Genomic DNA, 115343 nt, shown 5'->3' on the forward strand with positions numbered 1-115343 from the left:
CCCCCACCCCACCCCCGCTCCCGCTCCGTCCCCCTCGTGCCTCGGCTAGCCTGAATCCACGATGAACCGTTTCACGACGTCATGGGGTGCGTTCGACCTCAGCCGCTTCCCCGAGGACCCCCGCGACCAGCTCCGTGCCTGGGACGCCGCCGACTCCTACCTCCTGGACCACCTCGCCGAGGACGACGCCGGGGCCGCCCCCGCGCCGTCCTCGGACGCGTCCGGCGCCGCCGTCGTCCTCGGCGACCGCTGGGGCGCCCTCGCCACCGCGCTGGCCGGGACCACGGCCGGAGCCGGTACCGGGACCGCGTCGGGCTCCGTCCCCGCGCCCGGAGCGCCCGCGCCCCGCCTCGTCCAGATCACCGACTCGTACCTCACCCACCGCGCCACCGAGGTGAATCTGCGGCGTAACGGGGTCGCCGACGGTGCCGTGCGGCTGCGGACGGTGCTGGACGCGCCGCCGGAGCGGATCGATCTGCTGCTGGTCCGGGTGCCGAAGAGTCTGGCGTTGCTGGAGGAGCAGCTGCGGCGGCTGGCGCCCGCGGTGCACGCGGGGACCCGGATCGTCGGCACCGGCATGGTCTCCGAGATCCACACCTCGACGTTGAAGCTGTTCGAGCAGATCCTCGGGCCGACCCGGACCTCCCTCGCCGTCCGCAAGGCGCGGCTGATCTTCTGCACCCCCGACCCGGCCCTCTCCCCCGCCGCCCCCTCCTGGCCGCGCAGCTACGCGCTGCCCGCGGACATCGGGGTGATGTCGGGGCGGACGGTCACCAATCACGCCGGGATCTTCTGCGCCGACCGGCTGGACATCGGGACCCGCTTCCTCCTCGGCCATCTGCCCCGGCGGCCGGGCGCCGCCCGCGTCGTCGACCTGGGCTGCGGCAACGGCGTCGTCGGCACCGCGCTGGCGCTGACCGACCCGGCGGCGGAGACCGTCTTCGTCGACGAGTCGTTCTCCGCCGTGGCCGCCGCGCGCGCCACCTTCGCGGCGAACGCGCCGGAGGGCGCGCGGGCGGAGTTCGCCGTCGGCGACGCGCTGACCGGGCTGGCCCCCGGATCGGTGGACCTCGTGGTGAACAACCCGCCGTTCCACACCCACCGGGCGACGTCCGACGCGACCGCCCGGCGGATGTTCGGCGGTGCCCGCGCCGTGCTGCGGCCCGGCGGGGAGCTGTGGGTCGTCGGCAACCGCCACCTCGGCTACCACGTGCGGCTCAAGCGGCTCTTCGGCAACTGCGAGGTCGTCGCCTCCGACCCGAAGTTCGTCCTGCTGCGGGCGGTCCGCCGCTGAACCGTGGCGGGCCGCCCTCTAGGGTGCGGCCATGGGGAATCCGGGCCGCGCGGCGGCGCGTTCGGGGCCGGAGAGGCCCGATCACCGCAGTGCCGCGCGGTATCTGGTCTGGCTGACGCGGTGTCAGCTGCGCCGGGTGGCGGTGGGCGCCACCTTCGGCACGCTGTGGCTGACGGGGCTGATGATGCCCCCGTATCTGCTCTCCCGCGCCGTCGACGACGGGCTGGTCCCCGGCCACCGGGGAGCGCTGCTCGGCTGGACGGCGGCGCTGCTGGCGATGGGCGCGCTCAACGCCGCCCTGGCCATCGCCCGGCACCGCACCATGACCCGGGTCCGGATGGACGCGACGTTCCGCACGGTGCGCGCCGTCGTCGACCAGACGCTGCGGCTGGGCGCCTCGCTGCCGCGCCGGGTGACGGCGGGCGAGGTCATCACCATCGGTATCGGGGACGTCGGGGTGATCAGCCAGACGCTGACGCTGACCGGCCCCGGCGTGGGCGCGGTCCTCTCGTACGGGGTGGTGGCGGCGCTGTTGCTGGCGGTGGATCCGGCGCTCGCCGCGCTGGTGCTGCTGGGGGTTCCGGCGCTGGCGGTGCTGGTGGGGCCGTTGCTGCGGCGGTTGGAGGGCGCCGAGGCGCGCTACCGGGAGCGGCAGGGCGGGCTGACCGACCGGCTGGCCGATCTGGTCGGCGGGGTGCGGGTGCTCGGCGGTCTGGGCGGCAAGGAGGTGTTCGCGGCGCGGTACCGGCGGGAGTCGGCGGAGCTGTGCGCCGAGGGGTACCGCGTCGGCGCGCACGCCAGCTGGATCCAGGCGCTGGGCGTGGGGCTCCCGGCGCTGTTCCTCGCCGCGGTCGTCTGGCTCGCCGCCCGGATGGCCGCCGCCGGGACGATCTCGGTGGGCGAACTGGTCGCGGTCTACGGCTACACCGCGGCGTTGGCGGCGCCGGTGTCGTTCCTCATCGAGGCGGGGTACGACGTGACGCGCGGGCTGGTCGCGGCCCGCCGGGTGGTGCGGTTCCTGGGCCTGGAGCCCGACGCACGGGGCGGCGGGGAGGACGGTCCGGCGCTGCCGTCGGTGCTGCGCGATCCGGTCTCCGGTGTCGAGGTGGTGCCCGGGACGCTGACCGCGCTGGCCGGGGCGCGGCCCGAGGAGTCGGCCGCGGTGGTCGACCGGCTCGGGGGCGTCGCCGACTCCGCCGCGACCTGGGGCGCGGTGCGGCTGGACGCGGTGGACACGGCGCGGCTGCGGGAGCGGATCCTGGTCGCCGACAACGAGGCGGCGCTCTTCGCGGGCACGGTGTACGAGGCGGTCTCGGGGCGGCGCCCGCGCCCGGCGGACGCGGTGGCGCGGGCGCTGCACACGGCGGTGGCCCAGGACATCGTGCAGGCGCTGCCCGGTGGCCTGGACGCGCGGCTGGACGCGGACGGCCGCAATCTCTCCGGTGGGCAGCGGCAGCGGCTGCGGCTGGTGCGGGCGCTGCTGGCCGACCCCGAGGTACTGCTCGCCGTGGAGCCGACGTCGGCGGTGGACGCGCACACCGAGGCGGCGATCGCGGCGCGGTTGCACGCCGCCCGGGCGGGCCGGACGACCGTCGTCGCCACCACCTCTCCGCTGGTGCTGGATGCCGCGGACGTCGTCTGCCATCTGTCCGGCGGCCGGGTGGCGGCGGTCGGCACCCACCGCGACCTGCTCGCCGCCCACCCGGAGTACCGCGCCCTGGTGGCACGGGGCGCGGAGGACCCGGAGGACGGGACGGAGGAGGGAGCGACGGAGGAGGGAGCGGAGGACCGGACGGAGGACGCTCCGGGGAGCGGAACGGCCGCGGGGCCCGGCGCCGCCGCCCCGGCCGCTCCCGCCCCCGAGGTCCCCGTCCACCGCGGCCCCCTGGACGAGGTGCCCGGTCAGACCGCCCCCGTCGCCGAGGAGGCGCCGTGACGACCGCACAGGTACCCGCGCCCGCACCGGACGGTGCCCTGCCGATCGCGTCCCCCCGGGAGGCCCGGCGTGCGGCCGGCCGGTTGATCCGGTGCGACCGCCGGGCCTTCGCGCTGATGCTCAGGCTCAACGCGCTCGCCGCGGGCGCCGGGCTGGCCGGTCCGTGGCTGCTGGGCCGGATCGTCGACACCGTACGCGACGGCGGGGGCGCCGCCGCGGTGGACCGGCTGACGCTGCTGATCGTGGCCGGTACGGCGCTCCAACTGCTGCTGGGCCGCGGTGCGCGCTACGCCGGGCACCGGTTCGGCGAACGGGCGCTGGCCCGGGTCCGCGAGGGCTTCGTCGACCGGGCGCTGGCGCTGCCCTCGGCGGTCGTCGAGCGGGCCGGGACCGGGGATCTGACGGCGCGGGGCACCACGGATGTGGCGTCGGTCGCCGGGACGCTGCGCGATGCGACGCCCGAGGTGTCGGTCGCGGTGGTCCAGGCGGTGTTCCTGCTGGGTGCCGTGGCGGTGCTCCATCCGCTGCTCGGGGCGTGTGCGCTGGGGCTGGTGGGGTGCGGGTTCGCGGTCCGCTGGTATCTGCGGCGGGCTCGTCCCGCCTATCTCGACGAGGGCGCGGCCGTGTCGGAGCTGGCCGGGCTGCTCGCGGCGACCGCCGCCGGGGCCCGTACCGTCGATCTGCTCGGGCTGGCGGACAGCCGCGCGGCGGCGGCGCGGGAGGCGGTCGAACGGTCCCGCCGCACCCGGCTGCGGACGCTGTTCCTGCGCAGTGTGCTCTTCCCGGTGGTGGACTTCTCGTACACGGTGCCGGTGGCCGCCGCGCTGGTGGCGGGCGGGGCGCTGCACGACGCGGGCGTGGTGAGCCTGGGCGCGGTGGTGTCGGCGGCGGTGCTGCTTGGCCAGTTGTCGACCCCGCTGGACACGCTGCTGTTCCGCGCGGAACAACTCCAGGCCGGTGCCGCCGCGTTCGCCCGGGTGGAGGGCGTGGCGGCGGAAGCGGGCACGAACGGGCACCGGCCGGACGCCCCCGGGCCGGACGGCGGCCCCGGCGCCCCCGCCACCGCACCGTCCGCCCACGCCACCGCGCCGCGGGGCCGGATCGAGGCGCGGGGGGTGCGGTACGCGTACCCGGGCGGGGCGGGCGGCGAGGTGTTGCGCGGGGTGGAGCTGACGGTGCGGCCCGGGGAGCGGCTGGCGCTGGTCGGGCCGTCGGGGGCGGGGAAGTCGACGCTGGGCCGGTTGCTGGCCGGGGTCGAGGCGCCGGGCGCGGGGACGGTGACGGTCGGCGGGGTGCCGGTGGCCGCGCTGCCGCCGCGGGCGCTCCGCCGTCAGGTGGCGCTGGTCACCCAGGAACACCATGTCTTCCTCGGCACGGTCCGCGACAACCTGCGGATCGCCGCGCCCGACGCCGACGACGCCGCGCTGCACGCCGCGCTCGCCGCCGTCGGCGCCGAGTGGGCGGCGGCGCTGCCGTCCGGGCTCGGCACCGAGCTGGGCCCCGGCGGGTTCCGCCCGGACGGGGCGCAGAGCCAGCAACTCTCGCTGGCCCGGGTGGTGCTGGCCGACCCCGGCATCCTGATCCTCGACGAGGCGACGGCGCTGCTGGACCCGCGGACCGCGCGGCGTACCGAACGGGCACTCGCCGCCGTGCTGGCGGGCCGTACGGTCATCGCCGTCGCGCACCGGCTGCACACCGCGCACGACGCGGACCGGGTGGCCGTCATGGAGGCGGGCCGGATCACCGAACTCGGCACCCACGACGCCCTCGTGGCGGCCGACGGCGCCTACGCGGCGCTCTGGCGGACCTGGCACGGGGAGACTCCCGCGCCGCCGCCGGACCGCCCGCCGGAGCGCCCGGCGGAGGTCTGACGGACCGGATCCGGCGGGCGGGTCGAAGGCGTCCGCGGGGCGCCCGGAGCCGGTCCGGAGCGAGGTCCGCGACCGGGTCCGGAGCCAGGCCCGGAGTCCTACGCGGCCGGGCCGCCCGGCGCCTGATCCACCGTCGATTCCCGTCGATTCCCGCCGCTTCCGGGGCCGTTCGGACCGCCCGGCAAGGACGTGCAGCGACGCGCACCGGCCGCCGGAGGCCCGTATCCACGGTCGGTGTCGCGCGCAAACCCGCGACTTCCGGCCCCGGCTTTCCGCTGCCCGCACCGCCCGGACCTGCACCGTTCCCAGCCCCTGCAACAGTCCGTCCGTAATACGGACCCGCAGTCCGGGCTACGGACGGTTTCCGGCCAATTACTTGAAGGGACCCTGACAAGCAGCGCGCGGCGGTGGCACTCTTCCCGGCAGCCGCCACACGGACCCCCACAGTCCCACCGTGCGGCAGTCGGCACCGTCTCCCCCCACACGTTCCAAGTGTTCTGCCTCGCTCTGCCCGGACGGCTCCCCGCCGCCCGGTCCCCCTCGGCCGCGGCCCCACGCCGCCGCCCCGCAGAAGGAGTCAGCGTGAGACGTACCCCCCCTCGTCGCGCCGTCGCAACCGGAGCCCTCGTCGCCGCCGCCGCCATGCTCGCCGTCGGCGTGCAGGCCGGTACCGGCACCGCGGCCACCCCCCAGCCGGGCACCCCCCACGCGGCCGCCGCCGCGGGCGCCCTGCCCGCGAAGCTCTCGCCCGCCCAGCGCGAGCGCCTGATCCGCAGCGCCGACGCCGCCACCAAGGCGACGGCCAAGGAGCTGAAGCTCGGCGCGCAGGAGAAGCTGGTCGTCAAGGACGTCGCCCAGGACGCCGACGGCACCACCCACACCCGCTACGCGCGGACCCTGGACGGGCTGCCGGTCCTCGGCGGCGACCTGATCGTCCACGAGGCCAAGGGCGGCGCCGTCAAGGCCGTCACCAAGGCGCAGTCCAAGCAGCTGAAGGTCGCCACGACCACCGCGAAGGTCGCGCCGACCGCCGCGTCCGCGAAGGCCCTCTCGTCCGCCCGTTCCCTGGGCGCGTCGAAGGCCGCCGCCGACAAGGCGCCGCGCAAGGTGGTCTGGGCCGCCGACGGCACCCCGCGGCTGGCCTACGAGACCGTGGTCGGCGGGTTCCAGAAGGACGGCACCCCCAACCAGCTGCACGTCATCACGGACGCCACCACCGGCGAGAAGATCTTCCAGTACCAGGGGATCGAGAACGGCATCGGCAACACCGAGTACAGCGGCAAGGTCACCCTGGGCACCACCGCCTCCGGGTCGTCCTACACGCTGACCGACGGTGGCCGCGGCGGGCACAAGACGTACAACCTCAACCACGGCTCGTCCGGCACCGGCACGCTCTTCAAGAACTCCACCGACACCTGGGGCAACGGCACACCGCAGAACGCGGAGACCGCCGCCGCGGACGCCGCCTACGGTGCCGCCGAGACCTGGGACTACTACAAGGAGGTGCACGGCCGCACCGGCATCAAGGGGGACGGCGTCGCCGCGTACTCCCGCGTCCACTACGGGAACAGCTACGTCAACGCGTTCTGGGACGACAGCTGCTTCTGCATGACGTACGGCGACGGCAGCGGCAACGCCGCGCCGCTGACCGCGCTGGACGTCGCCGGGCACGAGATGTCCCACGGCGTCACCGCCGCGACCGCCGGGCTCATCTACAGCGGCGAGTCCGGTGGCCTGAACGAGGCGACGTCCGACATCTTCGGCACCGCGGTGGAGTGGTACTCCAACACCGCCGAGGACCCGGGCGACTACCTCATCGGCGAGAAGATCAACATCTACGGCGACGGCGAGCCGCTGCGCTACATGGACAAGCCCTCCAAGGACGGCGCCTCCGCCGACTACTGGTCGAGCACGGTCGGCAACAAGGACGTGCACTACTCGTCCGGCGTCGCCAACCACTTCTTCTACCTGCTGTCCGAGGGCAGCGGCGCGAAGGACATCAACGGCGTGCACTACGACAGCCCGACGTACGACGGGAAGTCGGTGCCGGGCATCGGCCGGGAGAACGCCGAGAAGATCTGGTTCAAGGCGCTCAGCCAGTACATGACCTCGTCCACCAACTACGCCGCGGCCCGCACCGCGACCCTCAAGGCCGCGGCCGACCTCTTCGGTCAGGGCAGCGCGACGTACAACACGGTCGCCAACACCTGGGCCGCGGTGAACGTCGGCTCCCGGGTGTCGGCCGGAAAGTGACATCGTGACCGGGTGACGGCACCGACCGGTCACCTCGGTGTGGCACGGCCGAGCAGCCGATCGGCGCACTGAACCCACCAGCGAAAACGGCGAATTGGGCGCCGCTTCCGGACCTCCGGGGGCGGCGCCCTTTCGCATGGCACCGATCCCGCACAAGGGGTTACCGATGAGTTTCGGCCAACCTCGCTCCAGCGTCCTGACATGAACGCGTTCGGAATGGCAATGTTCCCGACGCACGTCACACCCACATCGCTTTGCACCCCCACCACTTGGCAAAGTTGAAGGAGCACGCGTGACCCCCCGCATATCCCGCAAGGCCCGCATCACCGGTACCGCCGTCGCCGCCGCCGCGGCCCTCGTCGCCGGCGTCGCCGCCACGGCGGGCGCCACGACCGCCCCGGCCTTCACGAGCGGCGCGCCGGTCGCCCTCAGCACCGCGAACCGCGCGACGATGATCAAGGACGCCAGCGCCGCCAAGGCGCAGACGGCCAAGGAGCTGGGCCTGGGTTCCCAGGAGCAGCTGGTCGTCAAGGACGTCATCAAGGACGCCGACGGCACCGTCCACACCCGCTACGACCGCACCTACGCCGGTCTGCCGGTGCTCGGTGGCGACATGGTCGTGCACCGCGCCAAGGACGGCTCGATCAAGAGCACCACCAAGTCCACCGAGAAGAGCATCAAGGTCGCCTCGCTCACGCCGAAGATCTCCGCTGCCGCCGCCGCGCAGAACGCGCACGGCACCGCCGCGAAGTCGATCAGCGCCAAGCAGACCGGCGCGCAGGCCGCGAAGAAGGTCGTCTGGGCCGCCTCCGGCTCGCCCGTCCTGGCGTACGACACCGTCGTCAAGGGCGTGAAGAAGGACGGCACCCCGAGCCGGATGCACGTCATCACCGACGCCAACAGCGGCAAGAAGCTCTTCCAGTACGACGACATCCGTACCGGCAAGGGCGAGAGCGAGTTCAGCGGCACCGTCGACCTGACCACCACCAAGGACGGCAGCAACTACACGCTGACCGACGGCGACCGCGGCGGTCACAAGACCACCAACCTGGAGAACGCCGAGGACGGCGACGGCAAGCTCTTCACCAACTCCACCGACACGTGGGGCAACGGCAAGCCGGACAACCCGGAGACCGCCGCCGTCGACGCGCACTACGGTGCCGCCGAGACCTGGGACTACTACAAGGAGGTGCACGGCCGCACCGGCATCAAGGGTGACGGCAAGGGCGCCTTCTCCCGCGTCCACTACGGCGACAACTACGTCAACGCCTTCTGGGACGACAGCTGCTTCTGCATGACGTACGGCGACGGCGAGGGCAACAAGGCTCCGCTGACCGCCATCGACGTCGCGGCCCACGAGATGTCGCACGGTGTCACCTCCGCCACCGCCAACCTCACCTACAGCGGTGAGTCCGGCGGTCTGAACGAGGGCACCTCCGACATCTTCGGCACCTCGGTCGAGTTCTACGCGAACAACAAGTCCGACCCGGGTGACTACCTCATCGGCGAGAAGATCGACATCAACGGCGACGGCACGCCGCTGCGCTACATGGACAAGCCGTCCAAGGACGGTCAGTCGCAGGACAACTGGGACTCCAGCACCGGTGGCCTGGACCCGCACTACTCGTCGGGTGTCGCCAACCACTTCTTCTACCTGCTGTCCGAGGGCAGCGGCGCCAAGGAGATCGGTGGCGTCAAGTACGACAGCCCGACCGCCGACGGCTCCAAGGTCGAGGGCATCGGCCGGGACAAGGCCGAGAAGATCTGGTTCAAGGCCCTGACCGAGTACATGACCTCGAACACCGACTACAAGGCGGCCCGTGAGGCCACCGTCAAGGCCGCGACCGACCTGTACAAGGCCGACAGCGCCGAGGTCAAGGGTGTCGAGGCCGCCTGGAACGGCGTCGCCGTCAAGTAACGCACCCCGCCGGGCGCCGTACGGCACGGCGCCCGGCACCGCACCGATCCACCCGGGACCCCTGTGACGTGTCCCCGGACGGAGGCGGCGCACCGAGAACGGCGGAACGGCCGGGGATTCCCTCCCCGGCCGTTCCGCCGTTCCGGCGTTCCGTCACCCCGCCGCACGCCCCGGCCGCGCCGCCCCTGCCCCGTGCGCCACTCCGGGCCACCCCGCCCCTTCCGGCGCCCGGCCGCCCGGTGGCCGTCCCGCCGCGGCCGCCAACCGGGTGAAGGCGGCAGGCCCCCCGCCCCTCGCACACCGCCTCCCCCAGACGAACGGATAGAAAGGAGAAATTCCGGCAAAACCTGACGATTCCCTGGTGATCCCATGATCGGTCGCATCCCTGTCCTGGACATCCGCCCCCGGCTCGACGACGGCCGTCCCGCGAAGGCGGTGACGGGCGAGACCTTCGCCGTCTCGGCCACCGTCTTCCGCGAGGGCCACGGCGCCGTCGCCGCCGATGTCGTGCTGACCGACCCGGCGGGCCACCCCGGCCCCCGGATCCCGATGACCGAACTCCGCCCGGGAACCGACCGGTTCACCGCCGAGGTCGCCCCGGACGCCGAGGGCCGCTGGTCGTACACGGTCGAGGCGTGGGCCGATCCGGTCACCACCTGGCGCCGCGCCGCCGCCGCGAGGATCCCCGCCGGGTCCGACCCCGAACTCACCCTGCGGGAAGGCGCCGACCTGCTGCTCCGCGCCGCCGACGGCGTGCCGAAGGACGCCGGGCGGGAGGCGGTGCTCGCCGCCGCCGACGCCCTGCGCGACACCACCGCGCCGCCCGCCGCCCGCCTCGCCGCCGCCACCGCGCCCGCCGTCACCGAGGCGCTCACCCGCCATCCGCTGCGCGATCTGCGCACCGTCGCGGAGCCGCTGCCGCTCCTCGTCGAGCGCCGCCGGGCGCTGTACGGCTCCTGGTACGAGCTGTTCCCCCGCTCCGAGGGCGCGACCGCGGGGCCGGACGGCACCCTGACCGGCGGCACCCTGCGCACCGCCGCCGACCGGCTGCCCGCGGTCGCCGCGATGGGCTTCGACGTGGTCTACCTCCCACCCGTCCACCCCATCGGCACCACCCACCGCAAGGGCCCCAACAACTCCCTGACCGCGGGGCCGCAGGACGTCGGCTCCCCCTGGGCGATCGGTTCGGCGGACGGCGGGCATGACGCGCTCCACCCGGAACTGGGCACCTTCGAGGACTTCGACCACTTCGTCCGCACCGCCCGTGACCTGCGGATGGAGGTGGCGCTCGACTTCGCGTTGCAGTGCTCGCCGGACCACCCGTGGATCACCCGCCACCCGGAGTGGTTCCGGCACCGCGCCGACGGCTCCCTCGCCTGCGCGGAGAACCCGCCCAAGACGTACCAGGACATCCACCCGCTCGACTTCGACACCGACTTCCGGGGGCTGGTCCGCGAGACCGAGCGGCTGCTGCGCTTCTGGATGGCGAAGGGGGTGCGGATCTTCCGGGTCGACAATCCGCACACCAAGCCGGTGCACTTCTGGGAGACGGTGCTCGGCGCGGTGGGGCGCACCGACCCGGACGTGCTCTTCCTCGCCGAGGCGTTCACCCGCCCCGCGATGGTCCACGCCCTGGCCCGCGCCGGATTCCAGCAGTCGTACACGTACTTCACCTGGCGGAACACCAAGCGGGAGCTGATCGACTACCTCACCGAGCTGACCGGTGAGGGCGCCGCGTATCTGCGGCCGAACTTCTTCGTCAACACCCCGGACATCCTGCACGGCTACCTCCAGGAGGGCGGGCGTCCCGCCTTCGCCGTCCGCGCGGTGCTCGCCGCCACCCTCTCCCCCTCCTGGGGTGTCTACGCGGGGTACGAACTGTGCGAGGCGGAGCCCGCGGAGCCGGGAAGTGAGGAGTACCGGGATTCCGAGAAGTATCAACTGCGGCCCCGCGACTGGGAGTCTGCGGCGCGGAGCGGAAAGACTCTGGCGCCGCTGCTCACCACCCTCAACCGCGTCCGCCGCCGCCATCCCGCCCTTCAGCAACTGCGGCGGCTGCATTTCCACGGCACCGACAACGACGCGGTGCTCGCCTATTCCAAACACGCGGGCCACGGCCGCACCGCGGATACCGTCCTGACCGTGGTGAACCTTGATCCACACCACACCCAGGAGGCCACGGTCTCGTTGGACATGCCGGAACTCGGCCTCGGCCGGGACGATTCCTTCCCGGTGCGCGACGAGCTCACCGGCGACACCTACCACTGGGGCAGGGACAACTATGTACGGCTCGATCCGGGCCAGTCGCCCGCGCCCGCGCACGTGCTGTCCCTGCGACCGTCCTCACCGATCGGAGGGTCACCCAATTGATCGTCAACGAGCCCGTGCACGACACGTTCGAGGACACGCCGGAAAAGGACCGCGATCCGGACTGGTTCAAACGCGCCGTCTTCTACGAGGTCCTGGTCCGCTCCTTCCAGGACAGCAACGGAGACGGCGTCGGCGACCTCAAGGGCCTCACCTCGCGGCTCGATTATCTGCAATGGCTGGGCGTGGACTGCCTCTGGCTCCCGCCGTTCTTCAAGTCCCCGCTACGGGACGGCGGTTACGACGTCGCCGACTACACCGCGGTCCTGGACGAATTCGGTGACCTCGCCGATTTCGTGGAATTCGTCGACGCCGCCCACCAGCGCGGTATGCGGGTCATCATCGACATGGTGATGAACCACACCAGCGACCAGCACCCGTGGTTCCAGTCCTCCCGCACCGACCCCGAGGGGCCGTACGGCGACTACTACGTCTGGGCGGACGACGACAAGCAGTACGCCGACGCGCGGATCATCTTCGTCGACACCGAGGCGTCCAACTGGACCTTCGACCCGGTCCGCAAGCAGTACTACTGGCATCGTTTCTTCTCCCACCAGCCGGACCTCAACTACGAGAACCCGGCGGTCCAGGAGGAGATGATCTCCGCGCTGCGGTTCTGGCTCGACCTGGGCATCGACGGCTTCCGGCTGGACGCGGTGCCCTACCTCTACGCCGAGGAGGGCACCAACTGCGAGAACCTGCCGCGCTCGCACGACTTCCTGCGGCGGGTCCGCGCCGAGATCGACGCGCACTACCCGGACACCGTGCTGCTGGCGGAGGCGAACCAGTGGCCCGAGGACGTCGTCGACTACTTCGGTGACTACGCGAGCGGCGGCGACGAATGCCACATGGCGTTCCACTTTCCCGTCATGCCGCGCATCTTCATGGCGGTACGCCGCGAATCGCGCTATCCGGTGTCGGAAATCCTCGCCAAGACCCCGGCGATTCCGTCCGGCTGCCAGTGGGGCATCTTCCTGCGGAACCACGACGAGCTGACCCTCGAAATGGTCACCGACGAAGAGCGCGACTACATGTACGCGGAGTACGCCAAGGACCCGCGGATGCGGGCCAATATCGGTATCCGCCGCCGCCTCGCCCCACTCCTCGACAACGACCGCAACCAGATCGAACTCTTCACCGCCCTGCTGCTCTCCCTACCGGGCTCGCCGATTCTCTATTACGGCGACGAGATCGGTATGGGCGACAACATCTGGCTGGGCGACCGGGACGCGGTACGCACCCCGATGCAGTGGACCCCGGACCGCAATGCCGGATTCTCCTCCTGTGACCCCGGGCGGCTCACCCTGCCGACCATCATGGACCCGGTCCACGGATATCAGGTCACCAATGTCGAAGCGGCGATGAGTTCCCCGTCCTCACTGCTGCACTGGACCCGCCGGATGATCGAGATCCGGAAACAGAATCCGGCGTTCGGACTCGGGAGTTACACCGAACTCCCCTCCAGCAACCCAGCGGTCCTCGCCTTTCTGCGGGCCGCGCCCGGCGAGGGCGGCGCGGACGACGATCTCGTCCTGTGCGTCCACAATTTCTCGCGCTTCGCCCAGCCGACGGAGCTGGATCTGGCGGAATTCGACGGCCGCCATCCGGTGGAACTCATCGGCGGTGTGCATTTCCCGCCCATCGGCCGGACGCCGTATCCGCTGACGCTGGCGGGCCACGGCTTCTACTGGTTCCGGCTGCGCCGCAACGCGCCCTGACCGGGGCCGACCGGAGGCGGGCCGACCGCCGCCCGCCCGCTCCCCGGACCACCCGCCGCCCGTACGCCACCCGCCGCGTACGGGCGCGGGCGCGTCCGGAGCGGGCGCGGGAACCGGCCGGACCGCCGGGCGGTACGACCACGGGGCGGGCCCACCGGCGCCCCGTGCCGCCCGGCGGTGCGGACTCCGTCCGGGGGTACGCTCCCCGCGCCGCCGCACGGAGAACGCCGCATTCCGGGACACTTTGCGCAACCTGTCGAGTGCCCCGGGAAAGGACGCGCCCCCATGCCGGACCCCGCCTCGACCGGTGCGCCGCCCAGATCCGGCGGGCCCCCGCTCGCCGCCGCGCCCGATCTGCTCCCCTCCCTCGCCCCGCTCCTCGCCGACTGGCTGCCGGGCCGCCGCTGGTTCGCCGGGCACGGGCGGCTGATCACCGGCTTCACCCTGCTCTCCGCGACCGAGCTGCTGCCCTGCACCGTCGTCGGCGGGCCGCCCGGACTGCTCCATCTGCTGGTCCGCGTGGAGCAGGCCACCGCCCGGGCGCCCGGGGCGCCGCCCGGCGACTGCTACCAACTGCTGCTGGGCGTGGGCCGGGAGGTGCCGCCCCGCCTCGCCCCCGCGCTGATCGGCCGCCCCGTCGGCGGCCCGCTGCGCGGCCACGCCGTCCACGACGCACTGCTCGACGGGCACCTGTGCGGGCTGCTGCTGGAGCGGCTGCGGCTGCCGGGCCGGATCGGGGCGCTCGACTTCCACCGCGAGGCGGGCACCGAGATCCCGCCCCGGCTGCCCGGCCGTCCGCTCGGCGCGGAGCAGTCGCACACCTCGCTCGTCTACGGCGAGACGCTGATCCTCAAGGTCTTCCGGCAGGTCACCCCGGGGCTCAACCCGGATCTGGAGCTGTCGCGCGCCCTGGCCGCGGCCCGGTGCCCGCGGGTTCCGGCGCCCGTCGCGTGGTTCAAGGCCCGCGCGCGGGAGCCGGGCGCCGAGCCGACGACGCTCGGGGTGCTCCAGCCGTTCCTGCCGGGGTGCGCCGACGGCTGGCAGCTGGCGCTCACGGCGCTGTCCGGGCGCGCCGACTTCACCGCGTCGGCGCGGTCCCTGGGGCAGGCCACCGCGGAGGTGCACACCGCGCTCGCCCGGGCGCTGCCGACCGCGGCGCTGCGCCGTCCGCAGCTGGAGTCCATCGCGGCGGGGATGCGCGCCCGGCTGGAGACCACCGCCCGCGCGGTCCCCGGCCTGCGGCCGTACCGCGCCGGGCTGCGCACCGCGTTCGACGCGCTCGCCGCCGCCGGGCGGGGCGGCGGCAGCTGGGCGGCGCAGCGCATCCACGGCGATCTCCACCTGGGGCAGACGCTCCGCCCGGCGCGGGGCCCCGGCCGCTGGTCGCTGATCGACTTCGAGGGGGAACCGGCCCGCCCGCTGGCCGAACGGCGCCGCCCGCAGCCCGCGGTCCGCGATGTCGCGGCGATGCTCCGCTCCTTCGACTACGCGGCCCGCAGCGGCCCCTCGGGCGGTGACGCCTGGTCGCTGGAGTGGGCCCGCCGCACCCGGGAGGCGTACTGCCGCGGCTACGCGGAGGGCGGCGGTCTCGACCCCGGCACGGCGCCGGAGCTGATGCGTGCGTACGAGACCGACAAGGCGGTCTACGAGGTGCTCTACGAGGCCCGGCACCGGCCCGACTGGCTCCCGGTGCCGATGGCCGCGGTACGGCGCCTGGCCGACGGCGGGTGAGGGGGCGGGGCGGGGGCGGGCCCGGCACGGGGCCGAGCCCGGGGTGCGGAGGCCCGGCACGGGGCAAGCCCGGGGCGGGCCCGGGCCCGGCGCTCGCAGGCCCAGCCCCGTACCGCCGGGAGGTGCGCCGCCCGGCCCCGTACCGCCCGGCCGACCGCCGCCGGGGCGCCCCGCGACAGCCGCCGTCGGGCCGCCCCGCGACGGCCACCGGACGCCTCCGGCGCGCCGCAACCTCCGCCGTCCCCGGGCAGCGCACCGCCTCGCGCGGCTGCCGTCCCGCCCCGTCCGACCGTTCCGTCCGACGCCCCGCCAGGAGGCCGCCCATGACCGTCCGTCCGCCGTCCCGCCGCCCCGTCGCCGCCCCGCCCGCCGCCGCCCGGGAGACGGTCGGCCCGGCCGATCCGGCGGAGCCGGTGGCCCCCGGCGGCGCCGTCGCCGCTCCGGGGGCGGCCGGTGCCCCGGCGGCGCGTCCGGCGCCCCCGCTCCCCGACGAGACCCGGGCCCGTCTGCTGGCCGGTGCCCACCACGATCCGCACACGGTGCTCGGGGCGCGGCCGGTGCCCGGCGGGGTGCTCTTCCGGGTGCTGCGGCCGCACGCCCGGGCGGTCGCGGTCGTCGCCGGGGGGCGGTGCGCGGCCCTGCGGCCGGAGGGGGACGGGCTGTTCGCCGGTGTGCTGCCGCTGGGGGCCGTCCCCGCGTACGAGCTGCGGGTGACGTATCCGGACGCCACGCTGACGGTCCGCGATCCGTACGGCTTCCTCCCGGCGCTGGACGCGGCCGAGCTGCGGCTGCTGTCCGAGGGGCGGCACGAGCAGCTCTGGCTGGCGCTCGGCGCCCGTGTCCTGACGCATCAGGGGATCACCGGCACCCGCTTCACGGTCTGGGCCCCGAACGCGCGCGGGGTGCGGGTCCTCGGGGACTTCAACCACTGGGACGGCACCGCCTTCCCGATGCGGTCGCTGGGCTCCTCGGGGGTGTGGGAGCTGTTCCTGCCCGGTGTCGGCGAGGGTGAGCTGTACAAGTTCCAGATCACCCGGCCGGACGGCTCGTCCACCGTGCGCGCCGACCCGATGGCCCGGCGCACGGAGTGCCCCCCGGCCACCGCCTCGGTCGTGGACGTCGCGCACCACGAGTGGCGGGACGGGGCGTGGACGGCCGCGCGGGGCACCCGGCCGCCGCACACCGCGCCGTTCTCCGTCTACGAGGTGCATCTGCCGTCCTGGCGCCCGGGCCTGACCTACCGGCAGCTCGCCACCCAACTCCCCGCGTACGTCCAGGATCTCGGCTTCACGCATGTGGAGTTCATGCCACCGGCCGAACACCCCTTCGGCGGCTCCTGGGGCTACCAGGTCACCGGCTACTACGCGCCGACCGCCCGGATGGGCACCCCGGACGACTTCCGGTCTCTCGTCGACGCGCTGCACCGGGCCGGGATCGGGGTGCTGATCGACTGGGTGCCCGCGCACTTCCCGCGCGACGACTGGGCGCTGGCGGAGTTCGACGGGCGGCCGCTGTACGAGCACCCGGATCCGGCGCGGGCCGCGCACCCGGACTGGGGGACGCTGGAGTTCGACTACGGGCGGGCCGAGGTCCGCAACTTCCTCGTGGCCAACGCGGTGTACTGGTGCGAGGAGTTCCACATCGACGGGCTGCGGGTGGACGCCGTGGCGTCGATGCTGTACCTCGACTACTCGCGGCCGGAGGGCGGTTGGACGCCCAACGCGCACGGCGGGCGGGAGAATCTGGACGCCGTCGCCTTCCTCCAGGAGCTGAACGCGACCCTCCACCGCCGCTGCCCGGGTGTGGTCACCGTCGCCGAGGAGTCCACCGCCTGGGACGGTGTCACCCGCGCCGTCCACGAGCCGGGCGCGGGCGGGCTCGGCGGGCTGGGCTTCGGGCTGAAGTGGAACATGGGCTGGATGCACGACTCCCTCGGGTACGTCGCCAAGGAGCCGGTGCACCGCCGCCACCACCACGGCGAGATGACCTTCGCGATGGTCTACGCCTACTCCGAGAACTATCTGCTGCCGATCTCGCACGACGAGGTGGTGCACGGCAAGCGGTCGCTGGTGTCGAAGATGCCGGGCGACTGGTGGCAGCGGCGCGCCACCCACCGCGCCTACCTCGGCCACATGTGGGCCCACCCCGGCAAGCAGCTCCTCTTCATGGGGCAGGAGTTCGCCCAGGGAGCGGAGTGGGCGGAGCGCCACGGCCCGGACTGGTGGCTGCTGGACCCGTCGTACGCGGCGGAGCCGGACCACCGCGGGGTGCGGGATCTGGTGCGCGACCTCAACCGCGGCTACACGGCGGCGCCCGCGCTGTGGGAGCGGGACACCGATCCGGCGGGCTTCGCGTGGGTCGCCGCGGACGCCGCCGAGGACAATGTCTTCGCCTTTCTGCGCTTCGCCGCCGACGGCTCCCCGCTGCTGTCCGTCAGCCACTACTCCCCCGTGGTCCGCGAGGGCTACCGGCTCGGCGTGCCGGACACCGTGGCCGTCTGGCGCGAGGTGCTCAACACCGATGCCGTGCGCTACGGCGGCGGCGGTGTCGGCAACCCCGGCGACCTGACGCCGCGGCCGGTGCCCGCGCACGGCCGGGAGCGCTCGCTCACCGTCACCCTGCCGCCCCTGGCCACGCTCTGGCTCCGCCCGGCGTGACGGCAGGGGCGGCGGCCGGGTGTCCGCCTCCCGGCTCAGACCCGCTCGGCGGCCGGTCCGAGGGCGGCCCGCAGCCCGGCGACCGAGGCCCGCCACTGCGGCCCGGAGTCCGACTCGTCCCACAGCTCGGCCAGTTCGGAATCGGGGGCGAGCACCCGGTCCAGGGCGCGGACGGCGAGACCGGTCAGCTCGGGCGGCGGCTGCGGTATGACACAGCGCGGCAGCGACACCGCCGCACCCCCGCACCCGGCGGGCCCGGCCGCCCCGGCGCCACCCGGCTCCGTACCGGCCGCGCCACCCGGCTCCGTACCGGCCGCGCCGCCCGGTCGGGCCGCCGCCAGCAGCGCCGCCGCGGCCACCGCCGTCTCGCCCTCCGGTGCGTCCAGATACCAGCGCTCCTCGACGGCGTCGGCCAGTGCCGTGCGTACCGCGAAGAGGCGGCGGTTCTCCGGCAGCGCGCCCAGCCGCACCACGAGGTCCGCCGCGGCGTCCCCGCCGAACGGACCCGTCCCCCATGTGCCCATGCCCCGCTCCTCGTCACCCGGCGGCCGGTCCACCCCCGGCCGCTGCGATCCCGTCCCCTGCATGGTGCCGCACGCCACTGACAACGGCCGTCCGACGGCCTCGGGGACCCGGCGTCCGTGCAGGTGGGGCGTGGAATGCGGACGGGGCGGGCGCCCGGAGGCACCCGCCCCGTACGGCGGTGGGAGGCGGCGTGGCCGGTTCCGGGGAACCGTCGCCCGGCGGCCGGTCAGACCCCGGCGGGCGCCTTCGCCCCGTCCGTGCGCGGGGCGTCGTCGGCCGGTGCGGGGGCGCCGTGGTCGTCGCTCAGGGTCGCCTCGTCGAACGGCAGCTGACCGGCGAGGACCTCGCCTACCCGGGCCTTGTCGATCTCCTTCGTCCAGGTGCCGATGAGGACGGTGGCGACGGCGTTGCCGGCGAAGTTGGTCAGCGCCCGCGCCTCGCTCATGAAGCGGTCGATGCCGACGATCAGGCCGACGCCGTCGACCAGTTCGGGGCGGTGCGACTGGAGGCCGCCGGCGAGGGTGGCCAGGCCCGCGCCGGTGACCCCGGCGGCGCCCTTCGAGGCGATGATCATGAAGACGAGCAGGGAGATCTGCTGGCCCAGGGCGAGCGGCTGGCCCATCGCCTCGGCGACGAAGAGCGCGGACATCGTCAGGTAGATGGCGGTGCCGTCGAGGTTGAAGCTGTAGCCGGTGGGGACGGTGATGCCGACCACGGGCTTGCTGACGCCCAGGTGCTCCATCTTGGCGATCAGCCGCGGCAGCGCCGACTCCGAGGAGGAGGTCGACAGGATCAGCAGGAACTCCCGGGCCAGGTACTTCAGCAGCAGGAAGATGTTGACCCCGGCGAAGAGCCGCAGCATCGTGCCCAGGACGACGATCACGAAGAGCAGACAGGTGACGTAGAAGCCGACCATGATGACGGCGAGGGACTTCAGCGCGTCCACGCCGGTCTCGCCGACCACCGCGGCCATGGCGCCGAAGGCACCGACCGGCGCCACCCACATGATCATCGACAGCACGCGGAAGACCAGCTTCTGCAGATGTCCGACGCCGCGCAGCACCGGCTCGCCCGCCTTGCCGAGCGACTGGAGCCCGAAGCCGACCAGCAGCGCGACCAGCAGCGTCTGGAGCACCTCGCCCTGGGTGAAGGCGGAGACCAGCGTCGTCGGGATCATGCCGAGCAGGAAGTCGGCGGTGGACTCGCCGCCGCCCGCGGTCTGCGCCTGGCCCGCGTGGCGCACCGACTCGGTCAGGTGGAGGCCCGAGCCGGGCTCCAGGATGTTGCCGACGACCAGACCGATGGCGAGGGCGACGGTGGACATCACCATGAAGTAGCCGAGGGCGAGACCGCCGACGGCGCCGACCTTGGCCGCCTTCCGGACCGACCCCACACCCAGCACGATCGTGCAGAAGATGACCGGCGAGATCATCATCTTGATGAGGTTCACGAACCCGGCGCCGAGCGGCTTCAGCTCGACGGCGACACCGGGGGCGATGAAGCCGACGGCGATGCCGAGCAGTACCGCGGCGATCACGGCGATGTAGAGGAAATGCGTCCGGTCCCGCTTCTTCGGCGCGCTCTCCTCGGTGGTACCGCCGGACGGCGGCGTCTTTGCAGCCACGGCTGCCTCCTCGCTCTACGGTTGCGCACTGATCTGCGGCTCGGGCGCAACGAGTCCCGGAGACTATGCACCTGGGCTGTGGCGTGCGTCACCCTTACGTGCATTTCGTTCATATAAAAGTGACCGGGCAGACTGTTTGCATGCACTGTGCCTTTCCGCGGACGCCGTTGCGTCTGCGACGCCCGCGCAGCCTGGCGGGGCAGCTCTTCGCGATGCAGGTCCTCCTGGTGACCGTGGTCGTCGCGGGCTGCGCCGTCTTCGCGTACGCAAGCGCCGGGCGGCAGGCGAAGGAGACCGCGCGGCGGCAGACGACCGCGGTGACGACGGCGGTCGCCGACTCGCCCGCGGTGGTCGCCGCCGTCCGCGGCGCCGATCCGACGGCGGCGCTCCAGCCGTACACCGAGCGGCTGCGGCGCGACGCGGGCGTCGACTTCGTCGTCGTGATGGCGCCGGACGGCACCCGCTGGACCCACCCGGAACCGGACGCGATCGGCCGGACCTACCTCGGGCACACCGGGCGGGCGCTGCACGGCGAGACGTTCGCGGAGACACATCTGGGGGTGCTCGGGCCGTCGGTGCGGGTGATCGCGCCGGTCCGCGACCCGGCGCACGGCGACCGCGTCGTGGCGCTGGTCAGCTCCGGCATCACCATCGCCACCATCAGCGAGCAGCTGCGCAACCAGGTGCTGGCGCTGCTCGGGGTGGCCGCGGCGGCGCTGGCGCTGGGCGGGCTCGGGACGTATGTGATCAACGCCCGGCTGCGGCGCCACACCCACGGGATGAACGCCGCCGAGCTGAGCCGGATGCACGAATACCACCAGGCGGCGCTGCACGCGGTACGGGAGGGGCTGCTGATGCTGGACGGAGGGCGGCGGGTGTCGCTGATCAACGACGGCGCCCGGGAACTCCTCGGCGTGACCGGTGTGGCGGTGGGCCGCCCGGTGGCGGAGCTGGGGCTGCCCGCACCGCTGGCGACCGCGCTGACCGCGCCCGGTCCGCTCCGCGACGCGCTGCATCTGACGGACGAACGGGTGCTGGTGGTCAACTCCGCGCCGGTCTCCGGCGGGGAGCACCGCGGCAGCGTCATCACCCTGCGCGACCACACCGAACTCCAGGCGCTCTCCGGCGAGTTGGACTCGGTACGCGGGTTCGCCGAGGCGCTGCGGTCGCAGGCGCACGAGGCCGCCAACCGGCTGCACACGGTGGTGTCGCTGATCGAACTGGGCCGCGCCGACGAGGCGGTGGAGTTCGCCACCGCCGAACTGGAGCTGGCGCAGGCGCTGACCGACCAGGTCGTCGGCGCGGTCGCCGAACCGGTCCTCGCCGCACTGCTCCTGGGCAAGGCGGCGCAGGCCAACGAGCACGGCGCGGAGCTGGTGCTGACCGCCGACAGCCGGATCGACGACGGACTGCTCCCGCCCGACCTGCCCGCCCGCGATCTGGTGACGGTGCTCGGCAACCTCATCGACAACGCCCTGGACGCCGCGGCGCCGGACGCCACCTCGGGCGCCGCCCCGCCCGGCGCCCCCGACGGCCCGGCGGACCCGCCGAAGGTCACCGTCACCGCCCGCTCCGACGGCGGCGAACTGCTGCTGCGCGTGGCGGACAACGGGCCCGGCGTGCCCGAGGAGAGCGCCGCGGAGATCTTCCGCCGCGGCTGGAGCAGCAAGCCGCCGACGGCGGGCGCGCCCGGACGTGGCCGGGGGCTGGGCCTGGCCCTCGTCCAACAGGCGGTCCGGCGCAACGGCGGCACCGTCGCCCTCGACCGCGCACCGGACGGCGGCGCGCGCTTCACGGTCCGGCTGCCGCTGCGGACCACGGACGGAGACACCCCATGACGACCACCCCCGACATCAGGGTCCTCGTCGTCGAGGACGACCCGGTGGCCGCCGCCGCCCACACGCTGTACGTGGAGCGGGTCCCGGGTTTCACGGTCTCCGGCACCGTGCACTCGGGCGCGGACGCCCGCCGCCATCTCGACCACCACGCCGTCGATCTGCTGCTGCTCGACCTCTATCTCCCGGACGGGCACGGGCTCCAGCTGATGCGGACGCTGCGCGGCGCCGGGCACGGGGCGGACGTCATCGCGGTCACCTCGGCGCGCGATCTGACGATGGTGCGCGAGGGCGTGTCGCAGGGCGTGGTGCAGTACCTGCTCAAGCCGTTCACCTTCGCCACGCTCCGCGACCGGCTCCAGCGCTACGCCGCGTTCCGCTGCACCGCGGGCGAGGCCAGCGGGCAGGACGAGGTGGACCGCGCCATCGCCGCGCTGCGCAACCCGCGCCCGGCGGCGCTGCCCAAGGGTCTGACCTCGGCGACGCTGCGCGCGGTCACCGACGCCCTGCGCGCCGCCCCCGCCGGGCTCTCCGCCACCGAGGCGGGCACCGGCGTCGGCATCTCCCGGATCACCGCCCGCCGCTATCTGGAGTACCTGGTGGACACCGGTCGGGCGGCCCGCGCCCCGCAGTACGGTCAGGTGGGGCGGCCGGAGCTGCGGTACCGCTGGTCGGAGCGGTAGCGGCAGAACGCGGGGACGCCGGGACACGGCCGCTGCCCGCAGATCCTGCCCTTCGGGGCAGCCAGGCCCCAACTCCCGTACCCCATCGGGCACTTGGGGCATCCGCCACCTGACCGGCGTCGCTCCGCGGACGGACCGGGTGTCCCCCTTGAGAGGGACCCGCGGGTCGCGCGTGGGACTTCCGGCCGGTGCCGCTTTCGGTCCTCCCGGGCGACGCCCCGGGCGGGGTCCGCGGCCGAGGATGGGAGCACATTGCCCCGTCCCGTCCCCAGGAGTTCCCGTGTCGTACGCGGCCGCCGCCCCCGCCCCCACACCCACGATGTCCGGTGTCGCCGCCCGCGCGGTGGGCCTCGACAAGGTCTACGGCGAGGGCGAGACGAGGGTGGTGGCGCTGGACCAGGTCTCCGTCGACTTCGCCGCCGGGCAGTTCACCGCGATCATGGGCCCGTCCGGCTCCGGCAAGTCGACGCTGATGCACTGCATGGCGGGGCTCGACACCATCTCGTCCGGCTCGGTCCGCATCGGGGACGTGGAGTTGGCCTCGCTCGGCGAGAAGAAGCTGACCCGGCTGCGCCGCGACAAGATCGGCTTCATCTTCCAGGCGTTCAACCTGCTGCCGACGCTGACCGCCGCCGAGAACATCACCCTCCCGCTGGACATCGCGGGCCGTAAGCCCGACCCGGCGTGGATGAACGCGGTCATCGAGACGGTGGGCCTCTCCGGGCGCCTCACCCACCGCCCCAGCCAGCTCTCCGGCGGACAGCAGCAGCGGGTGGCGGTGGCCCGGGCACTGGTCGCCCGGCCCGAGATCATCTTCGCGGACGAGCCGACCGGCAACCTCGACTCCCGCTCCGGCGCCGAAGTCCTGGGCTTCCTGCGGGAGTCGGTACGCGCCATGGGCCAGACCGTCGTGATGGTCACCCACGACCCGGTCGCCGCGGGCTACGCCGACCGCGTCGTCTTCCTCGCCGACGGCCGCATCGTCGAGGAACTGCACCGGCCCACCGCGGACTCGGTGCTGGACCGGATGCGGCGCTTCGACGGCCGCGGCCGCACCCAGTGACCCCGGCACCGCGCCGCACCGCCCCGCCCTCCCATCCGCGCCCCAGGCACCAGGACTGACTTCCCATGCTGCGAACAGCCGTGCGCAACCTCTTCGCGCACAAAGCCCGGCTGATGATGACCGTGCTCGCGGTCCTCCTCGGCGTCGCCTTCGTCTCCGGCACCCTCGTCTTCAGCGACACCGTCGGCGACGCCCTCAAGAACGCCTCCGCCAAGAACCTCGACGACGTCGCCGTCTCCGTCTCCGCCGAGCAGGAGCCCCCGAAGCCCGACGGCCGACGGGTCACCGCCCTCACCGACCGGACCGTCGACGCGGTCCGCGCGGTGCCCGGCGTGCGCACCGTACGCGCCGACGTCACCGGTGACGCGGTCCTCGCCGCCAAGGACGGCAAGCCGGTCGGCGACGCCTGGCAGAACCGCGCCGTCAACTACCAGCCGGGCCCGGACGGCAAGGACAGCCGCTACCCGCTGGTCGCGGGCCGCGGCCCGGCCACCGCGGGCGAGGTGGCGCTGGCCGAGGCCACCGCCCGCAAGGCCGGCTACCGCATCGGCGACACCGTACGGTTCGCCACCGACGGCCCGGTACTGGCGAAGAAGCTGGTCGGGCTGGTCTCCACCGACGACCCGAAGGTGACCGCGGGCGGTTCGCTGACGCTGCTCGACACCGCCACCGCCCAGCGCCTCTACCTCCACCCCGGCCAGTACGACGAGTTGGTGGTGTCCTCGAAGCCCGGCACCGACGAGGCGGCGCTGACCCGCGAGATCCGCGCGGCCGTACCGGAGAAGGCGGCGAACGTCACCAGCGGCACCGCGCTCGCCGAGGAGCAGAGCCGGATGCTCACCGACCAGAACACCGCGCTGACCTCGACGCTGCTGACCTTCGCCGGGATCGCGCTCTTCGTCGGCGTCTTCATCATCGCCAACACCTTCACCATGCTGATCTCCCAGCGCCGCCGTGAGATCGCCCTGCTCCGCGCGGTCGGCGCCGCCCGCCGCCAGGTGGTGCGCTCGGTGCTCGTCGAGGCGACGCTGCTGGGCGTGGTCGCCTCCGCCGTCGGCATGGGCCTGGGGATCGGCCTCGCGCTGGGGATCCGCTCGGTGCTCAACGCCAACGACGCCGGGCTGCCGGACGGGCCGCTCGTCATCAGCCCGCTCACCTACCTCGTCTCCCTGGCCACCGGCACCGTCGTGACGGTCCTCGCCGCCTGGCTGCCGTCCCGCCGGGCCGCGAAGATCGCGCCGGTGGAGGCGCTGAGCACGGTCGACACCCAGCCCGCGCCGCGCAGCCTGGTGCTCCGCAACATCTTCGGCGCCCTCATCGCGGGCCTCGGCGTGGCCGTGATGTGCTACGTCTCGACGCTGGAGTCCAGCGACGACCTGCCGCTCGCGATGCTCGGCTCCGCCCTCACCATGACCGGCGTGATCGTGCTGGCGCCGCTCCTGTCCCGCCCGCTGGTCCGCCTCACCGGCGCGGTCACCGGCCGCCTCTTCGGCACGGTCGGCAAGCTGGCCCGGGAGAACGCGCTCCGCAACCCGCGCCGGACCGCCGCGACCGGCTCCGCGCTGATGATCGGCCTCACCCTGATCACCGGTATGGCCGTCGTCGGCAACTCCGCGGAGTCCGCCATCGACCGGATGACCGCGACCCAGCTGACGGCCGAGTACCAGGTCAGCACCTCCACCTTCTCCGGTCTCGACCCGAAGCTGGCCGCGAAGGCGGCGCAGATCCCCGACGTGACCGCGGTGGCCCCGATGCGTCACTCCAGCTTCCTCCTGGGCGACGAGGGCGTGGTGCTCAACGGCACCGACCCCCGCACGATCGCCCAGGTCACGGCGCTCAAGGTGGTCCAGGGTTCGGTCGGCACGGTGCGCGGCGAGGGCATCGCGCTGTCGCGGACCACCGCCGAGAAGGCGGGGCTGCGCGCCGGACAGCGCATCACCGTCGAGCTCCCCGACCAGAAGAAGCACCGGCTGACGGTCGCCGCGGTCTACGAGGACAACGACATCGCCGGTGACGCCTTCTCCGACCTGCCGCTGGTCTCCTACGGCCCGGACGAGGCCCCCAAGGACGACGCCCTGCTGGTCAAGACCGCGCACGGCGCCTCCGATGCGACCGCCGCGAAGCTGCGGGCCGCCTTCGGCGACAACCCGCTGGTGAAGGTGGAAAACCACGAGGAGCTGCGCCAGGAGACCGCCGGACCGATCGGGATGATGGTCAACATGGTCTACGGCCTGCTGGGGATGGCCGTCGTCATCGCGGTGGTCGGCGTGATCAACACCCTGGCGATGTCGGTCTTCGAGCGGACCCGGGAGATCGGGATGCTGCGCGCGATCGGGCTGGCGCGCGCCGGTATCAAGCAGATGGTCCGGCTGGAGTCGGTCGTCATCTCGCTCTTCGGCGCGATCCTCGGCATCGGCGTGGGCCTCTTCCTCGCCTGGGCCGGCGGCTCACTGCTCGCCTCGTCCTGGCGGCTCTACGAGACGCTGCTGCCGTGGGGACGGCTGTCGCTCTTCGTGGCGATCGCGCTGGCCGTGGGCCTGCTGGCCGCCATCTGGCCGGCCCGCCGCGCGGCGAAGCTCAACATGCTGGAGGCCATCGGCGCCCACTGACGGGCGGTACGGCAACGGCGGCGCGCCTTCCCGGTCCGGGGCGGCGCGCCGCCGTCGTACCTCGGCGATTTCGCAGGTCAGAAGACCGACTCGGCCTCCCGCATCCGGTCGGCGGGGACCCGCTTCAGCTCGGTGACGGCATCGGCGAGCGGCACCATCGTCACGTCCGTACCGCGCAGCGCCGTCATCCTCCCGAACTCCCCGCGGTGCGCCGCCTCGACGGCGTGCCAGCCGAAGCGGGTGGCGAGGACCCGGTCGTACGCGGTGGGGGTGCCGCCGCGCTGGACGTGGCCGAGGATGACCGGGCGCGCCTCCTTGCCCAGGCGCCGCTCCAGCTCGACGGCGAGGGCGTTGCCGATGCCGGAGAAGCGCTCGTGGCCGTACTGGTCGATGGCGCCCTTCTTGTAGTCCATCGTGCCGGGCGCGGGGTGGGCGCCCTCGGCGACGCAGATCACGGCGAACTTCTTGCCGCGCGAGAAGCGCTCCTCGACCATCCGGACCAGGTCGCCGACGTCGAACTCGCGCTCCGGCAGGCAGATGCCGTGGGCGCCACCGGCCATCCCGGACTCCAGCGCGATCCATCCGGCGTGGCGCCCCATGACCTCGACGACCATCACCCGCTGATGCGATTCGGCAGTGGTCTTGAGGCGGTCGATGGCCTCGGTGGCGACGCCGACGGCGGTGTCGAAGCCGAAGGTGCGGTCGGTGGAGGAGATGTCGTTGTCGATCGTCTTGGGGACGCCGACGACCGGCAGTCCGGCGTCCGACAGCATCCGGGCGGCGGTCAGGGTGCCCTCGCCGCCGATCGGGATGAGGACGTCGATGCCGTGCTCGCGGGAGAAGTCCTTGGCGTTCTCGCACGCCTCGCGCAGCCGGGCGCGCTCCAGGCGGGCGGAGCCGAGGATGGTGCCGCCGCGGGCCAGGATGCCGCTGACGGCGTCCAGGTCGAGCTTGCGGTAGCGCCCGTCGAGCAGTCCCTTGAAGCCGTCCTCGAAGCCGATGACCTCGTCGTCGTGGCCGGTCAGGGCGCGGTGGACGACGGACCTGATCACAGCGTTCAGCCCGGGGCAGTCGCCGCCGGCGGTGAGGACTCCGATACGCATCGTGCTGTGTCTCCTGTGCTCGCTGTCCGACGTGTGAGCCGGTCCGATTCTTCCACGGGGCGCCCGGTCCCGCCCTCACCCGCCCGGCGCCCCGCCCCTCTCCCGGGCCCGCCGCCTCAGGGAAACTGGGACGCGCGGCCTATCCAGCGCCGCGGGTATTGTCAAGGTGGCGAGCCCGCCATAACGGCTGTTTCCGACCCTACTCTGACTGCCCCGGCTGATCTGCACGACAACGGATGGACGGAGAGCACGCGTGACACGCAGCGTGTACGTGACCGGTACCGACCGCGGCGACGGCCGTCAGGTCGTCGAGCTGGGAGTGATGGAGCTCCTGACCCGCCACGTCGACCGGGTGGGCGTCTTCCGCCCGCTGGTCCACGACGGACCGGACCGCCTCTTCGACCTGCTGCGCGCCCGCTACCGCCTCGGCCAGCCCGCCGGGTCCGCCTTCGGCCTCGGCTACGACGAGGCCGCCGACCTCCAGGCCGAGCACGGCACCGACGAACTGGTCTCCCGGCTGGTCGAGCGCTTCCACGCGGTGGCCCGCGACTACGAGTACGTGCTGGTCCTCGGCTCGGACTACGCCGCCACCAACCTCCCCGACGACCTGGGCCTCAACGCCCGCCTCGCCAACGAGTTCGGCGCCGCGGTCCTCCCCGTCGTCGGCGGTCAGGGGCTGGAGGCGGAGGCGGTCCGCGCGGAGGCCCGCAACGCCTACCGCGCCTATGCCGCGCTCGGCTGCGACGTCGTCGCCCTCGTCGTCAACCGCGTCGCTCCGGAGCTGCAGAAGGCCGTCGTCGAGCGGCTGGCGGCGCGGCTGCCGGTGCCGTGCTACGCGCTGCCGGAGGACGGTGCGCTCTCCGCGCCGACCGTCGGGCAGCTGGTGCACAGCCTGGGCGCGGAGGTGCTGCTGGGCGACGACTCCGGGCTGGCGCGCGACGCCCGGGACTTCGTCTTCGGCGGGGCGATGCTGCCGACGTTCCTCAAGGCGCTGACGCCGGGCTGTCTGGTGGTGACGCCCGGGGACCGCGCCGACCTCGTCATCGGCTCGCTCGCCGCCCACAGCGCGGGCGCCCCGCCGATCGCCGGGGTGCTGCTCACCCTGGACGAGCGGCCCGGCCCGGACATCATGGCGCTGGCGGACCGGCTGGCGCCGGGCACCCCGGTCATCTCGGTGCCCGGCGGTTCCTTCCCGACGGCCGCGGAGCTGTTCGCCGTCGAGGGCAAGCTCAACGCCGCGGCGCCGCGCAAGGCGGAGACCGCGCTCGGCCTGTTCGAACGGCATGTGGACACCGTCGAGCTGACGAATCGTATCTCCGTGGCCCGCTCCGGCCGGGTCACGCCGATGATGTTCGAACACGAGCTGATCGAGCGCTCCCGCTCCGGGCGGCGCCGGGTGGTGCTGCCCGAGGGCGGCGAGGAGCGGGTGCTGCGCGCCGCCGATGTGCTGCTGCGCCGTGACGTCTGTGCGCTGACGCTGCTCGGCGAGGAGGAGACGATCCGCAAGCGCGCCGCCGACCTCGCCATCGACCTGGCGGACGCCCAGATCATCGACCCGCACACCTCCCCGCTGCGCGAGCGCTTCGCCGAGCGGTACGCGGAGCTGCGCGCCCACAAGGGCGTCGGCTACGAGCTGGCGTACGACGTGGTCGCCGACGTCTCGTACTTCGGCACGCTGATGGTGCAGGAGGGGCTGGCCGACGGCATGGTCTCCGGCGCGGTGCACTCCACGGCGGCGACCATCCGCCCCGCCTTCGAGATCATCAAGACCAAGCCGGACGCGCAGATCGTCTCGTCCGTCTTCTTCATGTGTCTGGCCGACCGGGTCCTGGTCTACGGCGACTGCGCGGTCAACCCGGATCCGGACGCCGAGCAGCTCGCCGACATCGCCATCCAGTCGGCGGCCACCGCCGCGCAGTTCGGGGTGGAGCCGCGGATCGCGATGCTGTCGTACTCCACCGGCACCTCCGGCTCCGGCGCCGACGTCGACAAGGTCCGCCGCGCCACCGAACTGGTCCGCAAGCTCCGGCCGGATCTGCTGGTGGAGGGCCCGATCCAGTACGACGCGGCGGTCGACGCCTCCGTGGCGCGCACCAAGCTGCCCGAATCCGAGGTCGCCGGACGCGCCACGGTGCTGATCTTCCCGGACCTCAACACCGGCAACAACACCTACAAGGCGGTGCAGCGCTCCGCGGGCGCGATCGCCGTCGGACCGGTCCTCCAGGGGCTGCGCAAGCCGGTCAACGACCTCTCGCGCGGTGCGCTGGTGCAGGACATCGTCAACACCGTCGCCATCACCGCGATCCAGGCGCAGGGCGCCCCGCCCGGCGCCGGAGCCGTCTGATCCGCTCCCGCCCGTCCGCCACCACCGGAAAGCGCTCCATGACTGCCGAACCCACCCGCGTCCTCGTCCTCAACTCCGGCTCCTCGTCGGTGAAGTACCAGCTGCTCGACATGGTGGAGAACCGGCGGCTGGCCGTCGGTCTCGTCGAGCGGATCGGCGAGGAGACCTCGCGGCTGGTGCACACACCGCTGGCCACCGGCGGCGAGCGGCGGGTGCACGAGGGACCGATGGCCGACCACGACGCGGCGCTCAAGGCGGTCGCCGCGGAGCTGGCCGCCGACGGACTGGGCCTCGACTCCCCGCGGCTGGCCGCGATCGGGCACCGCGTCGTCCACGGCGGTCTGCGGTTCACCGAGCCGACCGTCATCGACGAGGCGGTCCTGGCGGAGATCGAGCGGCTGGTGCCGGTCGCGCCGCTGCACAACCCGGCGAACCTCACCGGCATCCGCACCGCCCGGGCGCTCCGCCCGGACCTGCCGCAGATAGCCGTCTTCGACACCGCGTTCCACACCACGATGCCGGAGCACGCGGCCCGCTACGCCATCGACGTGGCCACCGCCGACGCCCACCGCATCCGCCGCTACGGCTTCCACGGCACCTCGCACGCCTATGTCTCGCGCCGCACCGCCCGGCTGCTGGGCAAGGATCCGTCCGAGGTCAACGTCATCGTGCTGCACCTGGGCAACGGCGCCTCCGCGTCGGCGGTGGCGGGCGGCCGGTGCGTGGACACCTCGATGGGGCTGACGCCGCTGGAGGGCCTGGTGATGGGCACCCGCTCCGGCGACATCGACCCGGCGGTGACATTCCATCTCAAGCGGGTCGCCGGGATGTCCGCCGACGAGATCGACGAGCTGCTCAACAAGAAGAGCGGGCTGGTCGGGCTCTGCGGCGACAACGACATGCGGGAGATCCGCCGCCGTATCGACGAGGGCGACGAGGCGGCGGCGCTCGCCTTCGACATCTACATCCACCGGCTGAAGAAGTACCTCGGCGCCTACACCGCGGTGCTCGGCCGGGTCGACGCGGTGGCGTTCACCGCGGGCGTCGGCGAGAACGCCGCCCCGGTGCGCGCCGCGGCGATGGCCGGTCTGGAGGGGCTGGGCATGGCCGTGGACGCCGACCGCAACGCCGTACGGTCCGACGCACCGCGGCTGATCTCGCCCGACGGCTCCCCCGTCGCGGTCGCCGTGGTCCCCACAGATGAGGAGCTGGAGATCGCCCAGCAGACATACGCGCTGGTCACGGCCTGATGCACACCCCGGCTCCGCGCCCGCCTTCGGGGGAATATTCCGCTCCGAAACAAAACCGATAGGATTCAGCCCATGCGCCGTTCCAAAATCGTCTGCACCCTGGGCCCCGCCGTCGACTCCTACGACCAGCTGAAGACGCTGATCGAGGCCGGTATGAACGTGGCCCGCTTCAACATGAGCCACGGAACCCACTCGGAGCACGAGGAGCGGTACCACCGCGTCCGCAAGGCGTCCGAGGAGACCGGCCGCGCGGTGGGCGTGCTGGCCGACCTCCAGGGTCCGAAGATCCGCCTGGAGACGTTCGCCGACGGCCCCGTGGAGCTGGTGCGCGGCGACGAGTTCGTCATCACCACCGAGGACGTCGCCGGTGACAAGACCATCTGCGGCACGACGTACAAGGGCCTGCCCGGCGACGTCTCCAAGGGCGACCCGGTCCTCATCAACGACGGCAACGTCGCGCTCCAGGTCGTCGACGTCGACGGTCCGCGGGTGCGCACCATCGTCATCGAGGGCGGCGTCATCTCCGACCACAAGGGCATCAACCTGCCCGGCGCGGCGGTCAACGTCCCCGCGCTGTCGGAGAAGGACATCGACGACCTGAAGTTCGCGCTGGCGATGGGGTGCGACATGGTCGCGCTCTCCTTCGTCCGCGACGCCAAGGACGTCCAGGACGTGCACCGGGTGATGGACGAGGTCGGGCGCCGCGTCCCGGTGATCGCCAAGGTCGAGAAGCCGCAGGCGGTCGCCAACATGCAGGAGGTCGTGATGGCCTTCGACGCGGTGATGGTGGCCCGCGGTGACCTCGCGGTGGAGTACCCGCTGGAGAAGGTCCCGATGGTGCAGAAGCGCCTGGTGGAGATGTGCCGGCGGAACGCCAAGCCGGTGATCGTGGCGACCCAGATGATGGAGTCGATGATCACCAACTCCCGGCCGACCCGCGCCGAGGCGTCCGATGTCGCCAACGCGATCCTGGACGGCGCGGACGCGGTCATGCTCTCCGCGGAGTCGTCGGTCGGCGCGTACCCGATCGAGACCGTCAAGACGATGTCGAAGATCGTCGAGGCGGCCGAGGAGGAGCTGCTGTCGAAGGGGCTCCAGCCGCTGGTCCCGGGCAAGAAGCCGCGGACGCAGGGCGGCGCGGTGGCCCGCGCGGCGTGCGAGATGGCGGACTTCCTCAACGGCAAGGCGCTGGTGGCGTTCACCAAGTCCGGTGACACCGCCCGCCGCCTGTCCCGCTACCGCGCGGCCCAGCCGATCCTGGCCTTCACCACCGACGCGGCCACCCGCAACCAGCTCGCGCTGAGCTGGGGCGTGGAGACGTTCGTGGTGCGGCACGTCGACAACACCGACGCGATGGTCGACCTGGTCGACGCGGAGCTGCTCAAGCTCCAGCGGTACAACGAGGGCGACACCATGATCATCACCGCCGGTTCGCCCCCCGGCATCCCCGGCACCACCAACATGGTGCGCGTCCACCGGCTGGGCGGCGAGAGCTGATCCGGCTCCGGTGACACACAGCGGCGGTGGCCGCCCCCGTACGGAAGGGGCGGCCACCGCCGTTTTTCCTGTCGTCTCAGCTGTTCTCGATGGTCTCGTGGAGCCCGGGGACGTGCAGGGTGCCGCCGAACTGCCCCGCCTGGGCGAGCTTCACCTTGGTGAAGTACGCGAACGGGATGTTGATGGGCGGCGGGTGCTCCGGGTCGAAGACGATCGGGATCAGCCCGAAGAGGTTGCCCTGGAGCCGCTCGGTGTAGAGCGTGACCTGTCCGTCGCGGATGGTCGACGTGGAGCCCGGCGTGGACCTGACGTGGTACTTCAGGCCCTTCGGCCCGTCCACGATCTGGTGCAGATCGCCGATGTCTATGCCACCGGCGGTGAACTTCAGCGCCTGCTTGGTCCGCCCGCTGGGCGTCCGGAGGTTGACCACGCCCTTGTAGTCGAGGTCCTTCAGCGTCAGCGAGGTGGCTTCCAGGTGCCAGGGGTCCTCCGGCACGGCGGCCGGGGGCTGCTCGTCCGTACCGTCCGACTTCTTCTCGACGACGCACGGGAACGGCTTCTTCCCGTCCGCGTCCGGCGCACCGGGGTCGGCCGTCGCACCGGCCGTGGGCCCGGTGGTGTCGTCCTTCCCGTCGGTGGCCCGGTCCGCCGGGTCCTGCGCGGTACCGGCGGTCGGCTTCCCCGCGTCCTTCGCCGGAGCGGTGGTCTTCGGGGCGGACGGCTTCGCCGGGTCCGCCGTCTTCGAGGGCTCGGGGGTCGCGGACGGGCCCGGTGACGCGGCGTCCTCGCCGCTCTCCGCGCCGGTGTCCTTCCCGGGGTGGAAGGCGTCCTCGATCTTCTTGCCCCAGCCCAGCGGGTCGTACCAGGGGTTCCCTTCGTCGTCCGTGGGGGACGGCGACGGGGTGGTGGACGGGGACGGCGCGGAGCCGCCCTTGCCGCCGGACGCGGAGCCGGACGGCGACGGCGAGGCGTCGGACGACGGCGTGCCCGGCCCGGGCGCCTTCTCCTTCTCCCCCGCCTCGGCGTTCTTCCCGGCCTCGGCGTCCTCGGCCGCCTGCTTGTCCTTGGCGGCCTTCTCGTCCGCGGCCTTCTTCTTCGCGGCCTTCTCCTTGGCCTGCGCCGCCTGCTCCTGCTGGTCCGGAGCGGTGACGCACGGGCCGTCCTTGAAGGGGCTCTTGGGCGCCGGTTTCGCCATCGCCAACTGGGGCGTGAACCCCATGCCCATGAGCACGGCGGACGGCATCGCGGCGATGGCTATCGCCTTGCCCGCGGGCACATGGAACCGCGTGAGCAGCGGCTTCTTCGGTGCCGCGTGCCTCGGTCCGGATCTCGCCCCGGCGGCTGCGTTCTCGTGCAGCTCGTCACCCGGCACGGTGCCTCCCGTTCGTTCCGTTGGTCGGGCTCGTTCCTGACAGGTCGTCCAGTCCGTCGCCCGATCCCGGAGCCGCCCCGGCCACCGCCGGTTGCCCGCCGACCGCCGCCGCGGTCCGTGCGCCCTGCGGTCCGTCGCCCTCCGCCGCCCGGCCCGGCGCCCAGGAGACGCCGAGCGCCCCGCCGAAGAGTCCCAGCAGGAAGCCGACGAGGAAGGCACCGAAGTTCGAGACGACCAGGGAGACGAGGGAGAGCAGGATGGCCGCCACCCCCGCGAAGACCCGCGAGGCCGGCTGGAACCACAGGGTCAGACCGAGGACGACCAGCAGTACGCCGATGATCAGGGATCCGGCACCGGCGGTGGTCGCCATGCGCACGGTCAGCGAGCCGATGGTGAGGTTGGCGTAGGGGAAGTACATGATCGGCAGACCGGCCAGCAGCGTCAGGAGACCGGCCCAGAACGGGCGTTGCCCGCGCCACTGCCGGAACACGAGACGCTTCCGTCCGAGGTTCTCGTTCAGTCGTGGTCGCGTATCGGCGCTCATGCCATACCTTCGCTTCGCTCGGCCCCGCATCCACGCGGCGCGCACGGTGGTTCTGGGCTGGACTACGTGACTGCTGACGCCATCGCGGACAGGCGCGGGGTCACCACGGCGCGGCCGACCGGCCCCGCCCCCCGCGCCCGTACGCTCAGCGCGTCAGTAGCACTCGCTCTTGCCCTTGGTGACCTTCATCTGCAGGCCACTCAGCTTGAACGTGCCGGCCGTGGTCGCCCACGCCGTCTGCTTGACGCCGGTCAGCGTGGCCGTGTCGGCTTCCTGGGCGAACGAGCCGGGATCGGCCTTGTCGCCCTTCTTCATGCCGGGGCCCTTGGACGTCGAACCCGCCGCCACACCGATGTTGATGTTCTGGAAGGTGGCATCGGCGTTGAGCTGGTCGAGGTCGATGTAGAGGTTCTTCGCCTGGACCGGCGTGCTGCCGCCACCGGCCATGAGCTTCATCGACACATCGCCGAAGACCGGCACCGGCACGACGACCGACTGGCACAGGTTCTTGATCTTGGCGTCGGAGAACGCCGAGACCGCGACCGGTACCTGCTTACCGTCCTTCTGGGCGTCCACCGCTCCGTACTGGACGAATCCGGTGCCGTCCAGCCGGTCGGTGCTGACCTTGAACTGCTGGCCGGACACGCTGAACGATGCCGCGAGGGCGCCCTGCGACAGGGCGACACCTATCGCGGCGGTCGCCGCGACGCTGGGCACCATGACGACGGCGAACCGCTTCCATCTGGTCCCGCCACGAGCCAGGGACTCCATGACTTTCCTCCTTCTCGGACGTACATCTCCGGCACCGGCGGGCTCGGTCGAGTCCCGCGGTACCCGGGATGGGAGAAGTGCTACGTCCTCGGGAAGGAGAGCGCCCGTGCTCGAAAGGCGCATGGCGTTCCGAATACCGGCGATCACCCCCGAGCGACAACCACTGGCCACGCTCTCGCGCAACCTCCTGGGCAGGCCCTGCCGTTGGTGGCCGGGACCCCCCTGCCCACGGTCGGCAACAGGGGCCGCCGACCCACTCGGTGGGGACCCATCTGCCCGTGGTATCGGCTGGCTGCCGGACTACGGGAATGGACCGAGCGTGGCCGATCGTGGTGCATTCCACGCCGCCGCACAAGGGGTTCGTTACTTGCGGGTAACGGGCAGATCGCCGGGGTGCGACCGAGCGATATCGCGCGGGCACACAGCGTCGCCGCGCTCGACCCGGAAATGCGGGGCAATTCCGGCCATACGCCGATACATCACCCCGCGGGACTTACTGCGAGTAACAGCGGCCACGATTACCAAGATTTGGTAAAGCGTGGCCGCTGATCGTTTCACCCGTCCGGTGGACGCCCCGCTCCGCGGGCGCCCCTCCGGGGGACCGTCAGAAAAGCACCCGGGCCAGCGCGGTACGCGCCGAGACGACCCGCGGATCGTCCGTACCGATCACCTCGAACAGCTCCAGCAGCCGCACCCGCGCGGCCTCCCGGTCGTCACCGGCGGAGCGCTTGACCGTGTCGACGAGACGGCCGAAGGCGTCCTCGACATGACCGCCGACGAGGTCGAGATCGGCGGCGCGGATCTGCGCCTGCACATCGGCCGGATCGTCCGCGGCGGCCCGTCGCACCTCGGCGGGGACCAGGTCCTGCACCCGGCGCAGCAGTTCGGCCTGGGCGAGACCGAGCTTCGCCTCGGGGTTGGCGGGGTCGTCGGAGAGGACGTTCTTGTACGCCTGCACCGCACCGCCCAGATCCCCGGCGTCCAGCGCGGCACCGGCGGCGGCCAGCGCGGCGTCGTACGGACCGGCCGGAACCTCGGCGGGCTCCGGCGCCTCCCCGTCCTGCGGGGCGACGGGGGCGCCGACGATGCCGAACTGCTGCTCGGCGGCCTGGATCAGCTGGTCGATCACCTGGCGGATCTGCGCCTCGGGGGCCGCGCCCTGGAACAGCGGGATGGGCTGCCCGGCGACGACGGCGAAGACGGCGGGAATGCCCTGCACACCGAACTGCTGGAAGAGCATCTGGTTGGCGTCGACATCGACCTTGGCGAGGACGAACTTCCCGGCGTACTCACCGGCCAGCCGCTCCAGCAGCGGGCCCAGCTGCTTGCACGGCTCGCACCATTCGGCCCAGAAGTCGAGGACGACCGGCACTTCGGTGGAGCGCTGCAGGACGTCCTGCTGGAACCCCGCCTCGTCGACGTTGATCACCAAGGGGGTACCGGCGGCGGGCGTCACGCCCGTGCGCGCCGCCTCGGCGCGCGCCTGCTCGGCCTTCTGCTTCGCCTCCCCGGCGGCCTTCACCGCTGCGAGGTCGACGACTCCGCTCATGGACATGTTGCGTGGCTGCATGGGTCCATCCTCCCCCCTGAACGACCCGTTCCGGAAAGCGATGCCGAAAATCCGGCCCGAGGGCCGCACCGGACCCTCTTCCCGGGTGCTCCGGCCGTCCGTACACTCCGCCGGGATGCGGTGCACGGCCGGGCCTGGCGCCCGCTTCCGGCCCCTCGCGGGGCCCCTGCGTGGCCGCGGGTCCCCACCCGGGCCGATGTGATCGTCGCTCTTACGCTACGACCCGTAGCGTAACTACCGGTCGCCCCGCGGCGACACCCCCGCCGGGCAGCCGCCACCGTGATCTGCCTCACCAGGAGCAGCGGAGCTACCGGCCGGTATGGTCGCCCGCATGCCGTACTCCTGCCCCCGGAAGCGCCGCACGGGCCGCCCGCGCAGCGTCGAGACCGACCGCGCGATCCTCGACGCGGCTCGGGCCGCCCTGGTCGATCTGGGGTGGGGCCGGTTCACCATGGGCGATGTCGCCGCCCGCGCCGGGGTCGCCAAGACGACGCTCTACCGGCGCTGGGCCAACAAGAACGAGCTGGTCGTCGACGCCGTCGCGGTCCTCTTCGACGAACTGGAACTCCCCGACCGCGGCAGCCTCCAGGCCGACATCGAGGACGTGGTGCTGCAGTTCGGCCGGTTGCTGGAGCGGCCGGAGACGAAGACGGCGCTGATGGCGGTGGTCGCCGAGTCGACCGCCGACGCGGCGCTGCGCGAGCGCATCCGTACCGCCATCGTCGACCGGCAGATGGGCCTGGTGATCCTGGGCCGCGAACGCGCCCAGGACCGCGGCGAACTCCCCCCGGACCCGCCCGACCACGACGGCGCCCGCGCCGCGGCGGAGACGGTGGGCCTGATCTTCGACGTCATCGCCGGCACCGTCGTCCACCGCACCCTGGTCTCCGCGGAACCGGTCGACACCGTCTGGGCCCGCCGCCTCGCCACCGTCGTGCTGACGGGGCTGGCCGGGCTGGCGGGGCTGGGCTGAAGGGGCGAGGCCGGGGCCCGCAGGGCCGGTCCCGTCCCCGCCCCGCCGCCCGTTACTTCTTCTGCCAGGCGCAACTGCCCTCCGTGGCCTTCCCCTTCGCGAGGAGCCGACGGGCTTCCGCCGCCGGGGCCATGGCGCTGTGGCCGCGGTGACAGATGACGGTGCGGTCGCCGTGGCCCGCGAGGTCGACCAGGATCTGGTCCCAGTGGCGGTACTGCACGTCGTGCCCGGTGTCCGCGTACGAGCGCACCACCGGCGCGGTCGGCAGATGGCGGCGCCAGTCGGCGAGGGTGGCGGGCGGCACGGTGGTGTCCTTCTTGCCGCTGTAGAGGTGGACCGGCGCGGTCAGCTTCGACAGGTCCGGGCCGGGCCGCTCGCAGTAGAGCCGCTGCTCATGGACCTGGGGCGCCGGATCGGCCTGCTGCCCGCGCTGGTTGTAGGTGCGGGCGCCCTCCTCGTACGCGGTGTCGGCGAAGCCGGGGATCCGCTTCACCGGGCTGTCGTCGGGGAACGCCCACCAGACGCGCGGGTCGGTGATCTGGTCCTTGACGGCGGCGGTCAGCTGCTTGTCCGACAGGCCGCAGTAGGCGGGCCGGGCCCCGTAGGGCGGCAGGGCGGCGGCCAGATGCAGCGCCTGGATACGCTGCGGGGCCCGCGCGGCCAGTTCGGCGGCGTACGGGCCACCGCCGGAGATGGCGATCACGGAGACCTTGCGGATGCCGAGGCGGTCGAGGACCGCGAGGGCGTCCTCGGCGAAGTCGGCCTTGCCCAGCCGCGGGTCGTAGGCGGTGTCGCCGAAGCCGTTGCGTTCGACGGATATCAGCCGCAGCCCCAGCGACTCGCGGGTGGAGCGGAAGAAGTCGGTCATGTGGGCGGCGCGGGCGCTGGTGCCCGTACCGCCGATGAAGAGCACCGGGCGGCCGCCCTGCGGACCGTCGTCGATGTAGTGCGCGGTGCGCCCGGAGGCGAGGCGGGCGGCGTGCACACCGGGCCCGAGCGGGTCGAAGTCGTCCTGGACGCGGGCCGGTCGGCCGCCCGCCCCCTCCGGCGCGGACGGTGCGGCGCTCGCCACGGCGGACCCGCCCAGCAACACCGCCGCGAGCACGGCGGCGGAGGCGGCACACACGGTACGGACTGTTCTCTTCACGCGTTCTCCCGGTACGACGAGGGGCACACAACTGCCTGCACCTACCCCGAAGTTCCGGGAGAACGCCTGGTCATGGGCGGGGGTGGCCCTTGCCCGGCGGGAGCGCGGGCGGCGCCGCCGTCCCGCCGGGTCCGGTCGTCAGAACCCCGCCGGTTCCGTGTAGACGCCCCACTCGTCGCGCAGGGCGTCGCAGATCTCGCCGAGGGTGGCTTCGGCGCGGACCGCCGCCAGCATCGGTTCGATCATGTTGCCGCCGTCGCGGGCGGCGGCGAGCATCGCGTCGAGGGAGGCGGTGACGCGGGCGTCGTCGCGGGCGGCCTTGCGGGCGGTGAGGGTGCGGACCTGTTCGCGTTCGACCTCGTGGCTGACGCGGAGGATCTCCAGATCGCCGGTGACCGAACCGTGGGCGCAGTTGACGCCGACGACCTTCTTGTCGCCCTTCTCCAGGGACTGCTGGTAGCGGAAGGCGGATTCGGCGATCTCGCCGGTGAACCAGCCGTCCTCGATGCCGCGCAGGATGCCGGAGGTGATCGGGCCGATGGCGTGCCGTCCGTCCGGGACGGCCCGGGCGCCGCGCTCCTTGATCCGTTCGAAGATCTTCTCGGCGTCGGCCTCGATCCGGTCGGTGAGCTGCTCGATGAACCAGGAACCGCCCAGCGGGTCGGCGACGTTGGCGACGCCGGTCTCCTCCATCAGCACCTGCTGGGTGCGGAGCGCGATCTCGGCGGCCTGTTCGCTGGGGAGCGCCAGGGTCTCGTCGAGGGCGTTGGTGTGCAGGGAGTTGGTGCCGCCGAGGACCGCGGCGAGCGCCTCGACGGCGGTGCGGACGACGTTGTTGTACGGCTGCTGGGCGGTGAGCGAGACCCCGGCGGTCTGGGTGTGGAACCGCAGCCACTGGGCCTTCTCGCTGGTCGCGCCGTAGACGTCGCGCATCCAGCGGGCCCAGATGCGGCGCGCGGCGCGGAACTTGGCGATCTCCTCGAAGAAGTCGAGGTGCGCGTCGAAGAAGAAGGAGAGGCCCGGCGCGAAGGTGTTGACGTCCAGGCCGCGGCTGAGGCCCAGCTCGACGTAGCCGAAGCCGTCGGCGAGGGTGTACGCCAGCTCCTGCGCGGCCGTCGCCCCGGCCTCGCGGATGTGGTAGCCGGAGACGGAGAGCGGCTTGTACGCGGGGATCTTCGCCGCGCAGTGCTCCATGAGGTCGCCGATCAGCCGCAGATGCGGCTCGGGCGGGAAGAGCCACTCCTTCTGGGCGATGTACTCCTTGAAGATGTCCGTCTGGAGGGTGCCGTTGAGGACGGCGGGGTCGACGCCCTGGCGTTCGGCGGCGACGAGGTACATACAGAAGACGGGGACGGCGGGGCCGCTGATCGTCATCGAGGTCGTGACGTCGCCGAGCGGGATGTCCCGGAAGAGGATCTCCATGTCGGCGGCGGAGTCGATGGCGACGCCGCAGTGGCCGACCTCGCCGAGGGAGCGCGGCTCGTCGGAGTCGCGGCCCATCAGCGTCGGCATGTCGAAGGCGACGGAGAGGCCGCCACCGCCCGCCTCCAGGATCATCTTGTACCGCTCGTTGGTCTGCTCGGCGTTGCCGAACCCGGCGAACTGGCGGATGGTCCAGGTGCGGCCCCGGTAGCCGGTCGGGTACAGCCCGCGGGTGAAGGGGTACTCGCCGGGCCAGCCGATCCGCTCGAAGCCGTCGACGGTGTCGCCGGGGCGCGGGCCGTAGACGGGCTCCACGGGATCGCCCGAGAGTGTGGAGAAGTCCGCATCGCGCTTACGGGCGGAGTCGTACCGGGCCTGCCAGCGACGGCGGCCCTCTTCGATCGCGTCGGCGTCCATACCCGAGAATTTACTAGGACGTCCTAGTACTTGTCGATGGCAAGCGCCTGCCGTGTCCCCCCGATCACTCCCCGGATTTCTCCCCTACGGGCTCCGCGCCTGCCCCGAACAGCACGAACGCGCCCGTCCCCGGGTGGGGAGGGCGCGTGGCGCGGAAGGGGTGCGGCGCGGTCAGACCTTGACCGGCTGCGGCGCGGTGTCCTGGAGCTGCGGGCGGATCTCGGCGACGACCTGGCGCTCGACGAAGAACGCCGCGGTCGGGATGGTCCCGGCGACCAGCACCCACAGCAGCTTGCCGAACTTCCACTTCGCCTTGGAGCCCAGGTCGAAGGCGAAGACGAGGTAGATGATGAAGAGCACGCCGTGGATCTGGGAGACGGCGAGGGTGAGGTCCTTGCCCGCACCGAAGCCGTACTTGGCCACCATGCAGGCGCACAGGACGAGGAGCATCACGGCGGTGGCGTAGGCCATCACCCGGTAGCGGGTCAGGACACTGGGCTTCATGCCCCGAGCGTAACCGGACCGTCCGGGGCGATCTTCGCCGCCCCCGTGGCGTGGCGGCGGGCGGCGGGGCCACCGGGCGGAGCGCGGCGGGCGGGCCGGTCAGTCCTCGGCGAAGTCGCCCGCGGCGACCCGCAGCGGGCGGAGCATGGCGAAGATCTCCGCGCACTCCTCGGCGTCGTAGGCGCCCAGACCGAAGTCCATCCCCATCAGGTCGCGGGTGGCGGCGTCGCACACCTCGCGGCCCTTGTCGGTGATGGTGGCGAGGGTGCCGCGGCCGTCGTTGGGGTTGGGCCGCTTGGCGACCAGACCGGACTTGACCAGCCGGTCGACGGTGTTGGTGACCGAGGTCGGGTGGACCATCAGCCGCTCGCCGATCTTCGACATCGGCAGCTCGCCCGCCTTCGAGAAGGTCAGCAGCACCAGCGCCTCGTAGCGCGCGAAGGTCAGCCCGTACGGCTTGACCACCGCGTCCACCTCGGAGAGCAGGATCTGGTGGGCCCGCATGATCGAGGTGATCGCGGACATCGACGGCACGGCTCCCCAGCGCTGCTGCCAGAGTTCATCGGCGCGCGCGATGGGATCGAAAGCAAGACTGAGCGGCTTCGGCACGCCGTCGACCCTATCGGGCGGTCATATACCGGTCGGAGGCGTCTCGGGATTCGGTCGACCGGCCCGCTCCCCCGCAGGCGAACGGCCCGTCCGGCCGCCGGTCCGTCCCGTACGGGAGGGGTGGCGGCCGGACGGGCCGTGGGGCGCCGCTGCGGGGCCCGGGGTGGTGCGGGGTCAGGCCGGGGTGGCGCCGTCCGCCGGGGCGGCGTCGGCGGCGAGGTGGCGCTCGACGGTGGCGACCTTCGAGGTCAGGCCGTCGGTGACGCCCGGCCGGAGGTCGGCCTTGAGGACCAGGGAGACCCGGCCCGCGCGGGCCTCGACGGCGGCGACGGCGCGCTTGACGACGTCCATCACCTCGTCCCACTCGCCCTCGATCGAGGTGAACATGGCGTCGGTGCGGTTCGGCAGGCCGGACTCGCGGACGACGCGGACGGCGTCGGCGACGTACTCGCCGACGTCCTCGCCCACGCCCAGCGGGCTGACCGAGAAGGCGACGATCATGCGTTGACCGTGCCTTCCCGGCGGGCGCGGGCGGCGATGACCGAGCTCTCGGCCTCGCGCTTGAGCTTGCGCTCGGCGAAGAAACCGCCGGTCGGCAGCACCGAGAGGACGAAGTACAGGGCGGCGGTCTTCAGGTCCCACTTGGTGCGGTTCCAGGCGTCCAGCCAGAAGACGACGTACAGGATGAACAGCACGCCGTGGACCATGCCCATGACCATGACGCCGTCGAAGCTGGTGGTGCGCTTGAGGACCGAGCAGCACAGCAGCAGGAGGAAGGAGATCGCCTCGGGGGCGGAGATCAGTCGGAGCCGGTGGAGTGCGGCGGCGGTCTTGATGTCCACGGGAACCTCGTTCGGGTGGCAGGGGCGGCAGGCGGAGGGGGGAAAGCGCTTGTGCAAGGGTTCACAAGCCTGTCGTCCATTGTTACAGCCGCGCCCGGAACCACCGCGCCGGGGGCCGGGCGGCGACCCGTAGGGGAGGAACGGCCGCCGCCGTCCGGGACGGACCAGGGGGAACCCCGAGCGGTTCAGGGGTCGGTGGACCTCCCGCGGCGGGTGACCCTGCGGCTACCGTCTGGGACGTGGCTCAGTTTCGGCTCCACGGGAGCAAGGTGCTTGCCGTCGACATGTCGGGCGACGCCGTCAAGGCGAAGAACGGCGCGATGGTCGCGTACGAGGGACAGATGTCGTTCAAGAAGAAGACCGGAGGGGGTGAGGGACTGCGCGGGATGGTGACCCGGCGGCTGACCGGTGAGCAGATGGCGGTCATGGAGGTGAAGGGGCAGGGCACCTGCTATTTCGCCGATCACGCGAGCGAGATCAATCTGGTGCAGCTGCACGGCGAGAAGCTGTACGTGGAGGCGAGCAACCTGCTGTGCACGGACGCCGCGCTGCGCACCGGCACCACCTTCACCGGGTTGCGCGGTGCCTCGCAGGGCAACGGCCTGTTCACCACGACCGTGGAGGGCACCGGCCAGGCGGCGCTGCTCTCCGACGGGCAGGCGGTGGTGTTGCGGGTCACCCGGGAGTATCCGCTCCAGGTCGACCCGGGCGCGTACATCGCGCACACCGGCGACCTCAAGCAGCACTTCCAGTCCGGGGTGAACTTCCGCACGTTCCTGGGCGAGGGATCCGGCGAGGCGTTCCAGATCCGCTTCGAGGGCGAGGGACTGGTGTACGTCCAGCCCAGCGAGCGCAACACCCTCGGCGGTGAGGTCTGATGCCGTTCACCCCTCTCAACTCCCGCATGGTCGAGGCGCGGATCACGCCCGGTGCGCGGATGTTCAGCCAGCGCGGCGCGATGCTCGCCTACCGCGGCGCGGTCTCCTTCACCCCGAACATCCAGGGCGGTCAGGGCGGCATCGGCTCGATGATCGGCCGACGGCTGGCCAACGAGGCCACCCCGCTGATGACGGTGGAGGGCGACGGCACGGTGATGTTCGGCCACGGCGGTCACCATGTGCAGGTCATCGATCTCACCGGCGAGACCCTCTACGTCGAGGCCGATCGGCTGCTGGCGTTCGACGGCTCGCTGCGCCAGGGCACGATGTTCATGGGCTCGCAGGGCGGCGTGATGGGCATGGTCCGCGGCCAGGTCACCGGCCAGGGCCTGTTCACCACCACGCTGGAGGGCCACGGCTCGGCGGCGGTGATGGCCCACGGCGGCGTCATCGAGCTGCCGATCGGCCCGCAGCGGCCGGTCCACGTCGACCCGCAGGCGTACGTCGCCCACCGCGGCGAGGTGCGCAACAGGCTCTCCGCCGCGCTCGGCTGGCGGGAGATGGTGGGCCGCGGCTCCGGCGAGGCGTTCCAGCTGGAGCTGACCGGTCAGGGCACGGTCTACGTACAGGCGTCGGAGGAGAAGCTGTGAGCACACCCGTCATCCACGACGTCCACACGCTGCCGCGGAACGACAACGTCAATCCGTACGCGTTCTCGGTGGAGCTGGACGGTCGGTGGTTCCTCCAGAAGGGGAAGATGATCGCGTACTACGGCGCGATCGACTTCCACGGCATCGGGCACGGTCCGCTGGAGCGGCTGATCGCGACGAGTTTCCACTCCCCGCTGCACGCGTCGGACTGGGTGGTGGCCGAGGGCCGGGGGAAGATGGTCCTCGCCGACCGGGCGTTCGACGTCAACTCCTACGATCTCGACGACGGCAACCTCACCCTTCGCTCCGGCAATCTGCTCGCGTTTCAGCCATCTCTGTCACTGAAGCAGTCGATCATTCCGGGCTTTCTGACGCTGCTGGGCACCGGCACGTTCGTCGCCGCGTCCAACGGTCCGGTGGTCTTCGCGGAGCCGCCGATCCGGGTGGACCCGCAGGCGCTCGTCGGCTGGGCGGACTGCCCCTCGCCGTGCCACCACTACGACCACCAGTACCTGCGGGGGTTCCTCGGCGGGGTCCGGGCGCACACCGGGCTGGGCGGGGTGTCGGGCGAGGAGCACCAATTCGAGTTCGTGGGCGCGGGTACGGTCCTGTTGCAGTCGACGGAGCAGCTGATGGCGGAGCGGGCGACGGGTGAGGTGACGCCGGAGGCGGGTGTGCCGGGGTCCGGGGCGCCGGTCGGGGCGGGTGGCTCACAAGCGCCGCAACTGCCGGGTGCGCTCGGTGGCCTCCAGCAACGTCTCGGGCTGTGAACGGTAGTCTGCGCACGGTGAGCAGCTCGAACGTCTGAGCCACCACTTCCGGCCCGGGGAGCCGGTACCGGCGACCGCCGCGCGGTTCGCCCGATCGACCCGCATTTATTTCATCATTCAACTTTTACGGGTAGAATTCATCCATGACGACCGACAGCGACACCCCCTGGCTGACCGACCAGGAACAGCGCGCCTGGCGTACCCATCTGGACGTCAGCCGACTGCTGATGCACCAACTGGAGCGCGATCTCCAGCCGTTCGGGCTGACCAACAACGACTACGAGATCCTCGTCAATCTCTCCGAGGCCGAGGGCCACCGGATGCGGATGAGCGATCTCGCGTCGAGCACCCTGCAGTCCAAGAGCCGTCTCTCGCACCAGATCACCCGCATGGAGAACGCCGGTCTGGTCCGCCGCGAGCACTGCGAATCGGACCGCCGCGGGCTCTACGCCGTCCTGACCGAGGAGGGCTGGGAGACCATGCGCCGGGTCGCGCCGCACCATGTGGCCTCGGTGCGCCGGCACTTCATCGACCTCTTCACCCCGGAGGGCCTGGCGCAGCTGCACTCCTCGCTGGGACCGGTCGCGGCCCAGCTGCGGGAGCACCGCGGCGCCCTCTGAGCCCACGCCGCGGTCCGCGCCCCGGACCGCGGCGGCGGCCGCCCGGCGGCGCCCACCCCCGCCCCGACGGCCCCCCCACCGGCACCGCCCCCGCCCGCCGACCCGGTGATCCCGCAGGTCAGCGCAGCACCGGCAGCCGTAGCTCGAAGACCGAGCCCTCGCGCACCCGCAGCGAACCACCGTGCCGCTCGGCCACGTCCCGGGCGATGGCGAGCCCCAACCCGGCCCCGCCGTCGTCCCGCGCCCGCGCGTCGTCGAGCCGGACGAACCGCTCGAAGATCCGCTCACGGTCACCGGGCGGCACCCCCGGCCCGTCGTCGTCGACCCGCAGCACCACCTCGGCGCCCTCCCGCACCACCGCCACCCGCACCGACGTGGCCGCATGACGCTGCGCGTTGTCCAGCAGATTGCCCAGCACCCGGCCCAACTGACCGCGCGAGCCGGTCACCTCCGCCTCGTCCAGCCGCCCGACGGTGACCGCGATCCGGTCGGCGGGCCGCTGCGACGTCTCCTCCCGCACCAGCGCGGCCGGCGCGACCGGCGCCCCCGCGGGCCGCTCCCCCGCGTCCAGCCGGGCCAACAGCAGCAGGTCGGCGGCGAGTTGCTGGAGCCGTACGGTGTCCTCGACCGCGCCCGGCACGTCCAGCAGATCGGGGTGGGCGGCGCCGACCTCCAGCTGGGTGCGGAGGCTGGCGATCGGGCTGCGCAGCTCGTGGGAGGCGTCGGCGACGAAGCGGCGCTGCCGTTCGACGGATGCCTCCAGCGCCGCCAGCGTCTCGTTGGTGGTCCGCGCCAGCCGCCCGATCTCGTCCCGCGCCGCGGGCACCGGCACCCGGCGGCTGAGGTCCGTGCTCGCGGTGATCGCGGCCATCTCGCCCCGGATGCCCTCGACCGGCCGCAGCGCCCGCCGGGTCACCAGCCAGGTCACGCCCGCCACGACCAGCAACAACAGCGGCAGGCCGAGCAGCATCGCGGTGCGCAGCGAGTCCACCGCCTGCTGCGCCGTCGCCAGCGGCGCCCCGGCGCGCACCACCGCCTTACGGCCCGCGGTGTCCTCCGCCTCGACGGTCGCGAAGCGGTAGTCGGCGCGGTGCCCGTCGACGGTCGCGGTGCCGTCGGCCACCTTCACGTCGTCGTCGACCTCGCCGTGGTGGCCGTCGTCCGCCCCGTCGTCGCCGCCGTCGCCGTCGGGCCCGTCCGCGACCCGTTTCCCGTCGACCTCCTCGACGTCGTCGCCCACGGCCAGCAACCGGCCGTCGTCGTCGGTGACCACCACCGGGCGGTCGTCGCCGTCCGGCAGATGGAGATCGCCGTGGACGGAGCCGGTGGCGATGCGGACGGCGACGGCGCGGGCGGCGACCTCCGCCTGGAGGTCGGTCTGGGCGCGGAGGTTGCCGCGCAGCACCAGCAGCAGCGCCGTCCCGGCCAGGACCAGGGCCAGCGCCACCACCAGCGTCGCCCCGGCCGTCGCCCGGGCGCGGACCGAGCCGAGGGCGTCACGCATCGGTCACCAGCCGGTACCCGGCGCCGCGCACGGTGCGGATGTGGTCGGCGCCCAGCTTGCGGCGGAGCGCGCTGACGTAGACCTCGACGATGTTGAGGTCGCCCTCGTAGGCGAAGTCCCAGACGTGGTCGAGGATCTCGGTCTTGGAGACCACCTCACCGGCGCGGAGCGCGAGCTGTTCCAGGACGGCGAACTCCTTGGCGGTCAGCGTCACCTCGGCGCCGTCCCGCAGCACGGTGTGCGCGCCCTGGTCGACGGTGAGCGAACCGACCCGCAGCACCGGCGCGGCCGTCCGCCCGTGCCGCCGCAGCAGGGCCTTCACCCGGGCGACGAGGACCACGTACGAGAACGGTTTGGTCAGATAGTCGTCGGCGCCGGTGTCGAGCCCCTCGGCCTCGTCGTACTCGCCGTCCTTGGCGGTCAGCATCAGGACCGGCACCTCGCTCCCGGCGGCCCGCAGCGCGGCGCAGACGCGGTAGCCGTTGAGGCCCGGCAGCATGATGTCCAGCACCACCAGGTCGTGGACGCCCTCGCTCGCGCGGCGCAGGCCCTCGGTGCCGTCGTGGACCACGTCGACGGTGTAGCCCTCGGCGCGCAGCCCCCCGGCGAGCGCGCGGGCCAGCCGTTTCTCGTCCTCGACGATGAGCAGGCGGAACGGGCGCGCGGGCGTGTCAGCAGGCATGCGTTCAGCTTCGCACCCCGTTCCTGAAGCGCTCTTCAGGGTCCTTCAGCTCCGCTTCAGCTCGGTTTTGCCACGGTGGGGTCATCGCCGATCACAGGGGAGCAACCACCATGAAGCGCCGCATCGTCCTCGCCGCCACCGCCGCCGCCGTCCTCATCGCCGGGGGCGCCACGACCGCCGTCGCCGTCAACACCGGCGGCCCCGGCGGCCCGCAGTCCGGCGCCCAGACCGCCGCGCAGCTGGCGGCGACCGCCGGTGCCGAGGGCCCCGCGGCGGACGGCGGACGCGACCGCCGGGAGGCCGGGGAGGGCAAGGACGCCGCCCGGGCCACCGGCGCGAAGACCGACGCCGCGCAGGCCGCGGTGGCCGCCCTGCGGGCCGTCCCGGGCACGGTCACCGAGATCGAGCTGGACGAGGAGCGCGGCGCGCTGGTCTGGGAGGCCGATGTCCTCGGCCGCGACGGCGCCTGGCACCACCTCACCCTCGACCCGCTCACCACCCGCCTCCTGCGCTCCCACACCGACCGCGACACCAGCGGCACCCACGGCCAGGACCGGGCGCGGGCGGCGCTGCGGGGCACCACGGTGGACGCCGCCTCCGCCGCCCGCGCCGCCGCCCGGGGGCAGGCCACCGTGGTGTCGGTGGAGTTCGAGGACGACCACGCCCGGGCCGTCTGGGAGGTCGAGACGGTCACCCGGGACGGCCGGGAGCACACCTCCCTCGTCGACCCGCGCACCGCCGCGGTGTCCGCCGCCCCGGCGGACGACGACCACGACGACGACTGAGCGTCCGGGCCCCACGGAACGGCCCCGGCTCCCGCCGCGTGCGGGAGCCGGGGCCGGTGCCATGTGGCGCGGGTCAGTTGCCCGTCAGACCCGCGACCAGCTCGTCCGCCGCGCGGTAGGGATCGCAGTCGCCCGTGACGATGCGGTCCGCGAGGGCCTCCAGACGCCGGTCGCCGTGGAGATCGCCGATCCGTTCGCGCAGCGCCGTGACCGCGATGGTCTCGACCTCCTGGGCGGCGCGGGCGTGGCGGCGCCGGGCCAGCACGCCGTGCTCCGCCATCCACGCCCGGTGCTTCTCCAGCGCCTCGACCACCTCGTCGACGCCCTCCGCGCGCGCCGCGACGGTCTTGACGATCGGCGGCCGCCAGTCCCCGGCCGTCCGCGCGGCGCCCAGCCCGAGCATGTGGTTCAGCTCCCGGGCGGTGGCGTCGGCGCCGTCCCGGTCGGCCTTGTTGACCACGTAGACGTCGCCGATCTCCAGGATCCCGGCCTTCGCCGCCTGGATGCCGTCGCCCATGCCCGGCGCCAGCAGCACCACGCTGGTGTCCGCCTGGGAGGCGATCTCCACCTCGGACTGCCCGACGCCGACCGTCTCGACGAGGATCACCTCGCACCCGGCCGCGTCCAGCACCCGGATCGCCTGCGGCGCCGCCCAGGCGAGGCCGCCCAGATGGCCGCGGGTGGCCATCGACCGGATGTAGACACCGGGGTCGGAGGCGTGGTCGCTCATCCGGATCCGGTCGCCGAGCAGCGCCCCGCCGGAGAACGGCGAGGACGGGTCGACGGCCAGCACCCCGACCCGCCTGCCCGCCCTGCGGTACGCGGTGACCAGCGCCGAGGTGGTGGTGGACTTGCCGACGCCGGGCGAGCCGGTCAGCCCGACGACGTAGGCGTTCCCGGTCAGCGGGGCGAGCTGGGCCATCACCTCCCGCAGATGCGGGGAGGCGCCCTCCACCAGGGAGATCAGCCGGGCCACCGCCCGGGGCCGGCCCTGCCGTGCCTGCTCCACCAGCTGCGGGACGTCCACCATCGCTGCTCGGCTCCTTCGGCTGCTACGGGATCTTTCGTACGGTGCGGTTCACCGGCGCGGGCCGGTGGTGCTCACTTCCCCGGTACGCGGACGATCAGCGCATCGCCCTGGCCGCCACCGCCGCACAGGGCGGCCGCGCCGGTGCCGCCGCCGCGCCGCTTCAGCTCCAGCGCGAGGTGGAGGACGAGGCGGGCGCCGGACATGCCGATGGGGTGGCCCAGCGCGATGGCGCCGCCGTTCACGTTCACCTTTTCGGGGGACACCCCGAGGTCCTTCACGGACTGCACGGCGACCGCGGCGAACGCCTCGTTGATCTCGATCAGATCAAGATCTTCCGTGGTCAGCCCCTCCTTGCCGAGGGCGTGGAGGATCGCGTTCGACGGCTGCGACTGGAGGGAGTTGTCGGGGCCCGCGACATTGCCGTGCGCACCGATCTCGGCGATCCACTCCAGGCCCAGCTCCTCCGCCTTGGCCTTGCTCATCACCACGACCGCGGCGGCGCCGTCGGAGATCTGCGAGGCGGAGCCCGCGGTGATCGTGCCGTCCTTGGCGAACGCCGGGCGGAGCTTGCCGAGCGATTCGGCGGTGGTCTCGGGACGGATGCCCTCGTCCTGGCTGAAAACGACCGGCTCGCCCTTACGCTGCGGGATCTCCACCGGAGTGATCTCCGCCTCGAAGAGGCCGTTCTTCTGCGCGGCGGCGGCGCGCCGGTGGGAGCGGGCGGCGAAGGCGTCCTGCTCGGGGCGGGCGATGCCGAGGCGGGTGTTGTGCTTCTCGGTCGACTCCCCCATCGCGATGTTCTCGAACGCGTCGGTGAGGCCGTCGTGCGCCATCGCGTCGAGCATCTCCACCGCGCCGTACTTGAAGCCCTCCCGGGACTTCGGCAGCAGGTGCGGGGCGTTGGTCATCGACTCCTGGCCACCGGCGACGACCACGTCGAACTCCCCGGCGCGGATCAGCTGGTCGGCCAGGGCCACCGCGTCCAGGCCCGAGAGGCAGACCTTGTTGACGGTCAGCGCCGGGACGCTCATCGGGATCCCGGCCTTCACGGCGGCCTGGCGGGCGGGGATCTGGCCCGCACCGGCCTGGAGCACCTGGCCCATGATCACGTACTGCACCTGGTCGCCGCCGATGCCCGCGCGATCCAGCGCCGCCTTGATCGCCACCCCGCCGAGGTCGGCGCCGGAGAAGGAGCGCAGCGAGCCCAGGAGGCGGCCCATGGGGGTGCGTGCTCCCGCCACGATCACGGAGGTGGTGCCGTTGGTTCCGTTCGTTGCAGACATGCGGTGCGGCCTTCCTTTGCAGGGAAGTTAACGAGGGTTCCCGTCAATGTACTGAGGGGTACGCGCAAGGTCACCGGCAAGTGGGTGTGACGGCGCGCACGTTGCGTAACCAGCTGTGCGAGCGGTGCACTGGAGCCATGCTGACGCGAATCGACCACATCGGGATCGCCTGTTTCGACCTGGACCGGACCGTCGAGTTCTACCGTGCCACCTACGGCTTCGAGGTGTTCCACTCCGAGGTCAACGAGGAGCAGGGCGTCCGCGAGGCGATGCTCAAGATCAACGAGACCTCGGACGGCGGCGCCTCCTACCTCCAGCTGCTGGAGCCCACCCGCGAGGACTCCGCGGTCGGCAAGTGGCTCGCCAAGAACGGCGAGGGCGTGCACCACATCGCCTTCGGCACCGCCGACGTCGACACCGACGCCGCGGACATCCGTGACAAGGGCGTCCGGGTGCTCTACGACGAGCCACGGAAGGGCTCCATGGGGTCACGGATCACGTTCCTGCACCCCAAGGACTGCCACGGTGTGCTGACCGAACTGGTCACGGCCGCGCCTTCCGCCCCGGACGACCACTGACCGATGCCCTCCCCGGCCGGTAGAGTGCAGCTTCGGCCGGGGTACGAGGTGCTCACGCACGGTGCGAGCGCTTCCTGGGGATGGGGCTCGGTCCATACTCCGCCGATGATCTGACACCATTTCTTCGGAAGGGTCGGCTCCGGGGGCGCAGCCTCGTACGACGTGACGTGTACGGGTCGAGCGTCCGCAGCACCGGGGACGGCCGCCACCATGACCATGGGACGGATGGGACCGCGCAGTGCGGGGCAACGAGCGCCAGGAGCGTCAGCGGGCTGAGGCCGATCACCTCTCGCAGTTCGAGGCCGAGATGGAGCGGCTGAAGACCGAGCGGGACAAGGCCGTCCAGCACGCCGACGACCTCGGCTATCAGGTCGAGGTGCTGCGCGCCAAGCTGCACGAGGCGCGTCGCACGATCGCGAGCCGGCCCGCCTACGACAACGTCAGTCACCAGGCGGAACAGCTGCTGCGCAACGCGCAGCTGCAGGCGGAGCAGTTGCGCGCCGACTCCGAGCGGGAGCTGCGCGAGGCCCGGGCGCAGACCCAGCGGCTGCTCCAGGAGCAGGCCGAGCGGCAGGCCCGGATGGAGGCCGAGCTGCACGCCGAGGCGGTCGAGCGCCGCCAGCGGCTCGACGAGGAGCTGAACGAGCGCCGCCAGACCGTCGAGTCGCACGTCAACGAAAACGTCGCCTGGGCCGAGCAGTTGCGCGCCCGTACGGAGTCCCAGGCCCGCCGTCTGATGGACGAGTCGCGGGCCGAGGCCGAGCAGGCGCTGGCGGCCGCGCGCGCCGAGGCGCAGCGCCTGGCCGAGCAGGCCCGCGAGCGGCTGGGCACCGAGGCGGAGGAGGCCCGCGCCGAAGCGGAATCCATCCTGCGCCGGGCGCGGGCCGACGCCGAGCGGCTGCTCAGCGCCGCCTCCACCCAGGCCCAGGAGGCCACCGACCAGGCGGAGCAGCTGCGTTCGAGCGCGGGCACCGAGTCGGAGGAGGCGCGCCGCGCCGCCGCCGAGCTGACCCGGGACGCCGAGGCGCGGCTGAAGGAGGCGGACACGGCGCTGCGCGAGGCGCGCGCCGAGGCCGAGAAGCTGGTCGAGGAGGCGCAGCAGAACGCCACCAAGCGGCTGTCGGCCACCGAGTCGGAGAACGAGCAGCGCACCCGTACGGCCAAGGCGGAGATCGCCCGGTTGGTCGGCGAGGCCACCAAGGAGGCCGAGGCGCTGCGGGCCGAGGCCGAGCAGCTGCGCAACGACGCCGCGACGGAGTCCGAGCGGCTGGTCGACGAGGCGCGCGAGGAGGCCCGGTCCAAGGCGGCGGAGGACTCCGCGGCGCAGCTGGCGAAGGCCGCGCGGACCGCCGAGGAGGTGCTGACCAAGGCGTCCGAGGACGCCAAGGCCACCACGAAGGCGGCGACCGAGGAGGCCGAACGGCTCCGTACCGAGGCCGAGTCGGAGGCCGACCGGCTGCGCGAGGAGGCGCACGACACCGCCGAGCAGCTCAAGGGCGCGGCGAAGGACGACACCAAGGAGTACCGCGCCAAGACCGCCGAACTCCAGGAGGAGGCGCGGCGGCTGCGCGGCGAGGCGGAGCAACTGCGCGCCGACGCCGTCGCGGAGGGCGAGCGGATCCGCGGCGAGGCGCGCCGCGAGGCGGTCCAGCAGATCGAGGAGGCGGCCGGGTCCGCCGAGGAGCTGCTGACCAAGGCGAAGGCGGACGCCGAGGAGACCCGTACCAAGGCCGGTGCGGAGAGCGAGCGGGTCCGTACCGAGGCCATCGAGCGGGCCACCGCGCTGCGCCGCCAGGCGGAGCAGGCGCTGGAGCGGGCCCGTACCGAGGCCGACGAGCTGCTGTCCGAGGGCGCGCAGGCCGCGGAGCTGGTCGCGTCGGAGGCGGAGGAGTCCGCGGCGCGGCTGCGCAAGGAGACCGAGGCGGCCGTCGCGGAGCGGCGCGAGGAGGCCCAGGCCGAGCTGGACCGGCTCACGGCGGACGCCGAGGAGAAGGTCGCCGCGGCCGAGGAGGCGCTGCGCGAGGCGCGCGCCGAGGCGGAGCGGCTGCGCCGCGAGACCCAGGAGGAGGCGGCCCGGCTCAAGGCGGAGGCCGCCGAGCGGCGCCGTACCCTCCAGCAGCAGGCCGAGGAGGAGGCCGAGCGGCTGCGCACCGAGGCGGCGCAGGACGCGTCGGCGGCCCGTACCGAGGGCGAGTCGGCCGCCGAGCGGCTGCGGAGCGAGGCGGCGGCCGAGGCGGAGCGGCTCAAGGGCCGGGCGCGGGAGAGCGCCGACCGGGTGCGTTCGGAGGCCGAGGCGGCCGCCGAGCGGGCCGGGAACGAAGCGGCCGAGGCGCTGTCCGCGGCGCAGGAGGAGGCGGCCCGGCGCCGCCGGGAGGCCGAGCAGCTGCTGGGCGAGGCCCGCGAGGAGGCCCACCAGGAGCGCACCGCGGCGCGCGAGCAGAGCGAGGAGTTGCTGACGTCGGCGCGGACCCGCGTCAGCGAGGCGCAGGCCGAGGCGGAGCGGCTGGTCGGGGAGGCCGAGCAGCGCTCCGAGGAGCTGGTGACGACCGCCGAGAGCGCCGCGCAGCAGGTGCGCGACGCGGTCGCCGGGCTGCACGGCGAGGCCGAGGAGGAGATCGCCGGGCTGCGGTCGGCGGCCGAGCAGGCGGCGGAGCGGACCCGGGCGGAGGCCGGTGAGGAGGCCGAGCGGGTCCGCGCGGACGCCTACGCCGAGCGCGAGCGGGCCTCCGAGGACGCCACGCGGGTACGGCAGGAGGCGCAGGAGTCGTCCGAGGCCGCGCAGGAGCTGGCGGAGCGGACGGTCACGGAGGCCATCGAGGAGTCCGAGCGGCTGCGCACGGAGACCGCCGAGCAGGCCGAACGGCTGCGCGCCGAGGCCGTCGAGGAGTCCGAGCGGCTGCGCGCCGAGGCCGCGGAGGTGCTCGACGAGGCCCGCCGGGACGCGGGCACCGCCCGCACGGAGGCCGCGGAGCAGGCGGACCGGCTGGTCACCGAGGCGAGTGCGCAGGCCGAGAAGCTGGTCGCGGACGCCACCGCCAAGGCGCAGCAGCTGCGGACCGACGCGTCGGACGCGCTGGCCGCCGGTGAGCAGGACGCGGCGCGGGCCCGGGCGGAGGCGCGCGGCGACGCCAACCGCATCCGGTCGGAGGCCGCGGAGCAGGCCGACCGGCTGGTCACCGAGGCGCGCGCGGAGGCCGAACGGATCGTCAACGAGGCGACCGAGCTGACCTCTTCGGCACAGGAGGACGCCGACCGTACGGTCGCGGAGGCCCAGGAGGCCGCCGAGCGGATCCGCGCCGAGGCCGAGGAGCAGGCGCGGGCGCGGCTGGCCGAGGCGACCGCGGAGGCGGAGCGGCTGCGCCAGGAGGCCGAGGAGGCGCTGGAGCAGGCCCGTACGGAGTCCGAGCGGATCGGCGACGAGGCGCGCAAGGCCGCCAACAAGACCCGTTCGGACGCCGCGGTCCAGGCCGATGAGCTGCTGACGGAGGCGGGCACCGAGGCGGAGAAGCTGCGGACGGAGGCGGCCGAGACCGGCGCCCAGGCCGAGCGGGACGCCGACCGTACCCGGGCCGACGCCCGGGAGCAGGCCGACCGGATGGTGGCCACCGCGACCGCCGAGTCGGACCGGCTGCGCACCGAGGCGGCCGAGACGGTCACCTCGGCGCAGGAGCACGCCACCCGTACCCGCAAGGAATCGGCCAAGGTCAAGGAGGACGCCGAGGCCGAGGCGGAGCGGCTGCGCACCGAGGCGCAGGAGGAGGCCGACCGGCTGCTGGACGAGGCCCGCAAGGACGCCGCCAAGCGCCGCGCGGACGCCGCCGAGCAGGCCGATCAGCTGGTCGCGAAGGCCCAGGAGGAGGCGGTCCGGGCGGCCGCGGCCGCCGAGGAGCAGGCCGACACGATGGTCGGCGCGGCCCGCAAGGAGGCGGGCCGCATCGTCCAGGAGGCGACGGCGGAGGGCAACGCGCGCGTCGAGAAGGCCCGTACGGACGCCGATACGCTGCTGAGCGAGGCGCGCGGGGACGCGACGGCCATAAGGGAGCGCTCCGAGGAGCTGCGGACCCGTATCGAGTCCGAGGTCGAGGAGTTGCACGACCGGGCGCGCCGGGAGTCGTCGGAGGCGATGAAGAACGCGGGCGAGCGCGTCGACAAGCTCATCGCACAGGCCACCCAGCAGCAGAAGGAGGCCGAGGAGAAGGCCGAGAAGCTGGTGTCGGACGCGAACAGCGAGGCCAGCAAGGTCCGGATCGCGGCGGTGAAGAAGGCCGAGGGCCTGATCAAGGAGGCCGAGAACAAGCGGGCCGAGGCGGTGCGCAACGCCGAGCGGATGCGTACCGAGGCGGAGGCCGAGGCCGCCCGGATCATCGAGGAGGGCCGCCGGGAGCTGGACGTCCTCTCCCGCCGCCGCAAGGACATCAACACCGAGATCTCGCGGGTGCAGGACGTGCTGGAGGCCCTGGAGTCGTTCGAGACGCCGGGTGCGGGTGAGGGCAAGACCGGTGGCGGGAAGACGACCGCGGGAGCGTCGTCAACTCGTTCGAGTGGCAAGCAGTCTGAAGGGTAGCCACTCAAATGAGGGGTCATTCTCCTCTTCAAACGGACATGGGCTCGATGACACGCCGGTCGGGCCCCTAGGATTCTCCTTATCACCTCACCGGTCTCTTTCGACAGGAACCCCATGAGCGACACTTCCTCCCCCTTCGGCTTCGAGCTCGTGCGGCGTGGGTACGACCGCGGTCAGGTGGATGACCGCATTACGAAGCTTGTCGCGGACCGCGACAGCGCGCTGGCCCGTATCACCTCGCTGGAAAAGCGGATCGAGGAGCTGCACCTCGAAACGCAGAACGCCCAGGCCCAGGTCACCGACGCCGAGCCGTCGTACGCGGGGCTCGGTGCCCGCGTCGAGAAGATCCTCCGTCTCGCCGAGGAGGAGGCCCAGGAGCTGCGCGAGGACGCCCGGCGCTCCGCCGAGCAGCACCGCGAGCTGGCCGAGTCGGCGGCCCAGCAGGTCCGTAACGACGCCGAGCAGTTCGCCGTCGAGCGCAAGGCGAAGGCCGAGGACGAGGGTTCCCGGATCGTCGAGAAGGCGAAGGGCGAGGCGTCCACGCTCCGCTCCGAGGCCCAGAAGGACGCGCAGTCCAAGCGCGAGGAGGCGGACTCCCTCTTCGAGGAGACCCGCGCCAAGGCCGCCCAGGCAGCCGCGGACTTCGAGACCAACCTCGCCAAGCGCCGCGAGCAGTCCGAGCGGGACCTGGCCTCGCGTCAGGCCAAGGCCGAGAAGCGTCTCGCCGAGATCGAGCACCGCGCCGAGCAGCTGCGCCTGGAGGCCGAGAAGCTGCGTACGGACGCCGAGCGCCGCGCCCGCCAGACGGTGGAGACCGCGCAGCGCCAGGCCGAGGACATCGTGGCCGACGCCAACCAGAAGGCCGACCGCGTCCGCAGCGAGTCCGAGCGGGAGCTGGCGGCGCTCACCAACCGCCGCGACTCCATCAACGCCCAGCTCACCAACGTCCGCGAGATGCTGGCGACGCTGACCGGTGCGGCCGTCGCCGCCGCCGGTGCCCCGGACGACGAGACCGCCACCCGCGGCATCCCGGCGCAGCAGTCGCACTGACGCGCAGTCCGTTCCGTACGAGCGCCCCCGTATCGCCCCTCAGGCGGTGCGGGGGCGCTCGGCCGTGCGGGCGGCGGCCGTCCGGTGGCGGGGGTCTCCGGGCGGCTTTAGCGTGCTTACATGATCGAGCTGGACGGGCTGACCAAGCACTACGGTGACAAGGTCGCGGTGGACCACCTCACCTTCACGGTGCGGCCGGGCCTCGTCACCGGTTTCCTCGGCCCGAACGGCGCGGGCAAGTCCACCACCATGCGCATGATGCTCGACCTGGACAATCCGACCGCAGGTTCGGTGCGGATCGACGGGGAGCACTACCGGCGGCTGACCGATCCGCTGCGGTCCGTCGGGGCGCTGCTGGACGCGAAGGCGGTGCACGGCGGGCGCAGCGCGTACCACCATCTGCTCTGCCTGGCGCAGAGCAACGGCCTTCCGCGGCGCCGGGTCGGCGAGGTGCTGGACACCGTCGGCCTCACCCCCGTCGCGCGGAAGCGGTCCAAGGGGTTCTCGCTCGGTATGGGCCAACGGCTGGGGATCGCGGCGGCGTTGCTGGGCGATCCGCGGGTGCTCCTCTTCGACGAGCCGGTCAACGGCCTCGACCCGGAGGGCATCCACTGGATCCGCAACCTGATGAAGAACCTCGCGGCCCAGGGCCGTACGGTCTTCGTCTCCTCGCACCTGATGAGCGAGATGGCGCTGACCGCGGACCATCTGGTGGTGATCGGGCGGGGCCGGTTGCTGGCGGACACCTCGATGGCGGAGTTCATCCGCGGCAACTCGCGCTCCTACGTACGGCTGCGGTCGCCGGAGGCGGAGCGGCTGCGGGACGTGCTGCACGCCGAGCGGATCGCGGCGACCGAGGCGGCGGACGGGACCCTGGAGGTCGACGGGGTGCCGTCCGAGCGGCTGGGCGAGTTGGCGGCCCGGCACGGTCTGGTGCTGCACGAGCTGAGTCCGCAGCAGGCGTCGCTGGAGGAGGCGTTCATGCAGCTGACGGCGGAGTCGGTGGAGTACCACGCCCACGACGGGGAGCCGGTCGGCGGCGGCCCGGCGGAGCCGGTGCCGCCCGGGGTGGCGGCCGGGCCCGGCGGGTGGGGCGGCGACTGGCGGAAGAAGGGGAGCTGACGATGGCGGCGGTCGGACAGGTGCTGCGCTCGGAGTGGACGAAGATCCGCTCGGTGCGGTCGACGGTGTGGACGCTGGGCATCGCGGTGGTCGTCACCGTCGGTCTCGGGATGCTGATCTGCGCGCTGGCGGCGAACGACTTCCGCACCATGCCGGCGCGCGACCGGCTGACCTTCGACGCCACCAACGTCAGCTTCGCCGGGATGGGCCTGGGGCAGCTGGCGATGATCGTGTTCGGTGTGCTGGTGGTCTCCAACGAGTACAGCACCGGCATGATCCGCAGCTCGCTGGCGGCCGTCCCGCAGCGCGGCACCTTTCTCTTCTGCAAGCTGGCGGTGGCGACCGCGCTGGTCTTCCTCGTCGGGCTGGCCACCAGCTTCGTCGCGTTCTTCGCGGGGCAGGCGATGCTCGGCGACCACCGGGCGTACCTCGGCGATCCGGGGGTGCTGCGCGCGGTGTTCGGCGGTGGGCTGTACATGACGATGATCGCGCTGTTCTCGATGGCGGTGGCCACGATGCTGCGCAGCCCGATGCTGTCGCTGGGCATCCTGATGCCGTTCTTCTTCCTCGTCTCCAACATCCTCGGCAATGTCTCCGCCACCCGGAAGATCGGCCGGTATCTGCCGGACCAGGCGGGCCAGCGGGTGATGCAGGTGATCCCCCGCGCCGCCGATGTGCCGTACGGGCCGTGGGGCGGCTTCGGGATCATGGCGGCGTGGACGGCGGCGGCGCTGGTCTGCGGCTACGTCCTGCTGAAGCGGCGCGACGCCTGACCGGGCGTACGCGGGCGGGGCGCGGGGTGCGCGGGCGGGGCGCGCGCCGTGGGTGGGGCGGCCCGCGCCCCGTTTTGGCGAGAACCGTCAAGGGACAGATAGCCTCCTAATCCTCACGGGGGCACGAGGGCGCCTCTGCCCCGACCATCTCGCGAGGGGCGGAGAATGATCGAGGCAGTCGGCCTGACGAAGCGCTACGGCGCCAAGACGGCCGTGCACAACCTGTCGTTCCAGGTGCGGCCGGGGACCGTCACGGGCTTCCTGGGGCCGAACGGTTCCGGCAAGTCCACGACGATGCGCATGATCCTGGGCCTGGACACCCCGACGTCGGGCCACGCCACCATCGGCGGCCGTCCCTTCCGTCAGCTGCCCAACGCCCCCCGGCAGGTGGGCGCGTTGCTCGACGCGAAGGCGGTGCACGGCGGGCGCAGCGCGCGGGCGCATCTGCTGTCGCTGGCGCAGCTGTCGGGCATTCCGGCCCGCCGGGTCGACGAGGTGCTCGGCGTGGTCGGGCTCCAGGAGGTCGCGGGCCGCCGCTCCAAGGGGTTCTCGCTCGGTATGGGGCAGCGGCTGGGCATCGCCGCCGCGCTGCTGGGCGATCCGCAGGTGCTCCTCTTCGACGAGCCGGTCAACGGCCTCGACCCGGAGGGCATCCTGTGGGTGCGCAACCTGATGAAGCAGCTGGCGGCGGAGGGCCGGACGGTCTTCGTCTCCTCGCACCTGATGAGCGAGATGGCGCTGACCGCCGAGCATCTGATCGTGATCGGCCGGGGCCAGCTGATGGCGGACATGCCGGTGAAGGACTTCATCTCGGCCAACTCGGCCGACTTCGCCCGGGTCCGTACCCCCGACACCGAGCCGGAGCAGCGCGAGAAGCTGACCGCGGCGCTCGGTGCGGCCGGGGCGCAGATCGCGCCGGAGCAGGACGGTGCGCTGCGGGTCTCGGGCCTGCCGCTCCCCCGGATCAGCGATCTCGCCCATGAGGCGGGCGTCCGCCTGTGGGAGCTGTCGCCGCATCAGGCGTCCCTGGAGGAGGCGTACATGCGCCTGACCCAGGGCGCGGTGGACTACCGCTCGACCTCCGACGCGCGCGCCGGGCTCCAGCAGGCGCCCGGCGGGCATCCGCAGCAGTTCGCCGCCCCGCACGGTTTCCCGCCCGCCCAGGGCGGACCGGTGCCGCAGGGCGCGATGCCCGGCGCGCAGCCGAACCCGTACGCCCCGCAGGGCCCGTACGCGCCGCAGCCCGCGCCGGGTCAGGGCTACCCGCCGCCCGCCCAGGGCGCTCCGGTGGCGCAGGGCCCGGTGCCCGGCGCGCAGCCGAACCCGTACGCCCCGCAGCCGCCCGCGGCCCCGATGCCGCCGTCCGCCCCCGCCGACCTGTCCGCGCCGCACCACGAGGAAGCCCGATGACCAGCCCTCAGCAGCCGCAGCCCGAGCGCGGCCCGAACGACGACGCGGCGGCGCAGGGCCGACCCGCGGGACAGGACCAGCCCGCGGCTCCCGGTCAGCCGCCCGCCGCCCCCGCTCAGCCCGCCGCCCCGCCGCAGCCCCCGGCCGCCCCGCAGGGCGCGGCCCCGGCGCAGCCCGCTGCGGACGCGGCGCAGCCCGCGCCCGCAGCGCCCCAGGGAGAGCCCGCCGCGCCCCGGGGGCAGCAGCCCGCCCGTGAGCAGGGCACCGTCGTGCTCGGCGCCGTGCCACAGCCGCAGCCGCCCGCGCGCGAGTCCGGGACGATGGTGCTCCAGGCCCAGCCGCTCCCCGCGCACCAGGGCGACGGTCCGCCGCCGCAGCCGCTGGCGGCCGGTGGCAGCCTGGCCAAGGAGCCGGGCACGATGACGCTCAGGGCCCAATCCGCCACCCCGCAGCCCGGCGCCCCGGCGCCCGGCGGTCAGCCCGTGGCCCCCGGGCAGATCCCGCAGGCGGGCGCCCCGCAGCCGCCCGCCCCGGCGCAGCCCGGCCCGGGTCTTCCCCCGCAGGGGCAGCCGTTCCCCGGTGCCTCCCACGGGGCGCCCGTCGGCTACACCTCGCCGATCCCGGTGCGCTCCACCCACCTCGGGCACGCGCTCGCCTCCGAGTGGACCAAGATCCGTTCGGTCCGCTCCACGCTCTGGACGCTGGGCGCGCTCTTCGTCCTGATCTTCAGCATCGGCACGCTGACCGCCCTCGCCCTGGGCGGCCAGCGCTTCGTCGACCCCAAGCTCGGCATGGCGTTCTTCGGCGTCCTGCTCGGCACGCTCTGCATCATCCCGCTGGGCGTCCTGGTGATCTCGTCCGAGTACGGCACCGGCATGATCCGTACGACGATGACCGCCTGCCCCAGCCGCGCCCGGGTGCTCGCCGCCAAGTCGATCGTCTTCACCGCACTGGCCTTCGTCATCACGACGATCACCACCACGCTCGTCGCGGTGCTCACCAACGCCTTGGTCAGCGGCCCGGACCCGACGGCCGGCGAATGGCTCCGGGCCACCGTCGGCGCCGGTCTGTACGTCTCGGTGCTCGGTCTGCTGGCGCTCGCCGTCGGCTCGCTGCTGCGGCACTCCGCGGGCGCCATCAGCGCCATGCTCGGGCTGGTGCTGCTGCCGATGCTGCTGGCGGTCTTCATGCTCGGTTCGGAGAGCCTGAAGTCGCTGAGCAAGGCGCTGATCGAGTACTCGGTGCCCAACTCGCTGGCGTCGCTGTACGGCAACCCGTTCCTCGGCACCGACACCGGACCGCAGGGCTGGGAACCCCTCTGGATCCTGATGGGCGTCACCGCGGTCGTCCTGGGCGCCGCCTTCGCCGCCCAGTCCCGGCGCGACGTGTAGTCCCGGCTCCGGGAGCACTCCAGGGCGTGCCCGTCCGTTCCGCCACCGCGGAACCGGCGGGCACGCCCTTCGCCGTTCCCGGGCGCCGCCCGGGCCCGCGGAAAACCCGGTGCCGTCCGCCGCCCGCGCCACTACCCTCGCGGGCATGATCCGCGACGAGGCACGGCTGCTGGCCCTGGAGGTCGACGCGATCCACGGCCTCGACCGCGCCCCCGGCGGCGCGCCCGCCCGGCTGCGGGACCCCGCCGTGCTGGCGCTCTGGGCCTGGTCCCCCACGGCCCGTCTGGCGGCCCTCGGCCCCGCCCTCACGCACCCGGAGCCCCTCGACGACACCGGCCAACCGTACGCGCCGGAGCTGCGGCCCGAGCCGCTGGTGCGCCTCGCCGCGTCCCTGGGCGAGCGGGCGGTGACCCTGGAGGGCGGCCCCTGCTTCGTCTTCCCCACACCGCTGCCCGACCCGGGCCCGGCGCCGCTGCCCGTCCTGGTCTCCGACGACGCGGGGCGCACCGCGGCGCGGCGGCTGGTCCGGCCGGACAACTGGCGGCCCGGTGAGTGGGCCGAGCTGATCGACGGCGCCGCGGGCGCGTGGGCGATGGCCGTGCACGACGGGCGGCCGGTCTCGATCTGCCACACCCCCGCCGCGGGCGCCACCACCGCGGAGGCGGGCATCTGGACCCGCGCCGACTTCCGCGGCCGGGGTCTCGCCCCGGTCGTCGTCGCCGCCTGGTCCCGGCGCGCCCGCCCCGGCAGGGAGGCGCTCTTCTACAGCACCACCGCGGCCAACCACGCCTCCCGGTCGGTCGCCCGTCGGCTGCGTCTCACCCCGCTGGGGTGGCTGTGGCGGCTGCGGGCGGCGGCGGAGGGTCAGTAGCGCGGCGCGTTCCGCGACCGCTGGAGGCGGGCGCTGCGGCGGTCGCGGGCGTTCCAGCACGCCTTGTGCCAGTGGCGGCGGTCGTCGACGTCGCCGAGCTGCGGCCAGGCGACGACGTGCGGGACGCCCGGCGGGATCTCCTGGTCACAGCCGGGGCAGCGGTAGTGCTTGGCGGCGCCGCCCCCGCCGACATGGCGGACGACCCACTCCTCGCCGCGCCACTCGGCGGTCTGCTCCAGACCGTAGCGGTCCCCCTCTGCGCGTTCGGCGGGCTTCGCACCGCCTCGCTGGCGGTTTCGACGCGGAGACACAGGGCACCTCGGGAGATCTGCGGGGTCACGGGCCGTCACCAGCGTACGCGCCGTTCGGGTGGTGCGGCGGGCCCGGTGCGTTCCTGCGATCATCGGCAAATCCCGGCGCCGGACCGTGCCTTTGGCACGTGTCAGCCGTTATTGCCTGCGTGGGGGGAGCCGCGTCGGCTGCGAGGAGGCAGAGAGCGATGCGTGTTGGGGCTTTCGTCCTGGCCGCTCAATTCCCGGGCCAGGGACAGGGGGAAGCACTGCACAGAGCGGTCCGCTGCGCGGAGGTCGCGGAGCGGGCGGGGCTCGATGACGTATGGCTGGCGGAGCACCACTTCGTACCGTACGGCGTCTGCCCGTCGGCGGTGACGCTCGCCGCCCTGCTGCTGGGCCGGACGGAACGGATCGGCGTCGGCACCGCGATCAGTGTGCTGCCGACACAGCATCCGGTGGCGCTGGGTGAGCAGGCGGCGCTGCTGCACCTCACCTCCGGCGGCCGTTTCACCCTCGGCGTCGGTCGCGGCGGCCCCTGGGTCGATCTGGAGGTGTTCGGCGCCGGTCTCGCCGCGTACGAGCGGGGCTTCCCGGAATCGCTCGACCTGCTGCTGCGCTGGCTGCGCGAGCCGCGGGTGGGCGCGGCGGGCGAGCGGTACGCCTTCCGGGAGGTGGCGGTGGTGCCGCGCCCCGCGCAGGCACTGGCGCCGCCCGACGACCCGGACGCGGAACTGCCCGGCCCCGGGGTGCTGGTGGCCTGCACCTCCCCCGCGTCGGTCCGGCTGGCGGCGGCGCGCGGGCTGCCGATGCTGCTGGGCATGCACTCCACGGACGAGGAGAAGGCCGAGATGGTGGCCCTGTGGCGGGCCGCGGCGCGGGAGTCCGGGCGCGACGGCGACGAGATCGCGGCCGCCCGCCATGTCTCGGCCGGAGTGGTGCAGATCGCCGACGACCGGCGGGACGCGGTCGAGACGCTGACGAAGGCGATGCCCGGCTGGCTGCGCCAGGGGCTGGGCGCGCATGTCACCGTCGACGGCCGCACCCGCACCATGCGGGACCCGCTCGCGTACACCGAGAAGCTGTGCGCACTGCATCCCGTCGGGACTCCGCGGCAGTGCGCGGACAGACTGGCGGCGACGGCGGAGCGTACGGGCATCACCACCCATGCGCTGCTCGTCGAGGGTTCCGGTGATCTGGCGGCCACCGAGGAGAACGTCCGCCGCCTCGGCGGGGACGTCGCACCGCAGTTGAGGTGACGGCCGTACGCCGGAGCCGGTGTACGGGCCCGCGCGGCGCGTCCGTGCGGCCGACCGGTGCCGCTGCCCCGCGCACCCGTGCAAGGCGCCGGAGAGGCGCGGCGGAAGGGGTGCGCGGCGGCAGCGGCTCCGGTCAGCAGTCGCGCAGGAGCGGGGACTGGTTCAGCAGTTGACCGCGGATGGACGTGAAGCGGGCCAGGCGGTCGTCGACCGCGGGGTCGAGGGGGAAAACCGCGACGCGGTGGCAGTTCTGGAAGGCGAGACGGACACCGAAGTGACGTTCCAGCGACCCGCGGATCGCATCGCTCGCCAGCGCACGCAGCAACTGACCGCGCGCCTGCTCGTCGGGCGGCGGCGTCAGATTGTCGGCGAACTCCCCGCCGTCCGTCTGCAGCCGATCCACCAGCGAGCTGATCATTCCCCATGCGTAGGGCAGGGAGGTCCGGACGCAGTCGACAAAGGCGGCTTCGTCGACCTCGCCTCGCTCGGCCTGTTCGAGGAGGGCCGGTGAGACGTCGAGCGACATGAGGTTCTCCTCTCGCGGCCCCGCCGGGACGGGGGGCCTAAGGGACGGGACATGGGGCATCGCGACGGAGCGTATTCGCCTCACGACCCCCCGCATCAACGGTAGGCCGCGCAAGAGCCGGGCACCAGAAGATTGCACAGACAACCAGCCAAGGACCGCTGCCGGAGGTGCGGGGGTTTCCCCCGGAAAGGTCCGCGGCCCCGGGGCGAATCGCGCGGGCGGCCCCCATTCGAGTAGCGTGACGCCCCATGCGTCTCGTCATCGCCCGCTGCTCCGTGGACTACGCGGGCCGGCTCACCGCCCATCTGCCCTCCGCCCCCCGCCTCATCCTGGTGAAGGCGGACGGTTCGGTCTCCATCCACGCGGACGACCGGGCCTACAAACCCCTCAACTGGATGTCACCGCCGTGCACCCTCAAGGAAGGCGACGGTCAGGTGTGGACGGTGGAGAACAAGGGCGGCGAGAAGCTCATCATCACCCTGGAGGAAGTCCTCCACGACTCCTCGCACGAACTGGGCGTCGACCCCGGTCTGATCAAGGACGGCGTCGAGGCCCACCTCCAGGAACTCCTCGCCGACCGCATCGAAACCCTCGGCGAGGGCTATTCGCTGATTCGGCGCGAATACCCCACCGCCATCGGCCCGGTGGACATCCTGTGCCGGGACGCCGACGGTCAGACCGTGGCCGTGGAGATCAAGCGGCGCGGCGAGATCGACGGTGTGGAGCAGCTCACCCGTTACCTCGAACTCCTCAACCGCGACCCGCATCTGGCGCCGGTGAAGGGCATCTTCGCCGCCCAGGAGATCAAGCCGCAGGCGCGGGTGCTGGCCACCGACCGCAAGATCGGCTGTGTGGTGCTCGACTACGACGGTCTGCGCGGCATCGAGGACGACAAGCTCCGCCTCTTCTGACCCGCGGCCCGGCCCCGTCCGTACGACGGCCCGGTACGTGCCCGTCCGCCCCGGTGGGGTGGCCGGACACGTACCGGGCCGTCGCGCGTTTCCGTGGCGCGTGCCCCGGCCCGTACGGACCGGGGACGCGTTCGCCGTCAGGCCGTCGGGCTGCCCGAGACGGTGGCCGTGCGGGCGGCGGAGCCGTGGGTCTGCGGGTCGGAGGCGGACGGGCTCTGGTCGGTCGGCTTGCCGGTGGGGTCGGTCGGGTCCGGGGTGGTCGGCTCGTCCGTCGGGTCCTCGGTGGGCGTCGGCTCGGTCGGCCGGTGCGTGGGGTGCGTCGGGCGGCCCGTCGGCTCGGTGGGGCGGCCGGTGGGCCGGGTCGGGGCGGTCGAGGGGTCGGTCGGCGTCGGGGAGCCGGTGGGCGCGCCGGTGGTGGGCGCCTCGGTGGTCGAGGAGGCGCTCTCCTCGACCTGCGACGGCGTGGCCGAGGCGGTGGTGGCGGGCGGCGGGACCTCCGGGGACCAGGTGTCCTCGGGCGTCGTCGGCTCCTCGTCCGGCTCGGCGGGCTGCTCCAGGGTGGTGCGGCCGCCGGGGTTGTTGTCGTCGCCGCCGGAGGTCGCGCCGAGTGTGACGACGGTGCCGAGGACCGCGGCGAGCAGGACGCCCGCGCCCGCCGCGGTGAGATTGCGGCGGGTGGTGGCGGACTTCCGGGCGGCCAGCGTCGGCTGGACGGCGGTCTCCTCGCCCTTCTGCGCGGCGTGCGCGGCACGGGAGGTGACGACCGGCACCCCGGCCACCGGCGTCTTCGGGCCGGGCGCGGCGTGCCGCGGCCCGGTGGCCGCCACCGCCGCCGCGGGCGGTACGGGCGGTACGGCGGCGCCGGGCGCGGGCGGCGGCGGGGTCCCGGTGCCCTCGGCGCTCAGCCGCTCCCGGTCGGCGACGAGGGCGAGGGCGCGGCGGCCGGCCACCGCGCCGCTGCGGTCGGAGAGCACCCCGCGCAGCCCGATGGAGGCCTCCAGTTCGGCACGGGCCCGGTCGAGGCTGTCGCCGCAGAGCGCCAGTACGCCCAACTCGTGGTGGAAGTAGGCCTCCTCGGCGACCTCACCGGCCAGCCGGGCGGCCTCCTGCCCGTGGCGCAGCCCGCGCTCCCAGGCGCTCCAGTGCAGCCCGGCGGCGAACGCCGGGGCGGCGGTACGGGCCAGCAGCACGGCGGCGCTGGCGTGGCCGCCCTCGCGGCCCGCGGTGAGCGCGCCCATCGCGGCGAGCACCGCGTCCGCCTCGGCCGCGGCGCGCTCCGGGGTGACCGAGGGGTGCCCGGCCCACCAGGCGTAGTGCTGGGCCGCGGTGTGCGCCCGGGCGGACGCGCCGTCGGCGTACCCGGCGGCGGTCAGCTGCTCCCGGACGGTGGCGGCGAGCCGGTAGTGGCCGCCCGCCGGGGTGATCAGCCCGCAGCCGAGGAGGTCGCCGAGGGCGGCGTCGGCGTGGGTGTCCTGGGTGAGGGCCGGGAGATGGGCCTGGTGCGGGAGTTCGCCGCCGAGCGCCACGGCGAACCGCAGCGTCTCCTGGGCGGCCGGGCCCAGCCGCCCGGCGATCACCGGCGCGGGCGCCGCGGTGTCGGCGGCGGAGGGCAGCGGGGCGTGCGGCTGCCCGGGGACGCCCGCGGAGACGGGGGCGAAGAGACCGGGGCCGTCGACGGGGGCGCCCGCGGGCCGGTCGCGGAGCCGCAGCAGCGCCGCCGCCTGGACGAAGCGCAGCGGCAGCCCCGCGGACTCCGTCCACAGCTCGGCGGCCCAGGCGGTCTCCTCGTCGGTCAGCGGCCGCTGCACGGCGCGCTCCAGGAGCCGCAGGCTCGCGCCGCGGCCGATGCCGCCGAGGCGGACCTCCTCGACGGGGCAGCCGGGGCTGGGCGCCGCGACGTCGGGGGTGGCGGAGAAGAGGAAGGCGCACTCGGGGGTGGCGTCGAGCAGTTCGTCCAGGGCCCGGCCGCCGAAGTCCAGGTCGTCGAGGACGACGATCGCACCGATCCCGGCGAGCAGCCGCAGCAGTTCGTCGCGGTCGGGCCGGTACTGCGGGGTGCGGTGGACCGCGGCGAGGAGTGCGTACAGCAGGTCGGTGGGGGTGCGGTGGTAGCCGGAGAGGCGGACGACGCCGTCGGGGGCGACCCCGGCGCAGGCGGTGGCGACGGCGTCGAGGAGGCGGGTGCGGCCCGCGCCGGACGGGCCGGTGAGCCGCACCGAACGGCCGCGGGTCAACAGCCGCACCAGCCGTTCGGTCTCCTCGCCGCGCTCCTCCAGCGTGGCGGTGCGGGAGGCGTGGACGGGTGCGCCGGGCGGCACCGGGGGCGCGGCGGCGCGGGCCGCCTCGGTGCGCTCCTCCTCGGTCAGCCGCTCGGGCTCACCGGGGCGCTCCCCGGGCGGGCAGGGTTCCATCTCGCTGCCGTCGAGGGGGTTGACGGTGACGAGATAGCGTCCGGCGACGAGCCGGACGGTGCGGACGGGCTCCTCGGGGCCGGTCCGCATCCCGCCGAAGGCCGGTGCGCCGGGTGCGTCGCCGTCCGCCGGGATGCCGCTCTCGTCGGGTCCCCGCCGGGTGTTCGGGTCCATGGTCACAGCCCCCAGATGCCCTTCTGTTCGCTCCGCCCGGCCGCGCGGCCCGGCCTCGTGGGCCGGGTGCGCGCCGTGGTCGTGTGGTCCGGCCTGTCCCCCGGTCGCGGCGCGGGCGGGGCCGGGCTCGGCCGCCGCGGGTTCCGCGGACGCGGAGGTGACCCTAGCCCCGGGATGGTACGGGCCCGCCGCCGGGGCCCTGACATGTCCGGAACGACCCGTTCCGACGGTATGACCGCGGGGCCCGGAGACGCGAACGGCCCGGAACGGCCGCGGTGTGCGGCGTTCCGGGCCCGCCGGGACTCACACCCGGGGCAGCGCCTCCGCCGCGATCCCGCCCTCGATGGCGAGGATGCGGTGCAGCCGGGTGGCGACCAGCAGCCGCTGCATCCGGTGCGGCACCCCGCGCAGCACGAGGCGGCGGTTGGCCCGGCCCGCCCGCCGGTGCGCCCCCATGATCACGCCGAGCCCCGTGGCGTCCCAGGAGTCCAGCTCGGTCAGATCCAGCACGAGATCGCCGCATCCGGAGTCGACGGCGTGGTGCAGGGCCGTACGGGCGTCCGCCGCGCTGCGGACGTCGAGGCGGCCCTCGACGACCAGCTCGGCGTAGTCGCCCTTGATGTGCATATGCGCTCCCCGAATGGTGTTGTGCCGTGCTGGAGGCCGTCCCGTCGTCCCGGCGGGCGGAGGACGGCCGGGGCGCCACGCCGCCGCGCCGCACCTCCGGATACGCCGGTATCCGGACGCCCGTCCGCCGTGCGGGGCACCGCATCCGCCGCCGTATGCCGTCCCACCAGGGACGACGGGACATCCTCCGGAGGTCTACCGGACTGACTGCCACTCCGGCGGCGAAGTTGCCGCCCGTGAGCGAACCGATACCGAATTCACCCGACGGGGTGACGACTTCGCCGCCCACGATCTGACATCACGTCAGCATCCCTGGACGGACCTCCTCCTGAGCCTTCCAGGATGCCAGGCCGCGCCGCCGATCAGTGCGCGTAGAACCCGTGGCCGCTCTTCCGGCCGATGTCCCCGGCGTCGACCATCCGCCGCATGATCTCCGGCGGCGCGAACTTCTCGTCCTGCGACTCCGCGTAGATGTTGTCGGTGGCGTGCAGCAGGATGTCGACGCCGGTGAGGTCGGCGGTGGCCAGCGGGCCCATCGCGTGACCGAACCCCAGCTTGCACGCCAGGTCGATGTCCTCGGCGCTCGCCACGCCCGACTCGTAGAGCTTCGCCGCCTCGACGACCAGCGCGGAGATCAGCCGGGTGGTGACGAAACCGGCGACGTCGCGGTTGACGACGATGCAGGTCTTGCCGACGGACTCGGCGAACTCCCGCGCCGCGGCGAGCGTTTCGTCACTGGTCTTGTAGCCGCGCACCAGCTCGCACAGCTGCATCATCGGCACCGGCGAGAAGAAGTGCGTCCCGACGACCCGCTCCGGGCAGGAGGTGGCCGCGGCGATCTTCGTGATCGGGATCGCGGAGGTGTTGGAGGCGAGGACCGCGTCGTCCTTGGCGAGCTTGTCGAGCGCCTGGAAGATCTCCCGCTTGACCTCGATCTTCTCGAAGACCGCCTCGACGACGACGTCCGCGTCGCCGACCGCGTCCAGATCGGTCGTGGTGGTGATCCGGGCCAGCGCCTGCTCCGCGGCGTCCGCGTCCAGCTTCCCCTTGGCGACGAACTTCGCGTACGACGCCTCGATACCGCCCCTGCCGCGGGCCAGCGCCCCGTCCGTCACATCGCGGAGCACCACGTCCCACCCCGCCTGGGCGGAGACCTGCGCGATACCGGATCCCATGAGTCCGGCACCGATGACGGCGAGCTTCTTTGCCACTGCTGTCCCCTCACACCCTGTGTGTTCCAGATTCGGTCAAGGTGACGTTATCCGTACTGAGCGATCGTTTGGTAGGTAAGAGACACGCGTCACGCCCGCCCCGGACGAACTGCGCCCGATGGCCCGCCCGTCCGTGTCCGGCGTCACCCGGAAGGCCGTCAGGGCGCCCCGTACGCGGCGCAGTTCGGGCACCGCGTACGGCCGCGCCCGGCGCTCCCGGGCCGCCCGGCGGGGCGCCGCGTACGCTCGTGCCATGGTGAATCTGACGCGTATCTACACCCGCACCGGCGACAAGGGCACCACCGCCCTGGGCGACATGAGCCGCACCGCCAAGACTGACCGCCGGATCGCCGCCTACGCGGACACCAACGAGGCCAACGCGGCGCTCGGCGTGGCGCTGGCCCTCGGCGAACTGCCCGAGGAGGTCCGGGCGGTGCTGCTGCGCGTGCAGAACGACCTCTTCGACGTCGGCGCCGACCTGTCCACCCCGGTCGTCGAGGACCCGAAGTACCCGCCGCTGCGCGTCGAGCAGAGCTACATCGACAAGCTGGAGGCGGACTGCGACCACTTCCTGGAGCGGTTGGAGAAGCTGCGCAGCTTCATCCTCCCCGGCGGGACGGCCGGTGCCGCCCTGCTCCACCAGGCGTGCACGGTCGTCCGCCGCGCCGAGCGCGCGACATGGGCGGCGTTCGAGGAGCACGGCGAGACCATGAACCCGCTCACCGCCACCTACCTCAACCGCCTCTCCGACCTGCTCTTCATCCTGGCCCGTACGGCCAACAAGGAGGTCGGGGACGTGCTGTGGGTGCCGGGCGGCGAGCGGTAGCCGAGGGCGGTCCGGGCCGACCCCCGTGGCGGCCCGGACCACGTTCAGTGCAGCACCTTCGGGGGACGCGCCGTCTCCGCCTCCCCCACCGGCGCCTTCTTCGGCCAGAGCAGGTACGACAGGGCGATCACCCCGTGGATGGCGACCAGCCGGGCCATGGTGAGCTGCCAGCCCCGCAGCGTCGCGGTGTCGCCGTCGCCGACGTACCACACGGCCAGCTGGAGCAGCCCGGCCGCGACCGCGCCCATCGCGACCGTCCGCAGCCACAGCTTCCCCTCGTGACGGGCGCGGGCCAACCCGTGGCGCGGCGGCTTCGGGGGCCGCCCGGCGCCGCCGAAGCGGTGCGCGACATGGCCGTCGGCCCAGCGGATCGTGTAGTGCCCGTAGGCGACGGTGTAGCCGATGTAGACGGCGGCCAGGCCGTGCTTCCAGTCCGCCGTGGCGCCGTTGCGCAGATCGATCGCGGTGACGATCAGCAACGCCAGCTCCAGCAGCGGCTCCAGCAGCAGTACGGCGGCGCCGGTACGCGGCATCCGGCACACGTACCGCAGCGTCAGACCGGCCGCGAGCAGCACCCAGAAACCGACCTCGCAGGCGACGATCAACGTGACGACCATGGTGTTCCTCCTCCGGGACCCCTCCAGGCTGCCGCCGCCACCCGGCCCGGGGCGTCGTCGCCGCCGACGATTCCCGCTGCATCTTTCGATGTACCGGCCGCCCCGCGACGACCACCCGTGACGTGGAGGCGGGCGGCGCCCGGGCCGTGTTGGATGGACGGGTGCCACCGCTTCCCCGCCTCTCCCGCCCGCACCGCGACGACGTCCTCATCGCGGCCGCCGGGCTGCTCGGCGGGGTGCTCCTGTGGGTGCTGGGGCTCCAGGGGAGGCCACTGATCGCCGCGGTGCCGCCGTGGCTCTCCCTGGTCGCGCTGGCCGTCGCCACCGGGGCCGAACTGCTGCGCCGCACCGCACCCCTGACCGGCCTGGCACTCGCCACCGCCGCCCTCACCCTCGACACCTGCGCCGGAACGCTCCTCGCCACCGTCGTGATGTTCACCGACCTCGTCTACGCCGCGGTCCTCCACGGCGGTCCCCGCGCGGCCCGCCGCATCCCCCCGGCCACCGCGCTCGCGACCGTCCTCGGCACGCTGATCGCACTCGCCGTGGCCCGCGCCCCCGAGGCGCTCTTCGTCGGCGTCTTCCTCGGACTGCTCACCCTCACGCCCGCCTCGACGGGCCTGATCGTCCGCCACCACCGGGACGCCGCGCAGGCGGCCCGGCTGCGGGCCGAGCAGACCGCGCTGCTCGCCGAGATGGACCGGGCGCAGGCGGTCACCGCGGAGCGCGCGCGGATGGCCCGGGAGCTGCACGACGTGGTCGCCGGACATCTGTCGGCCATCGCCCTGCACACCACCGCCGCGCAGACCCTCGACGATCCGGCCGCGACCCGCGAGGCGCTCGGCGTCATCCGCGAGAACAGCGTGCAGGGGCTGGCCGAGATGCGCCGCCTCATCGGACTGCTCCGCGCCTCCGGCGGCGCCGAGGCAGACGGCGAACCCGCCGCCGTCCCCACCCTCGACGGCCTCCCGGCGCTCCTCGCCCGGGCCCGCGCGGCCGGTGCGGGCGACGGCCTCGCCTTCCGGCTGGACGACGCCCGCCGGGAGAACGGCGACACCGCCCGCCTGCCCGCCCCCGTCGAACTGGCCGCCTACCGCATCGTCCAGGAATCCGTGACCAACGCCCTCAAGCACGCCGCGCCCGGCGAGGTCACCGTCCGCCTCGCCCGGCCGCCGGACGGCCCGCTCACCGTCGTCGTGACCAGCCCGTACGGCGTCCGCCGCGGGCCGGGCGCGGCGCGGGTGCCGGGCTCCGGCGCCGGGCTGACCGGTATGCGCGAGCGCGCCGCCCTGCTCGGCGGCGGCTGCGACGCGGGCCCGGCGGACGGCCCCGGCGGCCCCGTGTGGCGCGTCGCGGCGACCCTTCCCGCCACCGAGGAGACACCCCCGCCATGACCGGCACTCCCCCGCGCACGCTGCGCATCGTCGTCGCCGAGGACCAGTCCGCCGTCCGCGCCGGACTCGTCCTCATCCTCCGCTCCGACCCCGCGATCGAGGTCGCCGGGGAGGCGGCGGACGGCGAGGAGGCGATCCGCCTCGCCCGCGAGCTGAGCCCCGACCTCGTCCTCATGGACGTCCAGATGCCCCGGCTCGACGGCGTCTCGGCCACCCGCCGGATCGTCGCCGAGGGGCTGGCGGACGTCCTGGTGCTGACCACCTTCGACCTCGACGCGTACGTCTTCGGCGCCCTGCGCGCGGGGGCCGCCGGGTTCCTGCTCAAGGACATGGACGCGACGGCGCTGCTGGCCGCGGTGCACACGGTGGCCGCCGGGGACGGCATCGTCGCCCCCGCGGTCACCCGACGGCTGATCGCCGAGTTCGCCGGGACCTCGCCGTCCCGGGAGCGTACGGAGCCCGCGCCCGATCCGGCGGTGCTGGAGACGCTGACCCGGCGGGAGCGCGAGGTGCTGGGCGTCCTGGGCCGCGGTCTGTCGAACGCCGAGGCCGCGATCCGGCTGGAGATGGCCGAGGCGACCGTGAAAACCCACGTCAGCCGCCTGCTGGCCAAACTGGGCCTCCGCAGCCGGGTACAGGCGGCCGTCCTGGCCCAGGAACTGGGCGTGGAACCACCGGAGTAGCCGTACGACGTACGAAAGCCGCTCAGGCCACGTTGACCCAGAGGCGCCCGATCTCAGGCCACATTGACCCTCCCCCCGGACTCCGTCCGGGGGCACCCCCTTCCAGCGGGGCTCCACCTCAGGCCACATTGACCCGCTGGCCGGGCGGTGCCGCCTCCAGCCAGGCGAGGAAACCGGTGAGGGCGTCCTCGCTCATCGCCAGTTCCAGGCGGGTGCCGCTGTGGCGGCAGACGAGGACGACGGAGTCGGAGAGGAGCGCCAGCTCCTCCTCGCCCTGCGGGGTGCGGCGCTCGACGACCTCGATGGCGGAGCGCTCCAGGATGCGGCGGGGCCGCGGCGCGTAGGAGAAGACCCGGAACCACTCGACGCGGTCACCGTTGTAGCGCGCCACGCCGTAGATCCAGCCCTTGCCGCTGGGCTCGCGCTCCTCCTCCGGTACGTCCCAGCGCAGGCTGCAGTCGAAGGTGCCGCCGGAACGCTGGATGAGCCGCCGCCGCAGCCCGAAGACGAACAGCCCCAGCAGCACCAGCACCACGACCGCGCCGCTCACGAGCAGAGCGAGGACCATCTCGACCGACCTCCTCGCCTCTGTGGGGGATCCCCGCGCCGGGTCGGGCGCGAGGGAGGGAAACGCACCTGCATTGCCTCAGCCGCGGGCCGCTCCGGAAGTCTCCGGGCAGCCCGCGGCTGAGGATCGATCTCGTCGGTGACGGGGCTCAGTGAACGCCCGTCACCGCGCGCAGCCGGACATCGGCGCGACGCTCGGCGGCCGCGTCAGCGTCCGACTTCGCTCGCTCCAGTGCCCGCTCCGCGCGCTGGACATCGATCTCGTCCGACAGCTCGGCGATCTCCGCGAGCAGAGACAGCTTGTTGTCGGCGAACGAGATGAAGCCGCCGTGCACCGCGGCGACGACAGTACCGTCCCCGCTCTCGCCGGTCGTACGGATCGTCACCGGGCCCGACTGCAGCACGCCGAGCAGCGGCTGGTGTCCGGGCATGACGCCGATGTCGCCCGACGAGGTGCGCGCGACGACCAGGCTGGCCTCACCGGACCAGACCTGCCGGTCCGCTGCGACCAACTCGACGTGCAGCTCAGCCACGATGGCTCCTCGGGTCTCCACCTGCCGGGTCCGGCAGATGTTGGGTCAAATACTAGTGGTCGTACGGGCCGGGGGCGGCCAGGGCCGCCCCCGGTGCCGAGGCCGGGGTCAGGAGACGCCCAGCTCCTTGGCGTTCCGCTCCAGGTCCTCGATGCCACCGCACATGAAGAAGGCCTGCTCGGGGAAGTGGTCGTACTCGCCGTCCGCGATGGCGTTGAAGGCGTGGATCGACTCGTCGAGCGAGACGTCCGAACCGTCGACGCCGGTGAACTGCTTCGCGACGTGGGTGTTCTGCGAGAGGAACCGCTCGATACGACGGGCGCGGTAGACGGTGAGCTTGTCTTCCTCACCCAGCTCGTCGATACCCAGAATCGCGATGATGTCCTGGAGGTCCTTGTACTTCTGCAGGATCGTCTTGACGCGCATCGCGCAGTCGTAGTGGTCCTGCGCGATGTAGCGCGGGTCCAGGATCCGGGACGTCGAGTCCAGCGGGTCGACCGCCGGGTAGATGCCCTTCTCCGAGATCGGACGGGACAGCACGGTCGTCGCGTCCAGGTGGGCGAAGGTGGTCGCCGGCGCCGGGTCGGTCAGGTCGTCCGCGGGGACGTAGATCGCCTGCATCGAGGTGATCGAGTGACCACGGGTCGAGGTGATGCGCTCCTGGAGGAGGCCCATCTCGTCCGCCAGGTTCGGCTGGTAACCCACCGCGGACGGCATACGGCCGAGCAGCGTGGAGACCTCGGAACCCGCCTGGGTGTACCGGAAGATGTTGTCGATGAAGAAGAGGACGTCCTGCTTCTGGACGTCACGGAAGTACTCCGCCATCGTCAGACCGGCCAGGGCGACGCGCAGACGGGTGCCCGGGGGCTCGTCCATCTGACCGAAGACCAGCGCGGTCTTGTCGATGACGCCGGAGTCCGTCATCTCCTCGATGAGGTCGTTGCCCTCACGGGTGCGCTCACCGACACCGGCGAACACCGACACACCGTCGTGGTTGTTGGCCACGCGGTAGATCATTTCCTGGATCAGAACGGTCTTGCCGACACCGGCACCACCGAACAGACCGATCTTGCCGCCCTTGACGTACGGGGTCAGCAGGTCGATGACCTTGACGCCGGTCTCGAACATCTCGGTCTTGGACTCGAGCTGGTCGAAGGAGGGCGCCTTGCGGTGGATCGGCCAGCGCTCGGAGACCTGGGCGGCCGCCTCGGGCTTGTTCAGGATCTCGCCGAGGGTGTTGAAGACCTTGCCCTTGGTGATGTCACCGACGGGCACGGTGATGCCCGTGCCGGTGTCGGTCACCGCGGCCTGGCGGACCAGACCGTCGGTGGGCTGCATCGAGATCGCCCGGACGAGGCCGTCACCCAGGTGCTGGGCGACCTCGAGGGTCAGGGTCTTGGTCGCGCCCTGCTCGGCAGGGTCCTCGACGTCGACGTGCAGCGCGTTGTAGATGTCCGGCATCGCGTCGACGGGGAACTCCACGTCGACGACCGGGCCGATGACCCGCGAGACGCGGCCTGCGGCCACGCCCGACGCGGCGGTCGGCTCAACAGTGGTGGTCATAGTTGTCAGTCACTCCCCGCGGTCGCGTCGGCCAGGGCGCTCGCGCCACCGACGATCTCGCTGATTTCCTGGGTGATTTCGGCCTGGCGGGCCGCGTTGGCAAGCCGCGAGAGCGACTTGATGAGCTCTTCGGCGTTGTCGGTGGCCGACTTCATCGCGCGCCGCGTGGCAGCGTGCTTCGAGGCGGCGGCCTGGAGCAGCGCGTTGTAGATCCGCGACTCGACATACCGCGGCAGCAGGGCGTCGAGGACGTCCTCCGCCGAGGGCTCGAACTCGAAGAGGGGGAGGATCTCCCCGCCCTTCGCCGACTCCTCCTGCTCGTCCGCGGCGGAGCCGAGGCTGAGCGGCAGCAGCCGGTCGTCGAGCGCCGTCTGCGTCATCATCGACACGAACTCCGTGAAGACGATGTGGAGTTCATCCACACCACCGTCGGCGGTGTCCTTCTGCACGGCGGCGATCAGCGGCGCGGCGACCGCCTTCGCGTCGGCGTACGTCGGGCTGTCGGTGAAGCCGGTCCACGACTCCTGCACCGTCCGCTCGCGGAAGGCGTAGTACGACACGCCCTTGCGCCCGACGATGTAGGCGTCGACCTCCTTGCCCTCGGCCCGGAGCCGCTCGGTGAGCTGCTCCGCGGCCTTGATGACGTTGGAGGAGTAGCCGCCGGCCAGACCGCGGTCGCTCGTGATGAGCAGCAGCGCGGCGCGGGCCGGCCGCTCCGCCTCGGTCGTGAGCGGGTGCTGGGTGTTCGAGCCGGTGGCAACCGCCGTCACCGCGCGGGTCAGTTCACTCGCGTACGGCGTCGATGCCGCCACCTGACGCTGCGCCTTGACGACGCGCGAGGCGGCGATCATCTCCATCGCCTTGGTGATCTTCTTGGTCGCGGTGACGGAGCGGATGCGACGCTTGTAGACCCGGAGCGAGGCTCCCATGGATCAGGTCCCTTCCGTCGTCACTTGGCGGTGCTGACCGGAGCGTCCTCACCGAGAAGCTTGCCGTCCGAGGTCTCGAACTGCTGCTTGAAGGCGGCGACGGAATCGGTGAGCGCCTGGATGGTGTCGTCGGACATCTTGCCGCCCTCGACGATGCTGACCAGCAGGTCCTTCTTCTCCCGGCCCAGGTAGTCCAGGAGCTCCCGCTCGAAGCGGCGGATGTCCTCGACGGGGACGTCGTCCATCTTGCCGGTGGTACCGGCCCAGATGGAGACGACCTGGTCCTCGACGGGGTACGGGGCGTACTGACCCTGCTTGAGCAGCTCGGTCATGCGCTTACCGCGCTCCAGCTGGGCCTTCGAGGCGGCGTCCAGGTCGGAACCGAAGGCGGCGAACGCCTCCAGCTCGCGGTACTGGGCGAGGTCCACACGGAGACGGCCGGAGACCTGCTTCATGGCCTTGTGCTGAGCGGAACCACCGACACGGGAGACGGAGATACCGACGTTCAGCGCCGGGCGCTGGCCCGCGTTGAACAGGTCGGACTCCAGGAAGCACTGGCCGTCGGTGATGGAGATGACGTTGGTCGGGATGAACGCCGACACGTCGTTCGCCTTGGTCTCGACGATCGGGAGACCCGTCATCGAACCGGCACCCAGCTCGTCGGAGAGCTTCGCGCAACGCTCCAGCAGACGCGAGTGCAGGTAGAAGACGTCGCCCGGGTACGCCTCACGGCCCGGCGGGCGGCGCAGCAGCAGGGACACGGCGCGGTAGGCGTCGGCCTGCTTCGAGAGGTCGTCGAAGATGATCAGGACGTGCTTGCCCTGGTACATCCAGTGCTGACCGATGGCCGAGCCGGTGTAGGGCGCCAGGTACTTGAAGCCCGCCGGGTCGGACGCCGGGGCGGCGACGATGGTGGTGTACTCCAGGGCACCGGCCTCCTCCAGCGCGCCGCGCACGGACGCGATGGTGGAGCCCTTCTGGCCGACGGCGACGTAGATGCAGCGGACCTGCTTCTTCGGGTCGCCCGAGCGCCAGTTGTCGCGCTGGTTGATGATCGTGTCGACGGCCAGCGCGGTCTTGCCGGTCTGGCGGTCGCCGATGATCAGCTGACGCTGGCCACGGCCGATCGGGACCATCGAGTCGACGGCCTTGTAGCCGGTCTGCATCGGCTCGTGGACCGACTTACGGACCATGACGCCCGGAGCCTGCAGCTCCAGGGCGCGGCGGCCCTCGGACTCGATCTCGCCGAGGCCGTCGATCGGGTTGCCCAGCGGGTCGACGACGCGGCCGAGGTAGCCCTCGCCCACGGCGACCGAGAGCACCTCACCGGTGCGCTGCACCGGCTGGCCCTCCTCGATCCCGTTGAACTCGCCGAGGACGACGGCACCGATTTCGCGCTCTTCGAGGTTGAGCGCGAGGCCGAGGGTGCCGTCCTCGAACTTCAGCAGTTCGTTCGCCATCGCCGAGGGAAGGCCCTCGACCTTCGCGATGCCGTCACCGGCCTCGCTGACCGTGCCGACCTCCTCGCGCGAGGCCGCGTCCGGCTTGTACGCCTGGACGAAGTTCTCCAGCGCGTCCCGGATCTCCTCCGGCCGGATCGTGAGCTCCGCCATCTGGGTTCCCTGCTCTCCTTGTTGGGCCCGAAGTTACTTGCGGGGGTCTGGGGGTTACGTCCCCAGGGGGTTTCCGCCTACGGCCCAACTCGGGCCGCCGTCGTGCTTGTGCTGTCTCCCGGCGCGGGCTCCCGGCCGCGGCCGGACCTCTCGGTCCGGCCCGTCGGTGCCGCCGCCCTGCCGCCGGTGGTGCAGCTCTTGAGTTGGTGGCTGGGTCAGCCGGCCATCCGCCGTGCCGCCTCGTCGAGGCGGTCCGCGATGCTCCCGTTGATGACCTCGTCGCCGATCCGGACCTGCACACCGCCGAGGACCTCGGGGTCCACGTCGAGGTTCAGGTGGATCTGCCGTCCGTAGACGTTCGCCAGCGCGGCGGCGAGGCGCGTGCGCTGAGCTCCGTCCATCGGCACCGCCGTGGTGACCACCGCGACCATGCGGTCGCGTCGGTGCGCGGCCAGCTTGGAGAGGGCGTCGAGCCCTGCTTCCAGGCTACGGCCTCGCGGCTGTGCCACGAGCCGGCCCACGATCCGCGCGGTCACCGGGTTGGCCCGGCCGCCCAGCAGCGTGGTCACCAGCTCGGTCTTGGCGGCGACCGAGGCGTTGCGATCGGTCAGCGCGCGGCGCAGGTCGCCGTTGGAGGTGAGGATCCGGCCGAACCGGAACAGCTCGTCCTCGACGTCGTCGAGCCGGCCGGACCGCTGTGCCGCGGCGAGGTCGGCGCTGTAGGACAGCTCCTCCATCGCGTCGGCGAGGTCGCGCGAACGCGACCAGCGGGACCGGACCATGCCGGACACCAGGGCGGCGGCCGGGCCGCCGATCTTGGTGCCGAGCAGGCGGTCGGCCAGCTCGGCCCGCGCCTCGCCGGACTGCGCCGGGTCGGTCAGGACCCGACGCAGCGAGACCTCGCGGTCGAGCAGAGCGGTGACGGCAGCCAGCTCCTCGGCGAGCGTCGCCGCGTCGACGGACGCGTTGTCCGTCTGCGCGTCGAGCTGCTCGCGTGCGGAGGCGAGTGCCTCGCGGCTCGCTCCGTTCATCGGCCGGCCTCAGCCTTCGTCGTGTCCGACGCCGCCTTGGCCTCGAGCTCGTCGAGGAAGCGGTCGATGGTCCGGCTCTGTCGGGCGTGGTCCTCGAGGGACTCGCCGACGAGCTTGCCGGCCAGGTCGGTGGCGAGCTTGCCCACGTCCTGGCGCAGGGACAGCGCGGCCTGCTTGCGGTCGGCCTCGATCTGGGCGTGACCGGCAGCGATGATTTCCTCACGCTGCCGCTGGCCCTCGGCGCGCATCTCGGCGATGAGCGTCGCGCCCTGCTCCTGCGCCTCCTGGCGCAGGCGCGCGGCCTCGTGGCGGGCGTCGGCGAGCTGGGCCCGGTAGTCCTCCAGGACCTGCTGGGCCTCGGCCTGAAGGGCCTCCGCCTTCTCCATGCCGCCTTCGATGCTCTCGCGGCGCTCGTCCAGAACCTTGTTGATGTTCGGGAGGAGCTTCTTGGCGAGGAAACCGAAGACGATGAAGAAGGCGATCAGGCCGATGACAAGCTCTGGGATCGGCGGGATGAGCGGGTTCTCGGGAACCTCGACCTCACTCGCCAGGCTGACCAGGGTCACGTCAATGCCTTCCGTCTAAGGGTCGTCAGTGGGGCTTCGGTTTACTTGAAGACGAAGCCCATGACGATGCCGATGAGGGCGAGCGCCTCACAGAAGGCGAAACCCATGATCTGGTTGGTGCGGATCAGGCCGGCGGCCTCGGGCTGGCGGGCCAGGGCCTGGGTGCCGTTACCGAAGATGATGCCGACGCCGACGCCGGGGCCGATGGCGGCCAGGCCGTAACCGATCGCGCTGGCGCTGCCGGTGAACGCGTCTGCGGAGGCGAGGGTCTGGAGAGCGGACATGCCGGTTCTTCCTTCTCTTTCAAGTACCGGTGGGGGTTGGCCACCGGACGTCTGTGGGTTGAGGGAGGCGGGGTGCTCAGTGGTGCTCGGCGAGCGCGCCCTGCACGTAGTTGCAGGCCAGGAGGACGAAGACGTACGCCTGGACGGCCTGGATGAACAGCTCGAAGGCGGTCATCACGATGGTCATCACGAAGGAGGCGCCCGCGTAGACGAAGCCGACGCCGTTCGCCAGGTAGAAGCTCGCGACGGTGAACATCACGATCAGCATGTGGCCCGCGAACATGTTCGCGAAGAGTCGCACCGCGTGGGTGAAGGGCCGGATGATCAGGTTCGAGAGCAGCTCGATGATCATCAGCAGCGGGAGAACCCAGCCGAGCGACTTGTCGTAGCCGGAGAAGTTCTTGAGGGCGCCGACGAAGCCGTGCTTCTTGAAGGTCAGGCCCACCCACAGGAGCCAGACCAGAAGGGCCAGACCCGCGGGGAAGGCGATGACCGACGTCACCGGGAACTGGGCGACCGGAATGATCGACCAGAGGTTCATGATCCACACGAAGAAGAACAGCGCGACCATGAAGGGGACGTACTTCTCGCCCTCCTTCTTACCGAGCGCGTCGTACACGAGCCCGCGGCGCACGAAGTCGTAACCCGCCTCGGCCACCATCTGGAGCTTGCCCGGCACGACCTTGGCGCGACCGAAGGCGGCCCAGAAGAACCACACCACGACGACCGTGCTCAGCAGAGCCAGCAGCATCGGCTTGTTGAAGTTGAAGCCGCCGATGGTGAAGAGCGGATCGAAGACGAACGAATGAAGGCCCGGGGCCTCGAAGCCACACCCCGGGATGAAGAGGTGGCACTCCGTGTCGAAGGCGAGCATCGTTTCAGCACTCACCGCGGGCTCCTTCAGCGTGGCGCATGGGTACGGCAACCTCGTTGTGTCGGCGCGGCATTGAGCCACGGAGCGGCACTGGACTGGTCTTGCGGATTAGGGGGCGGCGTCTCGGCGCTGGGCCGGGTCGGATCGCAGGCATCGGCCACGAGGCCCACCGGCTCCAGCTCGTGGAACCCGGGTGCTCAGCCGCCTGCGCCAACTGTGCCGTAGTTGGCACCGGACGATAGCAGGCCCGCGATCGGGCTTTTATTCCGGCCCTACGTGTCACGTCGGCGACCCCGCCGTCTCCGCCTTCTTCGCCTCTGCGGAGTCGGGGTCCACGTAGAGAATCTTCGCCTTCATGTGACCGCGGGTCTGTGCAGCGATCCACACGAGGGTGGCGCCGAGCAGCGTGAAGGCAAATGCCTTCGTATCAAAGAGCGTTGTGTCCTTGAAAGCCAGCAGGAAGACCGCAACTGCCAGGATCTGCACGGAATAGAGCAGAAGGCCCATCATCTGGAAGAGATCCGGGAGCTTCTTCGCGGTCTGCTGCAGGATGACGAGTCCCGCTCCCATGACGAGCACCACCAACAGCGTGCCGATCACGGCACCGACGGCCCCCGCGCCACCCGCGAGCGCAGCGCTGACCGCGACGGCGACGACGCCGGCGACGAGCGTGGGCACAAGGGCATGAACGAGAAGTCGGGCGTCATTCGACTGCATGGCGGCGCTCCGGCAAGGGGTGGGGGTGTGTCGTCAGGGACGAGCGTAGACCCGGCCGGCGGAAGAACCTGCTGAGTCCAAAGGCCCCGCGCTGGGCGGACCTTCGACTCTGTCGCCGAGTCTCGTGAACGGTATCACAAACTATTTGATGAGGTCTTTACCTCTATGGTGTGCCGCCTGTCACACGTGAGCGTGACCCCGCCCTTCGGTGCAGCGACAGGCAGCACTTTGTCTGCTATAGCGGCAAGTCACCCGATTTAGCGACGCGGTTGACGGACGTCCGTGACGTCGCACACCGGTTTCAGTGGTGACTGTCCGCCCGGCACCGATCCACGAAGCGTGACCGCTCGCCGATCGCGGTGGCGCCGTGCAGCCCCGCGGCGACCGCCTCACGCGCCTCGTCCCGCTCCTCGCGCACACCCTCCGCGGACTCCCCCGCGACGGCGTCGGCGGGCTCGGGGCGGACGATCCGGCGGTAGCGCGGCGGCACGATGCGCTGCGCCCACATCGGCGCCCGCGGGGTGAACCGCGGCAGCAGGAGCAGCACCAGCCCGACGGCGCTCAGCAGCACGATGCCCAGGACGATCCACATGCTCGCGTTGTTGACCGAGTAGGCGACCGCGCCGAACGCGATCAGCGCCGACCAGAAGTACATGATCAGGACAGCGCGGCTGTGGGAATGACCGATTTCCAGCAGCCGGTGGTGGAGGTGCCCGCGGTCCGCGGCGAACGGCGACTGGCCGTTCCACGTACGCCGGACGATCGCCAGGATCAGGTCGGCGACCGGCACCGCGATGACGGTCAGCGGCAGCAGCAGCGGGATGTAGACCGGCACCATCGAGTGCGTCGCCTCGCGGATACCGCCGGTCTTCAGGCTGAGCAGGTCCGGGTCGACCTGCCCGGTCACCGACACCGCGCCCGCCGCCATCACCAGGCCGATCAGCATCGATCCCGAGTCGCCCATGAAGATCCGCGCGGGGTGCATGTTGTGCGGCAGGAAGCCCAGGCACATGCCCATCAGCACCACCGAGAACAGCGTCGCGGGCGCCGCCGCCTCGATGCCGTAGCCGAACCACATCCGGTACGCGTACATGAAGAACGCCGCGGCGGCGATGCACACCATGCCGGAGGCGAGGCCGTCGAGACCGTCGACGAAGTTCACCGCGTTGATGGTGATGACGACCAGCGCGACGGTCAGCAGCGTGCCCTGCGTCGGCGACGGCAGGTACGTGCCGACGCCGGGGATCGGGATGTAGAGGATCGTCAGACCCTGGAGGACCATCACGCCCGCGGCGACCATCTGGCCGCCGAGCTTGACCAGCGCGTCCACGCCCCACTTGTCGTCCAGGACGCCCAGCAGCCAGATCAGCGCGGCGCCGGAGAGCAGGGCCCGCGGTTCGTTGGAGTCCGCGAAGACGCTCTTGAGATTGGTCAGATGGGAGGCGACCAGAAGGCCCGCGCACAACCCGCCGAACATCGCGATACCGCCGAGCCGGGGCGTCGGCTCGCGGTGGACGTCACGGGCCCGGATCTCCGGCATCGCCCCGGCCGCGATGGCGAACTTGCGCACCGGGCCGGTCAGCAGATACGTCACCGCGGCCGTGACGCACAGCGTCAGCAGGTATTCACGCACGGGCTGCCCCACAGATATAGCTGGCCATCACAGCCCCACACCTTATGCGGGTCCACGACCGCGCCGTACACACAGGTGGCGGGCTGCCGGGTGACGGGCGTCCCACGCCGTCCCCGCGGTCTGTGACGGCGGGGAGCCGTGCGCGGTTCCCGCTCAGTTCCGGCCGGGATACGGCGGAAAACCACCGGCGAGCGCCGCGGTGCGCGGACGGACCGCGCCGTCGCCGCGCAGCGCCGCCCCGATCAGCTCCGCGATCCGCGCCATCTCCGCCTCGCCCATGCCCTGCGTCGTCACCGCCGCACTGCCCAGCCGGATGCCGGTCCGCCGGGCGGTGCCGTCGGGGCAGGCCAGCGCGCAGGTGTCGAGGACGATCCCGGCGGCGGCCAGCCGGGCCCGGGCGGTCTGCGCGTCGAGGCCCAGCGGTGCGGTGTCGGCGACGATCAGATGGGTGTCGGTGCCGCCGGTGGCGAGCGTCAGGCCCTGGTCGGCGAGGGCGGTGGCGAGCGCGCGGGCGTTGGCGACGGTCCGCCGGGCGTAGCCGCGGAACGCGTCGGTGGCCGCCTCGCGGAAGGCGACGGCCTTGGCGGCGACGGAGTTCATCTGCGCGCCGCCCTGCGAGAAGGGGAAGACCGCGCGGTCGATGCGCTCGGCGAGCCGCGCACCGCACAGGATCATGCCGCCGCGCGGCCCGCGCAGCACCTTGTGCGTGGTGGCGCAGACGACATCGGCGTACGGCACCGGGCTGGGCGCCACTCCCCCGGCGATCAGTCCGGCGGGGTGGGCGACGTCGGCGATGAGGTAGGCGCCGGTCTCGTCGGCGATGTCGCGGAAGGCGGCGTAGTCGACATGGCGCGGATAGGCGATCGAGCCGCAGACCAGGGCCTTCGGGCGGCGCTCGCGGGCCAGTGCGCGGACCGCGTCGAGGTCGAGGAGGCCGGTCTCCGCGTCGACGCCGTACCCGGCGAAGTCGAACCAGCGGCCGGAGAAGTTGGCGGGCGAGCCGTGGGTGAGGTGCCCGCCGTGCGGCAGGGACAGGGCCAGCACGGTGTCCCCGGGGCGCAGCAGGGCGGCGTAGGCGGCCAGGACGGCGGAGGAGCCGGAGTGGGGCTGGACGTTGGCGTGCTCGGCGCCGAAGAGGGCCCTGGCGCGCTCCACGGCGATCCGCTCGGCGAGGTCGACGATCTCGCAGCCACCGTGGTGGCGGGCGCCCGGATAGCCCTCCGCGTACTTGTTGGTGAGCGGGGAGCCGAGGGCGGCGAGGACCGCGGGCGAGGCGAAGTTCTCCGCGGCGATGAGCTGGAGCGTCTCGCTCTGCCGGGCGCTCTCGCCGATCAGCACCCCGGCGATCTCCGGGTCGGCGGCGGCCAGCGCCGTGAAGTCCGCCGGGCACGCCTCGGCGGCCGCCTCCGCCGCGTCCGGCGCGGTGTCCGGGCGCGCCTCGGCCGGTGACGTGCTGCGGGGTGACGCGGTGGTGGCGGACATGGCGCGCTCCGGGCCTCGTGCGGGGACTCACGTCCAATGTAGGCGCGGTACGGCGATCGGGCGCGGCGGCCGGGCAGCGGACGTACGGGCACGGCCACGGGGCCGGGAGAGGGGCGGCAGACGGCCGGGAGGAGCGGTCACGGCCGGGCCGGGAGGTGCGGGGGCCGGGCGCGCGGGCGTGGGGCCTGTGTGGCTCAGGATGCGGGCCCCGTGCGGCTCGGGGGTACGGGCCCGGTACGCGGACCCCGGTGTGCGGGTGGTCCGGGGCGGTTCCGCCGGGTGCCCGGCCGCCCGCCCGTGGCCGGGCGTCAGGCGCGGGCCGGGACCCCGGTGAGGGCGGTGACGACCGGGTCGAGGGCCTGGTTGATCTCGTCGCCGATGGAGCGGAAGAAGGTGATGGGGGCGCCGTAGGGGTCGTGGACCTCGTCGGACTCCGGGTCGGGCGCCAGCAGCCAGCCGCGGAGCGCGGCGGCGGCGCCGACCAGGGCGCGGGCCCGCTCGACCAGACCGTAGTCGGGCAGCTGCGGGTCGGGCTCCGGCAGGGTGGCCGGGTCTATCGCCCGGACCAGGCGGTTGAACTCCTTCAGCGTGAAGGTGCGCAGCCCCGCGGAGTGGCCCATCGAGATGACCTGGGCGCGGTGGTCGCGGGTGGCGGTCAGCACCAGGTCGGCGCGGATGACGTGCTCGTCGAGGAGTTCGCGGCCCAGGAATCCGGCCGGGTCGGCGCCGTAGTCGGCGAGGACCGTCGCGGCGTGCGTCTCCATGGGCGCGCCCTCGTGGCCCCAGGTACCGGCGCTCTCCACCACCAGGCCGCTGCAGCCCGCACCGCCCAGCCGCAGGTCGAGGGCGTGGCGGTGCAGCCGCTCGGTGATCGGCGAGCGGCAGACGTTACCGGTGCTGACGTGCAGGATCCGGAAGCGGGCGGGCGCGACCGGCGCCGCGGCGCGCGCCTGGACGGCGGCGGCGTAGCCGGACGGCGGCACCGACGGGAAGGCGGTCTCGCCGGGCCCCGTTATGCCGCGCCCCAGAGGCGCCATCAATTGGCCACCTCGAGCTCGGGCACGACCTTCCGCAGCTCCTCGGCGCTGAGGGCGCCCTCACGCAGCAGCACCGGGATCCGGCCGGTGACGTCGACGATGGAGGACGGCACGGCGGCGGGCGTGGGGCCGCCGTCGAGGTAGACGGAGACGGAGTCGCCGAGCATCGCCTGGGCGGCGTCGCAGTCCTGCGGGGAGGGGTGTCCCGTGAGGTTGGCGCTGGAGACCGCCATCGGGCCGAACTCGGTGAGCAGTTCGATGGCGACGGGGTGCAGCGGCATCCGCACCGCGACGGTGCCGCGGGTCTCGCCGAGGTCCCAGGTCAGCGACGGCTGGTGGGTGGCGACGAGGGTCAGCCCGCCGGGCCAGAACGCGTCGACCAGCTCCCACGCCTGCTCCGAGAAGTCGGTGACCAGGCCGTGCAGGGTGTTGGGCGAGCCGATGAGGACCGGTGAGGGCATACCGCGGCCGCGGCCCTTGGCCTCCAGCAGGTCGCCGACGGCGTCGGCGCTGAACGCGTCGGCGCCGATGCCGTAGACGGTGTCGGTCGGCAGGACGACCAGCTCGCCGCGGCGGACGGCCGACGCGGCCTCACGCAGACCGGTCGCGCGGTCGGTCGCGTCGCTGCAGTCGTATCGCCGTGCCATTTAACGGTCCTCCTCGTGCGGAACGGATACATCGGGCGTCGGGGTGCCCGTCATGGCGACACCCGGCGCGCGGTGGCGAAACGGGGCCGGTTGTTGAGGTCCGGGTGATCGGCCGCGTCGGCCCAGCCCCGTTCCTCGGCGAAGATCCACGGCACCTGGCCGCCCTGGGTGTCGGCGTGTTCGATCACGACGAGTCCGCCGGGCCGCAGCAGCCGGTGCGCGGTCCGCTCGATGCCCCGGATGGTGTCCAGCCCGTCCTCACCGGAGAACAGGGCCAGCTCGGGGTCGTGGTCGCGGGCCTCGGGGGCGACGTACTCCCACTCGGTGAGCGGGATGTACGGCGGGTTGGAGACGACCAGGTCCACCTGGCCGTCCAGCTCGGGCAGCGCGGTCAGCGCGTCGCCCTGGTGAAGGGTGACCCGCGAGCCCTCGACGTTGCGCCGGGCGTACGTCAGGGCCTGCTCGGACAGCTCCACGGCGTGCACCGTGGAGCGCGGCACCTCCTGCGCCAGCGCGAGGGCGATCGCCCCGGAGCCGGTGCACAGATCGACGATGACCGGCTCGACGACGTCCATCGCGCGCACCGCGTCTATGGCCCAGCCGACCACCGACTCGGTCTCCGGCCGGGGCACGAACACGCCCGGCCCGACGTGGAGTTCGAGGTAGCGGAAGAAGGCGCGGCCGGTGATGTGCTGGAGCGGTTCGCGGGCCTCGCGGCGGGCGATCGCCTCCCAGTACCGGGCGTCGAAGTCGGCGTCGGCGACCGTGTGCAGCTGGCTGCGCTTGACGCCGTGGACGTGCGCGGCCAGCTCCTCGGCGTCGAAGCGCGGTGAGGGCACGCCGGCGTCGGCCAACCGCTGGGTGGCCTGGGCCACCTCGGCGAGCAGCAGGTTCACGGGTTCCTCCAGCCGGGTCGTGCGGGCGTACGGGTGAGGCGGGTCTTACTGGGCGGCGGCGAGCTTGGCCGCCGAGTCGGCGTCCACGCATGCCTGGATGACCGGGTCCAGCTCACCGTCGAGCACCTGGTCCAGGTTGTACGCCTTGAAGCCGACGCGGTGGTCGGAGATGCGGTTCTCCGGGAAGTTGTACGTCCGGATGCGCTCGGAGCGGTCGACGGTGCGGACCTGGCTGCGGCGGGCGTCGGACGCCTCGCGCTCGGCCTCCTCCTGGGCGGCGGCCAGCAGCCGCGAGCGCAGGATGCGCATGGCCTGCTCCTTGTTCTGGAGCTGGCTCTTCTCGTTCTGGCAGGAGACGACGATGCCGGTCGGCAGGTGGGTGATGCGCACCGCGGAGTCGGTGGTGTTGACCGACTGGCCGCCCGGGCCGGAGGAGCGGTAGACGTCGATCCGCAGGTCGTTGGGGCCGATCTCGACCTCGACCTCCTCCGCCTCGGGCGTGACGAGCACACCGGCGGCGGAGGTGTGGATACGGCCCTGCGACTCGGTGGCGGGGACGCGCTGGACGCGGTGCACACCGCCCTCGTACTTCAGGCGGGCCCAGACGCCCTGGCCGGGCTCGGTGGCCCCGCCGCCGCCCTTGGTCTTCACGGCGACCTGGACGTCCTTGTAGCCGCCGAGGTCGGACTCGTTGGCTTCCAGGATCTCGGTCTTCCAACCGGCCCGCTCCGCGTAGCGCAGGTACATCCGCAGCAGGTCACCGGCGAAGAGCGCGGACTCCTCGCCGCCCTCACCCGCCTTGACCTCCAGGATGACGTCCTTGTCGTCGCTCGGGTCACGGGGCACGAGCAGCAGCCGCAGCTTCTCGGTCAGCTCGTCGCGCCGGGCGTCGAGTTCCTTGACCTCGTCGGCGAAGTCCGGGTCGTCCGCGGCGAGTTCGCGCGCGGTCTCCATGTCCTCGCCGGTCTGCTTCCAGGAACGGTAGGTGGAGATGATCGGGGTGAGTTCGGCGTAGCGCTTGTTGAGCCGCATCGCCTCGCGCTGGTCGGCGTGGACCGCGGGGTCGGCCAGCTTCTTCTCCAGACCGGCGTGCTCGCCGATCAGTTCCTCGACCGCCTCGAACATCGTGGGGTTCCTTAGCTGACTGGTGTTTCCGGGTGCCGGTCACCTGGTGCGGCTGCGCAGCCGCGGCGTTGCCGGACCCCCGGCCGGGTCCGTGGCCTGGACGACAAAACGCCGGTCCGGTCGCCCCTCGGAGGGGCGACCGGCAACCGGCGCCTTGCGGGTCGCTACTTCTTGGCCGAACCGGCGGTCTTGCCGAAGCGCGCCTCGAAGCGGGCCACGCGGCCACCGGTGTCCATGATCTTCTGCTTGCCCGTGTAGAACGGGTGGCACTCGGAGCAGACGTCGGCGCGGATGGTGCCGCCCTCGACGGTGCTACGGGTGGTGAAGGACGCGCCACAGGTGCAGCTGACCTGCGTCTCGACGTACTCCGGGTGGATGTCGCGCTTCAAGGGGATCTCCTAGGTTCGGGAGTGCTCCGGGTCGTGCCGCGGGTTTGCGTCACGTGAACCGGGGCCGACGGTCCAGTCTGCCAGGACTTGTCGCATCTCCCAAAACCGGGGTGGACCGACGGGTATTCCCCGCCCCCGCGGCGGGGAAACCCCGGGCGCCCGGCGGTTACCCGCCGTTCCCGGCCCTCCACATCGCGTGGCGGACCGGGCGGTTCCCCGAGCTACTTCACGTACGAGCCGGTGCCGCCCTTGTCGCCCGCGGAGTCCTTGAGCGCGGACTTCGGTATCGCGTGGTCCTGCCGCAGCGCCTGCCAGACCTGCTCGGTCTGCCGGGGCAGCGGGACGACCCGCGCCGGGTCGAGCTTGTCGTACTCCACGGGCAACGTGACCATGTGGATGCTGTCCGAGCCGATGCCGCCGAGGGTCTTGGCGAGACCGGTGAGCGCACCGATCGAGTTGAGGTCGGTGTCCGTGGTGACGGTCTTGGTCGCGGTGGACGCGATGTCGTAGAGCTTGGCCGGGCTGGTGAGCACGCCGACGTTCTTCACCTGCTGCATCAGCGCCTTGACGAAGGTCTGCTGGAGCTGGATACGCCCCAGGTCACTGCCGTCGCCGCCGGGGACGCCGTGCCGGGTGCGGACGAGCCCGAGGGACTGCTCGCCGGTGAGGACGTGGTGTCCGGCGGGCAGGTGGAGGTGGCTGGAGTTGTCGTCGATCGGCTTGCTGGTGGTGATTTCGACGCCGCCGAGCGCGTCGATGAGCTTCTTGAAGCCGGTGAAGTCGACCTCGACGAAGTGGTCCATCCGGATGCCGCTGAGCGATTCGACGGTCTTGACGGCGCACGCCGGGCCACCGACCTCGTAGGCGGTGTTGAACATCACCCGCTGTGCGCCCGCCACCTCCTTGCCGTCCTTCACGCAGGAGGGCCGGGTGATGAGGGTGTCGCGCGGGATGCTGACGACGCTCGCCTTCTTGTGGCCCTTGTAGACGTGCAGCACCATCGCGGTGTCGGAGCGCGCACCGCCCTCGTCGGCGCCGTACCGGGCGTTCTTCCCGGCCCGGGAGTCGGAGCCGAGGACGAGGATGTCGAGGGAGCCGTTGTCGACGTTCTCGGGCCGGTCCTTGCCGAGGGCGGCGTTGATGTCGATGCCCTTGAGGTTGCCGTTGAGCTGGTAGTAGACGTAGCCCAGCCCGGCGCCGGTGAGCAGCAGACAGCTCACCCCGGCGCAGAGCGTGATGGTCAGGGCGCGGCGGCGTCGGCTGGGTGCCTTGCGGCGGCGCCCGGTGGCGCGTATGCGGCTGCCGCGGCTCGCCGCCGTCCTCTGCGTCCCGTTGCTGTCGCCCATGTGCTCCTCGGTCCGTGTGCGCTGCCCCCGCCCGCCCCGTGCGGGCGGGGCGCGTCATGTCGTGGGAGACGGGGAGCCGGACGGAAGGGTTGCACAGCGCCCTGTACGGCCCGGGCGGGCGCACACCGGCGCACGCGCCCCGCCGATCGGCCGGTATGCCCCTCCTCACCTGGTGCGATGGCCGGTTTTCGGACATCACCAAGTGGACGGTTCCGGGCATCTCCTGTGCGAAAGGTCTCAGCGGGACACGTCCGGACGGAGGTATACGGACCGGTCGCCGGGCGGCTCACGCCGGACGGTCCCGGATGGCACGGAGCCCCCGCACTCGGAAGTGCGGGGGCTCCGTGGCGGCGTCGCGCGGCCGGGCGTCAGTCGTTGCCGTTGCCCGTGGTCGGCGTCGTCTTCTGGATCTGGAGCAGGAACTCCGCGTTGGACTTCGTCTGCTTCATCTTGTCGAGCAGCAGCTCGATCGCCTGCTGCTGGTCGAGGGCGTGCAGCACCCGGCGCAGCTTCCAGACGATGGCCAGCTCGTCGGCGCCCATCAGGATCTCCTCCTTCCGGGTGGACGACGCGTCGACGTCCACCGCGGGGAAGATCCGCTTGTCGGAGAGCTTGCGGTCGAGCTTGAGCTCCAGGTTGCCGGTGCCCTTGAACTCCTCGAAGATCACCTCGTCCATCCGCGAACCGGTCTCGACCAGCGCGGTGGCCAGGATGGTCAGCGAACCGCCGTCCTCGATGTTGCGCGCCGCGCCGAAGAACCGCTTCGGCGGGTAGAGCGCGGTCGAGTCGACACCACCGGACAGGATGCGGCCGGAGGCGGGCGCCGCGAGGTTGTACGCGCGGCCCAGACGGGTGATGGAGTCCAGCAGGACGACCACGTCGTGACCCAGCTCGACGAGGCGCTTGGCGCGCTCGATGGCCAGCTCGGCGACGGTGGTGTGGTCCTCGGCGGGGCGGTCGAAGGTCGAGGAGATGACCTCGCCCTTGACCGACCGCTGCATGTCGGTGACCTCTTCGGGCCGCTCGTCGACGAGGACGACCATCAGGTGGCACTCGGGGTTGTTGCGGGTGATCGAGTTGGCGATCGCCTGCATGATCATGGTCTTACCGGTCTTCGGCGGGGCCACGATCAGACCACGCTGGCCCTTGCCGATCGGCGTCACCAGATCGATGATCCGGGTCGTCAGGCCGCCCGACTCACCCTCCAGGCGCAGTCGCTCCTGCGGGTAAAGGGGCGTCAGCTTCCCGAACTCCGGGCGCTGGCGGCCCTGTTCGGGCGCCACGCTGTTGACGGTGTCGAGGCGGACCAGCGCGTTGAACTTCTCGCGCCGCTCGCCGTCCCGCGGCTGGCGGACCGCACCGGTGACGTGGTCACCCTTGCGCAGACCGTTCTTACGGACCTGGGCCAGCGAGACGTACACGTCGTTCGGGCCGGGCAGGTAGCCGGAGGTCCGGATGAACGCGTAGTTGTCGAGGATGTCGAGGATGCCCGCAACGGGGATCAGGACGTCGTCCTCGGAGACCTGCGGCTCGTTGCCGAAGTCCTCGCGCCCGCCGCGACGGCCCCGGCGGTCGCGGTAGCGGCCGCGGCGGCCACGGCGGCCACCCTCGAAGTCGTCGCCGTCGTCGTGGCGGTTGTCCCGCTGACGGCCCTGGCGGTCGCCCTGGTTGCCGGAGTCGTTGCCGTCGTTCTTGTTACGGCGGCCCTGCTGGCGGTCGCGGCGGTCGCCCTTCTGGCCGCGGTCCTGACGGTCCCCGCGGTCCTGGCGGTCGCCGCCCTTGTGCTGCTGGTCGGAGTGGTCGCCCTTGGCGGGACGCTCGTCGACGGCGGTGTCGGCCTTGCCCTTCGGCTCGGCCTTGGCGCCGTCCGCGCCCTCGGGGCTGCCCGCGGCCGCGGTGGCGCGGCGGCGACGGCGCTCACCGGCCGGCTGCTCGTCGCTGGCCGGCTGACCGGGGATGTCGATCTGCTGCTGACCGGCCTGCTTGTCGGCGCTCTTGTCGGCCTTGGCCGGCTTCTCGGCGGCCTTGGCGTCGCCCTCGCCCGTACGGGCCTTGGAGGTGGTACGGCGCTTGGGCTTGGTGTCGGTCTCGGCGGGCGCGTCGGCCTTGGTGGAGCCGGAGGAGCCCGCGGCCTGCCTCTCCTTGATGACCTCGATCAGCTGGCTCTTGCGCATCCGCGCGGTGCCCTTGATGCCGAGGCCGGAGGCGACCTGCTGCAGCTCTGCCAGGACCATGCCGTCGAGGCCGGTACCGGAACGGCGGCGCCGCGTGGTGCCGGCAGCACCGGTGGCAGGCGCGGCGGGAGCGTCCGTGGCGGGCGCGGTGGCACTGCCATCGGTGCGCACGCCCATCAGATCGGTGGTGTCGCTCACGAAGGGTCCTTCCCTGGAGCGGGCGTCGGCCTGTCTGGCTCGGCGACCGGTTGTGCTGTCCGGCTGGTGGTCCCGCGGTGTTGCGAACCGGGCCGGGGCGGTGGTCCCGCCGGATACGGCGGAAAGATCAGTTCATTGGTCCGGCGCGAAGGGATGCTGTGTGACCCATGTCCGTCACGCCGATTCCGGAGCGTGCTCATTCCTGCTCGGGCCATTGCTTCGAGCAGTTTGGGGGGCTCCCGGAAGAAAGGTGGTCCCGATAGGGACACGAAGCATCGCGCCACTCAGGCGTCGAGTACTGACTTGAGGTTAACACTACCGGATCCAACAAACATTCCCCCTTCCCAAGACCGGCAATCGTCGATCACCCGCGGCCGTCACCCGGCGAGCGGCAGGACGCACGTACCTGCCGCGTCGAGGGTCAGCCGGTTGGCCGCCCAGCCCTCTCCCGCCAGTGCGGCGACCTTGTCCGCCGAGCTCTCCTCGGCCAGGGCGAGCACCGTCGGGCCCGCACCGGAGATGACCGCGGGGACACCGTCCGCACGCAGTCGGTTCACCAGTGCCACGCTCTCCGGCATCGCGGGGGCGCGGTATTCCTGGTGAAGTCGGTCCTCGGTCGCGGCCAGCAGCAGCTCGGGGCGCCTGGTCAGCGCCTCGACGAGCAGTGCGGCGCGACCGGCGTTGGCCGCGGCGTCCACATGCGGGACGGTGCGCGGCAGCAGTCCGCGGGCGGTCTCGGTGAGCACCGGTTTCCCGGGGACGAAGACGACGGGGACGACCGAGTCGGCCGGCTCCATCCGGATGGCGCGGGCCGCCCCGGTGTCCGTCCAGGCGAGGGTGAATCCGCCGAGCAGACAGGCGGCGACGTTGTCGGGGTGGCCCTCGATCTCGGTGGCCAGCTCCAGCAGCGCGGTGTCGTCGAGCCGCTGTTCACCACCGATGGTGACGGCGCGGGCGGCGACGATCCCGGCACAGATGGCCGCCGACGACGAGCCGAGGCCACGGCCGTGCGGGATGCGGTTGGCACAGACGATTTCCAGCCCGCGCGGCTGCCCGCCGAGCAGGTCGAAGGCGGTGCGCAGGGAGCGTACGAGGAGATGGCTCTCGTCGCGCGGGAGGGTCTCACTGCCCTCACCTGCGATGTCTACGTGCAGACCGGAGTCGGCGACCCGCACCACGACATCGTCGTACAGCCCCAGCGACAGGCCGAGGGCGTCGAAGCCGGGGCCGAGATTGGCGCTGGTGGCGGGGGTGCGCACCCGGACGGCGGCGGCACGGAACGCGGGACCGGCCATCGCTCGATGACTCTCCTTGATTGATGCTGCGGTACTGCCCCGCGCCACCGCGGCGCCGAGGCGCCCGGCCGGCCGGCGGGGACTGTGTCTGACCTGCCCTGCACACCACTGCGTCATGCCGTGCGGAGGGGAGTTGGCTGCCAGCCTATCGAAGGAAGGTTCTGTGGCGACATAGGGCGCACGGGAGGCGCACGATGCGTGTCGCACGCCGAGCCGTGCCCCACTTCCGACTTTGCAGCCTTTGCACTCTTTGCTGCACGGCGGGTCACCTGCCCGGGGAGCCGGTGACCCGCCGTACGCCCGACGTGTGCGGTTGCGGAGTTACACGAGACCGAGGCGCTGGGCCGCGGCGTCCGCGTCGATCGGGACGGTGACGGGCTGCGGCGCACCGGCCACCGCCCAGTCGGGGTCCTTGAGGCCGTTGCCGGTCACCGTGCAGACGATGCGCTGACCGGGGTCGACCTTGCCCTCGTCGGCGGCCTTGAGCAGTCCGGCGACCGAGGCGGCCGACGCGGGCTCCACGAAGACGCCCTCCTGCGCGGCCAACAGCCGGTAGGCGGCCAGGATCTGACGGTCCGTCACCTCATCGATGGCGCCGCCCGACTCGTCCCGCGCCTGCTCCGCGAAGGACCACGAGGCCGGGTTGCCGATGCGAATGGCGGTGGCGATGGTGTGCGGGTCCTTGACGACCTCGCCGCGCACGATCGGGGCGCTGCCGGACGCCTGGAAGCCCCACATCCGCGGGGTGTGCGAGGCGATGCCGTCGGCGGCGTATTCGCGGTAGCCCCGCCAGTACGCGGTGATGTTGCCGGCGTTGCCGACGGGCAGCACATGGATGTCGGGCGCGTCGCCGAGCATGTCGACGATCTCGAACGCCGCGGTCTTCTGGCCCTCGATACGCACAGGGTTGACGGAGTTCACAAGTGCGACCGGATATTTGTCCGAAAGTCCACGGGCGAGCGTCAGACAGTCGTCGAAGTTGCCGTCGATCTGCAGGATCTTCGCGCCGTGCACCAGCGCCTGCCCCATCTTGCCGAGGGCGATCTTGCCCTGCGGGACGAGCACCGCGCAGACCATCCCGGCGCGCACCGCGTACGCGGCGGCGGAGGCGGAGGTGTTGCCGGTGGAGGCGCAGATCACCGCCTTGGCGCCCTCCTCCTTGGCGCGCGTGATGGCCATCGTCATCCCGCGGTCCTTGAAGGATCCGGTGGGGTTGGCACCCTCGACCTTGAGGTGCACCTCGCAGCCGGTGCGCTCGGACAGCACCTGCGCGGGGACCAGCGGCGTGCCGCCCTCCCGCAGGGTGACCGCCTCGGTCGTGTCGCTGACCGGCAGCCGGTCACGGTATTCCTCGATGATTCCGCGCCACTGACCGTTCGCGGCGGACGCGGTGGAATTGGCAGACATGGGTTCCTTTACTCCCCTTCGACCCGCATGATGCTGGCGACACCGCGGACGGTGTCCAGCCCCCGCAGGGCCTCGACGGTCGACGACAGGGCGGCGTCGGCCGCCCGGTGGGTGACGACGACGAGGGATGCCTCGCCGTCCGCGTCGGGCCGCCCTTGCTGACGGACGGTGTCGATCGACACCCCGTGCTCGGCGAAGACCGTGGCGACCTGCGCGAGGACGCCGGACTTGTCGGCCACGTCGAGACTGATGTGGTACCGCGTGACGACCTCACCCATGGGGCTCACGGGCAGCTGGGTGTACGCGGACTCGCCCGGTCCGGTGGTCCCCGCGACCTTGTTGCGGCAGACCGCGACGAGGTCGCCGAGCACCGCGGAGGCGGTCGGCGAACCACCGGCGCCCGGACCGTAGAACATCAGCTGACCTGCGGCGTCGGACTCCACGAACACCGCGTTGTACGCCTCGCGGACGGAGGCCAGCGGATGGCTGAGCGGGATCATCGCGGGGTGCACACGGGCGGTGACGGACGCACCGTCCGCGGCCCGCTCGCAGATCGCGAGCAGCTTGACGGTGCACCCCATCCGCTTGGCGGAGGCGATGTCGGACGCGGTGACCTCGGTCAGACCCTCGCGATGCACATCGTCGATGGTCACGCGGGTGTGGAAGGCGATCCCGGCGAGGATCGCGGCCTTCGCGGCGGCGTCGAAGCCCTCGACGTCGGCGGTCGGGTCGGCCTCCGCGTACCCGAGGGCGGTGGCCTCGTCCAGCGCCTCGCTGTACCCGGCGCCACTGGTGTCCATCTTGTCGAGGATGAAGTTGGTGGTGCCGTTGACGATGCCGAGGACGCGGTTGACCTTGTCACCGGCGAGCGATTCGCGCAGCGGGCGGACGAGCGGGATCGCACCGGCGACCGCCGCCTCGTAGTAGAGGTCCGCGCCGTGCCGCTCCGCCGCGGCGTGCAGGGCGGCACCGTCGGCGGCGACCAGCGCCTTGTTGGCGGAGACGACGCTGGCGCCGTGCGCGAAGGCGGTGGTGATCAGCTCACGGGCCGGTTCGATGCCGCCGATGACCTCGATGACGACATCGACGTCCTCGCGTTTGACCAGCTCCATCGCGTCGGTGGTCACCAGCTCGGCCGGGATGCCCTCGCGTACGCGGTCGGGGCGGCGGACGGCGATCCCGGCCAGCTCCACGGGTGCACCGATGCGGGCCGTGAGGTCGTCGGCGTGCGTCGTCATGATGCGCGCCACCTCTGAGCCGACCACACCACAGCCCAGGAGCGCCACCTTCAGCGGACGCGTACGCATCATTCGACCTCTGCTTTTCATCGATACTGCCGTTTTTCTTCTTGGTGAATTCTCAGTCTCACGCACCGGACGGCACTTTCCGCACCTCGTCCGGATACCGAGACATTTATGTCGCCCGCGCCGGACACGCGAACGAGTTCGTCATCCGACATCCAACCGCAGGAGATCCTCCTCCGTCTCGCGGCGCACGATGACCCGGCCGGAGCCCTCCGCGACCGCCACCACCGGCGGCCGCAGCGCGTGGTTGTAGTTGCTGGCCATCGACCGGCAGTACGCCCCGGTCGCGGGCACCGCCAGCAGGTCACCCGGTGCCACGTCGGACGGCAGGAAGGCGTCCCGGACGATGATGTCGCCGCTCTCGCAGTGCTTGCCGACGACGCGCGAGAGCATCGGCTCGGCGTCCGAGGTCCGCGAGACCAGCGCCACGGTGTACTCCGCGTCGTACAGCGCGGTGCGGATGTTGTCACTCATCCCGCCGTCGACGGAGACGTACGTCCGCAGCCCCTCCAGCTCCTTGACGGTGCCGACCTCGTACAGCGTGAAGGCGGTGGGGCCGACGATGGCGCGGCCCGGCTCGACGGAGATCCGCGGCACGCTCAGCCCGGCCGCCTCGCACTCCTTGGTGACGATCTCGCCGAGCGCCTTCGCGATCTCGTGCGGCTCACGCGGGTCGTCGTCCGAGGTGTACGCGATGCCGAGACCGCCACCGAGGTCGATCTCCGGCAGCTCCACACCGTGCTCGTCGCGCACCTCGGTCAGCAGTTGGACGACGCGCCGGGCGGAGACCTCGAACCCGGCCATGTCGAAGATCTGCGAGCCGATGTGGCTGTGGATGCCGGTCAGCTCCAGGCCGTCGAGGGTGAGCGCCCGGCGCACCGCCTCGGCCGCCTGCCCCCCGGCCAGCGCGATGCCGAACTTCTGGTCCTCGTGCGCGGTCGCGATGAACTCGTGGGTGTGCGCCTCGACGCCGACGGTGACGCGGATCTGTACCTGCTGCCGCCTGCCCAGCCGCTGCGCGATGTGCGCGACCCGCGCGATCTCCTGGAAGGAGTCGAGCACGATCCGCCCGACGCCCGCCTCGACGGCGCGGGTGATCTCCTCGGTGCTCTTGTTGTTGCCGTGCAGCGCGATCCGCTCGGCGGGCATCCCGGCGTCCAGCGCGGTCACCAGCTCACCGCCGGAGCAGACGTCGAGGTTGAGCCCCTCCTCGGTCAGCCACCGCACCACCGCGCGGGAGAGGAACGCCTTGCCCGCGTAGTACACGTCGGCGCCCGTGCCGAACGCCTCCCGCCAGGCCCGGCAGCGCGCCCGGAAGTCCTCCTCGTCGAGGAAGTAGGCGGGGGTGCCGAACTCCTCGGCGAGCGTCTTCACATCGAGCCCGCCGACGGTCACCACGCCGTCGGCGTCGCGCCGGACGGTACGCGACCAGACGCGCGCGTCGAGGGAGTTGAGGTCGGCGGGCGGCCCGGCGTAGTGCCCCTCGGGCAGGACGTCGGCGTGCCGGGGCCCGGCGGGGTGGGCGGAACGGCTCATGGTGGTGGGATCCCCTCAAATGTCGTTCAGAGTCGTACGGGTGCGGAGACGCCGAGCAGGCGGAGGCCGTTGGCGAGCACCGTTCCGGTGGCCTCGGCGAGGGCCACCCGGGCGCGGTGCACGGCCGAGGGTTTCTCCTCGCCGACGGGCAGCGGCCGACACCCGCCCTGCCAGCGCAGATACGCCTCGGCCAACGCCTCCAGATGCCGCACCACCCGGTCCGGCGCCCGGTAGCGCGCCGCGGCCGCGACGGCGTCCGGGAACCCGCCGAGGAGCAGGTGGAGCGCCTGCGTGTCCGACGCGGCCGTACCGCTCCCGGCGGCGTCCCCGCCGGGGTGCGTCTCGGGTCCGGTGTCACCCGGCGCGCCGGTGAACCCCAGCTCACGGGCGTTACGGACCAGCGCCTGGGTCCGGGCGTACGCGTACTGCACCCGGAAGCGCGGGTTCTCCTCCCGCTGCGTGGGCCGCTCGGGGGGCCGCACCGGGTCCTGCGCGGCCGGTCGCAGCAGCGCCCACCGCGCCTCGTCGCCGCCGAGCCGGGCGACGAGCCGCGCCAGCTCGGCCCGATCGCCGTCGGCCGCGGGCCGCGGCGCGGCGTCCTCCGGCGGCGTTCCGGCGGCGTCCGCGGCGGCGTCGATCCGGGCCAGCGCCTCGGCGACGACGAGCCCGCGCGCGCCCCCGGGCGGCGGCGCGGTCGCGGCGCCGGGGCGGCCCGGGCGGGCGCCGCCGGAGCCGTACCGCGGTCCCTGGGCGAGGACGGTGCGGACCAGTTCGGCCGGTGCGCCGTCCCCCAGGGTGAAGTTCAGAAATCCGGGCCCGGCGACCTCGACGTACGCGATGCCCGGGCATCCGGCCAGCCGCCTGCGCAGTACCTCGGCGACCTCGCGGGCGGGCAGTCCGGCCCCCGCGGCGAGCTGCAGTGCGACGTTGGACGCGTAGTCCCCGGAGTGCGGCGCGGGCCGCACCACCACCCGCTCCGGCACCGCCACGGACAGCTCCCGCTCCGCCACGGCACCACGCACGGAGCGCAGGACGGTACGGGACAACTCGGCGGGGGTCACAGGACAAGCGTATGGGAGAAGGGGGGCACCCATGCGACCAGGTTTCGCCTGGTGGACACCGGGGCGCGGGCGAGGCGCCCGTCAGGCGGCCGGGGCGTGCGCGGCGGTCCGTTCAGGACGAGGCGCGGCGGTCGCCGAGATCGCCCCGCCAGCCGTGGTACCGCTCACCACCGCCGTGCGGCGCGAGGTGGTCCTGCCGGTCCAGATGGTCGCCGCATTCGAGGTGCGCGGCGTGCTCGGCGAGCCCCGGCTGCTGCCGCACCTGCGCCATCCCGGCGGCCCGCTCGGCCGCCGGCCGGTCGGCCACCGCGGCGTCCCCGTCGGCCCGCAGCCGCCGCCCGTCCCGGGCCAGCCGCGCCACCGTCTGCACCATCTCCGCGGGCTCGAACGGCTTCCCCAGGAACGCGTCGACGCCCACCGACCGGCCGCTGTCCGCCTCGCCCCGGGTGCAGGCGCTGATGATCGCGATGGGGATGTCCCAGGTCCGCGGATCGGCGCGGAGCCGCGCCGCGGTGTGCAGACCGTTGAGCCGCGGCATCACGACATCGAGGGTCACCACATCGGGTCTGACGCGGTGCACGACATCCAGACACTCGGCACCATCAGCCGCGGTCACGACCTCGAAGCCCTCCAGCTCGAGGTTGACCCTGATCAACTGCCGGACCCCCTTGCTGTCATCCACAACAAGAATCCGACCGCACAAGCCAGGCACACGACGAGAGTAGGTGCCCACCCCCGGCGGCGTACCCCTTTTCCGCACTTCCGCCCCCGTGCGGGGGACGTTTCCCCGACCGCTCCCCGCCCGCTTCCGGGATGCGCTAGGACGCACCCCGAGGCCCTGCTCCGGGCCCCTTTGACCGCCGCGGAACGATCTCCACCGCCCGCACCGGAATCACGTGCCGGAACACCCCATCGGAGCTGGTAGTGTTCTACCCGTCGCCGAGCAACACAGGCGAAACGCCCCCGTAGCTCAGGGGATAGAGCAACGGCCTCCGGAGCCGTGTGCGCAGGTTCGAATCCTGCCGGGGGCACTTCGCAAGAAGTGCCGGAAGACCCCGACATCACATCGATGTCGGGGTCTTCTGCGTATCCGGTGCGGTGGGCCGCCGCCTCGGGGGAGGCGGCGGCGCGGCGCTACGCGGTGCCGCCTCCCCCGCGCCGGTACCGCTCCCCCACCACGCCCTGGTCCGTCTCCCACCAGGGGCGGGTCAGCTCCGGCTGCGGTGCCTCGGGGGCGGTCGGTGTGGCCGTGGGGGCTGCGGTGGCGGCGGGGGCGGGCACCGTGGCGAGTTCGCGGTCCAGTCGGGCGTCCAGTGCCGCCGTTCTGCCGCGTTCGGAGCGGACCCACTCGGCGAAGACCGCGATGAGGAACGGCAGTCCGATCAGTTCGGCGAGGGTGAGCATGAGGCCGCCGCCGATCATCTGGTCGCGCTGCGGGCTGGGGTCCCAGGGGCGGTGGTGGGCGGTGTACCAGCCGCCCGCGACGAGGGTGCCGCTGGTCATCACGACGATGCCGGGCACGGAGTCGACCAGCCCGTCGACGAGGACGAGGAGGGCGCGTACCGGATGGCTGCACCAGCTGGGCAGCAACTCCTCCCGGGTGAGCATCGGCAGGACGAAGAGGGTGCCGACGACGAGGAGTTGCAGATACATCAACTCGTACAGCGGGCCGTGGCGCAGGGCGGTCGTGAAGTACGGCGTGAAGTAGATCGCCAGCTCGGATGCGAGGACCAGGACGGTGCTGACCAGCGGGAACGTCAGCAGGCGCAGCAGGCGGCCGGAGAGCGCGCCGCGGATTCGGCGGGCGGTCGGCGAGCGGTCGTCCAGGGCCCGCAGGGCCAGTGCCAGCGGGTCGCCGAGGGCCAGACCGAGCGGGGCGATCAGGTCGAGCACGATGTTCTGCACCGCGGCCGGCCAGAACAGTTCGTGGTCGTAGACGGCCAGCCCGGACATGGTGGCGACGACGATCGCGCCGAGGCCGAGGCCCACGAAGGCGGCGCTGCGGACGAGCGGCCACCGCTCACCGCGGCGTGCCAGCCGTACGACGCCCCCGGCGTAGAGGCCGCCCAGCAGCAGCACCAGGGCGAGGGCGTACGGGTCCAGTTGCCAGCTGTCGGCCAACCGCGCTGCGGTCAGCTCCGGCAAACCGGCCGAAAGCGGTGTCGGTGTCACGGGGCACCACGCTAGACCTGCCGCCGGGCGGCGTGCGCGCGGGGCGCCGGGTACGGGTGCGGACCGCGCCCCGCGCCGCCCCGTGTGCCGGGCGGCGCGGGGCGGACGGGGCGCGGGTCAGCGGTGGTGGCCGGGGCTCAGCGGAATCGGCCGGGGCGGGCGATGCGGGCGCGGGCGGCCCGGTGTTTGCGGTCGGGGCCTGCGCTTTCGCGTGCCTTGGCGCTGTCCGCCCAGTGCTTCGGCTGCATGACCAGCAGTTCGCCGGTGCCCGGGACCAGGGCGACGCCGCCGAACGGATCGTCCCCGGCGAACCAGAAGCCCGCCGCCATCTCCGGCCAGCCGGAGCGGCTCAGCACCTCCTTCGCGCGCTGTGTGACCGCGTCCCCGGGGCCGCCGCCGATGTGGAGGAGGACGGTGTGGGACGCGTTCTCCCCGTCCTTCTCCACCGGGGTGCGGAATTCCAGCGGATAGGTACGGAGCACCCGTGCGCACTTACGGGTCAGGGACATGCGCTGCCAGAACGCCAGGAGGACGGCCAGCCCGCCGAAGAGACCGATGAGGGCCACCGGGATCAGGTAGTTGTTCTGGAACACGTACAGCTGGACCCAGAGGAGGAAGAACACCGGGAAGGTTTTGAGGAATTTTTTCGTGGCGGTGCGGTAGTGGTACGTCAGCGCTCCGTCGAAATCCGTGCCGTCGGTCGAGTAGGCGGCCGGGACGGGATTCCGGAGTTTGGTCAGCGCCCGCTCCCGCTCTTCCGGGGTCATCCGAAGGGGCTCCTTTCCGCTGCGTCGGAGGGGGCGGATGCTTCGGAATTCCCGTTCGCCGCGGATTCTTCCGCCGGGTCCGTGAAGGACACCGTACGGGCGACGCCGAGGAGTACGCCGCGGTAGTCCCGGGCCAATTCCACTGCGGGGGTGACCAGTTGCAGCATGACGATCGATGCGCTGCCCGGGCGGGGAATGGCCACCGTGCCCTGCCAGACGGTGCCCTCGCGGGATTCCTCCTCCCCCTCCTCCCCCTCGGGCGGAGCGGCCGGTGACGGCGTGCGGCGGACCATTTCCCAGACGTATCCGGTGCCGACGGGGATTTCCACCGGGACGATGCCGTCGGCGGCGCTCGTTCCGGTGCTCGCGCCGCCCAGGAGTTGCATCAGCACGGCATCGGGGTGGGCGCCCGCGGTCGCGACGGTGGAGACCGTGAGGACGGAGAGGGTGGGTTCACCGTCCTCGTCGGGGTGCATACCGAGGGCGCACCCCATCACTTCGCGTTTCCGGAGCATGGTGAGAACGCCCGCGTAGAGCCGGAATATCTGGTCGGCGCGGTCCCGCTCCTCGGGCGGGAGCAGGGTGATCTGGCGGGCCGTCTCCTGAATTCCCTCGGGGGTGGGGTCGAGGTCCAACGGGAGGTAGCCGTAGGGCAGTCCGTACCAGAATTCTGGTTTCGGTTGGGCCGCCACCGTGTCGATAAGGCCGTTCACAGGCGGATACCCCTCACCATTTCTGCCACGTCGGTAATGATTTCGGTGGCGCCGCCCTTCAGACCGGTACTGGCGGCAGCGCCCTTGGTGATCTCGGCGCCGTCGTGCCCGGGGCCGTCCTTCGGGAGTACGCCGAGGCTTTCCATGGACGACGCCATGTTGGCCGCCACATTGACGCCGTTGATGCTGTACTGGAGCGCTCCGGTGGCGGGCGACGTGGCGACGTCGAGCGCCTTGGCACTGAAGGCGGGCACGATTTCGCTGCCGAATTTGCCCATCTTCGAGCCGACCGACATGGCCTCGCCGCCTTCGCGGGCGACCGCCGCGGCGAGCCCCGCCTCGCTGCCCGCCCGGGCGAGGGCACCGACGCCGGGCACCATGCCGAGGGCGTCACCGACCATGGAGGCTCCGGCGAAGATGCCTTCCTTCCAGCCGTATTTCCCGGTGAGCGCGTCCCGGAAATCCTCGCTGGCGAGGTTCTTCGCCATGGACACCGCACTGGCGGCGACCGCGATTCCCGCGAAGACCGGTGCCAGCGGTGTCGGGAGCAGCGCCAGGAGACCGGCGATGGCGCCGATGGTTCCGGCGTGCTCGACGATGAAGTCGCCGACCGCTTTGAGCGCGTCGCCGATGGCGCTGAGCGTCTTGCTGAACCAGCCCGGCTCCTTGGGCGCCAGTTTGTCGTCGGCCTCGTCGAGGCGTTTGGCGACGGCGTCGGCGCGGTCGCTGTGGACGCCTTCGAGTTCGCGCGCCTTTTTGAGGACGTCGTCGTAGGCGGCGTTGGCGTTGTCGACGTGGGTGGTGGCGTCGGTGAGTGCCTGTTCGGCGGCGCGCAGGCGGTCCGTGGCGGCGTCCGCCTCCGCCTGGCTGGGGTATTCCTTTCCGCCGAGCTTGAGGTCCGGGTTCGCCTTGGCCTCGTCATAGCGCTTACGGGCGCTGTCGGCGTCGGATTTCTTCTCCCGCGCGGTGTCGTCGTATTTCTTCGCCAGATCGCGGTGGGAGGAGAGATCGCCTTCCCAGGTGCTGAGAGCGGCGGCGGCCTTGCTCATGGAGCGGCCGGCGTTCTTCACGGCGAGTTTGAGGTCGCCGTCCACCGTGTCGCGGAAGGCGCTGGCGGCATCGCCCTGCCAGCTGGAGCTGGCGCCGAGCAGGTAATCGATCTGCTGGTAGCAGCTGTTCAGGGTGTCGGCCGCCGCCTTCACCTTGGTGTAGAGGCCGGTGACCGATTCGGGGATGCCGGGGACGGGATTCCAGCCCAGGTGGGGATAGGGATTTGCCGTCATGGTCAGCGCTCCCCCGCGTTCGCGGTTGCGGTTTCGTTCATCTTCTTGAGCGCCTTGGAGAGGTTGTCCTCCAGCTCCTTGTAGCTCAACGCGGTCTTCTCGACTCCCTCGTCGACCGCCTTGATCAGGTCCTTCAGTTCGCCGGTGCCGTATTTCCACCGCTCCTGGAACGTTTCGCACGACTTGTCCAGGCGTGCCGTTCCGATCTGTTCGGTACTGACGGCCGAAAGCGCCTTGCGGGCGCCTTCCAGATCCTCAACGGATTTCTTCAACACACGACCGAATGACGCGAGTTGTGTGAGATCCACTTTGAACTCATCGGACACCAGTAACCTCTTTCCCCCGGCCAGCGAAGTGAACATAGGTCGCACGAGGGGCAATTGGGGCACTCATGTCCCACCTGGCGCGACGCCAGGCTAAGGTATAGCAAGTATCAAGTATGCGTAATCTCCGGCCCTGAAGAAGGGCCTTTCCCGATGACGGTGGCCTGGTGTTCGAAAAGGGAGACATTCCGGTGGGGTCTGCGGAGCATGCGGTTCCGGGCACCGTCGCCTTCGAGGACGCGGGGACGCGGGCCGCCTGGATCGCGGAGCGGCGGCGGGTGCGGATCCACCTGGCCTGCCTGGCGGCCGCCTGGGTGGTGTTCTTCCTCGTACTGACCACGCTCGACAGCTCCGGGGTCATCGCACTGTCCGACGTGACGTGGAGCGGGCGCCGGGGACGGGGCGGCAGCAATCTGCTCGCCGCGGTGAACGCCGTGGCGCTGCTCGTCTGCGGCGGCTTCGCCTGCCGCCACCTGATCCCCCTGCAGACCCTGAAGCGCGTCCGCCGCGTCCTGGAGGCGCATCCCTGGCGCCCGGTGACCGCGGTGCAGCGGCTTCCGCGGAAGAAGGACACCGGCGTTCCGGTACGGCTGCTCCTGGAGGAGGGCGGCGCGTGGACGAGGGACCTGTCCACCCGTGGGGCCCGGCCGCGGCGGCAGTGGCCCGAGGCGCTGGAGCGGGGCGCCTGGCACGCCGGTGACCTGGAGGGTACGGGCGTGCTCGCGCTGCCCGGCGGCGGCCGGCCCATGGAGATCCGCGTGCGTGGCGGGGTGATCGTCTACGCCGCGCGGGCGGACCGGGGATCGGCCCCGGACCGCCCGCGCGGGTCGGCGTAGTCCGACCGGTCAGCCCCGCACCCGCCAGCTGAGTTCGCTGGTCAGGAGGGTGCGCAGGGACGGGGTGCGGACCGCGTCCGTGGGGTCGGTGGCGCGGGCGGTGACGGTGTGGTGGCGGCCGTCGGCGGGGACGCCGAGGGCGGCGGGGCGCACCGTGGTCGCGCCGCGTGCGGAGCGGATCTCGCGGCCGTCGACGTACCAGCGCGGGGTGGCGCCGGGCATCGGGGTGACGCGGAGGACGCCGCCGCGGGCGAGGGTCCGCCCGGTGGGGACCTCGGCGGTCAGCGTCTTGGCGTGGCGGTGGAACCCGGCGATCATCGCCTCCCGGCCGGGGAGGTTGAACTCCTGCCCCAGGGTCCGCATGATCGAGTTGTCGGTGGGGCGGTTGAGCCCCTTCTCGTAGTAGCCGCCGCCCTCGTACGCGCCGACCTTGCCGCCGTCCGGGGACTCCTGGCCCAGCCAGCGGTACCACTTCTTCTGCTGGGACTTCATCGCGTCGGCGCCGAGGGTGGAGATGTTGCTCTCGGTGGGCTCGGGGCCGGTGTAGGTGCCCTCCTGGCCGTAGTCGTACTCGTCGGCGAGCTTGCCCAGGGAGTGGCCGGTCTCGTGGACGGCGATCTGGTCGGACTGGTCGTTGTCGGACGAGGCGGTGGCGATGCCGTCGTAGCCGACCTTCGAGGAGACGTCGTTGTACCCGGCGCCGCCGTACTTGGTCGAGTGGCCGAGGACGACGACGAGGTCGGCGGCGGGCGCCTTGGCGGCGTACGCCTCGACCTTGGCGGTGTCGACGCAGAGCAGCCGCTCGGTGCCGCTGCAGAAGAAGGCGGAGCCGAGGGCGGTGTTGCGGACGACGTCCTGGGTCGGGTCGCCGGAGACGCCGGAGTCCTTGGAGACGGCGTCGACGGCCCAGACGTTGAAGAGCTTGGTGTACGAGGCGTACGGCTCGACGGCCGTCATCTTCGCCCACTTGGCGCGGGCCGCCTTGTGGAAGTCCTCCTGCTGGTCGGCGGTGTAGCCGTCGCCGATGAAGACCACGTCGAGCTTGTCGGCGACCGGGCCGTTCTTGACCAGCGAGGTGACGTCGCCGTCGGCGGCGATGGAGGTGCGCGCGGCCGGGGCGAGCGGGGCGGAGGCGGGCACGGTGGTGTGGTGGGGGTGGCCGCCGGGCCCGGTGAAGTACTCGACGGGCTGCGCGGGCCCGGCGGCCGGAGCCGGGGCGGCACCGGCGGGCGCGGCGGCGGTGAGCGCGAGGGCGGCGGCGAAGGCCGCCCCGACGGCCGCGGCGGCGCGCGCGGCGGCGCGCAGGGGCGCGGGGCGCCGGTGGCCGGAGGTGCGGACGGAGGCGCGTATGCGCATGGATCCTCCCAAGTCCCGCCGACCGTACGGCGGGTGGAGCCGGATGGGCGCGATCAATGTATGGGGCGGGGAGGGGCCGGGCAACGGTGATCCGTCAAGTGGGCGGGGAATAGGGGGAGTTGGGTGAGGGTGGGGTCCCCGCTCCCGATACACCACACCCCGACGCCCCATCCGCGTAGCCGGGACGGGTGCGCCGGGGTGACGCTCCGCGGGGCGGGTTCAGCCGCCCAGGTGTACCGGGAGGGAGTCGATGCCGTAGACGATGGAGAGCTTGCGGAAGCTGAGGTTCTCCGGTTCGACGGCGAGGCGCATCGTCGGGAAGCGGCGGACGAGGGCCGGGTAGGCCGCGCGCAGCTCCATCCGGGCCAGCTCGGCGCCGACGCAGCGGTGGATGCCGTAGCCGAAGGCGAGGTGGGAGGGGACGTTCCGCTCGGGGTCGAAGCGCTCCATGTCGGGACCGAGACCGCCGTCGCGGTCCGCGCCGCTCAGGGAGCAGAGCACGACGTCACCGGCGGCGATCCGCACACCGCCGATCTCCAGGTCCTCACGGGCGAAGCGCGGGAAGGCGACCTGGACGACGGTGAGGTAGCGCAGCAGCTCCTCGACGTACCGTTCGACGGCTTCGTCGCCGTCCTTGAGCGCCGCGAAGTGGTCCGGGTCCTGGAGGAGGACGAGGGCGCCGAGGGCCAGCATGCTCGCGGTGGTCTCGAAGCCGCCGGTGAGGACGCCGTCGGCGAGACCGGCCAGCTCCTCGTCGCTGACGGAGTCGCCGTGCTCCTTGACGATCATGCCGAGGAGGCCGTCGCCCGGATCCTTGCGCTGCTTCTTGACGACCTCACGGAAATACTGCAGGGATTCCGATATGGCGCCGAAGGACGCGTTGGCGCCGCTGAAGAGGTCGAAGCGCGCGGCGCTCAACCGCTCGAAATCCGCGCGGTCCTCATAGGGCACACCGAGGAGTTCGCAAATCACCAGAGAGGGAATGGGCAGCGCGAAAGCCTGGACGATATCGACCGGTTCGCCGTCCTTGCCCGCCCGCTCCATGGCGTCCAGCCGCTCCTCCACGATCTCGTGGATACGCGGGGTGAGGCGGCTCAGGCGGCGCATGGTGAATTCCGGGGTGAGCAGCCGCCGCAGCCGGGTGTGGACCGGCGGGTCGGCGAAGCCCAGTCCGCCCGGGTTCTGCTCCGCCTCCGCGCCCGCCTTGCCGACGAGGTGGGTGAAGTCCGAGCTGAAGGCGTTCGCCTTGCCGAGCACCGCCTTGACCTCGTCATAGCCGGTGACCAGCCAGACGTTCGCGGCTATCGGCACCGGCAGCTTGGTGATGGGCTCCTTCTCCCGGACGGCTCCCAGCTCGGGCACCGGGTCGAGTCCGTCGCGCCGCAGCGGCATCAGCACCGATTCGGGCAGGAAGGACATCCGCGAGAGATCGAAGCCCTTCTTCCGCGTTCTCGCGAGATACAGCCGGCCGGCCCAGGCGATGATCCGGGAACGGAGTGTCGTCATGACGCTAATACTGCCTTTCGTCGAGGGGGACGGTCATCCGCACTCGGCGGCCCGGAGGGACCGAGGAAGCGCGGGGCGTCCGCCCGGCGTGCGCAGTGCTGCCGTACGCCGTAGGGGGTGTTTTTCCGGCACCCCCGGCCCCTCGCTTGCGGCGGTCACGGCGCGGGTCCGTGACGTCAACCGGCGTCGCCGGTCGCCCGCGGCCGGCGTGACGCGCTCGGCCCTTGTCTTCGGCGTCGAGTTTACAAAGCACCCCAGGCGGCGCCGAGGGCCCAACGGCCCTGATATACGTCGGGGACATCCCTGGAATTCCCCCGACCCCCCGTGCGATCTTCATCCACCACTCCCGTACGGCCCGGGCATCGCCCTGAACTTCCGTAACCAGGACGCCGATTTCCGGTACGGAGTTGCCCGGAGCGCGGACCCGGTTCGTCCGCGCGGGGGCGTACGCGTTCCGGTCCCCGGCACGACGATCCGCCGTCGCCCCGGGGAATCCGCTGTTCCCGCGCACCGGCCGCCGGGAGCCGTCTCGGCCTCCCCGTGGAACGAAGCGGAATTACCTCGGAAGCAATGGCATTCCGACATGAGCAGCGCACGATCCGACATAACGCATATAAGCCGCCTTACTTGCTACGTTGCCAGGCATGACGGCAACGGCCCCGCCCCCGGCACCGGCGTCGTCCGCCCGGGCGGCGGACCGGCCGCCGCCGCGCCCGCCGGTCTCCCGGCGGCGCGGCGTCGAGCTGGTCCTGCTGACCGGCGCGGTGCTGATCAGCGTCTGCGGGTACGCCGTCGTCGGGCTGACGGTGCGGGGCGCGGTGCCCGGCGGCGCCGCGGGGTACGGCGCGGGGCTCGGCGCCCTCGCACTCCTGGCCCATCTGGCGGTGCGGTACGGCGCCCCGCACGCCGATCCGCTGCTGCTGCCGGTCGCCGTCCTCCTCAACGGGCTCGGCCTCGTCCTCATCTTCCGGCTGGACCTGGCGACGCCCGGCCACCACGCGGCACCGGCGCAGCTGGTCTGGTCGGCGGTCGGGATCGCGCTCTTCACCGCGGCGGTGCTGCTGGTGCGCGACCACCGGCGGCTGGCGCGGTACGGGCCGGTGTGCGCGGCGCTGGCGCTGGCGCTGATGCTCGCGCCGCTGGCGTTCCCGGCGGTCAACGGCGCCAAGATCTGGATCCGGCTCGCCGGGTTCTCGATCCAGCCGGGCGAGTTCGCGAAGGTGCTGATCACGGTGTTCTTCGCGGCGCGGCTCGCGGCCCACCGGGCGGCGCCCCCGGCGGACGGCCCCGGTGCGGCGCGGCGCGCGGCGCTGCGGATGCTCCGCCCGGTCGCCACGGTCTGGCTGCTGACCGTCGCCATCCTCGTCCTCGAACGCGACCTCGGCACCTCGCTCCTGTACTTCTGCATCTTCGTCGTCCTGCTCTACGTGGCGACCGGGCGGCTGGGCTGGCTGGCGGTCGGGCTGCTGCTGGCCGGTGCGGGGGCGACCGCCGTGGCGGTGCTGGAGCCGCATGTGCACAGCCGGGTGGCGGACTGGCTGCATCCGTTCGCCGGGGTCGCGACGGGCGCGGGCCCGGGGCAACTGGCGCAGTCGCTGTACGCGTTCGGGGCGGGCGGGCTGCTGGGCACGGGGCTGGGCCGCGGCGACTCGTACCTCATCGGCTTCGCCATGAAGTCCGACTTCCTGCTGGCGACGTTCGGGGAGGAGCTGGGGCTCGCCGGGCTGACCGCGCTCTTCCTGCTCTACGCGATCCTGGTGGCGCGGGGCTTCCGCGCCGGGCTGGGGCTGCCCGACCCGTTCGGCGGGCTGCTGGCGGTCGGGCTCGCCTCGCTCCCCGCGGTGCAGGTCTTCGTGATCGCCGGTGGGGTGATGGGGCTGATCCCGCTGACCGGGATGGCGCTGCCGTTCCTGGCCCAGGGCGGCTCCTCGCTGGTGACGAACTGGCTGGTGGTGGCCCTGCTGATCCGCCTCAGCGACCGGGCCCGCAGGCCGCCGGGGGACGCGCCGGACGCGCTGCGGGACACCGTGGAGACCGAGGCGGTGGCGGTGGCCGGGCGCGCCCCGGAGGCGGGCCGGTGATCCGCTGCACCCGGCACGCCGCCGTCTTCTGTCTGCTGCTCTTCGTCGCGCTGCTGGGCAACGCGGCGTGGGTGCAGGTCTTCCGCGCCCCGGAGCTGGCCGCCGATCCGGCCAACCGCCGGGCGCAGATCGCGCGGTACGCGGAGCCGCGCGGCGCGGTGCTCGTCGCGGGGCGGCCGGTGACCGGTTCGCACGACAGCGGCGGGCGGCTGCGGCACGAGCGGACGTACACCGACGGCCCGCTGTACGCGCCGGTCACCGGCTTCTCCTCGCAGACGTACGGCACCTCGCTGCTGGAGCGCGCCGAGGACGGGGTGCTGGCCGGGACCGATCCGCGGCTGACGGCGTTCCCCTGGTGGGACGGGCTGACGCGGGCGCGGCGGCGGGGCGGGACGGTCGCGACGACCATCGATCCGGCGGTGCAGCGCGCGGCGTTCGCGGGGCTGGGCGACCGTACCGGCGCGGTCGCCGCGCTCGAACCGCGCACCGGCCGCGTCCTGGCGCTGGTCTCCACGCCCTCGTACGACCCGGCGCAGCTGTCGGGGAACGGGCCCCGGGTGACGGCGGCGTGGCGGCGGCTGACCGGGGCGGCGCGGCAGCCGATGCTCAACCGGGCGATCCGGCAGACCTATCCGCCCGGTTCGGCGTTCAAGGTGGTCACCGCCGCGGCGGCGCTGGAGAGCGGGCTGGTCACCGACCCGGACGAGCCCACCGACTCCCCCGATCCGTACACCCTGCCCGGTACGGACACGGTGCTGGTCAACGAGTCGGACGACTGTGAGAACGCCTCGCTGCGGGAGGCGTTCCGGGTCTCCTGCAACACCGTCTTCGCGCGGTTGGGCGTCGACGCGGGGCTGGCGACGATGGTCCGCACGGCGCGGGCGTTCGGCTTCGACGGGCGCGGGCCGCGCATCCCCTCGCCGGTCGCGGCGAGCACCTTCGACACGGCGATGGACCGTGCGCAGCTGGCGCTGTCCTCGATCGGCCAGTACGACACGACGGCGACGCCGCTGCAGATGGCGTCGGTCGCGGCGACGGTGGCGGACGACGGGGAGCGGGCGGCGCCCTATCTGGTGGACGAGGTGACCGACGCGTCCGGGACGGCGCTCGCCGCACCGGAGCGCCCGGCGCCGGTCCGGGCGATGGGCCCGGCGACCGCCCGGCGGCTCCAGGAGCTGATGGTGGATGTCGTCGCGCACGGCAGCGGGCACCGCGCCGCGATCGGCGGCGCGGTCGTCGGCGGCAAGACCGGCACCGCCCAGCACGGCGTCCACAACGAGGGCACCCCGTACGCCTGGTTCATCTCGTGGGCGCGCCGGGAGGACGCCGCGCAGCCCGCGGTGGCGGTCGCGGTGGTGGTCGAGGACGCGGCGGCCGACCGGACCGAGATCAGCGGCGGCGGCAGCGCCGCCCCGATCGCGGGCGCGGTGATGCGGGCGGCGCTCCGCTGAGCCCGCCCCGTGCGGCCCGCCCCGTGCGGCCCGTTCCCGTACGGGCCCGGCGTGCGGCCCGCGCGCCCCGGCACAATGACCGCATGACGGAACCTGACGGCGGTACGGCGGCGCGGGGCGCGGCGGGGTCCGGTGCGGCCGCCCCGCTGACCACGGCGGAGGTCGAGGCGTGGGCGCGGCGGGTGCACGCCGGGCAGACGGACAAGGCGGGCCGCCCGTACGCGGAGCATTTGGCGGCGGTCGCCCACGGGGTGCGGGCACGGGGCGGCACCCCGGAGCAGCTCGCCGCCGCCTGGCTCCACGACGCGGTGGAGGACGGGGCGCTCTCCGCCGGGGAGCTGGCGCGGGCGGCGCTGCCGGACGCGACGAAGGCGATGGTCCTCGCCGTCACCAAGCGGGCCGGCGAACCGCCCGAGGAGTACGCCGCCCGCGTCCTGGCCACCCCGGGCGCCCTGCTGGTCAAGACCGCCGATCTGGCCCACAACGCCGACCCGGCCCGCCTCGCGGCGCTCGACGCCCCGACCCGGGACCGGCTGACGGCGAAGTACGCCCGGATGCGGGGGCTGTTGGGACTGGCGGAGTAGCGGGGCCGGTGGGGGGCGGTCCGGCGGCGGGCGGCGCCCTCCCGCACGCGACCGACGACCACCCGGCCACCCTGCCACCCGGTGACGGGGCTCCCGGTTCCACACCCCGGACGCCCCCGCCCGGAGCGGCGCCGCGTCGCTACCCTGCGCCCCATGCCCCTCCCCCAGCCTCCGTCCACGCGTCCTTCGGCAACGCTCCCCGAAGGAGCGCCCCTTCCCGCCCCCGGCGCCGCCCCGCGGGTCGTGGCCGCCCTCACCGGTGTGGGCGTCCGTCGGCACACCACCGGGCGGCCGATCCTGGACGGCGTCGACTGGACGGTCCGGGCCGGGGAGCACTGGGCGCTGCTCGGCGCGAACGGGGCAGGAAAGACCACCGTGCTGCGGCTGGTGGGCGCGCTGATGTTCCCGACGGTCGGCACGGTCGAGGTGCTCGGCCACCGGCTCGGCGCCGTCGACGTACGGGAGTTGCGCGCGGTGATCGGGCTGGTGTCGAGCGCACAGCAGGTGCCGCAGGACGCGACCGGGCACACCGTCGTCCTCACCGGTGCGAGCGGCACCGTGCAGCCGCTGTGGCGGACGTACGACGACGCCACCCGGGAGCGGGCGCACACACTGCTCGCGGAGCTGGACTGCGCGGAGCTGGCGGACCAGCCGTTCCGGGTCTGTTCCGGCGGGCAGCGGGCGCGGATCCTGATCGCCCGGGCGCTGATGGCCGACCCGTCGCTGCTCCTGCTGGACGAGCCGTTCAACGCCCTGGACCTGCCCTCGCGCGAGGATCTGATCGACGCGCTCCACCGGCTCGCCGTGGACCGCCCGGAGCTGGCGACCGTCACCGTCACCCACCATCTGGAGGAGCTGTCGCCCACCGTCGGCCACGCGCTGCTGCTGCGCGAGGGCCGGGTGCAGGCGCGCGGCCCGGTGGCGGAGGTGCTGACCGGCCCCCGGATGACGGCGTGCTTCGGCCGCCCCGTGGAGGTGTCCCGGCACGCGGGCCGGTGGGCGGCCCGCTCCGGGCGGCATCCGGTGGGCTGACCGGGCGGCGGGTCCCCCCGATGGCGGCGCCGCCCCGGGGTGGCGCGGTCGTTGTCAGGACAAGCGGGGCGTGCGTCCCGTCCGCCGACTCCAGGAGCGCACCATGCCGAGGATCACCCCGAATCTCTGGTTCGACACCCAGGCGAAGGACGCCGCCGAGTTCTACGTCTCGGTGTTCCCCCACTCCCGCGTCACCCAGGTCTCGTACTACGGCGAGGCCGGTCCGCGACCGGCCGGGACGGTGCTGACCGTCGACTTCGAGCTGGACGGGCAGCCGTACACGGCGATCAACGGCGGGCCGGAGTTCACCTTCGACGAGGCGATCTCGCTGCTGATCAACTGCGCGGACCAGTCCGAGGTCGACTACTACTGGGACGCCCTGGGCAAGGGTGGCCGCACCGGTCCGTGCGGCTGGCTCAAGGACCGCTACGGGCTGTCCTGGCAGGTGGTCCCCGACGCGCTCGGGGAGCTGATGGCCGATCCGGATCCGGCCCGCGCCCAGCGGGCGCTCCAGGCGATGCTGGGGATGGAGAAGCTCGACGTCGAGGCGTTGCGGGCGGCGGCGGACGGGGGCTGAGCCCGGCGGCGGACCGGTGCGGCGGGGCGCCCCGCGGTGACGGGCGCCCGCCCGACCGGCCCGGACCGCCCGCCTCAGCCCCGCCCGGCCCCGCCCTCGGTCTCCTCCCCGGTCTCCTCGCCGTCCGCCGCGCCCGCGGCCACCGTCGCGGCGACCTCGGCGGTGCGGGCCGCCTCCTCGGCAGCGAAGCGCCGCGCGTCCAACTGCTCGGCGATCTCCTCGTCCTGGGCCATCAGCGCGTCCAGCTGCGCATCGCCCAGATCGAGGACGCCCAGGTCGGCGTAGGCGCGTTGCAGCCGCGGGCCCCACAGGCCGATGTCCTTGACGCACGGCACGATGCGGCTGAAGAGCAGTTTGCGGAAGAGGTGCAGGAACTCCGACTGCTCGGTGAGTTCCAGGGCCTCGGCGCGCGGTATGCCGAAGTTCTCCAGCACCTCCAGACCGCGCAGCCGGTCCCGCATCAGGTAGCAGCCCTCGATGACGAACTCCTCGCGTTCGCGCAGTTCGGCGTCGGAGAGCTGCCGGTAGTGGTCACGCAGCGCCATCCGGCCGAAGGCGACGTGCCGGGCCTCGTCCTGCATGACGTAGGCGAGGATCTGGTGCGGCAGCGGCTTGGTGGTGGTGTCGCGGAGCATGCCGAACGCGGCCAGCGCCAGGCCCTCGATGAGCACCTGCATCCCGAGGTAGGGCATGTCCCAGCGGGCGTCGCGCAGGGTGTCGTCGAGGAGGGCGCGCAGGCTGTCGTTGACGGGGTAGAGCAGCTGGACCTTCTCGTGGAGGAAGCGGCTGTAGATCTCCGCGTGCCGCGCCTCGTCCATGGCCTGGGTGGCCGAGTAGAACTTCGCGTCGAGGTCGGGCACCGACTCGGTGATCCGCGCGGCGCACACCATCGCGCCCTGCTCCCCGTGGAGGAACTGGCTGAACTGCCAGGACGCGAAGTGCTGCCGCAGCGAGCCGCGCTCCCGCTCGGACATCCGGTCCCAGTACGCCGTGCCGTACAGGGCGGTCACCTCGTCGGGGGTGCCGAGCGGGTCGAACGGGTCGACCTCCTGGTCCCAGTCGATGCGGGTGGTGGCGTCCCACTGCTTGTCCTTGCCCTTCTGGTAGAGGGCGAGG

At 72.7% G+C, this 115343-nt stretch carries 96 protein-coding genes, 1 tRNA gene and 1 pseudogene (1 of these 98 running past the window's edge); 42 read left to right on the top strand and 56 right to left on the bottom strand.

From position 1 onward, the window contains the following. The first annotated feature begins 61 nt into the window (after nucleotides 1-61). The 9 genes and pseudogenes from IF23_RS0106040 to glgB all read left to right on the top strand — a co-directional run bounded on the left by IF23_RS0106040 (nucleotide 62) and on the right by glgB (nucleotide 17745). The gene (locus IF23_RS0106040) at nucleotides 62-1294 is read left to right on the top strand and encodes a methyltransferase (protein ID WP_030280606.1); all 1233 of its coding nucleotides are present in this window, start codon (nucleotides 62-64) and stop codon (nucleotides 1292-1294) included. A gap of 31 nt (nucleotides 1295-1325) precedes the next feature. Then, nucleotides 1326-3230: an ABC transporter transmembrane domain-containing protein gene (locus IF23_RS0106045; RefSeq protein ID WP_078653820.1), complete on the top strand. Its 1905-nt coding sequence runs from the start codon at nucleotides 1326-1328 to the stop codon at nucleotides 3228-3230. After that, a complete protein-coding gene (locus IF23_RS0106050; protein ID WP_051739299.1) occupies nucleotides 3227-5101 on the top strand; it encodes an ABC transporter ATP-binding protein in 1875 nt (624 codons plus the stop codon). The genes IF23_RS0106045 and IF23_RS0106050 overlap by 4 nt, the downstream gene beginning before the upstream one ends. 582 nt (nucleotides 5102-5683) lie before the next feature. Beyond that, a pseudogene (locus IF23_RS0106055) lies at nucleotides 5684-7348 on the top strand (M4 family metallopeptidase); the annotation flags it as partial. A 298-nt stretch (nucleotides 7349-7646) separates the two neighbouring features. Beyond that, nucleotides 7647-9272: a M4 family metallopeptidase gene (locus tag IF23_RS0106060; protein WP_030280615.1), complete on the top strand. Its 1626-nt coding sequence runs from the start codon at nucleotides 7647-7649 to the stop codon at nucleotides 9270-9272. Between the two features lie 369 nt (nucleotides 9273-9641). Beyond that, nucleotides 9642-11642 (top strand): alpha-1,4-glucan--maltose-1-phosphate maltosyltransferase, encoded by a 2001-nt coding sequence (locus IF23_RS0106065; RefSeq protein ID WP_030280617.1) that lies wholly within the window; start codon nucleotides 9642-9644, stop codon nucleotides 11640-11642. Next, nucleotides 11639-13357 carry a maltose alpha-D-glucosyltransferase gene (treS, locus tag IF23_RS0106070; RefSeq protein ID WP_030280619.1) on the top strand — a complete coding sequence of 573 codons (1719 nt, stop codon included), beginning with the start codon at nucleotides 11639-11641 and terminating at the stop codon, nucleotides 13355-13357. The genes IF23_RS0106065 and treS overlap by 4 nt, the downstream gene beginning before the upstream one ends. 285 nt (nucleotides 13358-13642) lie before the next feature. Further along, a complete protein-coding gene (locus IF23_RS0106075) occupies nucleotides 13643-15088 on the top strand; it encodes a maltokinase N-terminal cap-like domain-containing protein (RefSeq protein ID WP_030280621.1) in 1446 nt (481 codons plus the stop codon). A gap of 323 nt (nucleotides 15089-15411) precedes the next feature. Next, a complete protein-coding gene (glgB, locus tag IF23_RS0106080) occupies nucleotides 15412-17745 on the top strand; it encodes a 1,4-alpha-glucan branching enzyme (protein WP_078653821.1) in 2334 nt (777 codons plus the stop codon). A 35-nt stretch (nucleotides 17746-17780) separates the two neighbouring features. Here the strand turns inward: glgB and IF23_RS0106085 are convergent, their stop codons facing one another. Both IF23_RS0106085 and IF23_RS0106090 read right to left on the bottom strand, forming a co-directional pair. After that, entirely contained in the window at nucleotides 17781-18269 is a 489-nt protein-coding gene (locus IF23_RS0106085) for a DUF4259 domain-containing protein (protein WP_030280625.1), read from the bottom strand. 227 nt (nucleotides 18270-18496) lie between these two features. Beyond that, complete coding sequence (locus IF23_RS0106090) at nucleotides 18497-19894, bottom strand: cation:dicarboxylate symporter family transporter (RefSeq protein WP_030280627.1); 1398 nt, start codon at nucleotides 19892-19894, stop codon at nucleotides 18497-18499. A gap of 212 nt (nucleotides 19895-20106) precedes the next feature. Here IF23_RS0106090 and IF23_RS0106095 point away from each other — a divergent pair, with 212 nt between their 5' ends. The 4 genes from IF23_RS0106095 to IF23_RS0106110 all read left to right on the top strand — a co-directional run bounded on the left by IF23_RS0106095 (nucleotide 20107) and on the right by IF23_RS0106110 (nucleotide 26084). Continuing rightward, nucleotides 20107-21732, top strand: a complete 1626-nt coding sequence (locus IF23_RS0106095; RefSeq protein ID WP_107126885.1) for a sensor histidine kinase — start codon at nucleotides 20107-20109, stop codon at nucleotides 21730-21732. After that, nucleotides 21729-22412, top strand: a complete 684-nt coding sequence (locus IF23_RS0106100; protein ID WP_030280631.1) for a response regulator — start codon at nucleotides 21729-21731, stop codon at nucleotides 22410-22412. Before IF23_RS0106095 ends, IF23_RS0106100 begins: the two co-directional genes overlap by 4 nt. Before the next feature lie 319 nt (nucleotides 22413-22731). Then, nucleotides 22732-23475 (top strand): ABC transporter ATP-binding protein, encoded by a 744-nt coding sequence (locus IF23_RS0106105; protein ID WP_051739323.1) that lies wholly within the window; start codon nucleotides 22732-22734, stop codon nucleotides 23473-23475. A gap of 65 nt (nucleotides 23476-23540) precedes the next feature. Beyond that, nucleotides 23541-26084, top strand: coding sequence for an ABC transporter permease (locus IF23_RS0106110; RefSeq protein WP_030280635.1), 2544 nt, complete (start codon nucleotides 23541-23543; stop codon nucleotides 26082-26084). Nucleotides 26085-26161: 77 nt separating this feature from the next. Here the strand turns inward: IF23_RS0106110 and IF23_RS0106115 are convergent, their stop codons facing one another. Beyond that, nucleotides 26162-27187, bottom strand: a complete 1026-nt coding sequence (locus IF23_RS0106115) for an ATP-dependent 6-phosphofructokinase (protein ID WP_030280637.1) — start codon at nucleotides 27185-27187, stop codon at nucleotides 26162-26164. Between the two features lie 253 nt (nucleotides 27188-27440). On the opposite strand from IF23_RS0106115, the gene pta reads away from it, so the two are divergent. The 3 genes from pta to pyk all read left to right on the top strand — a co-directional run bounded on the left by pta (nucleotide 27441) and on the right by pyk (nucleotide 32278). After that, nucleotides 27441-29531 carry a phosphate acetyltransferase gene (gene pta, locus IF23_RS0106120; protein ID WP_030280639.1) on the top strand — a complete coding sequence of 697 codons (2091 nt, stop codon included), beginning with the start codon at nucleotides 27441-27443 and terminating at the stop codon, nucleotides 29529-29531. A 38-nt stretch (nucleotides 29532-29569) separates the two neighbouring features. Beyond that, the gene (locus tag IF23_RS0106125; protein WP_030280640.1) at nucleotides 29570-30781 is read left to right on the top strand and encodes an acetate kinase; all 1212 of its coding nucleotides are present in this window, start codon (nucleotides 29570-29572) and stop codon (nucleotides 30779-30781) included. Between the two features lie 72 nt (nucleotides 30782-30853). Continuing rightward, entirely contained in the window at nucleotides 30854-32278 is a 1425-nt protein-coding gene (gene pyk, locus IF23_RS0106130) for a pyruvate kinase (protein WP_030280642.1), read from the top strand. A gap of 76 nt (nucleotides 32279-32354) precedes the next feature. Here pyk and IF23_RS0106135 read toward each other — a convergent pair whose 3' ends face one another. From IF23_RS0106135 to IF23_RS0106150, 4 genes are all read right to left on the bottom strand, one after another. Beyond that, nucleotides 32355-33650 carry a hypothetical protein gene (locus IF23_RS0106135; protein WP_030280643.1) on the bottom strand — a complete coding sequence of 432 codons (1296 nt, stop codon included), beginning with the start codon at nucleotides 33648-33650 and terminating at the stop codon, nucleotides 32355-32357. Next, on the bottom strand, nucleotides 33640-34194 hold the full coding sequence (locus tag IF23_RS0106140; RefSeq protein ID WP_030280644.1) for a DUF6114 domain-containing protein: 555 nt from the start codon (nucleotides 34192-34194) through the stop codon (nucleotides 33640-33642). The genes IF23_RS0106135 and IF23_RS0106140 overlap by 11 nt, the downstream gene beginning before the upstream one ends. Before the next feature lie 153 nt (nucleotides 34195-34347). After that, nucleotides 34348-34965, bottom strand: a complete 618-nt coding sequence (locus tag IF23_RS0106145; RefSeq protein ID WP_030280645.1) for a DUF6230 family protein — start codon at nucleotides 34963-34965, stop codon at nucleotides 34348-34350. Nucleotides 34966-35569: 604 nt separating this feature from the next. Further along, nucleotides 35570-36535, bottom strand: a complete 966-nt coding sequence (locus tag IF23_RS0106150) for a tetratricopeptide repeat protein (RefSeq protein ID WP_030280646.1) — start codon at nucleotides 36533-36535, stop codon at nucleotides 35570-35572. Between the two features lie 331 nt (nucleotides 36536-36866). Between IF23_RS0106150 and IF23_RS0106155 the strand changes: the two genes are divergently transcribed. Next, complete coding sequence (locus tag IF23_RS0106155) at nucleotides 36867-37508, top strand: TetR/AcrR family transcriptional regulator (protein WP_245654907.1); 642 nt, start codon at nucleotides 36867-36869, stop codon at nucleotides 37506-37508. A 52-nt stretch (nucleotides 37509-37560) separates the two neighbouring features. On the opposite strand, the gene IF23_RS0106160 is transcribed toward IF23_RS0106155, so the two are convergent. The 6 genes from IF23_RS0106160 to IF23_RS0106185 all read right to left on the bottom strand — a co-directional run bounded on the left by IF23_RS0106160 (nucleotide 37561) and on the right by IF23_RS0106185 (nucleotide 42449). Next, the gene (locus tag IF23_RS0106160; protein ID WP_245654908.1) at nucleotides 37561-38634 is read right to left on the bottom strand and encodes an alpha/beta fold hydrolase; all 1074 of its coding nucleotides are present in this window, start codon (nucleotides 38632-38634) and stop codon (nucleotides 37561-37563) included. 159 nt (nucleotides 38635-38793) lie between these two features. After that, nucleotides 38794-40494 (bottom strand): coenzyme B12-dependent isobutyryl-CoA mutase large subunit, encoded by a 1701-nt coding sequence (gene icmA / locus IF23_RS0106165; protein WP_030280650.1) that lies wholly within the window; start codon nucleotides 40492-40494, stop codon nucleotides 38794-38796. A gap of 171 nt (nucleotides 40495-40665) precedes the next feature. After that, on the bottom strand, nucleotides 40666-40998 hold the full coding sequence (locus tag IF23_RS0106170; protein WP_030280652.1) for a DUF3817 domain-containing protein: 333 nt from the start codon (nucleotides 40996-40998) through the stop codon (nucleotides 40666-40668). 99 nt (nucleotides 40999-41097) lie between these two features. Next, complete coding sequence (locus tag IF23_RS0106175) at nucleotides 41098-41607, bottom strand: MarR family winged helix-turn-helix transcriptional regulator (protein ID WP_030280655.1); 510 nt, start codon at nucleotides 41605-41607, stop codon at nucleotides 41098-41100. Between the two features lie 174 nt (nucleotides 41608-41781). Next, the gene (locus IF23_RS0106180) at nucleotides 41782-42108 is read right to left on the bottom strand and encodes an MTH1187 family thiamine-binding protein (protein ID WP_030280656.1); all 327 of its coding nucleotides are present in this window, start codon (nucleotides 42106-42108) and stop codon (nucleotides 41782-41784) included. Then, complete coding sequence (locus IF23_RS0106185; RefSeq protein WP_030280657.1) at nucleotides 42105-42449, bottom strand: DUF3817 domain-containing protein; 345 nt, start codon at nucleotides 42447-42449, stop codon at nucleotides 42105-42107. The genes IF23_RS0106180 and IF23_RS0106185 overlap by 4 nt, the downstream gene beginning before the upstream one ends. A gap of 239 nt (nucleotides 42450-42688) precedes the next feature. Here IF23_RS0106185 and IF23_RS0106190 point away from each other — a divergent pair, with 239 nt between their 5' ends. The 4 genes from IF23_RS0106190 (at nucleotide 42689) to IF23_RS0106205 (ending at nucleotide 45367) form a co-directional block, all read left to right on the top strand. Then, nucleotides 42689-43327, top strand: a complete 639-nt coding sequence (locus tag IF23_RS0106190) for an AIM24 family protein (RefSeq protein ID WP_078653823.1) — start codon at nucleotides 42689-42691, stop codon at nucleotides 43325-43327. Next, on the top strand, nucleotides 43327-43977 hold the full coding sequence (locus IF23_RS0106195; protein ID WP_030280659.1) for an AIM24 family protein: 651 nt from the start codon (nucleotides 43327-43329) through the stop codon (nucleotides 43975-43977). The genes IF23_RS0106190 and IF23_RS0106195 overlap by 1 nt, the downstream gene beginning before the upstream one ends. Next, a complete protein-coding gene (locus IF23_RS0106200; protein WP_030280661.1) occupies nucleotides 43974-44747 on the top strand; it encodes an AIM24 family protein in 774 nt (257 codons plus the stop codon). The genes IF23_RS0106195 and IF23_RS0106200 overlap by 4 nt, the downstream gene beginning before the upstream one ends. Before the next feature lie 143 nt (nucleotides 44748-44890). Further along, entirely contained in the window at nucleotides 44891-45367 is a 477-nt protein-coding gene (locus IF23_RS0106205) for a MarR family winged helix-turn-helix transcriptional regulator (RefSeq protein WP_030280663.1), read from the top strand. A 118-nt stretch (nucleotides 45368-45485) separates the two neighbouring features. On the opposite strand, the gene IF23_RS0106210 is transcribed toward IF23_RS0106205, so the two are convergent. Beyond that, nucleotides 45486-46871 (bottom strand): sensor histidine kinase, encoded by a 1386-nt coding sequence (locus IF23_RS0106210; protein ID WP_030280664.1) that lies wholly within the window; start codon nucleotides 46869-46871, stop codon nucleotides 45486-45488. After that, a complete protein-coding gene (locus tag IF23_RS0106215) occupies nucleotides 46864-47553 on the bottom strand; it encodes a response regulator transcription factor (RefSeq protein WP_030280666.1) in 690 nt (229 codons plus the stop codon). Before IF23_RS0106215 ends, IF23_RS0106210 begins: the two co-directional genes overlap by 8 nt. A gap of 110 nt (nucleotides 47554-47663) precedes the next feature. Between IF23_RS0106215 and IF23_RS0106220 the strand changes: the two genes are divergently transcribed. After that, the gene (locus IF23_RS0106220) at nucleotides 47664-48338 is read left to right on the top strand and encodes a PepSY domain-containing protein (RefSeq protein WP_030280667.1); all 675 of its coding nucleotides are present in this window, start codon (nucleotides 47664-47666) and stop codon (nucleotides 48336-48338) included. Nucleotides 48339-48411: 73 nt separating this feature from the next. On the opposite strand, the gene meaB is transcribed toward IF23_RS0106220, so the two are convergent. Both meaB and IF23_RS0106230 read right to left on the bottom strand, forming a co-directional pair. After that, nucleotides 48412-49368 (bottom strand): methylmalonyl Co-A mutase-associated GTPase MeaB, encoded by a 957-nt coding sequence (gene meaB / locus IF23_RS0106225; RefSeq protein WP_030280669.1) that lies wholly within the window; start codon nucleotides 49366-49368, stop codon nucleotides 48412-48414. Between the two features lie 71 nt (nucleotides 49369-49439). Next, nucleotides 49440-50615 (bottom strand): acetyl-CoA C-acetyltransferase, encoded by a 1176-nt coding sequence (locus tag IF23_RS0106230; RefSeq protein ID WP_030280670.1) that lies wholly within the window; start codon nucleotides 50613-50615, stop codon nucleotides 49440-49442. A gap of 173 nt (nucleotides 50616-50788) precedes the next feature. Here IF23_RS0106230 and mce point away from each other — a divergent pair, with 173 nt between their 5' ends. From mce to IF23_RS0106270, 8 genes are all read left to right on the top strand, one after another. Beyond that, entirely contained in the window at nucleotides 50789-51229 is a 441-nt protein-coding gene (gene mce, locus IF23_RS0106235) for a methylmalonyl-CoA epimerase (RefSeq protein ID WP_030280672.1), read from the top strand. 238 nt (nucleotides 51230-51467) lie between these two features. After that, nucleotides 51468-55793, top strand: a complete 4326-nt coding sequence (gene scy, locus IF23_RS0106240; RefSeq protein WP_030280674.1) for a polarized growth protein Scy — start codon at nucleotides 51468-51470, stop codon at nucleotides 55791-55793. Between the two features lie 114 nt (nucleotides 55794-55907). Continuing rightward, a complete protein-coding gene (locus IF23_RS0106245; protein ID WP_030280676.1) occupies nucleotides 55908-56843 on the top strand; it encodes a coiled-coil domain-containing protein in 936 nt (311 codons plus the stop codon). Between the two features lie 120 nt (nucleotides 56844-56963). Further along, a complete protein-coding gene (locus IF23_RS0106250; protein WP_030280677.1) occupies nucleotides 56964-57965 on the top strand; it encodes an ABC transporter ATP-binding protein in 1002 nt (333 codons plus the stop codon). Between the two features lie 2 nt (nucleotides 57966-57967). Beyond that, nucleotides 57968-58738, top strand: coding sequence for an ABC transporter permease (locus IF23_RS0106255; protein ID WP_030280679.1), 771 nt, complete (start codon nucleotides 57968-57970; stop codon nucleotides 58736-58738). Between the two features lie 165 nt (nucleotides 58739-58903). Further along, nucleotides 58904-60148, top strand: coding sequence for an ABC transporter ATP-binding protein (locus IF23_RS0106260; protein ID WP_030280681.1), 1245 nt, complete (start codon nucleotides 58904-58906; stop codon nucleotides 60146-60148). A 419-nt stretch (nucleotides 60149-60567) separates the two neighbouring features. Then, on the top strand, nucleotides 60568-61539 hold the full coding sequence (locus tag IF23_RS32445; RefSeq protein ID WP_107126886.1) for an ABC transporter permease: 972 nt from the start codon (nucleotides 60568-60570) through the stop codon (nucleotides 61537-61539). 145 nt (nucleotides 61540-61684) lie between these two features. Next, nucleotides 61685-62410 (top strand): GNAT family N-acetyltransferase, encoded by a 726-nt coding sequence (locus tag IF23_RS0106270; protein WP_030280683.1) that lies wholly within the window; start codon nucleotides 61685-61687, stop codon nucleotides 62408-62410. On the opposite strand, the gene IF23_RS0106275 is transcribed toward IF23_RS0106270, so the two are convergent. Beyond that, nucleotides 62404-62721 carry a hypothetical protein gene (locus IF23_RS0106275; RefSeq protein WP_030280684.1) on the bottom strand — a complete coding sequence of 106 codons (318 nt, stop codon included), beginning with the start codon at nucleotides 62719-62721 and terminating at the stop codon, nucleotides 62404-62406. The two genes, IF23_RS0106270 and IF23_RS0106275, sit on opposite strands and share 7 nt — an antisense overlap. A 188-nt stretch (nucleotides 62722-62909) precedes the next feature. Here IF23_RS0106275 and IF23_RS0106280 point away from each other — a divergent pair, with 188 nt between their 5' ends. Next, nucleotides 62910-63959, top strand: a complete 1050-nt coding sequence (locus IF23_RS0106280) for an LLM class flavin-dependent oxidoreductase (RefSeq protein ID WP_030280685.1) — start codon at nucleotides 62910-62912, stop codon at nucleotides 63957-63959. 133 nt (nucleotides 63960-64092) lie between these two features. Here IF23_RS0106280 and IF23_RS0106285 read toward each other — a convergent pair whose 3' ends face one another. Then, a complete protein-coding gene (locus IF23_RS0106285; RefSeq protein WP_030280686.1) occupies nucleotides 64093-64485 on the bottom strand; it encodes an SCO5389 family protein in 393 nt (130 codons plus the stop codon). 248 nt (nucleotides 64486-64733) lie between these two features. On the opposite strand from IF23_RS0106285, the gene nucS reads away from it, so the two are divergent. Continuing rightward, nucleotides 64734-65396: an endonuclease NucS gene (gene nucS, locus IF23_RS0106290; RefSeq protein WP_030280687.1), complete on the top strand. Its 663-nt coding sequence runs from the start codon at nucleotides 64734-64736 to the stop codon at nucleotides 65394-65396. Nucleotides 65397-65533: 137 nt separating this feature from the next. Here nucS and IF23_RS0106295 read toward each other — a convergent pair whose 3' ends face one another. From IF23_RS0106295 to IF23_RS0106305, 3 genes are all read right to left on the bottom strand, one after another. After that, the gene (locus tag IF23_RS0106295) at nucleotides 65534-67981 is read right to left on the bottom strand and encodes an ATPase AAA (RefSeq protein ID WP_030280689.1); all 2448 of its coding nucleotides are present in this window, start codon (nucleotides 67979-67981) and stop codon (nucleotides 65534-65536) included. 303 nt (nucleotides 67982-68284) lie between these two features. Next, nucleotides 68285-68608, bottom strand: a complete 324-nt coding sequence (locus tag IF23_RS0106300; RefSeq protein WP_030280691.1) for an STAS domain-containing protein — start codon at nucleotides 68606-68608, stop codon at nucleotides 68285-68287. A 362-nt stretch (nucleotides 68609-68970) separates the two neighbouring features. Further along, nucleotides 68971-69819 (bottom strand): 3-hydroxyacyl-CoA dehydrogenase family protein, encoded by an 849-nt coding sequence (locus IF23_RS0106305; RefSeq protein WP_030280692.1) that lies wholly within the window; start codon nucleotides 69817-69819, stop codon nucleotides 68971-68973. Nucleotides 69820-70072: 253 nt separating this feature from the next. Between IF23_RS0106305 and IF23_RS0106310 the strand changes: the two genes are divergently transcribed. Further along, nucleotides 70073-70645: a cob(I)yrinic acid a,c-diamide adenosyltransferase gene (locus tag IF23_RS0106310; RefSeq protein ID WP_030280694.1), complete on the top strand. Its 573-nt coding sequence runs from the start codon at nucleotides 70073-70075 to the stop codon at nucleotides 70643-70645. A gap of 44 nt (nucleotides 70646-70689) precedes the next feature. Here the strand turns inward: IF23_RS0106310 and IF23_RS0106315 are convergent, their stop codons facing one another. Continuing rightward, nucleotides 70690-71262 (bottom strand): hypothetical protein, encoded by a 573-nt coding sequence (locus tag IF23_RS0106315; RefSeq protein WP_051739301.1) that lies wholly within the window; start codon nucleotides 71260-71262, stop codon nucleotides 70690-70692. A gap of 161 nt (nucleotides 71263-71423) precedes the next feature. On the opposite strand from IF23_RS0106315, the gene IF23_RS0106320 reads away from it, so the two are divergent. Together IF23_RS0106320 and IF23_RS0106325 are read left to right on the top strand one after the other, a co-directional pair. Further along, the gene (locus IF23_RS0106320; protein ID WP_037677524.1) at nucleotides 71424-72656 is read left to right on the top strand and encodes a sensor histidine kinase; all 1233 of its coding nucleotides are present in this window, start codon (nucleotides 71424-71426) and stop codon (nucleotides 72654-72656) included. Continuing rightward, a complete protein-coding gene (locus IF23_RS0106325; protein ID WP_030280700.1) occupies nucleotides 72653-73339 on the top strand; it encodes a response regulator in 687 nt (228 codons plus the stop codon). The genes IF23_RS0106320 and IF23_RS0106325 overlap by 4 nt, the downstream gene beginning before the upstream one ends. A gap of 118 nt (nucleotides 73340-73457) precedes the next feature. On the opposite strand, the gene IF23_RS0106330 is transcribed toward IF23_RS0106325, so the two are convergent. The 25 genes from IF23_RS0106330 to IF23_RS35565 all read right to left on the bottom strand — a co-directional run bounded on the left by IF23_RS0106330 (nucleotide 73458) and on the right by IF23_RS35565 (nucleotide 100228). Then, the gene (locus IF23_RS0106330) at nucleotides 73458-73907 is read right to left on the bottom strand and encodes a DUF2550 domain-containing protein (RefSeq protein WP_030280702.1); all 450 of its coding nucleotides are present in this window, start codon (nucleotides 73905-73907) and stop codon (nucleotides 73458-73460) included. Nucleotides 73908-74055: 148 nt separating this feature from the next. After that, complete coding sequence (locus tag IF23_RS0106335) at nucleotides 74056-74439, bottom strand: F0F1 ATP synthase subunit epsilon (protein WP_018087383.1); 384 nt, start codon at nucleotides 74437-74439, stop codon at nucleotides 74056-74058. Nucleotides 74440-74547: 108 nt separating this feature from the next. After that, entirely contained in the window at nucleotides 74548-76002 is a 1455-nt protein-coding gene (gene atpD / locus IF23_RS0106340) for a F0F1 ATP synthase subunit beta (protein ID WP_030280705.1), read from the bottom strand. 5 nt (nucleotides 76003-76007) lie between these two features. Then, entirely contained in the window at nucleotides 76008-76931 is a 924-nt protein-coding gene (locus IF23_RS0106345; protein WP_030280706.1) for a F0F1 ATP synthase subunit gamma, read from the bottom strand. Between the two features lie 20 nt (nucleotides 76932-76951). Continuing rightward, nucleotides 76952-78544 (bottom strand): F0F1 ATP synthase subunit alpha, encoded by a 1593-nt coding sequence (atpA, locus tag IF23_RS0106350; protein ID WP_030280707.1) that lies wholly within the window; start codon nucleotides 78542-78544, stop codon nucleotides 76952-76954. Between the two features lie 215 nt (nucleotides 78545-78759). After that, on the bottom strand, nucleotides 78760-79575 hold the full coding sequence (locus IF23_RS0106355) for a F0F1 ATP synthase subunit delta (protein WP_030280708.1): 816 nt from the start codon (nucleotides 79573-79575) through the stop codon (nucleotides 78760-78762). Next, entirely contained in the window at nucleotides 79572-80135 is a 564-nt protein-coding gene (locus IF23_RS0106360; protein WP_030280710.1) for a F0F1 ATP synthase subunit B, read from the bottom strand. Before IF23_RS0106360 ends, IF23_RS0106355 begins: the two co-directional genes overlap by 4 nt. Before the next feature lie 47 nt (nucleotides 80136-80182). Beyond that, nucleotides 80183-80425, bottom strand: a complete 243-nt coding sequence (atpE, locus tag IF23_RS0106365) for an ATP synthase F0 subunit C (RefSeq protein WP_030280712.1) — start codon at nucleotides 80423-80425, stop codon at nucleotides 80183-80185. A gap of 76 nt (nucleotides 80426-80501) precedes the next feature. Further along, a complete protein-coding gene (atpB, locus tag IF23_RS0106375) occupies nucleotides 80502-81299 on the bottom strand; it encodes a F0F1 ATP synthase subunit A (protein WP_030280714.1) in 798 nt (265 codons plus the stop codon). A gap of 279 nt (nucleotides 81300-81578) precedes the next feature. After that, nucleotides 81579-82016, bottom strand: coding sequence for a Cg1360 family ATP-synthase-associated protein (locus IF23_RS0106380; protein WP_030280715.1), 438 nt, complete (start codon nucleotides 82014-82016; stop codon nucleotides 81579-81581). Nucleotides 82017-82317: 301 nt separating this feature from the next. Further along, the gene (locus IF23_RS0106385) at nucleotides 82318-83661 is read right to left on the bottom strand and encodes an MraY family glycosyltransferase (protein ID WP_030280717.1); all 1344 of its coding nucleotides are present in this window, start codon (nucleotides 83659-83661) and stop codon (nucleotides 82318-82320) included. Between the two features lie 141 nt (nucleotides 83662-83802). Continuing rightward, entirely contained in the window at nucleotides 83803-85131 is a 1329-nt protein-coding gene (locus IF23_RS0106390) for a serine hydroxymethyltransferase (RefSeq protein ID WP_030280719.1), read from the bottom strand. A 308-nt stretch (nucleotides 85132-85439) separates the two neighbouring features. Next, nucleotides 85440-86171, bottom strand: coding sequence for an arsenate reductase/protein-tyrosine-phosphatase family protein (locus tag IF23_RS0106395; protein WP_425423804.1), 732 nt, complete (start codon nucleotides 86169-86171; stop codon nucleotides 85440-85442). After that, nucleotides 86168-86815, bottom strand: a complete 648-nt coding sequence (locus IF23_RS0106400) for an L-threonylcarbamoyladenylate synthase (protein ID WP_030280723.1) — start codon at nucleotides 86813-86815, stop codon at nucleotides 86168-86170. Before IF23_RS0106400 ends, IF23_RS0106395 begins: the two co-directional genes overlap by 4 nt. A 50-nt stretch (nucleotides 86816-86865) precedes the next feature. Then, nucleotides 86866-87711: a peptide chain release factor N(5)-glutamine methyltransferase gene (prmC, locus tag IF23_RS0106405; protein WP_030280725.1), complete on the bottom strand. Its 846-nt coding sequence runs from the start codon at nucleotides 87709-87711 to the stop codon at nucleotides 86866-86868. Nucleotides 87712-87756: 45 nt separating this feature from the next. Further along, nucleotides 87757-88836 carry a peptide chain release factor 1 gene (prfA, locus tag IF23_RS0106410; RefSeq protein ID WP_030280727.1) on the bottom strand — a complete coding sequence of 360 codons (1080 nt, stop codon included), beginning with the start codon at nucleotides 88834-88836 and terminating at the stop codon, nucleotides 87757-87759. Between the two features lie 164 nt (nucleotides 88837-89000). Continuing rightward, nucleotides 89001-89225: a 50S ribosomal protein L31 gene (gene rpmE, locus IF23_RS0106415; protein WP_030280728.1), complete on the bottom strand. Its 225-nt coding sequence runs from the start codon at nucleotides 89223-89225 to the stop codon at nucleotides 89001-89003. A gap of 221 nt (nucleotides 89226-89446) precedes the next feature. Next, entirely contained in the window at nucleotides 89447-90571 is a 1125-nt protein-coding gene (locus IF23_RS0106420; protein ID WP_030280730.1) for an LCP family protein, read from the bottom strand. 368 nt (nucleotides 90572-90939) lie between these two features. Continuing rightward, a complete protein-coding gene (gene rho, locus IF23_RS0106425) occupies nucleotides 90940-92943 on the bottom strand; it encodes a transcription termination factor Rho (RefSeq protein ID WP_030280732.1) in 2004 nt (667 codons plus the stop codon). A 377-nt stretch (nucleotides 92944-93320) separates the two neighbouring features. After that, on the bottom strand, nucleotides 93321-94238 hold the full coding sequence (gene thrB / locus IF23_RS0106430) for a homoserine kinase (RefSeq protein ID WP_030280733.1): 918 nt from the start codon (nucleotides 94236-94238) through the stop codon (nucleotides 93321-93323). Between the two features lie 321 nt (nucleotides 94239-94559). Next, the gene (thrC, locus tag IF23_RS0106435) at nucleotides 94560-95645 is read right to left on the bottom strand and encodes a threonine synthase (RefSeq protein WP_051739303.1); all 1086 of its coding nucleotides are present in this window, start codon (nucleotides 95643-95645) and stop codon (nucleotides 94560-94562) included. 8 nt (nucleotides 95646-95653) lie between these two features. After that, nucleotides 95654-96955 (bottom strand): homoserine dehydrogenase, encoded by a 1302-nt coding sequence (locus IF23_RS0106440; RefSeq protein WP_030280737.1) that lies wholly within the window; start codon nucleotides 96953-96955, stop codon nucleotides 95654-95656. A gap of 138 nt (nucleotides 96956-97093) precedes the next feature. Beyond that, nucleotides 97094-98485 (bottom strand): diaminopimelate decarboxylase, encoded by a 1392-nt coding sequence (gene lysA / locus IF23_RS0106445; protein WP_030280739.1) that lies wholly within the window; start codon nucleotides 98483-98485, stop codon nucleotides 97094-97096. A 26-nt stretch (nucleotides 98486-98511) separates the two neighbouring features. Next, nucleotides 98512-99546, bottom strand: coding sequence for an ArgS-related anticodon-binding protein NrtL (gene nrtL, locus IF23_RS0106450; RefSeq protein ID WP_030280741.1), 1035 nt, complete (start codon nucleotides 99544-99546; stop codon nucleotides 98512-98514). 112 nt (nucleotides 99547-99658) lie between these two features. After that, nucleotides 99659-100228: a response regulator gene (locus IF23_RS35565; protein WP_425423805.1), complete on the bottom strand. Its 570-nt coding sequence runs from the start codon at nucleotides 100226-100228 to the stop codon at nucleotides 99659-99661. A gap of 277 nt (nucleotides 100229-100505) precedes the next feature. On the opposite strand from IF23_RS35565, the gene IF23_RS0106460 reads away from it, so the two are divergent. Then, nucleotides 100506-100577, top strand: a tRNA-Arg gene (locus IF23_RS0106460). Nucleotides 100578-100680: 103 nt separating this feature from the next. Here IF23_RS0106460 and IF23_RS0106465 read toward each other — a convergent pair. From IF23_RS0106465 to IF23_RS0106485, 5 genes are all read right to left on the bottom strand, one after another. Continuing rightward, entirely contained in the window at nucleotides 100681-101718 is a 1038-nt protein-coding gene (locus IF23_RS0106465) for a cytochrome c oxidase assembly protein (RefSeq protein WP_030280744.1), read from the bottom strand. A gap of 137 nt (nucleotides 101719-101855) precedes the next feature. After that, nucleotides 101856-102485 (bottom strand): hypothetical protein, encoded by a 630-nt coding sequence (locus IF23_RS0106470; protein ID WP_030280745.1) that lies wholly within the window; start codon nucleotides 102483-102485, stop codon nucleotides 101856-101858. Continuing rightward, the gene (locus tag IF23_RS0106475) at nucleotides 102482-103198 is read right to left on the bottom strand and encodes a hypothetical protein (protein WP_030280747.1); all 717 of its coding nucleotides are present in this window, start codon (nucleotides 103196-103198) and stop codon (nucleotides 102482-102484) included. Before IF23_RS0106475 ends, IF23_RS0106470 begins: the two co-directional genes overlap by 4 nt. Continuing rightward, nucleotides 103195-104481 carry a hypothetical protein gene (locus IF23_RS0106480; protein WP_030280749.1) on the bottom strand — a complete coding sequence of 429 codons (1287 nt, stop codon included), beginning with the start codon at nucleotides 104479-104481 and terminating at the stop codon, nucleotides 103195-103197. Before IF23_RS0106480 ends, IF23_RS0106475 begins: the two co-directional genes overlap by 4 nt. 2 nt (nucleotides 104482-104483) lie before the next feature. After that, complete coding sequence (locus IF23_RS0106485) at nucleotides 104484-104807, bottom strand: hypothetical protein (protein WP_030280750.1); 324 nt, start codon at nucleotides 104805-104807, stop codon at nucleotides 104484-104486. Between the two features lie 188 nt (nucleotides 104808-104995). On the opposite strand from IF23_RS0106485, the gene IF23_RS0106490 reads away from it, so the two are divergent. Then, entirely contained in the window at nucleotides 104996-105640 is a 645-nt protein-coding gene (locus IF23_RS0106490; protein ID WP_030280752.1) for a hypothetical protein, read from the top strand. Nucleotides 105641-105649: 9 nt separating this feature from the next. Here IF23_RS0106490 and IF23_RS0106495 read toward each other — a convergent pair whose 3' ends face one another. Then, the gene (locus IF23_RS0106495) at nucleotides 105650-106996 is read right to left on the bottom strand and encodes a M64 family metallopeptidase (protein ID WP_051739305.1); all 1347 of its coding nucleotides are present in this window, start codon (nucleotides 106994-106996) and stop codon (nucleotides 105650-105652) included. A gap of 219 nt (nucleotides 106997-107215) precedes the next feature. Beyond that, nucleotides 107216-108502, bottom strand: a complete 1287-nt coding sequence (locus IF23_RS0106500; protein ID WP_030280756.1) for a cytochrome P450 — start codon at nucleotides 108500-108502, stop codon at nucleotides 107216-107218. A gap of 644 nt (nucleotides 108503-109146) precedes the next feature. Here IF23_RS0106500 and IF23_RS0106505 point away from each other — a divergent pair. From IF23_RS0106505 to IF23_RS0106525, 5 genes are all read left to right on the top strand, one after another. Next, nucleotides 109147-110583, top strand: coding sequence for an FtsW/RodA/SpoVE family cell cycle protein (locus tag IF23_RS0106505; protein WP_051739307.1), 1437 nt, complete (start codon nucleotides 109147-109149; stop codon nucleotides 110581-110583). Beyond that, complete coding sequence (locus IF23_RS0106510; protein ID WP_030280759.1) at nucleotides 110580-112034, top strand: penicillin-binding transpeptidase domain-containing protein; 1455 nt, start codon at nucleotides 110580-110582, stop codon at nucleotides 112032-112034. Before IF23_RS0106505 ends, IF23_RS0106510 begins: the two co-directional genes overlap by 4 nt. A gap of 83 nt (nucleotides 112035-112117) precedes the next feature. Next, nucleotides 112118-112618, top strand: a complete 501-nt coding sequence (locus IF23_RS0106515) for an HD domain-containing protein (protein WP_078653825.1) — start codon at nucleotides 112118-112120, stop codon at nucleotides 112616-112618. A gap of 153 nt (nucleotides 112619-112771) precedes the next feature. Then, nucleotides 112772-113650: an ABC transporter ATP-binding protein gene (locus IF23_RS0106520; RefSeq protein ID WP_030280763.1), complete on the top strand. Its 879-nt coding sequence runs from the start codon at nucleotides 112772-112774 to the stop codon at nucleotides 113648-113650. A 103-nt stretch (nucleotides 113651-113753) separates the two neighbouring features. Next, nucleotides 113754-114227, top strand: coding sequence for a VOC family protein (locus tag IF23_RS0106525; RefSeq protein WP_030280764.1), 474 nt, complete (start codon nucleotides 113754-113756; stop codon nucleotides 114225-114227). A 74-nt stretch (nucleotides 114228-114301) separates the two neighbouring features. Here IF23_RS0106525 and IF23_RS0106530 read toward each other — a convergent pair whose 3' ends face one another. Then, on the bottom strand, nucleotides 114302-115343 hold the 3' portion of the coding sequence (locus IF23_RS0106530) for a ferritin-like domain-containing protein (RefSeq protein ID WP_051739308.1). 110 nt of this gene lie beyond the right edge of the window; the window shows 1042 of its 1152 coding nt (coding positions 111-1152); its start codon lies beyond the right edge, outside the window — the gene reads right to left on this strand; its stop codon occupies nucleotides 114302-114304.

The organism is Streptomyces catenulae, assembly GCF_000718015.1.
GTDB classification, from domain to species: domain Bacteria; phylum Actinomycetota; class Actinomycetes; order Streptomycetales; family Streptomycetaceae; genus Streptomyces; species Streptomyces catenulae.

Coding starts and splice junctions, on each gene's coding strand:
- IF23_RS0106330 (WP_030280702.1), bottom strand. CDS start 73,907: ATGGTCCTCGCTCTGCTCGTGAGCGGCGCGGTCGTGGTGCTGGTGCTG.
- thrB (WP_030280733.1), bottom strand. CDS start 94,238: ATGGCCGGTCCCGCGTTCCGTGCCGCCGCCGTCCGGGTGCGCACCCCC.
- IF23_RS0106085 (WP_030280625.1), bottom strand. CDS start 18,269: ATGGGCACATGGGGGACGGGTCCGTTCGGCGGGGACGCCGCGGCGGAC.
- IF23_RS0106300 (WP_030280691.1), bottom strand. CDS start 68,608: ATGCACATCAAGGGCGACTACGCCGAGCTGGTCGTCGAGGGCCGCCTC.
- IF23_RS0106325 (WP_030280700.1), top strand. CDS start 72,653: ATGACCGGCACTCCCCCGCGCACGCTGCGCATCGTCGTCGCCGAGGAC.
- IF23_RS0106075 (WP_030280621.1), top strand. CDS start 13,643: ATGCCGGACCCCGCCTCGACCGGTGCGCCGCCCAGATCCGGCGGGCCC.
- IF23_RS0106065 (WP_030280617.1), top strand. CDS start 9,642: ATGATCGGTCGCATCCCTGTCCTGGACATCCGCCCCCGGCTCGACGAC.
- IF23_RS0106100 (WP_030280631.1), top strand. CDS start 21,729: ATGACGACCACCCCCGACATCAGGGTCCTCGTCGTCGAGGACGACCCG.
- atpB (WP_030280714.1), bottom strand. CDS start 81,299: ATGCTCGCCTTCGACACGGAGTGCCACCTCTTCATCCCGGGGTGTGGC.
- IF23_RS0106500 (WP_030280756.1), bottom strand. CDS start 108,502: ATGACGACACTCCGTTCCCGGATCATCGCCTGGGCCGGCCGGCTGTAT.
- IF23_RS0106195 (WP_030280659.1), top strand. CDS start 43,327: ATGCCGTTCACCCCTCTCAACTCCCGCATGGTCGAGGCGCGGATCACG.
- IF23_RS0106145 (WP_030280645.1), bottom strand. CDS start 34,965: ATGGAGTCCCTGGCTCGTGGCGGGACCAGATGGAAGCGGTTCGCCGTC.
- IF23_RS0106170 (WP_030280652.1), bottom strand. CDS start 40,998: ATGAAGCCCAGTGTCCTGACCCGCTACCGGGTGATGGCCTACGCCACC.
- IF23_RS0106215 (WP_030280666.1), bottom strand. CDS start 47,553: ATGCCTGCTGACACGCCCGCGCGCCCGTTCCGCCTGCTCATCGTCGAG.
- IF23_RS0106255 (WP_030280679.1), top strand. CDS start 57,968: ATGGCGGCGGTCGGACAGGTGCTGCGCTCGGAGTGGACGAAGATCCGC.
- IF23_RS0106520 (WP_030280763.1), top strand. CDS start 112,772: ATGCCCCTCCCCCAGCCTCCGTCCACGCGTCCTTCGGCAACGCTCCCC.
- IF23_RS0106220 (WP_030280667.1), top strand. CDS start 47,664: ATGAAGCGCCGCATCGTCCTCGCCGCCACCGCCGCCGCCGTCCTCATC.
- IF23_RS0106150 (WP_030280646.1), bottom strand. CDS start 36,535: ATGCAGCCACGCAACATGTCCATGAGCGGAGTCGTCGACCTCGCAGCG.
- meaB (WP_030280669.1), bottom strand. CDS start 49,368: ATGGTGGACGTCCCGCAGCTGGTGGAGCAGGCACGGCAGGGCCGGCCC.
- atpE (WP_030280712.1), bottom strand. CDS start 80,425: ATGTCCGCTCTCCAGACCCTCGCCTCCGCAGACGCGTTCACCGGCAGC.
- IF23_RS0106250 (WP_030280677.1), top strand. CDS start 56,964: ATGATCGAGCTGGACGGGCTGACCAAGCACTACGGTGACAAGGTCGCG.
- IF23_RS0106105 (WP_051739323.1), top strand. CDS start 22,732: ATGTCCGGTGTCGCCGCCCGCGCGGTGGGCCTCGACAAGGTCTACGGC.
- IF23_RS0106205 (WP_030280663.1), top strand. CDS start 44,891: ATGACGACCGACAGCGACACCCCCTGGCTGACCGACCAGGAACAGCGC.
- IF23_RS0106140 (WP_030280644.1), bottom strand. CDS start 34,194: ATGAGCGCCGATACGCGACCACGACTGAACGAGAACCTCGGACGGAAG.
- IF23_RS0106480 (WP_030280749.1), bottom strand. CDS start 104,481: ATGACGGCAAATCCCTATCCCCACCTGGGCTGGAATCCCGTCCCCGGC.
- IF23_RS0106345 (WP_030280706.1), bottom strand. CDS start 76,931: ATGGGAGCCTCGCTCCGGGTCTACAAGCGTCGCATCCGCTCCGTCACC.
- IF23_RS0106440 (WP_030280737.1), bottom strand. CDS start 96,955: ATGATGCGTACGCGTCCGCTGAAGGTGGCGCTCCTGGGCTGTGGTGTG.
- IF23_RS0106095 (WP_107126885.1), top strand. CDS start 20,107: ATGCAGGTCCTCCTGGTGACCGTGGTCGTCGCGGGCTGCGCCGTCTTC.
- IF23_RS0106505 (WP_051739307.1), top strand. CDS start 109,147: ATGACGGCAACGGCCCCGCCCCCGGCACCGGCGTCGTCCGCCCGGGCG.
- mce (WP_030280672.1), top strand. CDS start 50,789: ATGCTGACGCGAATCGACCACATCGGGATCGCCTGTTTCGACCTGGAC.
- atpD (WP_030280705.1), bottom strand. CDS start 76,002: ATGACCACCACTGTTGAGCCGACCGCCGCGTCGGGCGTGGCCGCAGGC.
- IF23_RS0106295 (WP_030280689.1), bottom strand. CDS start 67,981: ATGGACCCGAACACCCGGCGGGGACCCGACGAGAGCGGCATCCCGGCG.
- icmA (WP_030280650.1), bottom strand. CDS start 40,494: ATGGACGCCGACGCGATCGAAGAGGGCCGCCGTCGCTGGCAGGCCCGG.
- IF23_RS0106285 (WP_030280686.1), bottom strand. CDS start 64,485: ATGTCGCTCGACGTCTCACCGGCCCTCCTCGAACAGGCCGAGCGAGGC.
- nucS (WP_030280687.1), top strand. CDS start 64,734: ATGCGTCTCGTCATCGCCCGCTGCTCCGTGGACTACGCGGGCCGGCTC.
- IF23_RS0106125 (WP_030280640.1), top strand. CDS start 29,570: ATGACTGCCGAACCCACCCGCGTCCTCGTCCTCAACTCCGGCTCCTCG.
- pyk (WP_030280642.1), top strand. CDS start 30,854: ATGCGCCGTTCCAAAATCGTCTGCACCCTGGGCCCCGCCGTCGACTCC.
- atpA (WP_030280707.1), bottom strand. CDS start 78,544: ATGGCGGAGCTCACGATCCGGCCGGAGGAGATCCGGGACGCGCTGGAG.
- IF23_RS0106495 (WP_051739305.1), bottom strand. CDS start 106,996: ATGCGCATACGCGCCTCCGTCCGCACCTCCGGCCACCGGCGCCCCGCG.
- IF23_RS0106380 (WP_030280715.1), bottom strand. CDS start 82,016: ATGCAGTCGAATGACGCCCGACTTCTCGTTCATGCCCTTGTGCCCACG.
- thrC (WP_051739303.1), bottom strand. CDS start 95,645: ATGTCTGCCAATTCCACCGCGTCCGCCGCGAACGGTCAGTGGCGCGGA.
- IF23_RS0106315 (WP_051739301.1), bottom strand. CDS start 71,262: ATGGTCGTCACGTTGATCGTCGCCTGCGAGGTCGGTTTCTGGGTGCTG.
- IF23_RS0106310 (WP_030280694.1), top strand. CDS start 70,073: ATGGTGAATCTGACGCGTATCTACACCCGCACCGGCGACAAGGGCACC.
- IF23_RS0106210 (WP_030280664.1), bottom strand. CDS start 46,871: ATGCGTGACGCCCTCGGCTCGGTCCGCGCCCGGGCGACGGCCGGGGCG.
- IF23_RS0106180 (WP_030280656.1), bottom strand. CDS start 42,108: ATGATCGTCGCCTTCTCGGTCAGCCCGCTGGGCGTGGGCGAGGACGTC.
- IF23_RS0106355 (WP_030280708.1), bottom strand. CDS start 79,575: ATGAACGGAGCGAGCCGCGAGGCACTCGCCTCCGCACGCGAGCAGCTC.
- IF23_RS32445 (WP_107126886.1), top strand. CDS start 60,568: ATGACGCTCAGGGCCCAATCCGCCACCCCGCAGCCCGGCGCCCCGGCG.
- IF23_RS0106525 (WP_030280764.1), top strand. CDS start 113,754: ATGCCGAGGATCACCCCGAATCTCTGGTTCGACACCCAGGCGAAGGAC.
- prfA (WP_030280727.1), bottom strand. CDS start 88,836: ATGTTCGAGGCGGTCGAGGAACTGATCGGCGAGCACGCCGGTCTGGAG.
- lysA (WP_030280739.1), bottom strand. CDS start 98,485: ATGAGCCGTTCCGCCCACCCCGCCGGGCCCCGGCACGCCGACGTCCTG.
- IF23_RS0106470 (WP_030280745.1), bottom strand. CDS start 102,485: ATGACCCCGGAAGAGCGGGAGCGGGCGCTGACCAAACTCCGGAATCCC.
- glgB (WP_078653821.1), top strand. CDS start 15,412: ATGACCGTCCGTCCGCCGTCCCGCCGCCCCGTCGCCGCCCCGCCCGCC.
- IF23_RS0106245 (WP_030280676.1), top strand. CDS start 55,908: ATGAGCGACACTTCCTCCCCCTTCGGCTTCGAGCTCGTGCGGCGTGGG.
- IF23_RS0106420 (WP_030280730.1), bottom strand. CDS start 90,571: ATGGGCGACAGCAACGGGACGCAGAGGACGGCGGCGAGCCGCGGCAGC.
- IF23_RS0106390 (WP_030280719.1), bottom strand. CDS start 85,131: ATGTCCGCCACCACCGCGTCACCCCGCAGCACGTCACCGGCCGAGGCG.
- IF23_RS0106110 (WP_030280635.1), top strand. CDS start 23,541: ATGCTGCGAACAGCCGTGCGCAACCTCTTCGCGCACAAAGCCCGGCTG.
- IF23_RS0106115 (WP_030280637.1), bottom strand. CDS start 27,187: ATGCGTATCGGAGTCCTCACCGCCGGCGGCGACTGCCCCGGGCTGAAC.
- IF23_RS0106400 (WP_030280723.1), bottom strand. CDS start 86,815: ATGGCACGGCGATACGACTGCAGCGACGCGACCGACCGCGCGACCGGT.
- IF23_RS0106515 (WP_078653825.1), top strand. CDS start 112,118: ATGACGGAACCTGACGGCGGTACGGCGGCGCGGGGCGCGGCGGGGTCC.
- IF23_RS0106155 (WP_245654907.1), top strand. CDS start 36,867: ATGCCGTACTCCTGCCCCCGGAAGCGCCGCACGGGCCGCCCGCGCAGC.
- IF23_RS0106045 (WP_078653820.1), top strand. CDS start 1,326: ATGGGGAATCCGGGCCGCGCGGCGGCGCGTTCGGGGCCGGAGAGGCCC.
- IF23_RS0106040 (WP_030280606.1), top strand. CDS start 62: ATGAACCGTTTCACGACGTCATGGGGTGCGTTCGACCTCAGCCGCTTC.
- IF23_RS0106260 (WP_030280681.1), top strand. CDS start 58,904: ATGATCGAGGCAGTCGGCCTGACGAAGCGCTACGGCGCCAAGACGGCC.
- IF23_RS0106280 (WP_030280685.1), top strand. CDS start 62,910: ATGCGTGTTGGGGCTTTCGTCCTGGCCGCTCAATTCCCGGGCCAGGGA.
- IF23_RS0106270 (WP_030280683.1), top strand. CDS start 61,685: ATGATCCGCGACGAGGCACGGCTGCTGGCCCTGGAGGTCGACGCGATC.